This window comes from Shouchella rhizosphaerae (assembly GCF_036700015.1).
Taxonomy (GTDB): domain Bacteria; phylum Bacillota; class Bacilli; order Bacillales; family Bacillaceae_D; genus Shouchella; species Shouchella rhizosphaerae.
This window is the reverse complement of the sequence record NZ_CP144921.1, coordinates 4,139,259-4,254,601: the sequence shown is the minus strand read 5'-3', so window position 1 is coordinate 4,254,601 and position 115,343 is coordinate 4,139,259. Positions and strand designations below refer to the sequence as shown.

The 115,343-nt window shown below is 46.9% G+C and carries 115 protein-coding genes (2 of these 115 cut by a window edge); 111 read left to right on the top strand and 4 right to left on the bottom strand.

The window, feature by feature from the left end; genetic code table 11:
* The 9 genes from carA to V5G21_RS21205 form a co-directional block, all read left to right on the top strand.
* A protein-coding gene (gene carA / locus V5G21_RS21245) for a glutamine-hydrolyzing carbamoyl-phosphate synthase small subunit (protein WP_073304222.1) crosses the window boundary here: on the top strand, positions 1-735 show its 3' portion. 351 nt of this gene lie to the left of the window's left edge; 735 of the gene's 1,086 nt are visible here — the last part of the coding sequence; the start codon falls outside the window, past its left edge; the stop codon is at positions 733-735.
* Between the two features lie 19 nt (positions 736-754).
* The gene (gene carB / locus V5G21_RS21240; protein ID WP_011247176.1) at positions 755-3,943 is read left to right on the top strand and encodes a carbamoyl-phosphate synthase large subunit; all 3,189 of its coding nucleotides are present in this window, start codon (positions 755-757) and stop codon (positions 3,941-3,943) included.
* 67 nt (positions 3,944-4,010) lie between these two features.
* On the top strand, positions 4,011-4,790 hold the full coding sequence (locus V5G21_RS21235; protein WP_011247175.1) for a dihydroorotate dehydrogenase electron transfer subunit: 780 nt from the start codon (positions 4,011-4,013) through the stop codon (positions 4,788-4,790).
* Positions 4,790-5,704 (top strand): dihydroorotate dehydrogenase, encoded by a 915-nt coding sequence (locus V5G21_RS21230; protein ID WP_011247174.1) that lies wholly within the window; start codon positions 4,790-4,792, stop codon positions 5,702-5,704. The genes V5G21_RS21235 and V5G21_RS21230 overlap by 1 nt, the downstream gene beginning before the upstream one ends.
* Positions 5,701-6,420, top strand: coding sequence for an orotidine-5'-phosphate decarboxylase (gene pyrF, locus V5G21_RS21225; RefSeq protein ID WP_011247173.1), 720 nt, complete (start codon positions 5,701-5,703; stop codon positions 6,418-6,420). Before V5G21_RS21230 ends, pyrF begins: the two co-directional genes overlap by 4 nt.
* Positions 6,396-7,052, top strand: a complete 657-nt coding sequence (gene pyrE, locus V5G21_RS21220; RefSeq protein ID WP_011247172.1) for an orotate phosphoribosyltransferase — start codon at positions 6,396-6,398, stop codon at positions 7,050-7,052. Before pyrF ends, pyrE begins: the two co-directional genes overlap by 25 nt.
* 24 nt (positions 7,053-7,076) lie before the next feature.
* The gene (locus V5G21_RS21215) at positions 7,077-7,748 is read left to right on the top strand and encodes a class I SAM-dependent methyltransferase (protein ID WP_011247171.1); all 672 of its coding nucleotides are present in this window, start codon (positions 7,077-7,079) and stop codon (positions 7,746-7,748) included.
* Between the two features lie 73 nt (positions 7,749-7,821).
* Entirely contained in the window at positions 7,822-8,085 is a 264-nt protein-coding gene (locus V5G21_RS21210; RefSeq protein WP_035201533.1) for a hypothetical protein, read from the top strand.
* 229 nt (positions 8,086-8,314) lie between these two features.
* A complete protein-coding gene (locus tag V5G21_RS21205; protein WP_095235921.1) occupies positions 8,315-10,906 on the top strand; it encodes a YfhO family protein in 2,592 nt (863 codons plus the stop codon).
* A 78-nt stretch (positions 10,907-10,984) separates the two neighbouring features.
* On the opposite strand, the gene V5G21_RS21200 is transcribed toward V5G21_RS21205, so the two are convergent.
* Positions 10,985-12,691 (bottom strand): Rqc2 family fibronectin-binding protein, encoded by a 1,707-nt coding sequence (locus V5G21_RS21200; RefSeq protein WP_011247168.1) that lies wholly within the window; start codon positions 12,689-12,691, stop codon positions 10,985-10,987.
* A gap of 156 nt (positions 12,692-12,847) precedes the next feature.
* Here V5G21_RS21200 and V5G21_RS21195 point away from each other — a divergent pair, with 156 nt between their 5' ends.
* The 13 genes from V5G21_RS21195 (at position 12,848) to spoVM (ending at position 27,777) form a co-directional block, all read left to right on the top strand.
* Positions 12,848-15,583, top strand: coding sequence for a cation-translocating P-type ATPase (locus V5G21_RS21195; RefSeq protein ID WP_011247167.1), 2,736 nt, complete (start codon positions 12,848-12,850; stop codon positions 15,581-15,583).
* Positions 15,584-15,741: 158 nt separating this feature from the next.
* Positions 15,742-16,005 carry an extracellular matrix/biofilm regulator RemA gene (gene remA / locus V5G21_RS21190; protein WP_011247166.1) on the top strand — a complete coding sequence of 88 codons (264 nt, stop codon included), beginning with the start codon at positions 15,742-15,744 and terminating at the stop codon, positions 16,003-16,005.
* Positions 16,006-16,031: 26 nt separating this feature from the next.
* A complete protein-coding gene (gene gmk, locus V5G21_RS21185; protein WP_011247165.1) occupies positions 16,032-16,649 on the top strand; it encodes a guanylate kinase in 618 nt (205 codons plus the stop codon).
* A complete protein-coding gene (gene rpoZ, locus V5G21_RS21180) occupies positions 16,649-16,861 on the top strand; it encodes a DNA-directed RNA polymerase subunit omega (RefSeq protein ID WP_011247164.1) in 213 nt (70 codons plus the stop codon). The genes gmk and rpoZ overlap by 1 nt, the downstream gene beginning before the upstream one ends.
* A gap of 113 nt (positions 16,862-16,974) precedes the next feature.
* Positions 16,975-18,180, top strand: coding sequence for a bifunctional phosphopantothenoylcysteine decarboxylase/phosphopantothenate--cysteine ligase CoaBC (gene coaBC / locus V5G21_RS21175; RefSeq protein WP_095235920.1), 1,206 nt, complete (start codon positions 16,975-16,977; stop codon positions 18,178-18,180).
* Between the two features lies 1 nt (position 18,181).
* Positions 18,182-20,572, top strand: coding sequence for a primosomal protein N' (priA, locus tag V5G21_RS21170; protein WP_095235919.1), 2,391 nt, complete (start codon positions 18,182-18,184; stop codon positions 20,570-20,572).
* 13 nt (positions 20,573-20,585) lie between these two features.
* Positions 20,586-21,527 (top strand): methionyl-tRNA formyltransferase, encoded by a 942-nt coding sequence (gene fmt, locus V5G21_RS21165; RefSeq protein WP_035201521.1) that lies wholly within the window; start codon positions 20,586-20,588, stop codon positions 21,525-21,527.
* The gene (gene rsmB / locus V5G21_RS21160; protein ID WP_035201721.1) at positions 21,520-22,863 is read left to right on the top strand and encodes a 16S rRNA (cytosine(967)-C(5))-methyltransferase RsmB; all 1,344 of its coding nucleotides are present in this window, start codon (positions 21,520-21,522) and stop codon (positions 22,861-22,863) included. Before fmt ends, rsmB begins: the two co-directional genes overlap by 8 nt.
* A gap of 44 nt (positions 22,864-22,907) precedes the next feature.
* Positions 22,908-23,657, top strand: coding sequence for a Stp1/IreP family PP2C-type Ser/Thr phosphatase (locus V5G21_RS21155; protein ID WP_035201720.1), 750 nt, complete (start codon positions 22,908-22,910; stop codon positions 23,655-23,657).
* Position 23,658: 1 nt separating this feature from the next.
* Positions 23,659-25,779 (top strand): Stk1 family PASTA domain-containing Ser/Thr kinase, encoded by a 2,121-nt coding sequence (gene pknB, locus V5G21_RS21150; protein ID WP_035201519.1) that lies wholly within the window; start codon positions 23,659-23,661, stop codon positions 25,777-25,779.
* A 135-nt stretch (positions 25,780-25,914) separates the two neighbouring features.
* Positions 25,915-26,796, top strand: a complete 882-nt coding sequence (gene rsgA / locus V5G21_RS21145; protein ID WP_011247157.1) for a ribosome small subunit-dependent GTPase A — start codon at positions 25,915-25,917, stop codon at positions 26,794-26,796.
* Between the two features lies 1 nt (position 26,797).
* Positions 26,798-27,445 (top strand): ribulose-phosphate 3-epimerase, encoded by a 648-nt coding sequence (rpe, locus tag V5G21_RS21140; protein WP_035201517.1) that lies wholly within the window; start codon positions 26,798-26,800, stop codon positions 27,443-27,445.
* 251 nt (positions 27,446-27,696) lie between these two features.
* Positions 27,697-27,777: a stage V sporulation protein SpoVM gene (gene spoVM, locus V5G21_RS21135; protein WP_011247155.1), complete on the top strand. Its 81-nt coding sequence runs from the start codon at positions 27,697-27,699 to the stop codon at positions 27,775-27,777.
* A 43-nt stretch (positions 27,778-27,820) separates the two neighbouring features.
* Here the strand turns inward: spoVM and rpmB are convergent, their stop codons facing one another.
* Positions 27,821-28,009: a 50S ribosomal protein L28 gene (rpmB, locus tag V5G21_RS21130; protein WP_011247154.1), complete on the bottom strand. Its 189-nt coding sequence runs from the start codon at positions 28,007-28,009 to the stop codon at positions 27,821-27,823.
* A 193-nt stretch (positions 28,010-28,202) separates the two neighbouring features.
* Here rpmB and V5G21_RS21125 point away from each other — a divergent pair, with 193 nt between their 5' ends.
* The 12 genes from V5G21_RS21125 (at position 28,203) to rnc (ending at position 39,466) form a co-directional block, all read left to right on the top strand.
* On the top strand, positions 28,203-28,565 hold the full coding sequence (locus tag V5G21_RS21125; protein ID WP_011247153.1) for an Asp23/Gls24 family envelope stress response protein: 363 nt from the start codon (positions 28,203-28,205) through the stop codon (positions 28,563-28,565).
* Positions 28,566-28,623: 58 nt separating this feature from the next.
* Positions 28,624-30,261 carry a DAK2 domain-containing protein gene (locus tag V5G21_RS21120; RefSeq protein WP_051881102.1) on the top strand — a complete coding sequence of 546 codons (1,638 nt, stop codon included), beginning with the start codon at positions 28,624-28,626 and terminating at the stop codon, positions 30,259-30,261.
* Positions 30,262-30,343: 82 nt separating this feature from the next.
* Positions 30,344-31,195, top strand: coding sequence for a DegV family protein (locus V5G21_RS21115; protein WP_306345003.1), 852 nt, complete (start codon positions 30,344-30,346; stop codon positions 31,193-31,195).
* Positions 31,196-31,265: 70 nt separating this feature from the next.
* Positions 31,266-31,928 carry an L-serine ammonia-lyase, iron-sulfur-dependent subunit beta gene (gene sdaAB / locus V5G21_RS21110; protein ID WP_011247150.1) on the top strand — a complete coding sequence of 221 codons (663 nt, stop codon included), beginning with the start codon at positions 31,266-31,268 and terminating at the stop codon, positions 31,926-31,928.
* Between the two features lie 15 nt (positions 31,929-31,943).
* On the top strand, positions 31,944-32,834 hold the full coding sequence (gene sdaAA, locus V5G21_RS21105) for an L-serine ammonia-lyase, iron-sulfur-dependent, subunit alpha (protein ID WP_035201509.1): 891 nt from the start codon (positions 31,944-31,946) through the stop codon (positions 32,832-32,834).
* Positions 32,831-34,876 (top strand): ATP-dependent DNA helicase RecG, encoded by a 2,046-nt coding sequence (recG, locus tag V5G21_RS21100; protein ID WP_095316006.1) that lies wholly within the window; start codon positions 32,831-32,833, stop codon positions 34,874-34,876. The genes sdaAA and recG overlap by 4 nt, the downstream gene beginning before the upstream one ends.
* A gap of 91 nt (positions 34,877-34,967) precedes the next feature.
* Positions 34,968-35,543 (top strand): transcription factor FapR, encoded by a 576-nt coding sequence (gene fapR, locus V5G21_RS21095; protein WP_035201505.1) that lies wholly within the window; start codon positions 34,968-34,970, stop codon positions 35,541-35,543.
* Positions 35,540-36,529 (top strand): phosphate acyltransferase PlsX, encoded by a 990-nt coding sequence (gene plsX, locus V5G21_RS21090; protein WP_035201501.1) that lies wholly within the window; start codon positions 35,540-35,542, stop codon positions 36,527-36,529. Before fapR ends, plsX begins: the two co-directional genes overlap by 4 nt.
* Position 36,530: 1 nt before the next feature.
* Positions 36,531-37,484 (top strand): ACP S-malonyltransferase, encoded by a 954-nt coding sequence (gene fabD / locus V5G21_RS21085; protein WP_035201499.1) that lies wholly within the window; start codon positions 36,531-36,533, stop codon positions 37,482-37,484.
* Complete coding sequence (gene fabG, locus V5G21_RS21080; protein WP_035201497.1) at positions 37,478-38,221, top strand: 3-oxoacyl-[acyl-carrier-protein] reductase; 744 nt, start codon at positions 37,478-37,480, stop codon at positions 38,219-38,221. The genes fabD and fabG overlap by 7 nt, the downstream gene beginning before the upstream one ends.
* A 75-nt stretch (positions 38,222-38,296) precedes the next feature.
* Positions 38,297-38,530 carry an acyl carrier protein gene (acpP, locus tag V5G21_RS21075; protein ID WP_011247143.1) on the top strand — a complete coding sequence of 78 codons (234 nt, stop codon included), beginning with the start codon at positions 38,297-38,299 and terminating at the stop codon, positions 38,528-38,530.
* A gap of 153 nt (positions 38,531-38,683) precedes the next feature.
* Complete coding sequence (rnc, locus tag V5G21_RS21070) at positions 38,684-39,466, top strand: ribonuclease III (protein ID WP_011247142.1); 783 nt, start codon at positions 38,684-38,686, stop codon at positions 39,464-39,466.
* 31 nt (positions 39,467-39,497) lie between these two features.
* Here rnc and V5G21_RS21065 read toward each other — a convergent pair whose 3' ends face one another.
* A complete protein-coding gene (locus tag V5G21_RS21065) occupies positions 39,498-39,722 on the bottom strand; it encodes a DUF1128 domain-containing protein (protein ID WP_011247141.1) in 225 nt (74 codons plus the stop codon).
* A 181-nt stretch (positions 39,723-39,903) separates the two neighbouring features.
* On the opposite strand from V5G21_RS21065, the gene smc reads away from it, so the two are divergent.
* The 11 genes from smc to rplS all read left to right on the top strand — a co-directional run bounded on the left by smc (position 39,904) and on the right by rplS (position 51,108).
* Positions 39,904-43,470: a chromosome segregation protein SMC gene (smc, locus tag V5G21_RS21060; protein WP_035201493.1), complete on the top strand. Its 3,567-nt coding sequence runs from the start codon at positions 39,904-39,906 to the stop codon at positions 43,468-43,470.
* A gap of 11 nt (positions 43,471-43,481) precedes the next feature.
* Complete coding sequence (ftsY, locus tag V5G21_RS21055) at positions 43,482-44,465, top strand: signal recognition particle-docking protein FtsY (protein ID WP_011247139.1); 984 nt, start codon at positions 43,482-43,484, stop codon at positions 44,463-44,465.
* A 102-nt stretch (positions 44,466-44,567) separates the two neighbouring features.
* The gene (locus V5G21_RS21050) at positions 44,568-44,897 is read left to right on the top strand and encodes a putative DNA-binding protein (RefSeq protein ID WP_011247138.1); all 330 of its coding nucleotides are present in this window, start codon (positions 44,568-44,570) and stop codon (positions 44,895-44,897) included.
* A 24-nt stretch (positions 44,898-44,921) separates the two neighbouring features.
* Complete coding sequence (gene ffh, locus V5G21_RS21045) at positions 44,922-46,280, top strand: signal recognition particle protein (protein WP_095235918.1); 1,359 nt, start codon at positions 44,922-44,924, stop codon at positions 46,278-46,280.
* 95 nt (positions 46,281-46,375) lie between these two features.
* Complete coding sequence (rpsP, locus tag V5G21_RS21040; protein WP_011247136.1) at positions 46,376-46,648, top strand: 30S ribosomal protein S16; 273 nt, start codon at positions 46,376-46,378, stop codon at positions 46,646-46,648.
* Positions 46,649-46,674: 26 nt separating this feature from the next.
* The gene (locus V5G21_RS21035; protein WP_035201492.1) at positions 46,675-46,905 is read left to right on the top strand and encodes a KH domain-containing protein; all 231 of its coding nucleotides are present in this window, start codon (positions 46,675-46,677) and stop codon (positions 46,903-46,905) included.
* Positions 46,906-46,962: 57 nt separating this feature from the next.
* Entirely contained in the window at positions 46,963-47,385 is a 423-nt protein-coding gene (locus V5G21_RS21030) for a YlqD family protein (RefSeq protein ID WP_011247134.1), read from the top strand.
* Positions 47,369-47,890, top strand: coding sequence for a ribosome maturation factor RimM (rimM, locus tag V5G21_RS21025; RefSeq protein ID WP_035201490.1), 522 nt, complete (start codon positions 47,369-47,371; stop codon positions 47,888-47,890). The genes V5G21_RS21030 and rimM overlap by 17 nt, the downstream gene beginning before the upstream one ends.
* Positions 47,887-48,621, top strand: coding sequence for a tRNA (guanosine(37)-N1)-methyltransferase TrmD (gene trmD / locus V5G21_RS21020; protein WP_011247132.1), 735 nt, complete (start codon positions 47,887-47,889; stop codon positions 48,619-48,621). The genes rimM and trmD overlap by 4 nt, the downstream gene beginning before the upstream one ends.
* A gap of 169 nt (positions 48,622-48,790) precedes the next feature.
* On the top strand, positions 48,791-50,617 hold the full coding sequence (locus tag V5G21_RS21015) for an arginine--tRNA ligase (RefSeq protein ID WP_011247131.1): 1,827 nt from the start codon (positions 48,791-48,793) through the stop codon (positions 50,615-50,617).
* Positions 50,618-50,760: 143 nt separating this feature from the next.
* Positions 50,761-51,108 carry a 50S ribosomal protein L19 gene (gene rplS, locus V5G21_RS21010; RefSeq protein ID WP_011247130.1) on the top strand — a complete coding sequence of 116 codons (348 nt, stop codon included), beginning with the start codon at positions 50,761-50,763 and terminating at the stop codon, positions 51,106-51,108.
* A 172-nt stretch (positions 51,109-51,280) separates the two neighbouring features.
* Here rplS and V5G21_RS21005 read toward each other — a convergent pair whose 3' ends face one another.
* Complete coding sequence (locus V5G21_RS21005) at positions 51,281-51,472, bottom strand: hypothetical protein (protein WP_035201486.1); 192 nt, start codon at positions 51,470-51,472, stop codon at positions 51,281-51,283.
* Between the two features lie 182 nt (positions 51,473-51,654).
* On the opposite strand from V5G21_RS21005, the gene lepB reads away from it, so the two are divergent.
* The 66 genes from lepB to V5G21_RS20675 form a co-directional block, all read left to right on the top strand.
* Positions 51,655-52,209: a signal peptidase I gene (gene lepB / locus V5G21_RS21000; protein ID WP_035201484.1), complete on the top strand. Its 555-nt coding sequence runs from the start codon at positions 51,655-51,657 to the stop codon at positions 52,207-52,209.
* 64 nt (positions 52,210-52,273) lie between these two features.
* Positions 52,274-53,110: a ribosome biogenesis GTPase YlqF gene (gene ylqF / locus V5G21_RS20995; protein ID WP_035201719.1), complete on the top strand. Its 837-nt coding sequence runs from the start codon at positions 52,274-52,276 to the stop codon at positions 53,108-53,110.
* 281 nt (positions 53,111-53,391) lie between these two features.
* Positions 53,392-54,171 carry a ribonuclease HII gene (locus tag V5G21_RS20990; protein WP_035201478.1) on the top strand — a complete coding sequence of 260 codons (780 nt, stop codon included), beginning with the start codon at positions 53,392-53,394 and terminating at the stop codon, positions 54,169-54,171.
* Positions 54,172-54,185: 14 nt separating this feature from the next.
* Positions 54,186-55,304, top strand: coding sequence for a hypothetical protein (locus V5G21_RS20985; RefSeq protein WP_035201475.1), 1,119 nt, complete (start codon positions 54,186-54,188; stop codon positions 55,302-55,304).
* Entirely contained in the window at positions 55,301-55,786 is a 486-nt protein-coding gene (locus V5G21_RS20980) for an EscU/YscU/HrcU family type III secretion system export apparatus switch protein (RefSeq protein WP_011247125.1), read from the top strand. The genes V5G21_RS20985 and V5G21_RS20980 overlap by 4 nt, the downstream gene beginning before the upstream one ends.
* Before the next feature lie 134 nt (positions 55,787-55,920).
* Complete coding sequence (gene sucC, locus V5G21_RS20975) at positions 55,921-57,081, top strand: ADP-forming succinate--CoA ligase subunit beta (protein WP_011247124.1); 1,161 nt, start codon at positions 55,921-55,923, stop codon at positions 57,079-57,081.
* An 18-nt stretch (positions 57,082-57,099) separates the two neighbouring features.
* Positions 57,100-58,014 carry a succinate--CoA ligase subunit alpha gene (gene sucD, locus V5G21_RS20970; RefSeq protein ID WP_011247123.1) on the top strand — a complete coding sequence of 305 codons (915 nt, stop codon included), beginning with the start codon at positions 57,100-57,102 and terminating at the stop codon, positions 58,012-58,014.
* Between the two features lie 149 nt (positions 58,015-58,163).
* Positions 58,164-59,039 carry a DNA-processing protein DprA gene (gene dprA / locus V5G21_RS20965; RefSeq protein ID WP_142237516.1) on the top strand — a complete coding sequence of 292 codons (876 nt, stop codon included), beginning with the start codon at positions 58,164-58,166 and terminating at the stop codon, positions 59,037-59,039.
* A 94-nt stretch (positions 59,040-59,133) separates the two neighbouring features.
* On the top strand, positions 59,134-61,206 hold the full coding sequence (gene topA, locus V5G21_RS20960) for a type I DNA topoisomerase (protein WP_011247121.1): 2,073 nt from the start codon (positions 59,134-59,136) through the stop codon (positions 61,204-61,206).
* Positions 61,207-61,359: 153 nt separating this feature from the next.
* A complete protein-coding gene (trmFO, locus tag V5G21_RS20955; protein WP_035201470.1) occupies positions 61,360-62,670 on the top strand; it encodes an FADH(2)-oxidizing methylenetetrahydrofolate--tRNA-(uracil(54)-C(5))-methyltransferase TrmFO in 1,311 nt (436 codons plus the stop codon).
* Between the two features lie 58 nt (positions 62,671-62,728).
* A complete protein-coding gene (gene xerC / locus V5G21_RS20950; RefSeq protein ID WP_035201467.1) occupies positions 62,729-63,637 on the top strand; it encodes a tyrosine recombinase XerC in 909 nt (302 codons plus the stop codon).
* A gap of 24 nt (positions 63,638-63,661) precedes the next feature.
* Positions 63,662-64,207, top strand: coding sequence for an ATP-dependent protease subunit HslV (hslV, locus tag V5G21_RS20945; RefSeq protein WP_011247118.1), 546 nt, complete (start codon positions 63,662-63,664; stop codon positions 64,205-64,207).
* Positions 64,208-64,232: 25 nt separating this feature from the next.
* Complete coding sequence (gene hslU, locus V5G21_RS20940; protein ID WP_011247117.1) at positions 64,233-65,624, top strand: ATP-dependent protease ATPase subunit HslU; 1,392 nt, start codon at positions 64,233-64,235, stop codon at positions 65,622-65,624.
* Positions 65,625-65,649: 25 nt separating this feature from the next.
* The gene (gene codY / locus V5G21_RS20935) at positions 65,650-66,429 is read left to right on the top strand and encodes a GTP-sensing pleiotropic transcriptional regulator CodY (RefSeq protein WP_011247116.1); all 780 of its coding nucleotides are present in this window, start codon (positions 65,650-65,652) and stop codon (positions 66,427-66,429) included.
* Between the two features lie 513 nt (positions 66,430-66,942).
* Positions 66,943-67,338, top strand: coding sequence for a flagellar basal body rod protein FlgB (gene flgB, locus V5G21_RS20930; protein ID WP_011247115.1), 396 nt, complete (start codon positions 66,943-66,945; stop codon positions 67,336-67,338).
* A 12-nt stretch (positions 67,339-67,350) separates the two neighbouring features.
* A complete protein-coding gene (gene flgC, locus V5G21_RS20925; protein WP_011247114.1) occupies positions 67,351-67,797 on the top strand; it encodes a flagellar basal body rod protein FlgC in 447 nt (148 codons plus the stop codon).
* Positions 67,798-67,813: 16 nt separating this feature from the next.
* A complete protein-coding gene (fliE, locus tag V5G21_RS20920; RefSeq protein ID WP_011247113.1) occupies positions 67,814-68,110 on the top strand; it encodes a flagellar hook-basal body complex protein FliE in 297 nt (98 codons plus the stop codon).
* A 34-nt stretch (positions 68,111-68,144) separates the two neighbouring features.
* The gene (fliF, locus tag V5G21_RS20915; protein ID WP_011247112.1) at positions 68,145-69,728 is read left to right on the top strand and encodes a flagellar basal-body MS-ring/collar protein FliF; all 1,584 of its coding nucleotides are present in this window, start codon (positions 68,145-68,147) and stop codon (positions 69,726-69,728) included.
* A 20-nt stretch (positions 69,729-69,748) separates the two neighbouring features.
* Positions 69,749-70,756, top strand: a complete 1,008-nt coding sequence (gene fliG, locus V5G21_RS20910) for a flagellar motor switch protein FliG (protein WP_011247111.1) — start codon at positions 69,749-69,751, stop codon at positions 70,754-70,756.
* Between the two features lies 1 nt (position 70,757).
* Entirely contained in the window at positions 70,758-71,519 is a 762-nt protein-coding gene (gene fliH / locus V5G21_RS20905) for a flagellar assembly protein FliH (protein ID WP_244153286.1), read from the top strand.
* Positions 71,479-72,816 carry a flagellar protein export ATPase FliI gene (gene fliI, locus V5G21_RS20900; RefSeq protein WP_073304208.1) on the top strand — a complete coding sequence of 446 codons (1,338 nt, stop codon included), beginning with the start codon at positions 71,479-71,481 and terminating at the stop codon, positions 72,814-72,816. Before fliH ends, fliI begins: the two co-directional genes overlap by 41 nt.
* A 9-nt stretch (positions 72,817-72,825) precedes the next feature.
* Entirely contained in the window at positions 72,826-73,269 is a 444-nt protein-coding gene (fliJ, locus tag V5G21_RS20895; RefSeq protein WP_011247108.1) for a flagellar export protein FliJ, read from the top strand.
* On the top strand, positions 73,270-73,830 hold the full coding sequence (locus V5G21_RS20890) for a MotE family protein (RefSeq protein ID WP_073304206.1): 561 nt from the start codon (positions 73,270-73,272) through the stop codon (positions 73,828-73,830). It abuts the gene before it with no gap.
* Positions 73,831-73,838: 8 nt separating this feature from the next.
* Positions 73,839-75,413, top strand: coding sequence for a flagellar hook-length control protein FliK (locus V5G21_RS20885; protein ID WP_142237514.1), 1,575 nt, complete (start codon positions 73,839-73,841; stop codon positions 75,411-75,413).
* Positions 75,400-75,834 (top strand): flagellar hook assembly protein FlgD, encoded by a 435-nt coding sequence (flgD, locus tag V5G21_RS20880; protein ID WP_095316008.1) that lies wholly within the window; start codon positions 75,400-75,402, stop codon positions 75,832-75,834. Before V5G21_RS20885 ends, flgD begins: the two co-directional genes overlap by 14 nt.
* A 15-nt stretch (positions 75,835-75,849) precedes the next feature.
* Positions 75,850-76,653, top strand: a complete 804-nt coding sequence (flgG, locus tag V5G21_RS20875) for a flagellar basal body rod protein FlgG (protein ID WP_011247104.1) — start codon at positions 75,850-75,852, stop codon at positions 76,651-76,653.
* Positions 76,654-76,662: 9 nt separating this feature from the next.
* A complete protein-coding gene (locus V5G21_RS20870; protein WP_063608329.1) occupies positions 76,663-76,878 on the top strand; it encodes a flagellar FlbD family protein in 216 nt (71 codons plus the stop codon).
* A complete protein-coding gene (gene fliL / locus V5G21_RS20865) occupies positions 76,875-77,306 on the top strand; it encodes a flagellar basal body-associated protein FliL (protein WP_011247102.1) in 432 nt (143 codons plus the stop codon). The genes V5G21_RS20870 and fliL overlap by 4 nt, the downstream gene beginning before the upstream one ends.
* A gap of 18 nt (positions 77,307-77,324) precedes the next feature.
* The gene (gene fliM / locus V5G21_RS20860) at positions 77,325-78,314 is read left to right on the top strand and encodes a flagellar motor switch protein FliM (RefSeq protein WP_011247101.1); all 990 of its coding nucleotides are present in this window, start codon (positions 77,325-77,327) and stop codon (positions 78,312-78,314) included.
* The gene (gene fliY / locus V5G21_RS20855) at positions 78,307-79,494 is read left to right on the top strand and encodes a flagellar motor switch phosphatase FliY (protein WP_304527456.1); all 1,188 of its coding nucleotides are present in this window, start codon (positions 78,307-78,309) and stop codon (positions 79,492-79,494) included. Before fliM ends, fliY begins: the two co-directional genes overlap by 8 nt.
* A 45-nt stretch (positions 79,495-79,539) precedes the next feature.
* A complete protein-coding gene (locus V5G21_RS20850; protein WP_011247099.1) occupies positions 79,540-79,902 on the top strand; it encodes a response regulator in 363 nt (120 codons plus the stop codon).
* Positions 79,877-80,530 (top strand): flagellar biosynthetic protein FliO, encoded by a 654-nt coding sequence (locus V5G21_RS20845; protein WP_338465052.1) that lies wholly within the window; start codon positions 79,877-79,879, stop codon positions 80,528-80,530. The genes V5G21_RS20850 and V5G21_RS20845 overlap by 26 nt, the downstream gene beginning before the upstream one ends.
* Before the next feature lie 56 nt (positions 80,531-80,586).
* Positions 80,587-81,210, top strand: coding sequence for a flagellar type III secretion system pore protein FliP (gene fliP, locus V5G21_RS20840; RefSeq protein ID WP_374757917.1), 624 nt, complete (start codon positions 80,587-80,589; stop codon positions 81,208-81,210).
* A 97-nt stretch (positions 81,211-81,307) separates the two neighbouring features.
* Positions 81,308-81,577: a flagellar biosynthesis protein FliQ gene (gene fliQ / locus V5G21_RS20835; RefSeq protein ID WP_011247096.1), complete on the top strand. Its 270-nt coding sequence runs from the start codon at positions 81,308-81,310 to the stop codon at positions 81,575-81,577.
* Positions 81,577-82,359 carry a flagellar biosynthetic protein FliR gene (gene fliR, locus V5G21_RS20830; RefSeq protein WP_011247095.1) on the top strand — a complete coding sequence of 261 codons (783 nt, stop codon included), beginning with the start codon at positions 81,577-81,579 and terminating at the stop codon, positions 82,357-82,359. The genes fliQ and fliR overlap by 1 nt, the downstream gene beginning before the upstream one ends.
* Positions 82,356-83,444: a flagellar biosynthesis protein FlhB gene (gene flhB / locus V5G21_RS20825; RefSeq protein ID WP_035201448.1), complete on the top strand. Its 1,089-nt coding sequence runs from the start codon at positions 82,356-82,358 to the stop codon at positions 83,442-83,444. The genes fliR and flhB overlap by 4 nt, the downstream gene beginning before the upstream one ends.
* Before the next feature lie 23 nt (positions 83,445-83,467).
* Complete coding sequence (gene flhA, locus V5G21_RS20820) at positions 83,468-85,504, top strand: flagellar biosynthesis protein FlhA (protein ID WP_011247093.1); 2,037 nt, start codon at positions 83,468-83,470, stop codon at positions 85,502-85,504.
* The gene (locus V5G21_RS20815) at positions 85,501-86,478 is read left to right on the top strand and encodes a hypothetical protein (protein ID WP_212937302.1); all 978 of its coding nucleotides are present in this window, start codon (positions 85,501-85,503) and stop codon (positions 86,476-86,478) included. Before flhA ends, V5G21_RS20815 begins: the two co-directional genes overlap by 4 nt.
* The gene (locus V5G21_RS20810; RefSeq protein WP_035201446.1) at positions 86,478-87,053 is read left to right on the top strand and encodes a hypothetical protein; all 576 of its coding nucleotides are present in this window, start codon (positions 86,478-86,480) and stop codon (positions 87,051-87,053) included. Before V5G21_RS20815 ends, V5G21_RS20810 begins: the two co-directional genes overlap by 1 nt.
* Positions 87,047-87,976 (top strand): CheB methylesterase domain-containing protein, encoded by a 930-nt coding sequence (locus tag V5G21_RS20805; RefSeq protein ID WP_304450316.1) that lies wholly within the window; start codon positions 87,047-87,049, stop codon positions 87,974-87,976. The genes V5G21_RS20810 and V5G21_RS20805 overlap by 7 nt, the downstream gene beginning before the upstream one ends.
* Positions 87,969-88,583, top strand: coding sequence for a chemotaxis protein CheC (locus V5G21_RS20800; protein ID WP_011247089.1), 615 nt, complete (start codon positions 87,969-87,971; stop codon positions 88,581-88,583). Before V5G21_RS20805 ends, V5G21_RS20800 begins: the two co-directional genes overlap by 8 nt.
* Positions 88,576-89,055, top strand: a complete 480-nt coding sequence (locus V5G21_RS20795; RefSeq protein WP_035201443.1) for a chemotaxis protein CheD — start codon at positions 88,576-88,578, stop codon at positions 89,053-89,055. The genes V5G21_RS20800 and V5G21_RS20795 overlap by 8 nt, the downstream gene beginning before the upstream one ends.
* 17 nt (positions 89,056-89,072) lie before the next feature.
* The gene (locus V5G21_RS20790) at positions 89,073-89,837 is read left to right on the top strand and encodes a FliA/WhiG family RNA polymerase sigma factor (protein ID WP_011247087.1); all 765 of its coding nucleotides are present in this window, start codon (positions 89,073-89,075) and stop codon (positions 89,835-89,837) included.
* Between the two features lie 13 nt (positions 89,838-89,850).
* Positions 89,851-90,774, top strand: coding sequence for a DUF6115 domain-containing protein (locus V5G21_RS20785; protein ID WP_095293766.1), 924 nt, complete (start codon positions 89,851-89,853; stop codon positions 90,772-90,774).
* Positions 90,775-90,897: 123 nt separating this feature from the next.
* The gene (gene rpsB / locus V5G21_RS20780; RefSeq protein WP_011247085.1) at positions 90,898-91,626 is read left to right on the top strand and encodes a 30S ribosomal protein S2; all 729 of its coding nucleotides are present in this window, start codon (positions 90,898-90,900) and stop codon (positions 91,624-91,626) included.
* 98 nt (positions 91,627-91,724) lie between these two features.
* The gene (gene tsf / locus V5G21_RS20775) at positions 91,725-92,609 is read left to right on the top strand and encodes a translation elongation factor Ts (protein WP_011247084.1); all 885 of its coding nucleotides are present in this window, start codon (positions 91,725-91,727) and stop codon (positions 92,607-92,609) included.
* Between the two features lie 92 nt (positions 92,610-92,701).
* The gene (gene pyrH, locus V5G21_RS20770; protein WP_095293768.1) at positions 92,702-93,418 is read left to right on the top strand and encodes a UMP kinase; all 717 of its coding nucleotides are present in this window, start codon (positions 92,702-92,704) and stop codon (positions 93,416-93,418) included.
* Between the two features lie 3 nt (positions 93,419-93,421).
* On the top strand, positions 93,422-93,979 hold the full coding sequence (gene frr / locus V5G21_RS20765; RefSeq protein ID WP_035201437.1) for a ribosome recycling factor: 558 nt from the start codon (positions 93,422-93,424) through the stop codon (positions 93,977-93,979).
* Between the two features lie 116 nt (positions 93,980-94,095).
* The gene (locus V5G21_RS20760; protein WP_011247081.1) at positions 94,096-94,869 is read left to right on the top strand and encodes an isoprenyl transferase; all 774 of its coding nucleotides are present in this window, start codon (positions 94,096-94,098) and stop codon (positions 94,867-94,869) included.
* Between the two features lie 15 nt (positions 94,870-94,884).
* Positions 94,885-95,682, top strand: a complete 798-nt coding sequence (locus V5G21_RS20755; protein ID WP_011247080.1) for a phosphatidate cytidylyltransferase — start codon at positions 94,885-94,887, stop codon at positions 95,680-95,682.
* A 67-nt stretch (positions 95,683-95,749) separates the two neighbouring features.
* The gene (gene dxr, locus V5G21_RS20750; protein WP_063608336.1) at positions 95,750-96,889 is read left to right on the top strand and encodes a 1-deoxy-D-xylulose-5-phosphate reductoisomerase; all 1,140 of its coding nucleotides are present in this window, start codon (positions 95,750-95,752) and stop codon (positions 96,887-96,889) included.
* Positions 96,890-96,912: 23 nt separating this feature from the next.
* Entirely contained in the window at positions 96,913-98,169 is a 1,257-nt protein-coding gene (gene rseP, locus V5G21_RS20745; protein WP_063608337.1) for an RIP metalloprotease RseP, read from the top strand.
* 34 nt (positions 98,170-98,203) lie between these two features.
* Positions 98,204-99,904 carry a proline--tRNA ligase gene (locus V5G21_RS20740; RefSeq protein ID WP_095293770.1) on the top strand — a complete coding sequence of 567 codons (1,701 nt, stop codon included), beginning with the start codon at positions 98,204-98,206 and terminating at the stop codon, positions 99,902-99,904.
* Positions 99,905-99,963: 59 nt separating this feature from the next.
* On the top strand, positions 99,964-104,256 hold the full coding sequence (locus tag V5G21_RS20735; RefSeq protein ID WP_073304197.1) for a PolC-type DNA polymerase III: 4,293 nt from the start codon (positions 99,964-99,966) through the stop codon (positions 104,254-104,256).
* 202 nt (positions 104,257-104,458) lie between these two features.
* Positions 104,459-104,929: a ribosome maturation factor RimP gene (gene rimP, locus V5G21_RS20730; protein WP_011247075.1), complete on the top strand. Its 471-nt coding sequence runs from the start codon at positions 104,459-104,461 to the stop codon at positions 104,927-104,929.
* A 30-nt stretch (positions 104,930-104,959) separates the two neighbouring features.
* On the top strand, positions 104,960-106,066 hold the full coding sequence (nusA, locus tag V5G21_RS20725) for a transcription termination factor NusA (protein ID WP_011247074.1): 1,107 nt from the start codon (positions 104,960-104,962) through the stop codon (positions 106,064-106,066).
* A gap of 21 nt (positions 106,067-106,087) precedes the next feature.
* Positions 106,088-106,363 (top strand): RNase P modulator RnpM, encoded by a 276-nt coding sequence (gene rnpM, locus V5G21_RS20720; RefSeq protein ID WP_063608340.1) that lies wholly within the window; start codon positions 106,088-106,090, stop codon positions 106,361-106,363.
* Positions 106,360-106,668, top strand: a complete 309-nt coding sequence (locus V5G21_RS20715) for a L7Ae/L30e/S12e/Gadd45 family ribosomal protein (protein WP_011247072.1) — start codon at positions 106,360-106,362, stop codon at positions 106,666-106,668. The genes rnpM and V5G21_RS20715 overlap by 4 nt, the downstream gene beginning before the upstream one ends.
* Before the next feature lie 13 nt (positions 106,669-106,681).
* Entirely contained in the window at positions 106,682-108,967 is a 2,286-nt protein-coding gene (gene infB, locus V5G21_RS20710) for a translation initiation factor IF-2 (protein WP_011247071.1), read from the top strand.
* Between the two features lie 47 nt (positions 108,968-109,014).
* On the top strand, positions 109,015-109,245 hold the full coding sequence (locus tag V5G21_RS20705; protein WP_235360744.1) for a DUF503 domain-containing protein: 231 nt from the start codon (positions 109,015-109,017) through the stop codon (positions 109,243-109,245).
* Between the two features lie 25 nt (positions 109,246-109,270).
* A complete protein-coding gene (rbfA, locus tag V5G21_RS20700; protein WP_011247069.1) occupies positions 109,271-109,627 on the top strand; it encodes a 30S ribosome-binding factor RbfA in 357 nt (118 codons plus the stop codon).
* A gap of 87 nt (positions 109,628-109,714) precedes the next feature.
* Complete coding sequence (truB, locus tag V5G21_RS20695; protein ID WP_011247068.1) at positions 109,715-110,623, top strand: tRNA pseudouridine(55) synthase TruB; 909 nt, start codon at positions 109,715-109,717, stop codon at positions 110,621-110,623.
* 79 nt (positions 110,624-110,702) lie between these two features.
* A complete protein-coding gene (gene ribF / locus V5G21_RS20690) occupies positions 110,703-111,593 on the top strand; it encodes a riboflavin biosynthesis protein RibF (RefSeq protein WP_235360749.1) in 891 nt (296 codons plus the stop codon).
* A 241-nt stretch (positions 111,594-111,834) separates the two neighbouring features.
* A complete protein-coding gene (gene rpsO, locus V5G21_RS20685; protein ID WP_011247066.1) occupies positions 111,835-112,104 on the top strand; it encodes a 30S ribosomal protein S15 in 270 nt (89 codons plus the stop codon).
* Between the two features lie 170 nt (positions 112,105-112,274).
* Positions 112,275-114,407 carry a polyribonucleotide nucleotidyltransferase gene (locus V5G21_RS20680; RefSeq protein WP_011247065.1) on the top strand — a complete coding sequence of 711 codons (2,133 nt, stop codon included), beginning with the start codon at positions 112,275-112,277 and terminating at the stop codon, positions 114,405-114,407.
* A gap of 106 nt (positions 114,408-114,513) precedes the next feature.
* On the top strand, positions 114,514-115,343 hold the 5' portion of the coding sequence (locus V5G21_RS20675; protein WP_011247064.1) for a polysaccharide deacetylase family protein. The gene runs 172 nt beyond the window's last position; only the first 830 of its 1,002 coding nucleotides appear in the window; the start codon lies at positions 114,514-114,516; its stop codon lies beyond the right edge, outside the window.

Below are 115,343 nucleotides of genomic sequence, written 5' to 3'. Positions count from 1 at the left end.
AGAAAAATTCGCGCACATGGCACACGCCGTGGCCGCATTTGCGATCTTGATGTAGACGTCGAACAAGTGGCAAGGGGTTTGCGGGAAAGCAAGCCGCTTACTGACCAAGTTGCCCGTGTATCAACGAATACTGCTTACCATGTACCAGGGAAAGGCATGCGGGTTGCTTTAATCGATTGCGGCATGAAACATGGTATTCTGCAATCACTCATCGACCGCCATTGTGATGTCGTCGTTGTCCCTTACAATACAGGTGCAGATGAGATTAAGCGCCTTGGCGTCGATGGTGTGCTTGTTTCAAATGGACCAGGCGACCCAGAAAATGTCCCTGAGACAGTGGAAACAGTCAAGCAACTGCTTGGCGATATCCCTCTTTTCGGCATTTGCTTAGGCCACCAATTGCTGGCGCTTGCTTGTGGAGCGACGACGAGCAAGATGACATTTGGCCACCGTGGTTCCAACCACCCCGTACGGGAGCTCGCTACTGGACGAATTGACATTACCGCCCAAAACCACGGCTATACAGTCGATGCTGCGTCATTGGAAGGGACTGCGCTCAAGCTCACACATGTGGCTGTCAATGATGGCTCCGTTGAAGGCCTTCGCCATAAAGAAGGGCATGCATTTAGCGTGCAGTATCATCCAGAAGCATCGCCTGGCCCTCATGACGCCAGCCATTTATTTGATACGTTTATCCACATGATGACCGAAAAAAAAGGAAAAGTTTACGCATAACAGCTAGGAGCGTGTGAATATGCCAAAACGGACAGACTTAACAAAAATACTTGTTATCGGCTCAGGGCCCATTGTAATTGGACAGGCAGCAGAGTTTGATTATGCCGGAACGCAGGCATGCCAAGCGCTGAAAGAAGAAGGGTATGAAGTCATTTTAATTAATTCGAACCCAGCGACAATCATGACAGATACAGCAATGGCGGATAGGGTTTATATTGAACCGCTCACGCTTGAATTTGTTACCCGGATTATCCGCAAAGAACGCCCCGACGGCCTTTTGCCGACATTAGGCGGACAAACGGGCTTAAACATGGCGCTTGAATTAAAAAATGCTGGGATTCTTGAGCAGTATCAAATCGAGCTGCTCGGCACGAAACTAGATGCGATTGAGCAAGCAGAAGACAGAGAACAATTTCGGGCGTTAATGAACGTGCTTGGCGAACCAGTTCCAGAAAGTGAAATCGTCCATACGCTTGACGAAGCGTTCGCCTTTGTCGAAACGATTGGCTACCCTGTCATTATTCGTCCTGCTTATACGCTTGGCGGCACTGGCGGGGGGATTGCTTATAATGATGAAGATTTAGCAGAAATCGTTGCGAGCGGATTAAAATACAGCCCTGTTACACAATGTTTAGTCGAAAAGAGCATTGCTGGCTTTAAAGAAGTAGAATACGAAGTGATGCGTGACAGCAAAGATGAAGCCATCGTCGTCTGCAACATGGAAAACTTTGATCCTGTTGGCGTCCATACTGGCGATTCCATCGTATTTGCACCTAGCCAAACGCTTTCTGATAACGACTACCAAATGTTGAGAAATTCAGCCCTTTCGATTATCCGCGCTCTTGGCATAGAAGGTGGCTGCAATGTCCAGTTTGCCCTTGATGCACACAGCGACCAGTATTACATCATTGAAGTCAACCCGCGGGTGAGCCGCTCTTCGGCGCTGGCCTCGAAAGCGACAGGCTACCCGATTGCGAAAATCGCAGCCAAAATTGCAGTCGGCTACCATTTGGATGAACTGAAAAATCCAGTAACAGAAACGACGTATGCCAGCTTTGAACCGAGCCTTGACTATGTCGTCGCGAAAATACCGCGCTGGCCGTTTGATAAATTCGAATCAGCCAACCGCAAACTTGGTACGCAAATGAAAGCGACAGGAGAAGTGATGGCAATCGGCCGCTCCTTGGAAGAATCGCTTTTAAAAGCAATTCGCTCTCTAGAAGCTGGCTATGATCATTTGTTCGATGAACAGTTAGAAAAGAAGCCGGAAGACGAGCTATTAGAAAAAATAGCAAAAGCAGACGATGAACGGCTGTTTGCGATTGGCGCTTTGCTGCGAAAAGGCATTTCAGTAGAGACCATTTATGAAACGACAAGCATCGACCGCTTTTTCTTGCAAAAGCTTGCGCGTATTGTTGCTCTAGAAGAGACGATAAACGAGGCCCGTAGCAATGAGGCGATGTTATTGCGCCTGAAACGTGCTGGCTTTTCAGATTCCTACATTGGCCGCAAGTGGGGCAGTGAAGAGAAAGATGTTTTTGCAGTAAGGCAACAGGCAGGAATTGTGCCCGTATATAAAATGGTTGACACCTGTGCAGCAGAATTTGCTTCACCAACGCCTTACTTTTACAGCACCTACGAACAAGAGAATGAATCACAGCGGACAGAAAAAGAGAGCATTCTTGTTTTAGGCTCAGGCCCTATCCGCATTGGACAAGGAATTGAGTTCGACTATGCGACCGTCCATACAGTATGGGCCATTAAGGAAGCCGGTTATGAAGCCATTATTATGAACAACAATCCAGAAACGGTGTCGACAGACTTTTCTACTTCAGACAAACTCTACTTCGAGCCATTGACAGTTGAAGATGTGATGCACGTCGTCGGTTTAGAGAAACCAAAAGGCGTGATTGTCCAATTTGGTGGGCAAACAGCTATTAATCTAGCAGCCGCTTTAGCAGAGCGGGGCGTTTCCATTATTGGCACAACGCTTGAAGATATGGACAGGGCAGAAGACCGGGACAAGTTTGAACAAACACTTGTAGAACTAGGGATTCCGCAGCCGCTTGGCAAAACAGCTACATCCGTTGACGGAGCTGTCGCTATTGCCCGTAAAATCGGCTATCCTGTTTTAGTGCGCCCTTCGTATGTCCTTGGCGGCCGGGCAATGGAAATTGTCTACCATGAGGAAGAGTTGCTGCGCTATATGCAGACGGCAGTTAAAGTGAATCCGAAGCACCCTGTGCTTGTCGACCGCTATTTGACAGGAAAAGAACTAGAAGTCGATGCGATTAGTGACGGCAACGACGTTTACATTCCTGGGATTATGGAACATATTGAACGGGCAGGCGTCCATTCTGGCGATTCGATTGCTGTTTATCCGCCGCAAACCGTGCCAGACCATTTGAAGCAACGCTTAATTGAGCGGACAACGAGCATAGCTAAAGGGTTAAACATTGTCGGTCTTTTGAACATCCAATTTGTTTGGCATAAAGATGACGTCTATGTCCTTGAGGTAAACCCGCGCTCAAGCCGGACCGTGCCATTTTTAAGCAAAATTACGGGCGTGCCAATGGCTAAAGTTGCCACGCATGTCATGCTCGGCAAAACACTGCGCCAGCTCGGCTACCAATCAGGCTACCACCCAGAGACGGAGGAAGTGTCTGTAAAAGTGCCAGTGTTCTCCTTTGCCAAATTACGCCGCGTCGATATTTCCCTCGGCCCGGAAATGAAATCAACAGGTGAAGTAATGGGGCGGGATCAAACGTTGGAAAAAGCGCTCTACAAGGGCCTTGTTGCTTCAGGCATGAACATCCCTGCCCACGGTGCGGTATTGTTTACAATCGCTGATAAAGATAAAAATGAATCAGTCAGCATTGCCAAACGGTTCCATGAAATTGGCTATAGCCTTGTGGCCACATCCGGGACGGCAAATGTACTGGCAGAAGCGGGCATCCCAGTCAAAGTCGTTAACAAAATTAATGAAGGGGAACCTCATTTGCTTGATCTAATCCGCCAAGGCGAAGTCCAGTTTGTCATTAATACATTGACCAGAGGCAAACAACCAGCGCGTGATGGTTTTCGGATTCGCCGTGAGTCCGTAGAAAATGGCGTTGTCTGCTTAACGTCCATTGATACAGCACAAGCGCTGCTCAGCGTGCTTGAGTCGATTACATTTGCAACTTGGAGCATGCCGCAACACGGGTAATTTTTTCTGAGCCACTTGCCTAAAGCTTGTGGCTCTGTATGTATGACTAGCGTTGGGAGGCAGCAGGATGAGAAAAAAACAAGGGCGATTAACGATCGTCAAACAAACTGAGGTTGCTCGAGACAGCTATGAGCTTGTGCTGGAAGGCGAATTGGTTAAGCATATGAGTCAACCTGGCCAGTTTTTGCATGTACGTGTGGATGAATCAGAAGACTTGCTCTTACGCCGGCCGATTAGCATTGCCAATATCGATCCTGAAAAAGAGCAAGTGACGATGATTTACCGCGCTGGTGGGGCAGGCACAAAACGCCTTGCTGCCCAAAGAGTAGGGACCGAAGTCGACGTGCTTGGGCCACTTGGGCAGGGCTTCCCACTTGAGGAAGCAAAACGGGGAGAAGAAGTGTTGTTAGTTGGGGGCGGCATCGGCGTTCCACCTCTCTATTATTTAGGAAGACGTCTAGTAGAAAATGGCGCCCGTGTTACTTCTGTGCTCGGATTCGCCTCGCAAGCGGATGTTTTTTACGAGCAACCGTTTAAGCAGTTGGGCAATGTCCATATCGCAACAGCAGATGGCAGTTACGGCGCTCCTGGCTTTGTCACTGACGTCATTAGCCAACAAAGCCTCGATTTTGATGTTCTCTATTCATGCGGGCCAACGCCGATGTTAAAGGCGTTAACAGCCCGTTACCGGGAACGGCGTGCGTTTATTTCCCTTGAAGAGCGGATGGGCTGCGGCGTGGGCGCTTGCTTTGCTTGCGTTTGCCACGTAGAAAATGGCCAGGCTCATGAGTACCGCAAAATTTGCACAGACGGGCCCGTCTTTCCAGTAGGGGAGGTTGTGCTGTAATGGAACGTTTGCAAATAAGCTTGCCAGGCTTAGAGATGAAAAATCCGGTTATGCCGGCATCAGGCTGTTTTGGTTTCGGAAAAGAATACGGCCAATTTTTTGATTTAAATCAGTTAGGGGCTATTGCGATAAAAGCAACGACAAAAGAGGCACGCTTTGGCAACGAAACGCCGCGAGTGGCAGAAACAAAAGCGGGAATGCTCAATGCCATCGGCCTGCAAAATCCAGGGCTTCAAGGGGTAATCGAGCAAGAATTGCCACGGTTTGACGATTACGATGTGCCGATACTCGCCAATATTGCCGGCTCAACGATGGACGATTACATCGAAGTGGCTGCAGAGCTGTCACAACAACGGAACGTTTCAGCAATTGAGTTGAATATCTCTTGCCCAAACGTGAAACAGGGTGGAATTGCGTTTGGAACAGTGCCCGAGATAGCGGCAGAGCTGACAAAGGAAGTCAAGGCTGTGTCAGCCGTGCCTGTCTATGTCAAACTTTCTCCCAATGTAGCGGATATTGTCGCCATCGCCAAAGCGATTGAAAAAGCGGGAGCTGATGGGCTGGCGATGATTAACACGTTGCTCGGTATGCGAATTGATGCCAAAACGCGTCGGCCTGTGCTGGCGAACCAATATGGCGGATTGTCGGGAGCCGCCATTAAACCAGTCGCACTTCGGATGATCCACCAAGTTAGCCAACAAGTCGACATTCCTATTATTGGAATGGGAGGCATTCAGACAGCGGAAGATGTGATTGAATTTTTACTTGCTGGAGCAAGCTGCATCGCTGTCGGCACGGCTAATTTTACGGATCCATACACATGTCCAAACATCATTCGTGACCTGCCGCATTGGCTTGACAGATTGGAAGTGCAATCAATCACTGACTTGATTGGAGGGAGCTGGAACGAATGAATAGGCCATTTTTTATCGCTTTGGATTTTGATGAGCACGCCAAACGCCAGCGCTTCTTGGAGTCGTTTGCTGCCGAAACGCTTGATGTAAAAATCGGTATGGAACTGTTTTACCGGGAAGGGTTGTCTGTAGTCCATGAATTAAAGGAAGCCGGTTATCGGTTGTTTCTTGATTTAAAACTTCATGATATTCCCAATACCGTTGGAAGGACGATGCGTGCTTTAGCCGAATTGGACGTCGATGTCGTCAATGTCCATGCTGCAGGGGGAAAAGCAATGATGGAAGCGGCTTTAGAAGGGCTCGATGCAGGGACAAGAGCAGGAAAACAGCGGCCGAAACTCATCGCTGTTACGCAGCTGACGAGCACGGACAGCCGTATGCTCGCTGAAGAGTTGCTGATCGATAAGGCGATGGATGAAGTCGTGGTACGGTATGCGCAGCTTGCCCAGGAAAGTGGATTAGACGGTGTTGTTTGCTCAGCCCATGAAGTCCCCCTTATTCGGGCAGCATGCAGCGATCGGTTTTTGACGGTTACGCCTGGCATTCGCAGGCAAGTCGACCAAGTTGGCGACCAAGTGCGTGTCGTCACACCAGGGGAAGCAAAAGCGCTCGGTAGTTGGGCGATTGTCGTCGGGCGAAGCATTACAGCAGCAGCAGATCCACTAGCTGTTTACAGAGAAATGAACCAAGATTGGAAAGGGGCGACCGAACATTGACTAGCAGAACCATTGCGAACCATTTACTTAATATAAAAGCGGTGACACTTTCACCTGCAAAACCGTATACGTGGAGCTCGGGATTAAAGTCTCCGATTTATTGCGATAACCGTTTAACATTATCTTATCCACATATACGTAACGAAATTGCTGAGGGGCTAGTTGCTATGATTAGAGAGGCTGCCCCTGACGCTGACATCATTGCCGGGACGGCAACAGCTGGCATCCCACACGCTGCTTTTGTGGCTGAAAAACTTCAATTGCCAATGATTTACGTTCGTTCGAGCGCTAAAGGCCATGGAAAACAAAATGCGATTGAAGGACATTTGCCGTCTGGCAGCAAAGTAGTTGTAATCGAAGACTTAATCTCGACTGGTGGCAGTTCCATTGCAGCAGCGGAGGCATTGCGCGCGGCTGGGGCAGAGGTACTGCTCGTTGCCGCGATCTTTTCGTATCAACTCTCGCAAAGCGATGAGAACTTTAATGGCGCTAAGCTTCCTGTCCGTGTGCTAACGACTTATGCTACGCTTGTCGAAGAAGCGCAGAAACGGGGCGCCATTACGAGCGAAGAACAAGCCAAATTGGAAGCTTGGCGGAAAAACCCTAAAGATGAAGCGTGGATGAATCTGTAAACTTTTCGTGAAGGGGCTGTGTTGATGAGACGAATGGAAGGCGCTGAATTCGATCAACTTGTTGATTTTTTTGATCAAATGGCAACGACGAATTGGCTTTCGCAGCTTCACAGTCACTTAAAGCAACAGTCAGGGAGTTGGCAAGGAAAAGCCGTTGCCGACATTGGCTGCGGGACAGGGAGGTTGCTGCTCCGAGGCTCAACGGAAGCGTCTGAATTAACAGGCGTCGATTTATCAGCAGGCATGGTGACACGTGCCAATGCCCTTTTTCAGGAGAAAGGGATCGCCCATAAAGCAAAGGCTGTGCAAGGGGATGCCGCATCGTTGCCTCTCGCAAGCGGTGCCTTTGACATCGCCTTTTCGACATGTGTGTTGTTTTTGCTGCCAGATTTGCACCAAGGTGTAAAAGAAATGGCCCGGATTTTAAAACCAGGTGGCATCGCAATCTTGTTAAACCCTGCTCCTGCAATGGCGGTGGAGACGGCGAGAGCCTATGCACAAAAACAGCAATTTCCGAAAGAGGAAACGGACTATTTGCTTAAATGGGCGACTGTCTCTGAACGCCGCCACCGAAAAAGTACAGCGGAGTTAAGCGACATTCTAAAAAACTGGGGTTTTGCCGACGTAAGCCACGAGCTTGTGCTTGAAGGCCTGGCCTTAATCAGCAAAGCGGAAAAACAACCGGCTTCTCCTTAACAACAAAGACATCTTTCCAGAAGCACAATGATTTTGTATGCTTAATGGGAATACAAGGAAAGAGGTGGCTTGTGTGGAAGAAGCGAACGAGAAAAAGGCAGAGCTTGAAGCGCGACTAGCCAGTTGTGAAAAAACAATTGCTCATTTAGTCGATGAAAATGCAAAAGCCAATGCCAAAATCGATGCGTTATTTGGTGTCATCCGGAGCATTAGTTCAATGACCGACCGCCATTTTGTCGAAGATGCAACCGCGATATTAGAGGCAAACGGCGATTTGTATAGAGCCGATGCGTATGGGCTAAGTTTAGAAGAATATAAAAAACAATTCGGCAAGTAGTGAGCAACTTTTACTTAGCAGCTGTTTTTCGCTGTCGTTGCCTTAACGGTTTGGGGGATCAACGGAAAGGGAAATTCGATACCCGCACTCAGACCATTCTGAGTCAGCTTTTCTATTAAAGAAAGGCTGGCTTTTTTGTGTTTGCAAGCAACACGGATACGAATGGCAGGTTTGGCGAAGGGCATGCTAAACATACATTATGACGCAATGGGAATAAGTTGGGGTTAACATGAGTAAGAAACAATTGCTGTTAGTAGGAGGAGCAAGCATCGTCGTTGCTGTGCTCGCCCACGCTCTGTTTTTTTATGAAACAGCAGCTGGCCGATTTATGGTAGGGCTAAATGACGGACTTGGGCAAATCCTGCCTTTTAAGCATTTTTTATACCAACAGTTAAAAAATGGTCATTGGAGTTATTCGATCCAGTTTGGTTTAGGCGCAGGCACGTTTTCACAACTCGCCTATTATTTTTCAACAAGTATGGTTTATTCCTTCTCTTGCCTGCTTGTTTATGTCGGGGAAATGAGCGGGCTGATTGCCAACGTTGACCTGTTGTTCTGGGGAAAGGCAGCTGTGTATATCAATGCAGCTAGGTTGGCGCTGATTCTCTTTCTGGCGACGAGTGTATTCCACTACATGAACATGTCTCTTCCGTACGCCTTTTTAGGAGCCGTTTTTTATGGGGTGAGTGTCATGTATTTCACTCACGGGATTTACTGGGAATTTTTTGCTGATGCCTTTTTGTGGTTGCCTTTGCTTGTCCTAGGCGTCGAAAAGCTGATCAGGGAAGAAAACCCGTTTTGGCTGATTGCTGCCATGAGCCTGTCACTTATCAATAACTTTTATTTTTCGTATGTACATTTTATCTTTTTAAGTGTATACGCTTTGCTACGCTGGCTGATTCGCTTTCCCGAAGACCGCCTGACTATAAACGTTCAACTGCGTTATTATGTGGCGATTGCAGTGCTCAGTTTTTTCATAAGCGCGGTGGCGTTTATTCCAGCGGTTAGCGGTTTTTTAAGCAACTATCGCCCGCCGTTTACAGACAAAGTCCCACTGTTTTCTGTCCATGATAATCTTTTATACGGAAGCAAATTTTGGCTGTTGCCTCCTTTATTTGTCTTGTTTGCTTGTATAAAGCAGCTTTATGTCGACAAAACGGCACGCTTGTTTATCGTCATTGCCCTATTGTTTTGCTTGTTCCATTACAGCCCGTTTGTGGCGAGCGTCTTTAATGGGTTTTCGGCGCCACAATTTCGCTTTGAGTATATAGGGACATTTGCGGTAGGGGGCGTGATTGCCCGTGGCATGATGCACTTGCAGGCGCTAACAAAGCCTGATCTTGCCCGTGGTGTCGTTGCCATGGTAATGATTTATATGCTCGCTTTTCTTCTTGACGATACGTTGTCATTGCCTTTTTTCTCTAGCCAGTATGCAGTCGGCATCGCCATTTTGGCTGTCGTAAGTGGGTTAGCCGTTTTGTGCTTGCGCCAGTCCCGCCAGAGGGTGGCTTTGCTTTGCGTCTTGTTCATCGTTTGCCAATTGCTGTTCATTAACGTCGGAGCGAGCACGTTTTTTTCGACTACAAGTACAAAACAAGCATCTGAACGCTTTATGAGCAGCGAGTCATACGATTCGCCTCAACAAGGGGAACTGATCGAACAAGCGTTAAAAAGGAAAAAGCACCCATTGGCCCGAATCGAATGGATGGTCGATTTCCGCAACAACACTCCGCTCATACAAGGTTTTTATGGCAATAGCGCCTATTCAAGTGTGCTGAACGGAAACATTCTCCAGTTTTACTACGATCATTTGCAAATTGACATGGGAAGAGAAAGTGTCAGCCGGTATTACGGTTTTGGTGATCGCGCCAATCTCCATAGCCTTATGAACGTGCAATTTAAGTTAGTTGACAAAAAGGAAGAGACTGCTATTCCTTACGGCTTCACTCTTTTCTCTGAAAATGATCGTTATGCGTTATATGAAAATCAATGGCTGCTCCCATTTGCCAGGGCAACGTCAAACGTCTTCCTTGAGGAAGACTTAGAAAAGTACAGTCCGCTTGTTCGCGAACATGCGATGTTAGAAGGGATTGTGCTCGCATCTGGAAAAGCAACCGCCAAAGCGGTTCCAGAGACAGATGTATTGGAAAGGGCGCGAATCAACGCAGTAGGAGGCACATACAAGAACGGCACACTCACTGTTACGGATAAGGTCGGCGGCATTGATATTGTATTTGTGAACCGGGCTGCCGAGGAAATCGATGATTATGTTTCGTTTTATTTGCAAAACCAATCGAAAACGGCACCCCGTTTTACATTGCAAGTCAACGATTACAAAGCGTGGCGCAAATCACGGAGTTCGATTTACAAAACAGATGCCAATGATTTGACCATTCGCGTTCCTTCTCGTGAAATCGTGTCGTTACGAGTGCCAAAAGGCATATACACACTTAAGGACTTATCGCTTCAAAGTGAGACGTATCAACGGCTCCAATATGTGTATGCCCGTGAGGCAAACAAACCCATTCACGTTTCCTTTGAGGGGCGAACACTGCGTCTTTCCTACGACAATAAAAAAGGCGACACTCATTTAACTGTCCCAATCCCTTATGAGAAAGGGTGGGAAGTGAGCGTCAATGGGAAGAAGCAGCAAGTCGAAAAGGCCAATTATGCTTTCCTCGGCACGGCGATTGCAGAAGGGAAAAATGAGATTGTCTTTTCTTATTTGCCGCCTTATTTTCGCACATCGCTTCTTCTAAGTGGATGTGGATTGTTGGCGACAGCGACGTGGATATATGTGCGCTGGCGAAGTACCTCATAAAATCGGCTAACTACACTCCTGTTTGCCGCTCTCGCCTGCGACCGTACAGGAGTGTGTTGTGCGATCATCGTACGTTTTCTAATCGATACGAAGCGAGCGGACAATGTCTTCTTTTGGCGTTACGAAAAGCGTCGTCTGCTTGTCGTATGTGACATAGCCAGGCTTGGCGCCGCTTGGTTTTTTCACATAGCGTATTTTTGTATAATCGACCGGAACGGAAGCAGAGTCGCGCGCTTTCGAGAAAAAGGCGGCGACAAGCGCTGCTTCTGTTAACGTTTCTTCATCTGGCGAGGCTGAGCGGATGACGACGTGTGAACCTGGGATGTCTTTCGTGTGGAGCCAAATGTCATCTTGCCGTGCGAGACGGTTTGTCAAATAGTCGTTTTGGCGGTTGTTTTTCCCTACTAAAAACTCAATGCCAGTAGAAGAACGGTATGTTTCTAACTGTGGTTTATCCAGTTGTTTTTTCTTCTTTTTGCCTTGTTGCCGCTTTTTAATGTAGCCACCTTCAATCAGCTCTTCGCGAATTTCCTCGATGTCGCGTGGAGAGGCAGAAGCCATTTGCGCGAGCAGCGAATCAAGATAGGCCAGTTCTTGTTCTGTTTTCTCTTGTTGATTCATGACTTCAATACGCGCCGTCTTCGCTTTCTGGTAGCGTTTAAAATAGGACTGCGCATTTTCTGCTGGGCTTTTCTGCGGGTCGAGGGCAATGGTGATGGTTTGGCCATTTTCGTCATAATAGTCAATGACGTCTACGGATGAAGCGCCGCGGTCAACGGCATGAATGTTGGCAGTTAGCAACTCTCCTTGTTTTTGGTAGCTGTCTGCTTCATCTGCTTGTTGAAGCGTCTGCTCTAACTTTTTTAACTTCCGTTTGTTTTTTTGGTATTCGTTTTTGAGCAAGCGCTCCAGATCGAACGCTTGTTGTTTGACCCGGTCCCGTTCTGCTTTGCCATAGTAATAGCGATCTAAAAGAGCACTTGGTGAGGAAAACACGTGGCGTTCCCCGTTTTTATGACTAAGATGAATGACTGAAAAATAGTCTTTTTCACCTTGCACGAGTTCTAGCGTATACTCGTGGTTTTTCAACGGTGCCAACGTGCTAACAAATGCAGGGGGCAACGTTTGCCGGTTAGCCAATTTGGCCCGGGCGACAATTTCAGCTGCGATCAAGGGAGAAAGACCCGCAAATGATTGGACAAGTTGTTTGTCCAATTTCCCTCCATGAAAATCAAGCGCGAAAAGAACATCTTTTTCTGTCGCCGTAAGAGGATCGAGTTTATTTTGCTCTGGTGGCCATTTATATGGCTGTCCAGGGCCAACGAGACGGTAACTGCTTTGGTCAAAGCGGACGTGCTTAATGCTGTCGATAATCGTGTTTGTTTTTTCGTCAACTAAAATAATGTTGCTATGTCGCCCCATGATTTCCACAATCAACGTTTTTTCTGTTGTATCGCCAAGCTCATCTTTATTGGCGACTTTTAAGACAATTATCCGGTCATAGCCATGTTGGGTAATCGACGTAATGATGCCGCCTTCCAGGTGTTTCCGCAACAGCATACAAAACATTGGCGGCTCGGCGGGGTTGTCGTATTTTTCCGTTGTTAAGTGCAGGCGTGCAAACACAGCGTTGGCAGAGGCGAGAAGGGCACGGGTCTTCCCTTTTGCTCGAACAGTAAATACAAGTTCTGTTTTAAATGGCTGGTGGATTTTATTAATCCGGCCGCCGACTAATTGCTGCAATTCATGTGTGATTGCTCTTGTCATCATGCCGTCAAAAGACATGTATCTCACCTCTTCATTCCTCATCTTCCGTTGCGACGATGTTTCACAATGAGTATAGCATTTTTTTGCCTGACACTGAATAAGATGGCTTGTATACCGAAGCATGTACAAGTTAGGGGGGCATCTTGTGAGTACAAGTGAATGTGGGGTGAGGCAATGAAATGGTATAGCATGAAGCCAGAGGAAGTCGAGTACAAAACAAATACAGATATAGCGAAAGGATTGACAGATAAAAATGTCAAAAAGCGCCTCAGCACATATGGCCCGAACAAACTAAAAGAAGCGCCACGGCCATCAGCGTTGGCCACGTTTTTGGCGCAATTTAAAGACTTTATGGTGCTTGTTTTGTTGGCTGCGACGCTCGTATCTGGTTTGATTGGCGAAGTGCTCGATGCGATTACAATTATGTGCATTGTGTTGCTAAATGGGATTCTCGGTTTTGTCCAAGAGCGCAAAGCCGAAAAATCACTTGATGCCTTAAAGGAGCTGTCAGCACCTAAGGTGGATGTCCTGCGCAATGGCGAATGGGGGCACGTTCCTTCAGCTGAAGTCGTCCCTGGTGATGTGATCAAAATAGGGCCTGGCGACCGAGTTGGCGCTGATATACGCTTGATCCACGTAGCCGGCTTGCGCATTGATGAAGCCTCGCTCACTGGCGAGTCCGTCCCTGTCCACAAACATGGACAGGAAATCGCCAAGCTGGATGTGCCAATCGGCGATCAGGAAAACATGGCATTTATGGGAACGATGGTGACGCAAGGAAGCGGAGTTGGCATTGTTGTCGGTACAGGAATGAAAACGGAAATGGGCAAAATCGCCCATTTATTGCAAGAAGCGCAACCTGTCATGACCCCTTTGCAACGGCGGTTGGAGCAGCTTGGCAAAACGTTGATTGCTGTCGCCCTATTCTTAACGGCGCTTATTGTCTTGATTGGCTTGCTTCAAGGTCATGATTTGCATACGATGTTTATTTCCGGTGTTTCTCTTGCCGTTGCAGCTATCCCAGAAGGTTTGCCAGCGATTGTCACTGTTGCACTCGCTCTAGGTGTGCAGCGAATGATTAAGCGCAAAGGAATTGTCCGCAAACTCCCAGCAGTCGAGACGCTCGGTTGTGCAACCGTCATTTGCTCTGATAAAACCGGCACCCTTACACAAAACAAAATGACGGTCAAGCAGCTATGGGCGAACAATGAATGGCTTCATGTGAGTGGCACAGGTTATGAAGCAGAGGGCGAATTTACGAAAAACGCAGAAGTAGTGGCGATTGCAAAACGTCCGACTTTTTGCCGATTGCTTAGTTATGGCGTCTTGTGTAGCAACGCTCAATTTGTTGAAAAACAAGAGGGAAAGAAAAAAAGCAAAACCGGCCTTTCTCTTGATGGCGACCCGACGGAAGGGGCTATTATCATTGCTGCTTTAAAAGCGGGCTTTACGAAAGGAGGGCTAGCAGCAACCTACAAGCGAGTCGAAGAATTTCCATTCGATTCAACGAGGAAAATGATGAGTGTGATCGTTAAAGACGAAAGCGGCAAAGCCTATGTCGTCACAAAAGGAGCACCTGATGTCGTTCTTGCCCGCTGCAACGCAGTTGCCACGGATGGGCGCACAGAGACGTTGACAGCAACCAAACAGACTGAAATTGAGGGCGTTGTCGAGCAAATGGCATCAAAAGCGCTAAGGACATTGGCGATTGCTTACCGTCCTTTGATGGGAAAGGAGAATGTCAAAGATGGCGATGATGCCGAAAGGAATTTAATATTAGTCGGCATCCAAGGCATGATTGATCCTCCTCGGGCAGAAGCAAAAGATGCGATCCAAGAGTGCCGAGAAGCGGGAATTAAAACGGTTATGATTACAGGCGACCATCAAGTGACGGCTGCCGCGATTGCGAAAGAGTTGCAGATTTTGCCAAAGGGCGGAAAAGTCATGGACGGAAAAACACTTTCCCGTTTATCGGTTGAAGAACTGGAAGAAGTCGTTGACGATGTGTATGTCTATGCCCGCGTTTCCCCTGAGCATAAATTAAAAATTGTCAAAGCACTGCAAAAGAATGGCGATATTGTCGCCATGACTGGGGATGGTGTTAACGATGCGCCAGCAATTAAGCAGGCGGACATCGGCATCGCTATGGGAGTGACAGGCACAGACGTTGCTAAAGAAGCTTCGTCACTTGTCCTTGCTGATGACAACTTCCTTACGATAAAGGAAGCAATAAAAGAAGGGCGCAACATTTACGAAAACATTCGCAAGTTTATCCGCTATATGCTGGCTTCGAACGTTGGCGAAATTTTGGTGATGTTATTTGCCATTCTGCTCGGCATGCCTCTGCCGCTTGTCGCCATTCAAATTTTATGGATCAACCTAGTGACAGACGGGCTTCCTGCTGTTGCTCTTGGAATGGACCAAGCGGAAGGGGATGTAATGAAGCGGAAGCCGCGCAAACAAGACGAAGGTGTCTTTGCCCGGGGACTTGGCTGGAAGATCATTAGCCGTGGTTTTATGATCGGCGCGGTAACGATTGCTGCCTTCTCACTCACCTATGAAAATGATCCGGCACAGCTTACGCTTGCGCAAACCGTTGCCTTTTTGACGCTTGTCATGGCCCAGTTAATCCATGTGTTTGACTGCAGAAGCGAATATTCGATTTACCACCGTCATTTGTTTGAAAACAAATACTTAGTTGGCGCTGTTTTCATTTCGATCTTGTTAATGGTAGCCGTTATTTATGTGCCTCAGTTGCAGCCTGTCTTCCATACAGTTGCGTTAGGGTTTAGAGAATGGCTGCTTGTTATTGGCATGGCGGCAATTCCAACGGTCGTCCTTGGCGGTTTCCAGCTATTTAAAAAGGAACCAAAGAACAACGCGAGAGAAAATACCCCCCTTGCCCCTTAAGCAAGGGGGCATTTTGTTGATGTCTTGTAAAAAATGAGGTAAAATACAAGATTGAATACGTATCTACTTGGGACTTCATAATCATTCGTATAACTCCTAGAAGATTTGGTATAATGGATGATAGAATGCATGGCTGACCGAAAACGGGGGATTATTTCATGACGATAAAGCTTATTAACATCGGGTTCGGCAATATTGTTTCCGCAAACCGGATCATTTCAATTGTCAGCCCGGAATCCGCGCCAATCAAACGAATTATGCAAGAGGCGCGTGACCGCAATATGTTGATTGATGCAACCTACGGTCGGCGAACGAGAGCTGTTATTGTTACAGACAGCGACCATGTCATCTTGAGCGCCGTTCAACCAGAAACGGTCGCCCAACGGCTACATACGAAAGAGGATGGAGTGGAAGACGCCTAAGCGAAAATGGAGGTAGAGTCAGTTTGATGAAAAGAGAAAAAGGGCTGCTTATCGTATTATCAGGGCCAGCAGGCGTCGGCAAAGGCACGGTTTGCGGGGCATTGCGGAACCAGAATACAGCGATTGAGTATTCTGTTTCGGCGACGACGCGGAAACCACGCGAAGGCGAAAAGCATGGTGTCAACTATTTTTTTAAAACGCGAGAACAATTTGAGCAAATGATCGAGGATGGAAAATTACTAGAATGGGCCGAGTATGTCGGCAATTATTATGGCACGCCCATTGACTATGTCCAGGAGACGATCAATGCTGGGAAAGACATTATTTTAGAAATTGAAGTGCAAGGAGCGCAAAAAGTCCGAACCGTATTTCCAGAAGGGGTATTTATTTTTTTAGCGCCTCCAAGCTTAAAAGAATTGCGTGACCGGATTGTCGGACGTGGCACGGAAACAGAAGACATTATTAATGAACGGATGACCGTAGCAAAAGAAGAAATTGATTTAATGACCATGTATGATTACGTCGTCGAAAACGATAAAGTCGAATGGGCCGTTGAGCGGATTAAAGCGATTGTAACAGCTGAACATTGCAAACGGGAACGCCTAATAAAAAAATACAAAGAACTTGTGGAGGTCGAAAAATAATGCTGTACCCTTCAATTGACAATTTGCTAGAAAAATTGGATTCAAAATACTCGCTTGTTACAGTCTCTGCACGCCGTGCTCGTGAAATGAAAGAAGACTCTGCCCGGGTGCCACTTGTGGAAAAGCCGAAGTCATATAAGTTTGTCGGCATTGCCCTTGAGGAAATTGTGAACGACCAGCTGACAAAGCGTGTGCCAAAAGAGGAGCAGTGAAAAAAGCGAATAAAAACGAAAGCTGTCTTCGTACACATTTGGTTTGCCATAACGGCACCTTTGCCCAAAGAAGACAGCTTTTTTGCATCTTTGCCTAAATGGAGGAAAGCACGATGTTAAAAAACAAGACGATTGTAGTAGGTGTGAGCGGAGGCATCGCCGCTTTCAAGACAGCAGCGCTTGTCAGCAAGTTAACACAGGCGGGAGCGAACATTTATGTGGTCATGACAGAAGCAGCCACGAAGTTTGTAACGCCTTTGACGTTTCAAGCACTATCTCGCAATCCTGTTTATACAGATACATTTACAGAACCAGACGCAACAAAAATTGCCCATATTGACATTGCTGACCAGGCAGATCTTGTTTTGATTGCTCCTGCAAGCGCCAATACAATTGCGAAATTAGCGGCAGGCATTGCTGACAACATGCTGACAACGCTTGTGTTGGCAACGAAAGCGCCAGTAGCATTAGCGCCAGCAATGAACGTCAACATGTACGAACACCCGTCTGTACAGGAAAACATGGAAAAACTGCGGTCTTATCATTATCAATTAATTGAGCCTGGTGCTGGTTATCTTGCGTGCGGGTGGGTCGGCAAAGGCCGTATGGCCGAGCCAGAGCAACTGCTCGAACTGGTCGATACGCTTTTGGAAGAGGCGACAGATTTGCGTGGCAAACAGGTAATCGTAACGGCAGGACCAACAAGGGAACCTCTTGACCCAGTTCGTTTTTTCAGCAATTACTCTTCTGGAAAAATGGGGTATGCGCTCGCACAAGAAGCGCGGCGACGCGGCGCTCATGTCACGTTAATAACAGGTCCGACGGCGCTTGAAGCCCCTGTTGGCGTTAAAACGGTCGCCGTACAAACTGCTGAGGAGATGTACAATGCGGTAAATAAGCGCTATCAACAAGCGGACATCGTCATAAAAGCAGCAGCAGTTGCCGATTACCAACCTGTTGACGTTTTTGCCCATAAACAGAAAAAGAACGCAGACGAATGGTCGGTTGCACTAGAGCGGACAAAAGACATCTTGCGTTTTCTTGGCGAACATAAAAAGGAACAAATTCTTGTCGGCTTTGCGGCCGAGTCTGAGCAACTGCACACATACGCCAAAAGCAAGCTTGAGAGAAAAAACCTTGACTTAATCGTCGCGAACAACATTACTACTGAAGGCGCTGGCTTTGATGTTGATACAAATGTGGTCACTGTATTTACTAGAGATGGACAGGAAACGGCTTATCCGCAAGCCTCAAAAAAAGAGGTAGCCAAGCAAATCCTCAATGAACTAGAAGCTTATATGAAAAGGCGTGAAGCGTAAAGTGATTGCCCGTGTCATTGTTGATGTGCCGACAGCACAGACGGACAGGCTATTTGATTACGAAGTGCCGCACGAATGGCGAGCGTTTGCGCGTCCAGGTGCCCGTGTGATCGTCCCTTTTGGGCCTAGGCGCATACAAGGCTTTGTCGTCGCTCTTGAACAAACGAGCGAAGCAACGAAACTAAAGCCAATCAGTGAAGTGCTTGATCCATTGCCAGTGCTTAGCGAAGAATTGTTAGAACTTGGGGACTGGTTGGCAAAAACAACTGTTTGTTACAAAGTCAAAGCGTTTTTTGCGATGCTGCCAGCCGCTTTAAAAACAAAAGTCAGCAAACAAGTTGAGCGTAAAGCGGCACTGGATTTGTTGCCATTGCCGCTGCAAACGTTGTTCGCGGACCACGATGTCGTACCATGGGAAGAAGCACGTAGTCTTATGAAACAAGATTTGTCGCTTCTCAAAACAGCGCTTGACGAAGGGGCCGTCTCGCTCGTTTATAAAGTGACTGAAAAAGGCGCCAAAAAGACAGCGAAACTGGTACAAGCTTTGCCGAAACAAGTAGAGGACATTCCCGAACGTGCCAAAAAGCAGCGGGAACTTTTTTGCTATTTGCAGGAAAATGGCCCACTCCTAACCAAGGACGCACTACAACAGAGCAAAACGACTAGAGCAACATTAAAAGCGTTAATTGAAAAAGGGTTTGCGGAAGAGACGGACGTAGAAGTTTACCGTGATCCGTTGCAACATGAGCAAATCCCTCCTAGCTCCCCTCTGGAATTAACACCAGCGCAGGCAGCGGTGATTGCCCCCATTGAAGCAGCGATTGAAAACGGCCACCATGAAGCGATGCTCCTTCATGGCGTAACAGGGAGTGGGAAAACGGAAATTTACTTGCAAGCCATCGCAAAAGTGTTGGAAAAAGGCAAAGAAGCCATGATGCTTGTGCCGGAAATTTCATTAACACCGCAAATGGTCACACGTTTTAAGGCAAGGTTCGGTGACTTGGTGGCGATTATGCATTCTGGTTTATCGAATGGCGAAAAATATGATGAATGGCGGAAAATCCACCGCAAAGAAGTCAAAGTTGTTGTTGGAGCGCGCTCGGCTGTGTTTGCTCCGTTTACAAACATTGGTCTCATCATCATTGACGAAGAACACGAAACAAGCTACAAACAAGAAGAAACGCCGCGCTACCATGCGAAGGATGTGGCCCTTTACCGGGGACGGAAGCACGAGGCTCCCGTTCTTTTAGGCAGCGCCACGCCTTCAGTTGAATCGTTTGCGCGTGCAAAAAAGGGCGTCTACCGCCTTTTGTCTTTGAGGGAACGCATTAAAGGCCGCCCCCTCCCAGAGGTCGACGTTGTCGATATGCGTGAAGAACTGCGACGTGGCAACCGTTCGATGTTTTCCGGGCAATTGCTGCAAGCATTGCAAGCACGCCTTGAACGCAACGAACAAAGTGTGCTGTTTTTAAACAGGCGCGGCTACTCGACGTTTGTTATGTGTCGGGATTGTGGTTATGTGGCCAGCTGTAGCCATTGTGACATTTCCTATACATACCACCGGGCTGGCAATTCGCTCAAATGCCATTACTGCGGCGATGAACAGCCAATGCCAAAGACGTGCGCAGAATGCGGAAGCGATCATATTCGTTTTTTTGGCTCTGGTACGCAAAAAGTCGAAGAAGAGTTAGCGCGCCTTTTGCCTGAAGCAAAAGTAATCCGCATGGACGTCGATACAACGAGAAAAAAAGGGGCGCATAAACAACTTTTGGAAGCATTCGGGAAAGGCGATGCTGACATCTTATTAGGAACACAAATGATTGCCAAAGGGCTCGACTTTCCGCGGATTACCCTTGTTGGCGTATTAACAGCGGACACGATGCTGCATATTCCTGATTTCCGCAGTGCTGAGCGGACATTCCAACTGTTGGAACAAGTGGCAGGGAGGGCAGGGCGTGACCAGCTTAAAGGCGAGGTCATTATCCAGTCGTATACACCTGATCACTATAGCATCCAGCTCGTAAAAAGCCATGACTATGAACAGTTTTTCGCTAAGGAAATGCAACTGCGCAAACAGGGCAGTTATCCGCCTTATTACTATATGGCACTCTTAACCATTTCCGATACAGAGCTAGCGAGCACGATATCAGCGGCACAAAAAGTTGCCCGTTACTTAAAAGAAAGCTTAAACGAAGAAACCGTTGTCCTCGGACCAGTTGTCTCGCCAATTGCCAGGATCAAAGATAGATATCGCTACCAATGCGTGATAAAATACAGGCATGAACCAAAGCTTCAAGAAATACTTGATACCGTCATGCGCCATTATTTGCGCGATGCAACGAACAAAAAACTGCAAATTAGCATAGATGTAAATCCGCATTTCTTTATGTAAGTAAGGAGTGGAAGTGTTGAAAATTGTGTTTATGGGAACGCCGGCATTTTCAGTGCCGATTTTAAAACGGCTGATCGATACTCATACGGTATTGGCAGTCGTCACACAGCCTGACCGCCCCGTTGGGCGCAAACGCCTGCTAACGCCAAGCCCAGTAAAAGAAGAAGCGCAAAAACATGGAATTCCCGTATTGCAACCGGAAAAAATTCGTAAGCAGTATGAAGACATTCTTGCGTTTGCGCCGGAGTTAATCGTAACCGCTGCTTACGGGCAGATTGTCCCAAAAGCTGTCCTTGATGCTCCTCCATACGGGTGCATCAATGTCCATGCCTCACTGTTGCCAAAATACCGCGGAGGGGCCCCGATTCATCAAGCGATTATCGACGGCGAGAAACAAACAGGCATTTCGATTATGTATATGACAGAAAAGCTTGATGCTGGAGCTGTTCTTTCCCAGCAGGCGGTAGCGATAACAGATGAAGACGACGTGCAGACGATGCATGACAAGCTAAGCGCGATTGGCGCTGACTTGCTTGAAAAAACGATTGTTGCTTTAGAACAGGGTACAATTGAGGCAGTTGCGCAAGATGAGGACAAGGCAACGTTTGCTCCTAATATCAAACGGGAGCAAGAAGTACTCGATTGGCATAAGCCGGCAAGGGCGCTATTCAACCAAGTGCGCGGCATGCGCCCGTGGCCAGTTGCCTACACGCTTATAAATGGCAACCGTTTGAAAGTGTGGGAGGCAAACGAAATAGCAGGGGAGCATGACCGTGAGCCTGGTGAAATCCTAGCCGCGACAAAACAAGGAATTGACGTTGCTTGTGGGAATGGGACGATTTTGCGATTGACAGTTGTCCAGCCAGCAGGAAAAAAAGCGGTGCTAGCAAACCAACTGCTGCAAGGAGCCCATCCGTTCCAAGTAGGAAAGCGTCTCGGTGAAGGGCATGAATAGGCCGAGCGTTCGCGAAGTGGCGCTTGATGCGCTGCTCAAGGTCGAGAAAAACCAAGCGTATAGCCATCTGTTGCTTCATTCGACTTTAACAAACGCCGGATTGGACAAGCGCGACAGCGGACTGCTAACGGAACTCGTTTACGGTACGATTGCCAGGAAGCGAACGCTTGATTACTATTTGGCGCCTTTTATAAAATCGGGTAAAAAACGTGCTTTATGGGTAGATGTACTCTTGCGCCTTTCTGTCTATCAAATGGTATATTTGGACCGCATTCCTGACCGAGCAGTTGTCCATGAGGCGGTTACGATTGCCAACAAACGAGGCCATAAAGGCATTAGCGGCCTTGTCAATGGTGTCCTCCGCTCCATCCAACGGCAAGGATTGCCGGACGTGGGTGCGATTGCTGATCCAATCGAGCGAGCCGCCGTGCAAACGAGCCATCCGCAATGGCTAATGGCTCGCTGGATGAACCAATACGGCGAAAACGATGCGATTGCAATGGCAAATGCCAATAACATTCCCCCTGAAGTGTGTTTGCGCGTCAATAGGATGAAGACAACAGCAGCAGAACTAGTGGCGCATTTAGGGCATGAAGGGGTTGAGGCAGAAACGAGCAAGCTGCTACCTGATTTGGCTGTCATAATAAAAAAAGGCAATCCATTTGTAGGGAAAGCCTACAAAGAAGGACTTTTCACCGCTCAAGACGAAGCGTCTATGCTTGTAGCTAAGCTTCTTGGTCCAGAAGAAGGAATGGATGTCCTTGATGCTTGTGCGGCGCCTGGAGGGAAAACCACCCATATTGCCGAACAAATGAGCGGGACGGGTCATATTTTAGCTCTAGACCTCCACCCTCATAAAGTGAAGCTCATTGCCGAGCAAGCAGCGAGGCTCGGTCTTGAGAACATTGAAACACGTGCAGAAGATGCGAGGACGCTTCAAACAAAAAAACACTATGACCGCGTCCTTGTCGATGCGCCTTGTACGGGATTTGGCGTTATTCGACGCAAGCCTGACATTCGTTGGTCGAAGACAGAAAAGGACGTTAAACACATTGCCAATGTCCAAGCAGCGATTCTCGCCCATGCAAGCCAGTTTGTCAAACAGGGCGGCACGCTTGTCTATAGCACGTGTACCATTGAAAAGGAAGAGAACGAACATGCGATAGAACGCTTTTTAGACACTCATCCACAGTTCGAAACGAATGAACGATTTTATAGAAGGCTGCCTGATCACATTCAAGCAAACGGGCGTTTTAGTCCGCTTGGCTTAACGATTTTGCCCCATGATTTTGGCACAGACGGGTTCTTTATGGTTGCTTTAACACGGAAGTCTTAATGAGCCTGGGCGCAAAGAAGAGACTGCTAAATGAGGTGACGTTTTTGATTGAAAGCACAGCATTTTTAACAGATGTAGGCAAAGTGCGGTCCCATAATGAAGACAATGGCGGCATTTTTGTATCGGCAGCAGGTACGCTTGCAATCGTCGCTGACGGCATGGGCGGCCATTCTGCCGGCGATGTTGCTAGCCGCCTGGCGACAGAAGTAATGGAGGCCGAGTGGCGCAAGGTAAAAGAGCCTCTGTCAGCGTCATCTGCAGAACAATTTTTAAAGGAGGCGTTTGAACACGCCAATGCCTCGATTTTGGCCCATGCCAAAGAGAATCCTGATTGCGAAGGGATGGGCACAACTGCTATTGCTGCTGTCTGTACAGAAGAATACACGACGATTGCCCATGTCGGTGATAGTCGCGCCTATATTTATAATGGAAAGCAGTTGGTCCAGCAAACCGATGACCATTCTCTTGTTGCAGAGTTGGTCCGCAGTGGCCAAATTTCTGCAGAAGAAGCTGACCACCATCCCCGGAAAAACATCGTGCTACGGGCACTCGGTACAGAAGCGCAAGTGAAAGTCGATTCTTTTACGATTCCTTCTGAGTTTATCGATACGCTAATGATCTGTTCGGATGGTCTGTCCAACAAGCTTGCCATTAAAGAGTTGCAAGTCGAGGTCGAGCGCAAAGAGGAGCTGTCTGTCATCGCCAAGTCTCTGATTGCTCGAGCAAATGAACGTGGCGGAGAGGATAATATATCGATCGCTCTTGTCCGTTTTAGCAAGGAGATAGGTGAATAATATGATAGGCGAACGAATTGGCGGGCGTTACGTCGTTTTGGACAGCATTGGCGGCGGCGGAATGGCCAATGTTTATTTAGCGCTGGATGTGATTCTTGATCGGCACGTGGCAGTAAAAGTGCTCCAGCCACAATTCTCGGAAGACGAACAATTTATTAACCGTTTTAGACGTGAAGCCCAGGCAGCGACAAGTCTAGCCAACCCGAATATCGTAAACATTTACGATGTTGGCGAGGAAGACAACGTCTACTACATTGTGATGGAATATGTGCGAGGACGCACACTAAAGCAAGTGATTCAAGAAGAAGGGCCTTTAGACATTGCTGTTGCCCTTGATTACTTTAAGCAAATTTTATACGGTGTCGGCCATGCCCACGCCATGCAAATCGTCCATCGGGACATTAAGCCGCAAAACATCTTAATTAGCGAAAATGGCGAAGCGAAGGTAACCGATTTCGGAATTGCGAGGGCGATGACGTCGGCAACGATTACCCATACCAATTCTGTTATGGGCTCTGTCCATTACTTATCGCCGGAGCAAGCACGTGGCGGCCATGTCACTTATCGATCTGACATATATTCACTGGGCATTGTCTTATATGAAATGGTGACCGGGCAGATTCCGTTTTCTGGCGATACGGCTGTTTCGATCGCAATCAAGCATTTACAAAACGACATACCCTCTGTACGTGAATTGGTGCCAAGCGTCCCTATAAGTGTTGAAAATGTTATTAGGAAAGCGACTCAAAAAGACCCGCTGCAACGCTATGAATCTGCAGAGGAAATGGTCTGGGCTTGCGATGCTGCACTATCAGCGGATGCTGAGGAAGATGTCGCTTTTGTCGAAGACACGGTTAGTGACGAAACGACAAAGGAATTGCCGATTATTGGCGTTTATGCCGATAAACAATTAGAAGATACCATTGCCGTGCCAAGCAAACCTAGTAATCATCAAGAAGAGGCAGAGGGTGACAACGTGCCTGAACCGGAAGCGAACACCACTTCTGATGATGGCAACGGAGTGAAAAAGAAAAAGCGGAAAAAATGGCTATGGTTGAGCGCAGTTGCACTAGCAGTGCTCATCGGGGCGACGGTCCTCGCTTTTACGTTTTGGAACGCGCTTTTCTTCGTTCCTGAGCAAGAAGTGCCTGACGTTGTCAATATGACCGAAGCAGAAGCGGTTGAGGAAATTGAAGCCCGTAATCTACGGGTAGAAACGGAAGAAATCGCCGATGAAAACTACGATGAAGGGCGCGTCGCCAGACAAAATCCACAAGCGGGCCGCGTCATTAAAGAAGGCCAGCCAGTTAAACTGTTTATAAGCGCCTCGAAAGATGAAGTCAAAATTGATGATTACCAAGGGCTAACCCTTTCGTCGGCAACGAGGCTTCTTGAGCAGAAAGGATTTTCTGTAGAGACACAGCCACGGGAAGACAACAGCGAGCCGGAAAACACAGTATTGTCCCAAAGCCCGTCGCCGGACACAATGGCCGTTCCTGCCGAGACGACGGTCGTGCTCACATACAGCGTGCCTGAATCGATTCAGTTGGATGACTTGACGAACCAAACAGAAGATGATGTACGCGCTTATTTTAATAGCGAAGGGTTGCGCGGCTCTTTTTCGAGGGAATACGACGACGAAATCGCGGAAGGGCGGGTTATTAGCCAGTCTCCAGAACCATTGTCAACGCTAGAGAGAGGGGACAATGTGAGCGTGGTGCTATCAAGAGGGCCAGAGCCGCTTCAAGAACAGCCTGGCTCACCTCCAGCGGAAGTTCCCGAGCAGCCTACAGATGAAGCCGAAGACCCTGTAGAAGAAACGCCAACTCAAGGCGAAGACAATGAGGGAGACCCGACGATGGTTTATCGCGTCACGCAAACGATTGTCGTATCAGAAGAACAGCAAGCAGATGGGCAAAGTTTTGACATTCGCATCGTTGGCAAAGATGCCGATTCACAAGGTGATGAACGAGTGCTTGTGGAAGAGACGATTACCGAGACGACTGATTTTGAAATCGATTTGCGTGTAAGTCCTAGCTATACAGGCTCTTACGATGTATATATAAATGATGAATTTAACCGGCAGTCGCAAATCTATACGTACACCGAGGAAGAGGAATAGGCGCAACGGCGACGTATGTGAGCGTTTATTTACAGTCGGAGGGCGTGGAAACGCGCCCTTCTTTCAATAAACGAGCAGTCAGACTTTAAAGAGAACGAGTGGTCGTGAAAATCAAGCAGAAAAGAGAGGGATGGTATGCCAGAAGGACTGATTGTCAAAGCGCTCTCTGGCTTTTACTATGTACAAAGCGAAGGGGCGCTTATCCAATGCCGAGGCAGAGGTGTTTTTCGGAAGCGCAAGCAGACGCCGCTTGTTGGCGACTATGTCGAATTTGAGGCGGAGAATGAAACGGACGGTTATGTGATGGCGATTAAAGAACGGAAAAATCAGCTAAACCGGCCACCTATCGCCAATGTTGACCAAGCGATTCTTGTCTTTTCGGCAAAGGAGCCTGATTTTCATACGCTCTTGTTGGATCGCTTTTTGGTACATATCGAACAACATGACATCAAGCCTGTATTAATCATTAGCAAAACCGATTTGCTTGAGGCGAGTGAACGGGATGCCCTAACCCGGCAAGTGGCGATGTATGAGCAAATCGGTTATCCCGTCCTATATACATCAACGAAACAGGCCGATGATCCTAGCGAATTGCTCCCGTTGTTGGCGAATCAAGTGTCGGTGATTGCTGGCCAGTCTGGAGTCGGGAAGTCTTCGCTATTGAATGCGCTTGCCCCAGAGGCGAAAATTGAAACGAATGAAATATCAAGGCACCTTGGACGGGGACGTCATACAACAAGGCATACTGAACTTTTGCCAATAGGTGAAGGCCTTGTCGCTGATACGCCTGGGTTTAGCTCGCTGGAGTTTACAGACATGGAGGCGGAAGACCTCCGCTTTTGTTTTCCAGAGTTTTTAAGTTTAATGGATGACTGTAAATTTAGAGGCTGCCTTCATGACAAGGAGCCTAAATGTGCCATTAAGGATGCAGTAGAAACGGGGGAGGTTGATTCTTTCCGCTATAAACACTATTTGCAGTTTTTACATGAAATTCAAGATCAAAAAAGGAGATATTAACATGATCAGAGTAGCGCCTTCGATTTTAGCGGGTGATTTTTCAAGAATGGGAGAGACGGTCCAAGCTTGTGACAATGCAGGCGCCGACTGGATTCATGTCGATGTGATGGACGGGCAATTTGTGCCGCCAATCACATTTGGACACCAAATGGTGGAAGCGATCCGCCCTTATACCGATCTTCCATTAGACGTCCATTTAATGGTCGAGCAGCCTGAAAAACAAATTGCGTTTTTTCAGCAAGCCGGCGCCGATTGCCTCAGTGTTCATGTTGAAGCTAGCGCTCATTTGCACCGGACGGTTGCCGCTATAAAAGAAGCAGGCATGAAAGCCGGGATTGTTCTTAATCCTGGCACCCCCGCTTATGCTGCTGAGCCTGTGCTTGCAGACGTCGATTATGTGCTGCAAATGACGGTCAATCCCGGTTTTGGCGGACAATCGTTTATCCCAGGGGCACTTGCTAATATTAAAAAGCTCCGCGCTATGATTGATGAACGCCAGCTGCCAGTGGACATTCAAGTAGACGGCGGCATCAACCCGACGACAGCACAACAATGTGTCCAAGCAGGGGCGACGATTCTTGTTGCTGGGTCGGCAGTGTTTAAAGAAGCCGATTTAGCAAAAGCGATTGCGCAAATCCGTGGGCAGTGAATGGAGCGAATTACCCCCTTATGTTAAAAGCCTTGAGAGGACTAGGAAAACAGGTCTGATTTTTCCTCTTGCTGCATAGTCTAATAATAGCTACGGGTGGACACGTCAAGAAGGCGTTTGACCTCATGAAAGGAGAGCGGCAAATCGGGCTGCTGACTCATTCAAATGACGGGCAAATCTCGGTTTGGCGTGTGCTCGCAAAATTTATTGTTCAGGCGTGCCTGATTGCCAGTGCTTGAGGAGGAGGAGCAATGAAATTTTATACGATCAAGCTGCCGAAGTTTTTAGGGGGATTTGTTCGAGCAATGCTTGGCTCATTTAAAAAAGAATAAGATAAAAAAACACCGCGGCAATTGCGGTGTTTTTTTTGCGTATTTAGACGCGTTCTACTTTTCCTGATTTAAGGGCGCGCGCCGAAACATATACACGCTTCGGCTTTCCGTCTACCAAGATACGAACTTTCTGTACGTTTGCACCAAAGCGACGCTTTGATTTATTCATTGCATGAGAGCGCTTATTCCCAGAACGCGCTTTACGACCAGTTATATAGCATTCACGAGCCATGTAGTGCCACCTCCTTAACATTCTCAACAAAAACACGTAGTCAACGTTACTCAAACATCTTAGCATAGGCCTTTCCATAACGCAATAAAAAAAGACAAGTAAAAAGGCTTGACGCAAATCAAAAGCTTTTAAAATAGAAGGCGATATAGTAAAATGGCGATACGTATGGTTACTATTTGAAGGAGGCAGAGCAATGACAATTGAAATGAAAACGGAGCTTGGTACAGTCGATGTGTCACAAGATGTGGTTGCAACGATTGCCGGAGGCGCAGCGATTGATTGCTACGGCATTGTCGGCATGGCCTCACAAAAACACTTTAAAGACGGGTTAGCGGAGCTGTTAGGAAAAGAAAACTTCCGTCGAGGTGTGATTACCCGTGAAGAAGGGGAAGAACTTCACATTGATATGTACATTATCGTAAGTTATGGCACAAAAATTTCGGAAGTCGCCCATATGGTCCAAACAAAAGTGAAATACGATTTAGAGAAAATGCTTGGGCTTGAAGTGGAATCGGTGAACATTTTTGTGCAAGGGGTTCGCGTCGCGAATCCTTAGGATCGAGAAGGGGGAAGACAAAGTGAGCAAGAAATTGAATGGCGAGACGCTTGCCCATATGTTTATAGAGGGGGCAAGCGAGCTAGCGAATAAAGCGGATGTGGTTGATTCGCTTAATGTGTTCCCGGTTCCAGACGGGGATACGGGAACAAACATGAATTTGACGATCACTTCTGGCGTCAAAGAAATCCAGAAGTCGCAGCAAGAGGACGTGGCTAAAGTTGCTAGCGCTTTTGCAAAAGGGCTTTTAATGGGCGCACGAGGGAACTCAGGCGTCATTTTATCGCAATTGTTCAGAGGTTTTTCCAAAGCGGTGGAACGACATAGCGAATTGACGACTGAACAATTTGCAAAAGCATTGCAAGCGGGTGTTGCCACTGCTTACAAAGCAGTAATGAAGCCAGTCGAAGGGACGATTTTGACTGTAGCAAAAGACACTGCCAAAGCAGCAGAGCAGGCTGCGAAAAAAGAAACAGACTTTACGCCATTTTTAACGACAATCATCAAAGCCGCGGAGCGCTCTCTTGCAAGCACGCCGGACTTGCTTCCTGTCTTAAAAGAAGTCGGTGTTGTTGATTCAGGCGGGCAAGGGCTTGTCTATATTTATGCTGGCTTTCTACAAGCGCTTACAGGTGAGCGGAGACCGAGCTTGTTGGCAGAGCCAAATATAGGCGATTTGATTAATGCAGAGCACTTCCATGCGCAAAATGCCCAGTCTCATATGGAAACGGGCGATATTGAATTCGGCTATTGCACGGAGTTGATGGTGCGTTTTGACCGTGAAAAACTGGAAAAGCAGCCATTTCATGAAGAAGCTTTTCGGGAAAAATTAAGCGAGTACGGCGATTCCCTTCTTGTTGTATCAGATGACGATTTATTAAAAGTGCACATCCATGCGGAATATCCAGGCGAAGTGTTGACAGAGGCGCAAGCGTATGGGCCGCTCATGCAAGTGAAAATTGAAAATATGCGCGAGCAGCACGCACGCCTTACAAATGATAGCCACGGTGGGCATGCCCCAGCATCGGCACGGCCGAAAGCAGAGTTTGCGATTGTGACGGTCGCGATGGGTTCAGGAATCGAGAAATTGTTTAAGGGCCTTGGCGCTGACCAAGTCATTGCTGGCGGGCAGACAATGAACCCAAGCACAGAAGATATTGTCCAAGCTATTCAAAAAGCCAATGCCAAACAAGTGATTATCTTGCCAAACAACGGCAATATTGTCATGGCTGCCAAACAGGCTGCAGAGGTAAGCGAAGCGGACGTTGAAGTTGTGGCGACGAAGACGGTTCCCCAAGGTTTAGCAGCGTTGCTCGCATTTAATCCATCAAACAGTTTGCAAAAGAACGCCGCCGCAATGGCCGAAGCGATGAAGGAAGTAAAAACAGGTGAGCTAACGTATGCAGTCAGGGATACGCAAATGGATAATCAGACGATAAACAAGGGCGATTTTATGGGGATAGCCGACAAAAAAATCATTGCTTGTGGCCCTCGTAAACAAGACGTGGCGAAAAAGCTCCTTGATGAAATGATTGATGAGGAAGCAGAAGTGTTGACCATTATAACGGGCGAAGACGCTACCGCAGACGATACAAGTCAAATTGAAGCTTACGTCAATGAGCGCCATGCCGACATGGAAGTCGATATTGTTGAGGGCGGACAGCCGTTGTACTCGTACATTTTTTCAGTCGAATGATCCATCTGCATACAGGACGAGACCACGGATGGAAGCGCATAAAGAGCATAGACGATAACGGGGAGGGGATCGTTTGGAAAAGGTGAAAATTGTCACAGACAGCACGGCAGACATTCCTAAGGAAGTAGCAGAAGCACATGGAATTACCGTTATTCCGCTCAACGTTCATTTTGGCAATGAGCAATTCGAGGATGGGGTCACGTTGACACCGCCTGCATTCTATGAAAAATTGCAGCAAGCGAGTGAAATGCCGAAAACGTCGCAGCCATCGCCAAACCAATTTGAAGAATTATACCGTAGCCTGGCAAACGATGGCGCAAAGGAAATTATGTCGATTCATCTTTCTGCAAAAATGAGCGGTACTTTGCAAGCGGCTCTAATTGCGAAAGAGTCCCTCAAGGGAGAACTGGATGTTCATGTATATGATTCCAAGCGCGCTTCGTATGCGATCGGGATTATTGTCGTTGAAGTGGCAAAACTGGCGGCAAAAGGGGCTACACTGGCAGAATGCCAAAAGCGCTTTGAAGAGATGCTTGAGCTAACGACTGTCTATTTCTTGGTGGACACACTCGAATTCTTGGAAAAGAATGGCCGGATCGGCAAGGCGTCTGCTCTTATTGGCACGTTGTTAAAAATGAAACCACTTCTTTCCTTGTCAGAGGACGGCGAAGTGTATGCCAAAGAAAAAGTAAGAGGGCAGAAAAAAGCAATCGCCAAGATGCTTGCTTTACTAGAAGAAGCATATGGAAACAAGAACGTCCATGTCGGCATTTCCCATGCTGTCAATGAGACGCTTGCAAATGAGCTGGCCAATGAAGTGAAAGCTCGTTTTCAAGTACAGTCGCTGACAGTTACAGAAATTGGCGCAGTCATTGGCGCTCATGTTGGCCCTGGGACGGTTTCGCTGTCAATGACAGAAGCGGAGCAAAAGTAAAAATCGAAGGCTGCCCATTCCCCATAAGAAGATGGCAGTCTTCTTTTTCCTTAAAAATGGAGGGATGGTAATGAAATATCGGACTGTTTTTGATATTATCGGCCCTGTCATGATTGGCCCCTCGAGTTCTCACACAGCTGGAGCGGCACGGATTGGCAAAGTGGCGCGTGCCCTTTTTGCTGAAGTCCCTGAACGGGCAGATGTACATTTCTACGGCTCTTTTGCGAAAACGTACCGTGGGCACGGAACGGATGTCGCTGTTGTAGGTGGATTGCTTGATTATGAAACGAACGACGAGCGCATCCGTGATGCTTTCCACCATGCAAAAGAAGCAGCAATGGACGTTCATCTCCATGAGGAAGAAGCCGTCGTCCACCACCCTAACACATGCCGGATCAAGCTGACAAAAGGCGATAAACGCTTAGATCTTGTCGGCGTTTCGATTGGCGGAGGCAAAATCGAAATAGTCGAGTTGAACGGTTTTGACCTCCGTTTATCGGGGAACCACCCGGCTATATTGGTTGCCCATCTTGACCGTTATGGCGTGATTGCCGCAGTAAGCAACCTCCTTGCAAAGCATCAATTGAATATCGGGCATATGGAAGTGTCGCGTAAAGAAAAAGGGGAAACCGCGTTAATGGTTATAGAAGTCGACCAAAATGTCGATAAAGCGCTGCTTTTGGAACTAGAGAGGCTCCCTCACATTACCCATGTCTCGAAAATCCACGATTAAAGGGAGGGGATCCGTTTGTTTAAAAATGTCGAAGAATTAGTTACGAAAGCGGAACAGGCCAATATGCCGATTTCAGAAGTGATGATCACCCAAGAAATCGAAGTGACCGGTAGAGAGCGGCGCCAAATTATTGAACAGATGCGCGGGCAATTGCTAGTCATGGAGCAAGCAGTAGAACGAGGGATCCATGAAGACGTCGTATCCGTTTCTGGGCTGACTGGCGGTGACGGCAAGAAGCTGGCTGCTTATGTGAAAAACGGGACAATGATTGGCGGGGAGACGACCCTTTTGGCTGTAGCGGGGGCGATGGCAACAAATGAAGTGAACGCAGCAATGGGGACAATTTGCGCGACGCCAACAGCAGGTTCTGCTGGCGTTGTTCCTGGTGTGCTGTTTGGTGTTGCTCACAAACTGAAGCCTACGGAAGAACAAAAACTCAACTTTTTATTTACGAGCGGCGCGTTTGGTTTTGTCGTCGCAAACAATGCTTCTATTTCCGGGGCTGCTGGCGGGTGCCAGGCCGAAGTAGGCTCAGCAACGGGCATGGCGGCGGCAGCGCTAGTCGAACTGGCAGGTGGGACCCCTCGGCAAAGCGCCCATGCAATGGCAATTGCTTTAAAAAATATGCTCGGCTTGGTGTGTGATCCAGTTGCCGGCTTAGTCGAGGTGCCCTGTGTGAAGCGGAATGCGGCAGGCGCATCCCTTGCAATCACGGCGGCGGATATGGCTTTAGCTGGTATCGAGAGCCGCATCCCTTGCGATGAAGTCATTGATGCGATGTATAAAATTGGTCAAACAATGCCAGAAGCACTGCGGGAGACAGGAGAAGGCGGACTTGCGGCAACGCCAACTGGCCGCAAGCTTGAAGCGGAGATTTTTGGTAGGAGAACGAAACAAACGAAATGAGCATTGGCACCCTTGATGTAACAGCCATAAAAGGCGTTGGCGAAGAAAGCGGAAAATTGCTCAATAAAATGGGCATTTTGACAGTTGGCGATTTGCTTGAGTATTTTCCGTTCCGTTACGAGGATTATGCGCTCAAACGGCCTACAGAAGCAGCCCATGATGAGCGTGTGACAATGGCGGGTAAAATCCAAAATGAAGCGAGCGTGCGCTACTACGGCAAAAATAAAAACAGGCTGACGTTTCGAATCGAAGTGGATGGTGTGTTGGTGACAGCCACTTTCTTTAACCGTGCGTTTTTAAAGAGCAAGCTTCAGCCTGGAATGGACGTGACTGTCACCGGAAAATGGGACGCCCATCGGCTGACCATTACAGGATCTGAATTAAAATTTGGCATCGTTGAACGAGAAGGCAACCTCGAACCCGTTTATCACAGTTCAGGCAAAGTAACAAGCAAGGCATTGCAAAAATGGATTGCTGCCGCCTTCTCTGCGTACGGTAGCCAAATTGAAGATCCGTTGCCTGAAAGCATTCGTAAACGCTATAAGTTGATGGGCAAAGGCGAAGCGCTGCGCCATCTTCACTATCCCTTCAATCGAGAAGCAACGAAGCAGGCAAGACGACGTTATGTGTATGAAGAGCTGCTATTGTTTCAATTGAAAATGCGCGCGTTTAAAGAAGCGATTCGCAACCAGCAAGGCGGGAGGCAGCTTGACGTAAAAGAGGATGATATTGCCGCATTTACTTCTTTATTGCCGTTCCCCCTTACAGGCGCTCAACAGCGCGCGATTGCTGATATTGTGTCAGACATCCGCTCTCCGTTAAGGATGAACCGTCTCTTGCAAGGAGATGTTGGCTCAGGAAAAACAGCTGTTGCGGCGGCGTGTATGGCCGGAGTTGTCGGAGCTGGCGGTCAATGTGCATTAATGGCGCCGACTGAAATTCTTGCTGAACAGCATGCCACAACGATTGAAGCGTGGTTTGAGCCACTCGGCCTGAAAACGGCGTTGCTCGTTGGCAGTGTCAAAGGCAAAAAACGCCGTGAACTGCTTGATCAAATCGCCAAAGGAGAAGTGGATATTGTCATCGGCACACATGCCCTCATTCAAGAAGATGTTGTCTTTTCTGCACTCTCCCTCGTTATTACCGATGAACAGCACCGTTTTGGCGTAGAACAGCGCCGCATCCTTCGCGATAAGGGCGAACATCCAGATGTATTGTTTATGACGGCCACGCCTATCCCGCGAACGCTGGCGATATCGGTTTTTGGCGATATGGATGTATCGGTGCTTGATGAAATGCCTGCTGGCAGAAAGCCAATTGAAACGTATTGGGTCCAGCACGAGATGTTGGAGCGTGTGCTTGAATTTGTGCGCAAAGAAGTCAAGAAAGGCCGCCAAGCATATGTGATTTGCCCTCTGATTGAAGAATCTGAAAAGCTGGATGTGCAAAACGCAATTGACTTTCATAGCATGCTAACTGCCCATTTCCAAGGAGACGCCCAAGTTGGATTAATGCACGGCCGTTTACAAGCAGCCGAAAAAGAGGCAGTTATGGCTGCTTTTGCTCGCAATGAATTGCATATTTTAGTTTCAACAACGGTCGTCGAAGTAGGCGTCAATGTGCCGAATGCAACCGTTATGGTCATTTACGATGCCGACCGATTTGGCCTTGCCCAACTCCATCAATTACGAGGCCGCGTAGGGCGAGGCGATGAAAAATCGTATTGTATTTTAGTTGCTCAACCGAAGACAGAAGTCGGCAAAGAACGAATGCGGATTATGACAGAGACAAGCGATGGTTTCGTTTTGTCAGAGCGAGACCTAGAATTGCGGGGTCCAGGTGATTTTTTTGGTTCGAAACAGAGCGGGCTTCCCGATTTTAAACTTGCTGATGTCGTCCACGATTACCGAACATTGGAAGCAGCACGCCAAGATGCTGACCGTATTTTTAAAGCGAATGTCCTGAAAACAGATCCAGAGTACAGGTTGCTCTATGATTACTTGAAAAAAACAGGCGCCTTCGAAGAAGTCAAGCTCGATTAAAAGGTTGAATCCTACGCTGAAGATCTATATACTAGTCTTAGTACCTAGTCTTAATTCTGAAATGGAAATGTGGAATACAGGCGGTGTGGAGATGAAGATAAAAAAGAAAGAACGGCAACGGCTGTTAATGGAGCTGCTTGAAGGGAACCCTTTTATGACCGACGAAGAGTTGTCGGCCCACTTTGGTGTCAGCATCCAAACAATTCGTCTTGACCGAATGGAACAAAACATTCCAGAACTACGGGAACGCATTAAAGACGTTGCCTACAAACAACGAGACTCGGTTATTGCTTTAGCGCCTGAAGAAGTCTTTGGCGAAATTGTCGATCTTGTTCTTGAAGAGCGTGCCATTTCCATCTTTGATGTTGGGCCGGAGCACGTGTTTGAAAGAAGCGGCATCGCCAGAGGCCACCATTTGTTTGCACAGGCAAATTCCTTGGCTGTAGCACTCGTGAACAATGAATTCGTCCTTACCGCCAAAGCGTCTATTCAGTTTACTAGACCCGTCCGTGCAGGCGAACGTGTCGTTGCGAAAGCAGAAATGGCTGGAAAAGGGAGCGGGCGTACACGGATTCTAGTGACAAGCCATGTAAACCAGGAAGTCGTGTTTACTGGTGAATTCGCGATGTATCAGCAAAACGAAACGGAAGAGAGGCCACAGCAATGAGAATAGCTTTGGATGCCATGGGGGGAGACAATGCGCCTAAAGCACACGTCGAAGCGGCGATTCGGGCGGTTCAGACATTTCCAGAGCTTGAGGTCACCCTTATCGGCAATGAAGAACAAATCAGACCACATCTTACCAACACGACACGCCTAACTGTCATACATACGACTGAAAAAATCGAGGACACGGACAAACCGACAACAGCTGTCCGCCGAAAAAAAGAGGCATCAATGGTGCTTTGTGTAAAAGAAGTAAAAGAAGGCAACGCTGATGCATGTATTTCTTCTGGAAACACAGGTGCGCTCATGACAGCCGGTCTCCTTTATGTCGGGCGCATTAAAGGCGTCGAGCGCCCAGGGTTGGCGCCAACGCTGCCAACGATAGACGGCAATGGCTTTTTGCTCCTCGATGCTGGTGCCAATATGGACGCCAGTCCTGAACACTTACTCCAATACGCAATCATCGGCGATGCGTATCGACGCAACGTCTATCAACAAAAAAATCCACGCATTGGCCTCCTGAACGTCGGCGCAGAGGCTGGAAAAGGCACGGAGCTGACGAAACAGGCGTATCAGCTTCTTGAAAACAGCTCCCTTCATTTTATCGGCAATGTCGAAGCAAGGGATTTGTTTGCAGGCGTCTGCGATATTGTCGTTTGCGACGGCTTTTCGGGAAATGTCGTGTTAAAAAGCGTGGAAGGGACAGCGAAAATGGTTTTCTCACTGCTCAAAGAGCAATTGACAAGCTCATTGCCCGCTAAGCTTGCAGCGGGTATGCTCAAGCCCCAATTCCGCAATCTCAAAGAGAAAATGGATTACTCGGAATACGGTGGTGCTGGGTTATTTGGCCTAAAAGCGCCTGTAATAAAAGCCCATGGCTCATCAGATGCGAATGCGGTTTTTCATGCGATACGCCAGGCGAAAGAAATGGTCGACAATGAGGTGACAAAGACGATCACACAAAAATTAGAAAATGGGGGAGAGTAAAGTGGGGAAAATTGCCTTTTTATTTCCTGGACAAGGCTCACAAAAAGTTGGCATGGGAGCAACGCTTTTTGCTGAAGATTCATTGGCAAAGGAAGTGCTTGAACGGGCTGACAAAGCGCTTGGTTTTCCTCTTTCAGAGATCATCGAGCATGGACCAGAAGAAAAGCTGAAACAAACGGCTTATGCCCAACCTGCTTTAGTCACGATCAGCACTGCAGTCCTCCAATTGTTCCGCGACGCTGGCATTCAAGCAGATTTTGTTGCAGGCCATAGCCTAGGGGAGTATTCTGCTTTAGTGGCATGTAAGTCCCTTACATTTGAAGATGCGGTCACACTTGTTCATCAACGGGGGACACTCATGGAGGAAGCTGTGCCACAAGGACAAGGGGCGATGGCAGCGGTACTCGGGTTAAATAAAGAGGAGCTTGAAGAAGTGGCTTCCGAAATTGCAGCGGACGGCGAAGTTGCCGAACTTGCCAATTTGAATTGCCCAGGGCAAATTGTCCTGTCAGGGACTGCGAAAGGGATTGAACAAGCAGCGGTGTTAGCAAAACAAAAAGGGGCCAAGCGTGTCTTGCCTCTTGCCGTCAGCGGGCCATTCCATTCGTCATTGATGAAGCCTGCGGCCGATCAATTTAAACAAGCATTAGAGCAAGCGCCATTTGCCAATCCGACTGTTCCACTGATCGCGAACGTGACCGCTGAAGTGACAGATGCCCCTGAAGTCATTCGCGAACAGCTTGCTGAACAAATTTATTCACCAGTACGTTTTGAAGAGAGCGTTCGCCGCATGATTGAACTCGGTGTCGACACATTTATTGAAATTGGCGCAGGCAATGTATTGTGCGGATTGGTTCGTAAAATTGACCGCAACTTGCGGACATTTGCCGTCAGCGACCGTGAGTCATTTGAAAAGATGGCGGCTGCGCTGAAAGGAGACAAGCATTCATGTTAACAGGACAAACGGCTGTTGTAACAGGCGCTTCACGTGGAATTGGCAAAGCGATCGCCCTTGAACTTGCTGCCAAAGGGGCGAATATCGTCGTCAATTATGCAGGAAATCGAGACCGTGCTGAAGAAGTAGTGGCCAACATTAAAGCGCTTGGCCAAGAGGCGTTTGCGTATCAGGCAGACGTTGCCTCCGAAGGGGAAGTGGCAGCGATGATGAAAGAAGCGATCGGCCGCTTTCAATCAATTGATATTTTAGTAAACAATGCAGGCATTACGCGCGATAACTTGCTAATGAGAATGAAAGAAGACGATTGGGATGCCGTCATCAATACGAACTTAAAAGGGGTGTTCCACTGCGCGAAAGCAGTCAGCCGGCAAATGATGAAACAACGTGCTGGCAGAATTATCAATGTTTCGTCTGTCGTTGGCGTAATGGGTAACGCTGGGCAAGCCAATTATGTTGCCGCCAAAGCAGGCGTCATTGGCTTGACTAAGTCTTTGGCGCGGGAATTGGCAGGGCGAGGCATTCTTGTCAATGCGGTGGCGCCAGGCTTTATTACGACAGATATGACAGATGAGCTAGCAAGCGAAACAAAGGAACAGCTGCTTCAACAAATCCCATTGGCGAAGCTTGGCGAACCAGAGGATATCGCCCGTGTTGTTCGGTTTTTGGCAAGCGATGACGCCGCTTACTTAACCGGTCAAACGATCCACGTTGACGGCGGCATGGTGATGCCTTAATAAGAGTCAGCTTGACAGGCTTACACTCTGTCGGTACAATTCTTGTGCTGATACTTTTGGGAGGAGGTGAACGTTTTGGCAGATGTTATGGAGCGTGTTACAAAAATCATCGTTGACCGTCTAGGTGTCGAAGAATCAGAAGTAAAACTAGAGTCTTCTTTTAAAGAAGATTTAAAAGCTGATTCTCTTGATGTCGTTGAGCTTGTTATGGAGCTTGAAGATGAGTTTGACATGGAGATTGCTGATGAAGACGCAGAAAAAATTGCAACGGTTAAAGATGTTGTCGATTACATAAATAACAACCAATAACCGCGAGAAAAGGGCCCCTTGCAAAAGGGGGCTCTTTTCACATCTTCACACAAAAGGAAGCTCCACAAGGCCGCGGGATTCTGTTACAATCAACAATGAGCACTATGAATACGTATGTTGCAAAATGAGTAGCTCCATTGTTTGGAGGGAATTATGGCACAATCATCGAAGTACCAACGCAAGCCTCGGTCAGGCGAGCGAAAACGGAGTCAGCGGCGGTTAGAGCTGACGGAAGAACAAAAAAAGCAGTTTGACGACCTCCTTGTCCGCACGGGTCTAACGTTTGAAAACCGCAAACTGTTGATTCAAGCATTTACCCATTCCTCGTATGTGAATGAACAACGAATTTTTTCATCATCGGATAATGAACGTTTGGAATTTCTTGGCGATGCTGTTTTAGAATTGGCGGTTTCCCAATATTTATTTAAAACGTACAAAAATATGAGCGAAGGCGATATGACGAAATTGCGTGCTTCGATCGTATGCGAACCATCCTTAGCCCGTTTTGCCGAAGAGTTGCAGTTCGGCAAACTTGTTCTTCTTGGCAAGGGGGAGGAAGTGACAGGGGGACGAACACGCCCTGCGCTCCTTGCAGATGTGTTTGAGGCGTTTATTGGTGCCCTTTATATGGATCAAGGGCTTGAGCCTGTGTTTATGTTTTTGGCGCGTTTTATGTATCCGAAAATCAAAGAAGGCGCATTCACATACAAGATGGATTTTAAAAGTCAACTGCAAGAATTTGTGCAACGGGATAACCGCGGCCAAATTCGCTATTTAATAGTCCAAGAAAGAGGGCCTGCCCACGATCGTGAATTTGTCTCAGATGTGCAGCTCAATGAAGAAACAATTGGCACAGGGACAGGGCGCTCCAAAAAAGAAGCTGAGCAGCTAGCTGCGAAACAAGCGCTGCTTGCGCTCAACCAAAAAGAAAGCTAGAAAAAAGGAAGCGGATCATGCCTCCTTTTTTCTAGCTTTTTCTACCTCGAAGCTGGCCAAGTTCCTGGACAATTTCGTCCATCTCGCTAATCGAGAAGGACGGGCTCCGCATCACATGGGCGTGCAACGCAATTAAGTCGTCATGTTTAGCGGGGCTAACACTGTCGCTTGTAATAACGCTGGCATTAACAACATTCAGTTTCTTTTTCATGTCATCAAGCATCGTTTCAATTTCTTCAAGTGTTAATGAAGCCAAGTGAATCCTCCTTTTGCAATGCTTACTGATCTCTACCTTACCAAATCAAAGGGGAAACAGGCAATTCATATTTCCAGCTGTTTTTTTGTGTGATAAACTAATAGAGTTATACAGTTTACCGGGTATCGTTGATGTGACCTAGGTAACGCAGCGATGGCAGTTCCAGAAAGTGGGGATGAAGATGTTCCTCAAGCGACTTGAAGTAAAAGGATTTAAGTCTTTTGCAGAACCGATACTAGTAGATTTTGTGCCAGGCGTCACAGCAGTTGTTGGGCCGAATGGCAGTGGGAAAAGCAATATTGCCGATGCGGTCCGTTGGGTGCTCGGCGAACAGAGCGCTCGATCGCTCCGAGGCGCAAAAATGGAAGACATTATTTTTGCAGGAAGTGATTCTCGTAAAGCTGTAAATATGGCCGAGGTTTCACTTATTCTCGATAACGAAGACGGCCATTTGGCGATTGACTACAGCGAAGTAAGCGTAACAAGACGTTTGTACCGCTCAGGGGAAAGCGAATACTTAATTAACCGCCACTCGTGCCGTTTAAAAGACATTGTCGATTTGTTCCTGGACTCTGGCCTTGGCCGGGAAGCGTACTCCATTATTGGTCAAGGAAAAATCGAGGAAATTCTAAGCAGCAAGGCTGAAGAGCGGCGAACCATCTTTGAAGAAGCAGCAGGCGTGCTTAAATATAAAACAAGGAAAAACAAAGCTGTGAAGCGGCTAGAGCAAACGGAAGAAAACTTAGTCCGTGTCGCCGACATTTTAAATGAATTAGAAGAACAAGTAGAGCCACTTCGCGAACAGGCATCCATTGCCGAAGAGTACAAATTGTTGGCCGAAGAACAACGGACATTAGATATACAAGTGATTGCACAGGAAATTACAGAGCTTTACGAAAACTGGACAGCGGAGTCTGACAAGCTAAAAACGTTAAAAGAGCAGCTGCAAGCGCGCAAAGACAGCTTAGAAAAGGCTGAAGAAAAGCTTGCGTCCTACCGTGAAGAGCATGCCGCTATCCGGCAAACGGCAGCAGACCTCCATAAAAAACGATTAGAAGTGAGCGAAGCGCTTGAAAAAAATGAAGGGCGCCGCGGTGTGCTGGAAGAACGAAAAAAGCATGCCCTCCACAATGAAGAACAGCTGATCGAGTCGATAAAAGAGCGTGAAGCCAATCAAAAAGCGGTGCAACAAAAACTGGACGAACTGTTCAAACAATATGAGACGGTTAAACAGAAAGACGACGAATTAAAGGCGGAATTTGATGAGGCGACACGCCATTTAACCCGTTCAAAAGAAGACGTAAGCAGCGAATTGGAAGATGCAAAAGGCGATTACATTGAATGGCTGAATGAACAGGCATCGCTTCGAAATGAACGGCGTTACTTGGAGGAGCAGTTGCAGCAAAAACAACGCAATGCACGTCGGGCAGAGTCGGCGGCTGCAGCTAGCAAAAAAGAAGCACAACAGCTAGAGCAAGAAGCAGCAGAACGGGCACAGGTGCTAAAAGCGGCAGAACAGTCTTTTGCTGAAGCAAAAATGACGCATCATCGTCACCTATCTGAAGAAGAAACCGTTAAAAACCGCTACTATAAACGAGAGGCAAAACTGTATGAAGCCTATGGGTTGTTGCAAAAAATCACTTCCCGGCGCGAAGTGCTCCAAGAAATGGAAGCTGAATATGCTGGTTTCTTCCAAGGCGTAAAAGAAATTTTAAAACAGCGGGGATCGTCCCTTTCAGGCATCGTTGGGGCAGCCGCCGAATTAATAAGTGTGCCTAAAAAGTTTGAAGCGGCTATAGAATTGGTGCTCGGCGCCCAAGCGCAACACGTGGTTGTCGACGACGAGGCTGCTGCGAGAGAAGCGATCTCATTTTTGAAACAACGGCGCCTAGGCCGGGCAACGTTTTTACCGCTAACTACGGTCAAAGCGCGTGTCGTTCCAGAAGCAGTCATATCAGCGATAGCGAATGAGCCAGGTTACTTAGGGATCGCTGCAGATGTGGTCGAAGCTAAGCCTGAACATAGGCAGGCTGTCGGCTTTTTGCTCGGTTCGACCATATTGGCGGAGACGCTTCCACAAGCAAACAAAATTGCGAAACGCAGTGGCCACCGTTACCGTGTTGTCACGCTAGAAGGAGATATTGTCAATCCAGGCGGGTCGATGACGGGAGGCAGCGCCAAGCAAAATCAGTCCTCCTTACTTGGGCGAAAGCGGGAAAAAGAGGAATTGGACGCCAAAAAGACCAAGTTAGAAGAAGCGATTCGCGATTTAGAAAAACAAGTAAAGCAGGACAAAGAACGGCGCCAAGAGCTGCAAGAAACGATTGCTAAAGTCGAAGCGCAAAAAGCGCAAGCGCAAGAAACGCTTGAAGAGGCTCAACGTGCTCACCAGGAAGCAAGCATTGCCTATGAACGTTCTAGGCAGGAAGTAGAGCGGATCGAACAGCAATCGAAAGAACAAGATGCGGAAGAAGCCAAAACGCAAGACCGCTTTCTGGAAATTGAAGAGGCCGAAAAAAAAGCGATTGCTGAGTCAATGCGCTTAGAAGAAAAAATAAAACGGTTGGAAGCGCGACTGGCGTCTGAGCAACAATCCAAAGAAGAATGGCAAGCGAAGTTAACGGAACTCCGAGTCGCACGTGCAGAAACGAAACAACAACTCCAATACGTGGACGCACAGCGCCAAGAACTCACAGCGGCTCTTGAAAAAGAACAACAAGAGTTATTGCAAGCAAAAGAGCATTTAGCCCTTGTAACAAGCAGTGCCGACGAACAAGCGCATACCTCCCAGTCACTTGCTGAACAAATTGCTGCTGGAAAGCAGGAAAAACAGGCTTTGGCAGCAAAGCTTGCAGAGCTGGAAGAAAAAGAAGCAGCATTAAATGACCGTTACAAACAACTTGAAGCAGAAACGAAGAGCGCCCAAGGCGAACATTCCTACTTACTAGAAGAAAGCCAGAAGCTAGAAGTGCGTGTCAATCGACTTGATGTCGACTTGGACTATCGCCTAAATCGCCTTCGTGAAGAGTATGAACTTTCCTATGAAGCAGCGGCAAGCCGCTACCCGCTTTCCCAGCCTTTGGAACAAGCGAAAATGCGGCTATCATTGGTGAAACGTTCAATCGATGAACTAGGAACAGTCAATTTAGGCGCGATTGAAGAATATGCCCGTGTCCGGGAGCGGTATGAGTTTTTGCGTGAACAAAAAAGCGATCTGCTCGAGGCAAGGGTTTCACTCGATCAGGCAATTGCAGAGATGGACGAAGAAATGTCCAAACGCTTTGGTGAGACGTTTGCGAACATCCGCGCCCACTTTCAAACCGTGTTTACGAAACTATTTGGCGGGGGCGATGCGGATCTCGTATTGACGAACAAAGACGATTTATTAACAACAGGAATTGAGATTATTGCTCGCCCTCCAGGAAAAAAGCGGCAGCAACTTGGACTGCTTTCTGGAGGAGAGAGGGCGCTGACAGCGATCGCGCTTCTATTTGCGATCTTGCAAGTTAGGCCTGTTCCTTTCTGCGTCCTCGATGAAGTCGAAGCAGCGCTTGATGAAGCGAATGTAAGCCGCTTTGCCCAGTACTTGCATGATTTCTCACAAAAAACGCAGTTTATTGTCATTACGCACCGTAAAGGAACAATGGAAGGGGCTGACGTCCTTTACGGGGTGACGATGGAAGAGTCAGGGGTTTCACGGCTCGTATCCGTTAAATTGGAAGAAACTCGGCAATTAATTGGAAGCTAGGAGGAAAATGCGTGAGCTTTTTTAAAAAATTGAGAGAAAAAATGGCGCAGCAAACGAATGAAGTAGCGGACAAATTTAAACATGGATTAGAAAAAACACGGACAAGCTTTTCGGGCAAAATCAACGAGCTTGTCGCCCGCTACCGTAAAATCGACGAAGATTTTTTTGAAGACTTGGAGGAAATCTTGATTGGCGCCGATGTCGGTGTTTCAACAGTAATGGAACTTGTTGACGAATTAAAGGAAGAAGTGCGTTTGCGCAACTTAAAGGACACCGAAGAGATACAGCCTGTCATTTCCGAAAAACTAGCTAGTCTCTTAGAAAAAGACGATAAAGACACAACGCTCCAATTGCAAGAAGGGTTGAGCGTCATTCTTGTTGTTGGCGTAAATGGTGTCGGCAAAACGACGTCCATTGGCAAGCTCGCCCATTATTTAAAAGGGCAAGGAAAATCTGTCGTGCTCGCCGCTGGCGATACATTCCGAGCGGGTGCGATTGACCAGCTTGACGTTTGGGGAGAACGTGTTGGCGTTCCAGTTATTAAACAGCAAGAAGGCTCTGACCCGGCGGCGGTCATGTATGATGCGATTGCTTGGGCACGCTCCCGCAAAGCCGATGTGCTTATTTGCGATACAGCGGGGCGCCTGCAAAACAAAGTCAATTTAATGAATGAGCTGGCAAAAGTAAAACGCGTCATTGAAAGGGAAGTGCCAGGAGCTCCCCACGAAGTACTGCTTGTCGTCGATGCGACAACAGGCCAAAATGCTTTGTCGCAAGCAAAAGCATTTGCAGCTTCAACGGACGTGAGCGGCCTTGTCCTCACGAAACTTGATGGCACGGCCAAAGGAGGCATTGTCATTGCCATTCGCCAAGAGCTTGATTTGCCAGTTAAGTTTATCGGGCTAGGTGAACAGAAAGACGATTTGCAGCCTTTTGACGCCGAGCAATTTGTATATGGGCTGTTTCAAGATGCGATCGATGCCGAAAAGGAATGACCAGTGCCTGTTTCGATGTTAAGATAAAAACTTGACAGGAGCAATGAGTTGCGGTAGTATCGGTAATTGTAAAGGGAAAAGACTTAACAAGGAGCGGTTTGCATGCTTGATAAGACGTTACGCATGAACTACTTGTTTGATTTTTATCATTCCTTGTTAACCGAAAAGCAGCGCAACTATATGTCCTATTATTATCTTGATGATTTATCGCTTGGAGAAATTGCAGACGAATATGACGTCAGCCGCCAAGCGGTTTATGACAATATTCGCCGGACAGAAGCCATGCTTGAAGAATACGAACAAAAGCTGAGGTTGCTTGAGAAGTTTGAAACGCGCCGTAGCTTGCTAGCAGAGCTGCGCAAAGCGATTGCTTCCGATCAAGCTGTCGAGGCGTGCAACTCCCTTATTGACCGTATAGAGAAACTTGATTAGCATTCCTTTCAAGGAGGCGATTGGATGGCATTTGAAGGACTTGCCGCGCGCCTGCAAGATACGTTGACAAAAATTCGCGGCAAAGGCAAAGTCAGCGAACAAGACATCAAAGAAATGATGCGAGAAGTCCGGTTGGCACTGCTTGAAGCGGACGTTAACTTTAAAGTCGTAAAGCAATTTATTGCGAATGTGAAAGAAAAGGCGCTTGGCCAAGAGGTTATGAAAAGCCTAACGCCTGGCCAGCAAGTGATCAAAGTCGTAAACGAAGAGTTGACCGCATTGATGGGAGCCGAGCAAAGCAAAATTGCTGTTGCTCAAAAACCGCCAACTGTGGTGATGATGGTAGGCTTGCAAGGGGCTGGGAAAACGACGACAACGGCAAAGCTCGCCAATCATTTGCGCAAGAAGCACAACCGCAAGCCACTGCTCGTTGCCTGTGACGTTTACCGTCCAGCGGCTATCCAACAGTTGGAGACGCTTGGCAAACAACTGAACATGCCTGTCTTTTCCAAAGGGACGGACGCCAATCCAGTTGACATAGCGAAAGAGGCAGTTGCGACTGCTAAAGCAGAACATCATGATTATGTGTTGATAGATACGGCTGGCCGCCTTCATGTAGATGAAACGTTAATGGCAGAACTGCAAGATATGAAAGCAGCTGTTACTCCTGATGAAATTTTGTTAGTCGTTGATTCGATGACAGGTCAAGATGCTGTCAATGTCGCAGAGAGCTTTAACAACCAGCTTGATGTCACAGGTGCTGTGTTGACGAAACTAGATGGCGATACGCGCGGAGGGGCTGCGATTTCCATTAAGGCGGTAACAAATACGCCGATTAAATTTGCCGGCATGGGTGAAAAAATTGACCAGCTAGAACCGTTTCATCCAGATAGGATGGCTTCTAGAATTCTCGGCATGGGCGATGTTCTGTCATTAATCGAAAAAGCGCAAGCGAATGTCGATGAAGAAAAAGCAAAAGAGCTTGAGAAAAAACTTCGCAACATGGACTTCACGTTCGATGATTTTCTAGAGCAGCTCGACCAAGTCAAAAGCATGGGGCCTCTTGAAGATTTGCTAGGGATGATGCCGGGGATGAATAAGGCAAAAGGCATGAAAAACCTAAAAGTCGATGAAAAGCAATTGACTCGAGTTGAAGCGATTGTAAAGTCAATGACGCCTCTTGAAAAACGAGATCCGAGCGTCATAAACGGCAGCCGCCGCAAACGTATTGCAAAGGGAAGCGGCACGACAATCCAAGATGTCAACCGCTTGTTAAAGCAGTTTGAAGACATGAAGAAAATGATGAAACAAATGACCGCCATGCAAGGCGGCAAAGGCAAAAAACGAGGCAAAGGCCTTGGCGGGCTTAAGCTCCCGTTCTGATTAAGGAATCCATTTTAACAGTTTGTCTTGCAGATTGTTAGAATTGATGATATGATAAAAAATTGTGTGCAATTATTTTTGGAGGTGTACAGCAAATGGCTGTTAAAATTCGTTTAAAACGCATGGGTTCAAAGAAAGCCCCATTTTATCGTGTAGTAGTTGCCGATTCTCGCTTTCCGCGTGATGGCCGCTTTATTGAAGAGATTGGTACGTACAACCCAATCGCGCAACCTGCTCAAGTAAACATTAAAGAAGACAAAGCGCTAGAATGGATGAAAAAAGGCGCGAAACCTTCTGATACTGTGCGCAGCTTGTTTTCGAACGCTGGCCTGATGGAAAAGCTACACAACGAAAAAAACGGTAAGTAATCACCCCTTAAGGAGGATGGGCTAGCATGAAAGCTTTAGTTGAACATATCGCCCGGTCGCTTGTCGATCATCCAGAGGCAGTTCAAGTTGAAGAAATTCATGAAGAAAAGGCACATGTGTTGCGCCTTTCGGTGCATCCTGACGATATTGGGAAAGTGATTGGCAAACAAGGAAGAACGGCAAAAGCGATCCGCTCTGTAGTGTATGCTGCTTGCGGCAAGCAAAACGGGCGGGTGCGCCTCGATATTGTCGACTAAAAGGGCGGGGGGAACCTCACCCTTTTTTTGTATGAAACAAAGAATGGAGGGCTTTACGTGAAATGCATCCGCACGGCCACCGTAAAGCATGTGTTAACGGAGTCGAAAAAAGCAGACTTGAAGAAATCATTTGAACGTGATTTAACACAAATCGAAACAGAGTTAAGCCAAATGGAATTTCAGCTTCAGCGGGCGCTGAAACCGATGAAACATACGACCGCCCATGGCGAACTCCAACAAAAATACAGGAAAGAAATAAAGCGGAGAGAAGAACGGATGGCTTCTCTGACGTTTCGGATTGAGCAGTTAATGAATTTGCCAATTGGGACTGAACTGGCGATGGGAACAACAGAAATTATTCTCGATGTTAAGGAAGGCGACAAGTGGATTGACGAAGAAACGGAGTTGACGATTGTCGTCAATGATGGGTATATTGCTGAAATTAGAGAGGGCGGGGCAAGTAATGACGAACTGGTATAATGTTGGCAGGCTAGTGAACACACACGGAGTCCGCGGAGAGGTGCGTGTCCTCTCAAATACCGATTTTCCAGAGGAACGCTATGCGAACGGTTCGGTTCTGAAGGTGGCGAAATCTCCTCAAGCAGAGGGGACACTTGTAACCGTTCGTAGCCATCGAACGCACAAAAACTTCGACTTGCTTACATTTGAAGGCTATAACTCCATCAATGAAGTCGAATGTTTTAAGGGAAGCTATTTATATGTATCAGAAGATCAGCTTAGCGAATTGGACGAGCATGAATATTACTACCATGAGATTATTGGCTGTACAGTCGTCGATGAAGAAGGCACCAAGCTAGGCAAAATTAAAGACATTATTGAAACAGGAGCAAACGACGTCTGGGTGGTCGACAGACAGCAGCGGAAGGATTTGCTGTTGCCGTACATTGAAGAAGTGGTCAAAGAAGTGGATGTGGAAAACAAACGCATCCGTGTCCATATCATGGAAGGCTTAGATGACGAATGAAAATAGATGTACTAACGTTGTTTCCGGACATGTTTACGGGCGTTTTCGGCTCGTCGATTTTGAAGCAAGCAAGCGACAAGGGGATTGTCTCCTTCCAGACGGTTGATTTTCGCGAATACGCAGCAAACAAACACCGTAAAGTCGATGATTACCCTTATGGCGGAGGGGCAGGGATGGTATTGAGCCCACAGCCAATTTTTGACGCCGTGTCTGCGTTAACGAAGAACGGAAAAAAGAAGCCGCGTATTATCATGCTTTGTCCACAAGGAGAGCAGCATAGCCAACAAAAAGCGGCAGAATTAGCAAAAGAGGAGCATTTGATCTTCCTATGCGGCCATTATGAAGGCTTTGACGAGCGCGTCCGTCATCTTGTGACCGATGAACTGTCGATTGGCGATTATGTGCTTACAGGTGGGGAACTCGCGGCAATGGTCATTGCCGACAGCGTTGTTCGCCTTTTGCCAGGCGTGCTTGGAAATGATGAATCTGCAGTTACAGACTCCTATTCAACGGGCTTGTTGGAACATCCCCATTATACACGGCCCGCCGATTTTCGCGGCATGAAAGTCCCCGATGTACTCCTTTCTGGCCATCATGCCAAAATTGAAGAGTGGCGGATGGAGCAATCGCTGCGCCGTACGTTAGAGCGGCGCCCAGACTTACTAAAAGGGTATGAACCTACTGCCAAAGAAGCAGACATCCTTAAGCGGCTAATGGACAAGCAAGAGTAAGGCGACCACTCCGGGAGATGTCGCCCGGTGAGGTTGTCGCCAAAAAACTTGCCGCACGGACCAAAAATTGCTTCCTTTTAAGTAATCCACGTTTTCCAAAAAAGCGATGTTCCTTTACCGAAGGATCATGTATACTAAATAGCATTATAGCAAAAGGTGGTCTCATACAATGCATGTAGAACAAACGCTGATTGAAGCGATTGCAGCCGCAGCCAGTGAGTTCCAAAATGACATCGACGTTGAACTCGAGCAGCCAGCTCAATTGATCCATGGCGACTATTCGACAAACGTGGCGATGAAGCTTGCACGCGTAGCGAGAAAAAACCCGCTAACGATTGCGGAAACGATAAAAGAAAAGCTAGAGCGTCAGCGTTTGCCAGTCACAGGAATAGAAGTAGTCAAACCAGGCTTTATTAACTTTTTTATTGAATGGGATGAAGCGTTGGCTGACGGCGATGAGCCACAGGCTCTTTCCAGTAGCGGCAAGACGGTGATCGAACATACGTCCATAAATCCAAATAAGTCGGCTCATATTGGTCATTTACGCAACGCTTGCATAGGCGATACGTTGGCACGGCTCCTGAAAACATGTGGCGAAAATGTGGAAGTACATAACTATGTTGATGATTTAGGGAACCAGCTTGCCGACACGCTGACTGCGTTGCTCCATACAAACTCAGACAGCGAAGCGACACGCTTTGGCGATTATTGTTGGAATGTTTATTCACGCTTAAATGAGGCATACGACAAAGGGACCATTTCGACAAGTATCCGTGACGAAGTGCTACATAAATTAGAAGAAGGCAACAACAGCACGGCATGGCTTGGCTATGTGGTCGCCGATAAAATTACTTCAGAACATATTGAGGAAATGGGCCAATTTGGGATTGACTATGATTTGCTCGTATGGGAAAGGGACATCGTTCAAAAAGGTTTCTGGCAGACTGCCTTTCAGAAGCTAAAGCAGAGTGATGTGTTTGTCAAACAGGACAGCGGTCCACAAGCAGGCTGTTGGGTGCTTCGGATGTCAGACAACGAAAGCGAGGAAGGCAGCGAGCATCAAAGCGATAAAGTTCTTGTCCGCTCAAATGGCGTGTTAACGTACACAGCAAAAGATATTGCTTATCATATGTGGAAGTTTGGCCTTCTCGACGATGATTTTGCCTATAAAGAAAAATGGCCTGGCCTATGGACAACCGCTAGCTCAGGCGTGCCAGCCGCTTTTGGGCGAGGCGATGCAGTTATTAATGTCATCGACTACCGCCAAGAATACCCGCAAAAGGTTGTCAAGCAGGCGCTTGCTGCTGTCGGCTATGAAAAGGAAGCAGAGCGGCTTTTCCATGTGCCTTATGGTGTCGTTTCACTAAGTAAACAAACGGCCAGCCAGCTTGGTCTTGAAACGGAAGATGGAAAATCGGTCTATGCAATGTCTGGGCGTAAAGGCATCGGCATCAAGATTAGCGAGCTGATTCAACATATGAAGGAAGCGGTCCGCGCGCAAAGCACGGATGCGAGCGAAGCGACCGTTGAAGCGCTCGCGTTTGCGGCGATCCGTTACAATATGCTTCGGTATAACACGACATCTGACATTGTGTTCGATTTAACAGAGGCAACGCAAGTGACAGGCAATACAGGCATCTATTTGATTTACACGTATGCCCGGGCAAACAGCATTATTACTAAAGCCAAACAGGCAGGCTTGTCTCCAGAAGGGGCAACCTTTAAAGGCGCTGAAGACGCGGAACGGGCGTTGCTCAAGCACTTGGCAGGCTGGGATACAGTCAAGCGCAAAGCAGCTGCATCGTTTGAACCAAATTTAATTTGTACTTTTGCTTTTGAGCTTGCAAGCCTCTATAACCGTTTTTATTCACAATGCCCTGTTTTAAAAGCTGATCCGTTAGAACAAGCGAAGCGTCTAGCGATCACAGAACGTGTTAGCCAGCAACTCGAACGCGTTTTCATGATACTCGGTTTGCCGAGCTTGAAAAAGATTTAATCTTTATTGTGCAAGCTTGTTTTCTATGCTATGATAATGGTTGTGGCTGATTGAACGTTCTTAGACGGACGGTTAGCAAGATTACGATATTCCGCTGCTGCAGTGTTGGCATGAATGTCTGTAGGGAAGGAGGGAACGATACGATGAGCAACCTCATTACAGAAATCACAAGTGAGCAATTGCGCACAGACCATCCTGATTTCCGTCCTGGCGATACGCTATCGATCCACGTAAAAGTTGTCGAGGGTACTCGCGAGCGGATTCAAGTGTTCGAAGGCGTTGTTATTAAACGCCGCGGCTCAGGGATTAGCGAAACGTTTACTGCGCGTAAAATCTCATACGGTGTAGGTGTTGAACGTACATTCCCATTACATTCACCAAAGATCGATAAGATCGAAGTGAAACGTTACGGTAAAGTACGCCGCGCGAAACTTTACTACTTGCGCAGCCTCCGTGGCAAAAAAGCACGTATTAAAGAAATTCGTCGTTAAACATGCGGCATTTGATGAAAAGAGAAGGAACGTTCCTCGTAAGGAGGAGCGTTCTTTTTTTGGGGCAAAATAGGGACATAAGAAAAAGGGCCTCTAAAAAAATCGACTACGGCAATTGTCCAGGCGTTATCAAGGCAACAGCACGCTCTAATTAAAGTGCGAAGCTGGATGGTCAGCGAGTCAGCGGAAAAGTGACGACAACATAGAAAGCAAATAGGATAATGCCAAAGCCGGAAAAGAACACAATTTTGGCAGGTTTAGGCCAATTTTTTAGCCACCCCCATCTCTTACTGTCTTGGTCAATCCACAAGAAATCGGCAATGACAAACACAAAAATAAGAACGAGTGCCAATGTCGGATTCATACTGACCACCCCTTTTTTATTGTTGTGTTCATCCTATCATATTTGGGAGTAAATGGGTTGTCATTTTGCTGCTTTTAGAAAGTTTAGTGGTTGTATGTGTTGTGCAGAATTTTGCAGAACCGCCAAGTGACTACGTGCTTCTTTTTATGGTAAACTAAAGAGAAAAAGAGGAGGCATCACAGGTGGCATTTCGCGGATTTCCAATTGAGTGGGCCAAAGCCATTTGCATCGCGTTATGCGCCACAATGCTCGTACGCCTTTTTTTGTACGCGCCCATTGTTGTAGACGGCCATTCGATGCAGCCAACGCTCGACTCTGGGGACAAAATGATCGTCAACCAAATTGGGTATGTTTTTATTGAGCCGAAACGGTTTGATATTGTTGTTTTCCACGCACCTGGCGGGAAAGATTATATCAAACGGATCATTGGCCTCCCTGGCGACCATTTGAAATATGAAAACGATACGCTTTATATTAACGGGAAAGAAACAGCGGAACCTTATTTAAACTCGCTGAAACAAACGCTTTACGGCGACCAATTGCTTACTGGCGACTTTACTCTGGAAGAGATGATCGGCGAAGAAGTAATCCCTGACGACTATTATTTTATGATGGGCGATAATCGCCGTTTAAGTAAAGACAGCCGTGATATTGGCCTCATTCCGAAATCAGAAATTATCGGCAAAGCCAACGTCATTTTTTATCCGTTTGAACATATAAGCATTGTCAATGATTAATGGGCTATTTTTGCCCACAAAGCAGGTGAAATGGTTGAAAACGATTCAATGGTACCCTGGCCATATGGCCAAGGCACGCCGAGAAATAAAAGAAAAATTAAAACTGATCGATGTTGTGATTGAACTTGTCGATGCTCGCCTTCCCCAGTCTTCCCGCAATCCACTCATTGATGAATTGGCGCAACAAAAGCCGAGGCTGATGCTGTTAAATAAGGCTGATTTAGCGGACCCAGCGGAAACGGAACGGTGGCGCGCTTTTTTTAAACGGACTGGAGCTGAAGTCCTGGCAATCAATGCGCAAACAGGAGCAGGCGTTAAAAACATTGCGCCTGCCTGCAAAACGCTAGCAAGCGCCCTCTATCAAAAATGGGAACAAAAAGGGATGAAACCGCGTCCGCTGCGAGCGATCATTCTCGGTATCCCCAATGTCGGCAAATCGACACTTATTAATCGCCTTGTTAATAAACGGCAGGCGAAAGTTGGCGATCGCCCTGGAGTGACCAAACAACAGCAATGGATCAAAGTCAAGCAGGAACTTGAACTTCTTGACACCCCAGGGATTTTATGGCCTAAATTTGATGATCAAGAAGTCGGTTTACGCCTTGCTGCAACAGGTGCCATTAAAGACGAATTGCTAGACTACGGCGACGTGGCTGCCTATGCGCTTCGCTACTTAGCAGCTGAATATCCAGATTTGCTCGAAGCACGCTATGGCATCGAACGAAACAGCGAAGAGGACGACATCGTCCCTTTGTTTGAAGCGATCGGAAAAAAAAGGGGTTGCATTGTTCGTGGAGGCCTTGTCGATTTTGATAAAACGGCTGAATTGATCTTGCGCGAGCTGCGTAGCGGCACAATCGGAAAAGTGACGTTGGAAAAAGCGGAACACGAAGCGCTGTAGGCATCACTCAAACTAATAGACGAGGAATGCAGGCGAGAGACGTTGCACAAATGGACGTATTTCATGGACAGTGTTTTTTTGGACATGGAACGAAAGCATAGTCTGCTGGAAACGACGACGCCTGTCGACTTCGCCTTGGAAAATAAGCGACGAAACTGTATGGATCATATCGGCAAAGAAGCTGATAAAAAGCAAGAGCCGCCATCCTTAAGAGCTTCTCCAATTCCTTGGCGTTATACATACTATTCTATTGCTAGTTTCATAGACAAGGAGGAAAGGCATTGGTGCCAATCGCGGCAATCCGCAGAAAGCTAATGGACGGGTCCATTAGCCACAATGAGTTAGACGAGTTAAAAAAAGATCAGCGCAAAGGAGTGCAAGAGCTGCTTAAGCGTTATCAAGCGCAGCAGGAAAAGCAGCAAACGCTTATACAAATGCATAAGCAAATGTGGCGTTACGAACAAGAACTAAAACAGCGCGGTTATGTAGCTGTTTGCGGCGTTGACGAAGTAGGGAGAGGCCCCCTTGCTGGCCCTGTAACAGCGTGCGCTTGCATATTGCCAGATGGCTTTCAATTATTAGGGCTGACGGATTCGAAAAAATTGTCAAAAGCCAAACGGGAAGAATATGCAAAAATGATTTCCGAACAAGCAGTCGCCTATTCGATTGCCAGCGTAAGTGCAGCGGAAATTGATGAAATCAACATTTTGCAAGCGACGAAAAAGGCGATGACGAAAGCAATCAACGGCCTCAGCCAGAAGGCTGACCATTTGCTGCTCGATGCCGTTCGTCTTGATGTGCCAATCGCTCAAACATCGCTTATAAAGGGAGACGCCAAAAGTTTATCGATTGCTGCCAGCTCAGTGCTCGCCAAAGTATGGCGTGACCGTTATATGGAGGAATTGGCCCAGACATATCCAGGATACGGTTTTGACACACATGCTGGATATGGCACAGCGTCACACTTACAAGCTTTGCGGACTTACGGAATGACACCGGAACACCGCAAGTCCTTCCGGCCGGTGCTGGAAGAAAGCCAAGGCTTGATTTACGGTACATAAAAAAGGAGAAACCAATGGAAATCGGAGGTTTGTTCGTTGATCGTGTAAATGGATCAGGCCAAACATTGGCCTTTCATGAAGGGCAAGTCTTGCGTGGCGTTGTGCTGAACCGTTTTGCCGATTCTGGGCTTGTGCAAATTCAATTGAAGGATACACGTGTGGTGGCCGAGCTAAAAGCCGATTTGACGGTGGGCAAGACCTATTGGTTTACGGTGCAAAAAGGACAACCTTTGCCGATCTTGCAAAAAGCGGCAGAAGGCCATTCATATGAACAGCTTCTCACATCGTGGGATAGAACGCCTTCACACCGCAATGTCCGTGTGCTTGCATTGCTGGATTCAACTGGATTGCCTTTGACAAAAAAGGGATTTGCAGGCGTGGCCCACGCGTATGCATCATTGAAGCTGTCTGAACAGCAGACAAAAGAAGCATTGCTTTACATCAAGCAGCAGAACGTAAGCGTGACAGCCGCCACGCTCCAAGCCGCCCATGTGGAAGTAAATGCATCTGAGTCACTAAGTGTCGCGCTACGGCAGTTTGCTGCAGCTTGGAAACATACAGTGCCTGCCCAACTCCTTTTACAATTGGAGGAGCTTGGGCGCCAGCTGGAAGCGGGCGAATTTCGACGAGGCGAGCTGTTAAAAGCGTATCTGAGCACGCTCGGACGGGTGACGGAGCTACTTGAGCCTATTCGGAATGGAGCAGGAGACAGAAAAGCAAAAAAAGCCGCTGAAGACCTGGCTTTGCGCTTTTCTCTTTACCAAGAAGGCACGCTTATCCCTTCGCTCAAACAACAATTTATTCCTTTGTTTGGCCATGATTGGTTGTTGCAGTGGGAAAGTGCTGCTGAGAACAGCGAGGAGAAAAAGCCGCTGCGTTTTTATATTAGCGCTGAGCTTGAACAGCTTGGTTATGTATTAGTAGATGGACGTCAGCATGAACAGCGGCTATTCGCGACGATTTACAGCGGGCAACCAGCACCGCCTGCTTTTGTTTCGTTAGTGGAACAACTCCGTGATCGATTGGCAGCGGCAGGTTATACACTTGAAACATGCCGTTGGCTGAAAAGCGAAGCCCATACAAACAAGACAATGCCCCGTTTGCCTGCTAAAGGAGTCGATATTCGCCTATGAAGCAAAAACGTATGAAGCGCGCCTACGCTCTTTCTTACAAAGATGGAGACGTGGCGCCGCGCCTTGTCGCCAAAGGAGCACGGAAACAAGCTGAAGCCATGGTCGCTGAAGCAAAAAAACAGGGCATCCCCGTTATCAAGCACCAGCAACTTTCAGAAGAGCTCGCTCATCTTCGTGAGATGCAATTCATCCCCGAGTCCCTCTATGAAGTAGCCGCCGAACTATTTGTTTTTCTCCATTCCCTCGATTCTGTTCATGATTTTTCTGGATCAGCCCATACTAAAACAGAGAAAGGGGGAAAAGAGATGGATGAAAAACGTAAAATCGGCGAAGAGGAATTTTCCGATGAATTTGGCCAACATCGCCCTGCGCTTGAAAAGGACATGATCGCAAAGGGGCTGAAGGCACTGTTTTCGAAAAAAAACAAACCGCGCCAAGAAAGCGCTGAGCCCACCGAGGAAAAACAGAAAGATAAAAAATGAAACAAATTGTCGGAATGATAACGGTTACCCCTCCCCAAGCGGCGAAAAAAGTGCTAAAATGGAAAAGAATTTCGTATTAACACGAAAATTCTCGTGCAAAGCAAAGCACGTGATTACAGGAGGCTGGAGAGAGAATGAATATCCATGAGTACCAGGGTAAAGAAATTCTTCGTTCGTACGGCGTAGCCGTTCCAAACGGAAAAGTAGCATTTTCTGTTGATGAAGCAGTAGAAGCCGCAAAAGAGCTTGGCTCATCTGTATCTGTTGTTAAAGCACAGATTCACGCAGGGGGGCGGGGAAAAGCTGGCGGCGTAAAAGTTGCAAAGAACCTCGATGAAGTTCGTACATATGCGGAAGAAATTCTTGGAAAAACGCTTGTCACGCATCAAACTGGACCGGCAGGGAAAGAAGTAAAGCGCTTACTCATTGAAGAAGGCTGTGACATTAAAAGCGAATACTATATAGGCCTTGTTGTCGACCGTGCGACTTCAAGCGTTGTCTTGATGGCTTCTGAAGAAGGCGGCACTGAAATCGAAGAAGTAGCCGAAAAAACACCAGAAAAGATCTTTAAAGAAGTGATTGACCCTGCTGTAGGCTTGCAAGGGTTCCAAGCGAGACGCATTGCTTTTAACATAAATATTCCAAAAGAACTTGTCGGCCAAGCCGTCAAATTTATGATGGGCTTGTACCAAGTGTTTGTGGATAAAGATGCATCGATTGCTGAAATCAACCCACTTGTAACGACTGGCGACGGCAAAGTCATGGCATTGGATGCCAAGTTCAACTTTGATTCAAATGCGCTTTACCGCCATAAAGACATTTTAGAATTACGCGATTTGGAAGAGGAAGATGTAAAAGAAATCGAAGCGTCTAAACATGACTTGAACTATATTGCCCTAGATGGAAACATTGGCTGCATGGTGAATGGAGCTGGCCTTGCTATGGCAACAATGGACATTATCAAACACTACAACGGCGATCCGGCTAACTTCCTTGATGTTGGGGGCGGCGCAACGGCAGAAAAAGTAACGGAAGCGTTTAAGCTGATTTTGTCAGACGAAAACGTAAAAGGCATTTTTGTCAACATCTTTGGTGGCATTATGAAATGTGACATCATCGCGGACGGCGTCATTGCAGCAACGAAAGAAGTTGGCCTAGAAATCCCGCTTGTTGTCCGCTTGGAAGGCACCAACGTGGAACTTGGCAAAAAAATGCTAAAAGAATCAGGCTTAAACATTACTGCAGCCGATTCAATGGCCGATGGCGCACAAAAAATCGTTTCATTAGTGAACTAGAAGGGTGGAGCTAAGCAAATGAGCATCTTAATCAATAAAGATACAAAAGTGATTGTTCAAGGGATTACAGGCGCTACTGGGCTGTTCCATACAAAGCAAGCGCTTGAATATGGGACAAACATCGTCGGTGGCGTAACGCCAGGAAAAGGCGGAACAGACATTGAAGGCGTACCTGTATTTAACACGGTTCAAGAAGCTGTAGAAGCAACAGGTGCCAATGCGAGCGTGATTTATGTACCGCCAGCCTTTGCCGCTGATGCGATAATGGAAGCAACCGATGCAGAACTTGAGCTTGTCATTTGCATTACTGAAGGCATTCCTGTTCTAGATATGGTAAAAGTGAAGCGTTATATGGCAGGCAAGCAAACACGCCTCGTCGGACCAAACTGCCCAGGTGTTATTACACCAGAAGAATGCAAAATTGGCATCATGCCTGGCTATATTCATAAAAAAGGCCATATTGGCGTTGTTTCCCGTTCAGGGACATTGACTTATGAGGCGGTTCATCAACTATCAACGGCTGGCATTGGGCAATCAACAGCTGTTGGCATTGGTGGCGACCCTGTAAATGGCACTGATTTTATTGACGTTCTATCTTTGTTTAATGAAGATCCAGACACGTATGCTGTAATTATGATTGGTGAAATTGGCGGCACTGCTGAAGAAGAAGCGGCAGAATGGGTCAAAGCAAATATGACAAAACCAGTCGTAGGCTTTATCGGCGGGCAAACAGCCCCTCCAGGAAAGCGAATGGGCCATGCAGGCGCGATCATCTCAGGCGGCAAAGGGACGGCAGCAGAGAAAATCAAAACGATGGAAGCGTGTGGCATTCGTGTAGCTGCTACCCCTTCTGATATGGGAGAAACACTTATTGAAGCATTGAAGGCGAACGGCTTGTATGAAAAAAGCCTCACCCACGAAACCGCAAAATAATGGTATGGCTTTTGGCCCCTTGCCTCGTTGTAAGGGGCTTTTCAAAGTGTGGCAGAGTTCTCCCCCGGAACGCTTAAACAACGTTATGCGGTCCATTCAAATACAGAAAGGAGTTGTCCCCTATTTCTTTTGTACGACGCTATGTACACGTGCATACGTGGCTGTACGGCCATTATCGTGCGTTTTCGAAATTGCTCTGCTGGGATCCGTCACTACAGGCGCCTTATCACGCTAGCCCCTTGGAAATTGCTGCTAAGCTCGGCATAAATGAAAATAGCGCCACTGCTTTTTGGCGCCATCTCCATAAGACAACTCCTGAAAACATGTACGCCAACCTTGTTGAGACAGGTATTCAAGTACTGCCGCTTTTTCATCCTCTCTACCCGCCTCTATTAAAAACGATTTACGATCCCCCTTATTTGTTATACGCAAAAGGAAACATCAAACGATTGCAAACGAAAAAAATTGCCATTTGCGGCACGCGCACGCCGACTGCTTACGGCCGGGCAGCGCTTGCGACGATTGCGAAACCAATTTCCGAACATTCTTTGACAATTGTTAGTGGAATGGCTCGTGGTATTGATGGGCTGGCCCATGAGCAGGCGATTCGAACAGGTGGCGCCACGATTGCCGTTCTTGGTTCCGGTTTTGACAACATTTATCCTCCTGAACATTCTACACTTTTCCATGCATTGGCAGAACACCAGTTGCTGTTAAGTGAGTATCCGCCGTTTGTAAAACCCCAGCGCTGGCACTTTCCTGTCCGAAATCGTATTATAAGCGGTTTGTCACAAGCAGTGATCATAATAGAAGCAAAGCGGAAAAGCGGATCGCTTATTACGGCCGACTTAGCGTTAGAGCAAGGGCGTGATGTCTTTGCTGTGCCAGGACCTGTCACTTCAGCACAGTCGGAAGGCACGAATTGGCTCATTAGCCAAGGCGCCGGCTGCCTATACGCGAGCGAAGCATTATTCGAAGCAATGCCGCAACTTTTGTCAAAAACAGGCGAATCCCAGTCTTTTTAAACCGGCTGCTTTCTACCGTTTGACAAATGGGGAATGTCTGTTTAATAATGAGGAAGATTTACATTATGAATAAGTTGAGAGGGAGCTGCTTTACATGTCCGATTATTTAGTAATCGTGGAATCTCCCGCTAAAGCCAAAACCATTGGCAAATATTTAGGTAAAAAATATGTGGTCAAAGCCTCGATGGGCCATGTGCGTGATTTGCCTAAAAGCCAAATGGGCGTTAGTGTTGAAGACAATTATGAGCCAAGGTATATTACAATCCGCGGGAAAGGCCCCGTGTTAAAAGAGTTAAAAACAGCTGCCAAAAAAGCCAAACGCGTTTATCTAGCTGCCGACCCTGATCGCGAAGGAGAAGCGATTGCTTGGCATTTGGCACACAGCTTGAATATTGACGAAAACTCCGATTGCCGTGTTGTTTTTAATGAAATAACAAAAACAGCGATTAAAGATGCCTTTAAACATCCACGTCCGATCAATATGGACTTGGTCGATGCCCAACAAGCAAGGCGTATTTTGGATCGCCTTGTTGGCTATAACATCTCGCCGCTTTTGTGGAAAAAAGTGAAAAAAGGCTTGAGTGCTGGGCGCGTCCAGTCTGTCGCAGTCAAACTGATTACAGATAGGGAGAAAGAAATTCAGCAATTTGTGCCTGAGGAGTATTGGAGCATAACGGGGACGTTTTTGCTTGGCGATGAGCCATTTGAAGCAAAGTTTTATGGCCGAAATGGCAAAAAAGAAAGCTTAACGAGTGAAGAGAACGTCAATGAAGTGTTAAAGCAAATAAAAGGAAAACAATTTGCTGTTGCTGATGTTGTCAAAAAAGAACGGCGCCGCAACCCTGTCTCGCCTTTTACGACGTCGTCGCTGCAGCAAGAAGCGGCAAGGAAGTTAAATTTCCGCGCTAAGAAAACGATGCTGATTGCCCAACAATTATATGAAGGCATCGATTTAGGGAAAGAAGGGACAGTCGGTTTAATTACGTACATGCGTACCGATTCAACCCGAATTTCTGATACTGCCAAACAAGAAACATACGAGTACATTCGCTCCACATACGGCGAAGAGTATGCCCGTAAAGGGGAAAGAAAACAAAAGCAGGACAAAAATGCCCAAGATGCCCATGAAGCGATTCGACCGACTTCGGTTAAGTATGAGCCAAAACAACTAAAAGAGTATTTGTCACGGGACCAACTCCGCTTGTATCGCCTCATTTGGGAGCGCCTTGTCGCAAGTGAAATGGCACCTGCGATCATGGATACGATGACGGTTGATTTGGAAAATAATGGTGTAAAGTTTCGGGCTAACGGCTCAAAAGTCAAATTTCCTGGTTTTATGAAAGTGTACATTGAAGGAAATGACGACAATAAAAAAGAAGAAGATCGGTTGTTGCCAGCGTTGGCAAAAGGGCAGCAAGTTGAAAAAACAGAAGTGACACCCAATCAGCATTTTACACAGCCGCCTCCACGCTATACGGAAGCAAGGCTTGTAAAAACACTTGAAGAACTTGGGATCGGGCGGCCGTCTACGTATGCGCCAACACTTGATACCATTCAGCGACGTGGATACGTCGCCCTAGATGAAAAGCGCTTCGTTCCGACAGAACTTGGTGAAATCGTGTTGGACTTGATTGTTGAATTTTTCCCTGAAATCCTCGATGTGGAATTTACGGCGAAAATGGAAGAAGACCTTGATAGCATCGAAGACGGGCGGGACAACTGGATTAGCATCATCGACCAGTTTTACCAAAGTTTTGAGAAACGCTTAAAAGTGGCTGAAGAAGAAATGGAAGAAGTCGAGATTAAAGACGAACCGGCTGGAGAAGACTGTGAAAAATGCGGCCATGAAATGGTCTATAAAATGGGGCGCTACGGGAAGTTTATGGCCTGCTCCAACTTCCCTGAATGCCGAAACACAAAAGCGATTGTCAAAGAAATTGGCGTCACTTGCCCTACGTGTAAACAAGGAAACATTGTTGAACGTAAAAGCAAAAAGCGCCGGATTTTCTATGGATGTGACCGTTACCCAGACTGTGAATTTGTGTCTTGGGATAAGCCGATTTCGCGCCCGTGCCCAAAATGTCAAGGGTTGTTAGTGGAGAAGAAATCGAAAAAAGGTGTGTTTGTTGCTTGCACTTCATGTGATTATGAGGAAGAAAAACAGTAATTTGTCGAAAAAAGGCTTTAGCGAATGCTATTAGTTGAAATCAAGCTAGAAAGATACTATGATAGGGGTACTTGATGATGAAAGCCTTCACTCTGCTAAGGAGTGGAGGCATTTGTGTGAAATGATTGTCGGGAAAAAGGAGCATTTGTTTAAATGACGCATAAACAGTCGATAAATGTAATAGGGGCTGGTCTCGCTGGTAGCGAAGCGGCTTGGCAAATAGCGAAACGAGGAGGCCATGTTCGGCTCTATGAAATGAGACCGGTGAAACAAACGCCTGCTCATCATACGGACAAGTTTGCCGAACTTGTATGCAGCAATTCGTTAAGGGGCAACTCACTTGCCAATGCTGTCGGCGTGCTGAAAGAGGAAATGCGCCATCTTGATTCAGTCATTATTAAAGCAGCTGATGAAGCAGCCGTTCCTGCTGGTGGCGCCCTTGCTGTAGACCGCCATGATTTTGCTGGCAAAGTCACCGAATATGTCAAAGGCCATCCAAACGTAACAGTCGTCCAGGAGGAAGTGACTGAAATACCTGAAGGCCCGACGATTATTGCTACCGGTCCACTCACTTCTGAAGCATTGGCGGAACAATTAAAGGCATTTAGCGGCGAAGAATATTTATATTTCTATGACGCTGCTGCCCCTATCATTGACGCCGAAACGATAGACCGCGACAAAGTCTACTTAAAAAGCCGTTATGACAAAGGGGAGGCTGCCTATCTCAACTGTCCAATGACAGAAGAAGAATTTGATCGATTCTACCAAGCATTGATTGAAGCGGAAACCGTTCCGCTGCGAGAATTTGAAAAAGACATTTTTTTCGAAGGCTGCATGCCAATTGAAGTGATGGCTTCCCGTGGCAAGAAAACGATGCTGTTTGGACCATTAAAGCCAGTTGGACTAGAAGATCCGAAAACAGGGAAGCGCCCTTTTGCTGTCGTGCAGTTACGGCAAGACAATTCTTCCGGAACATTGTACAATATGGTTGGTTTCCAAACGCATTTAAAATGGGGCCCGCAAAAAGAAGTGATCCGCATGATTCCTGGTTTGGAAAACGCTGATATTGTCCGCTATGGGGTTATGCATAGAAATACGTTTTTAAATTCCCCTAACTTGTTAAAGCCGACCTACCAATCGAAGAAACGCAGTGATTTGTTCTTTGCAGGACAGATGACAGGGGTTGAAGGGTATGTAGAGTCAGCGGCAGCAGGATTGGTTGCAGGCATTAACGCTTTTAAATGGACGCAAAGCCAGGAGCTTGCTGTTTTTCCTGAGGAAACGATGATCGGTAGTATGGCTGCCTATATTACAAATGCTAATGCGAAAACATTCCAGCCTATGAATGCGAACTTTGGTCTTGTTCCACCGCTTAATGTTCGTATAAAAGCGAAAAAAGAACGCTATGAGGCGCTAGCTAAGCGTGCGTTGGAGTCGATTCAGAATTTTATGAAAGAAGTGTGACATCAGTTGCTTCTCCCTCTTGTACTATGGTAAAATTTATTAGTTCTAAGAGGGAGGCATGAATGTGGAATTATCTGAACGGCTTTTGATTGACCAATTTGTCCGCTATGTCCAAGTCGAAAAGAACGGTTCAAAATGGACAATCGACCACTATCGAAAAGACGTACAGCAATTCGCCGCATTTATGTCGGCAGCGGGCATTGCCGAGATAAAAGACGTAAAGCACCAAGATGTCCGCCTTTTTATAAGCGAGCTTGTCGATAAGAAGTATGCGAGAAAATCGATCGCAAGAAAATTGTCGGCGCTTAGAAGCTTTGGGAAATTCTTAATGGAAGAAGGGCATATTAGCGAAAACCCTTTCTTGCACACGCATTTGCCTAAACAAAAAACACGTTTGCCTACTTTCCTCTATGAAGAAGAAATGGAGCATTGGCTTTTAGCGCTTCCAGCAAATAAGCCTCTCGAAAAGCGTGATAAGGCGATCATCGAGTTGCTGTATGCAACGGGAATGCGTGTTTCGGAATGCAGCATGTTGGCACTTGACCAGTGGGATCGAGTAAGCGAGACGGTACGTGTTTTTGGAAAAGGCCGCAAAGAGCGGTATGTTCCAGTAGGGAAAATGGCTGTTAGCGCTGTTGAATCGTACATACACGAGGCGCGTCCTAAGCTACTCCGTGCAAACGATCCGACTTCCCATTTGTTTTTGAACTATCGTGGAGGAGCGTTAAGTGATCGGAGCATTCGGAAGATTGTGGAAAAAAGGCTGGACGAAGCGGCTATGCAGAAAAAAATAAGCCCACATGCGATTCGCCATTCCTTTGCGACCCATTTGCTTAATGCTGGTGCTGACTTGCGCGCTGTCCAAGAGTTGCTAGGCCACCAATCGCTTAAGACGACACAAGTTTATACACATGTAAGCAAGGAGCGGCTCTATGCCGTTTATAAAGGCGCCCATCCGCGAGCCTAAGTTTATAAAAAGGAGCGTTTGACAATGGAGGGTTTCCACGCAACAACGATTTTTGCGATTGCCCATAATGGCGGGTTTGCTATGGCTGGCGACGGCCAAGTGACGTTTGGGAATGCTGTGGTGATGAAACATACCGCACGCAAAGTCCGCAGGCTATACCATAATAACGTTCTTGCAGGCTTTGCTGGTTCAGTTGCTGATGCTTTTACATTGTTCGAAAAGTTTGAAGCGAAACTGGAAGAATACAATGGCAATTTGCAGCGCGCTTCTGTCGAGCTAGCAAAGGAGTGGCGCAGCGACCGGGTGTTACGAAAACTTGAGGCGATGCTAATTGTGATGGATAAACAGGCTTTGCTTCTAATTTCGGGAACAGGAGAAGTGATCCAGCCTGACGACGGGATTCTCGCTATTGGCTCTGGAGGAAATTACGCACTGAGTGCAGGACGTGCGCTAAAGCGCCATGCCCCTGGGTTGAGCGCACGTGAAATCGCCGTAGCTGCCCTTGAAACGGCAGGAGAAATTTGTGTGTATACAAATGACCAAATTGTCGTAGAGGAACTGACAGAGTGATGATGAACGATTGGAGGGTAAAGCAATGACAAGCACATTGACGCCTCGGGAAATTGTCGAGCGGTTGAACCAATACATTGTCGGGCAAGACGGGGCAAAACGATCTGTTGCTGTTGCACTGCGTAATCGCTATCGTCGTACAAAGCTTGATCCTTCCATGAGGGAGGAAATTACTCCGAAAAACATTTTAATGATTGGTCCTACTGGCGTTGGTAAAACGGAAATTGCCAGAAGGCTTGCAAAACTTGTAGGCGCGCCGTTTATTAAGGTGGAGGCCACAAAGTTTACGGAAGTCGGCTATGTCGGCCGCGACGTGGAGTCCATGGTGCGCGATTTGGTCGAGTCAAGTGTCCGTCTTGTCAAAGAAGAGCGAGTCGCACTCGTAAAAGACGAAGCGAAACAGTTGGCTGACAAACGGCTTATCGAACTTCTTGTCCCTTCCATGAAAAAGGAAACCAATTATAAAAATCCGTTTGAAATGCTCTTTAGCCAGCCGGATAAAGAGGAGGAGGAAGACGGAGAAGAGGAACTGACCCGTGCCAATTTAAAAAGAAAAATGGCGGAAAAGCTAAAGCAAGGCGAGTTGGAAGAGCGCACCGTTACGGTTGAAGTGACAGAACAAAATCATGGTTTTATGGATTTGTTTCAAGGCGGGGCGGGTATGGAACAAATGGGCATGAATATGCAAGAGATGCTATCAAACATGATGCCGAAGAAAAAGAAAAAACGCCGCATGACAGTAGCCGAAGCCCGTGGTGTACTCGCTGAAGAAGAAGCACAAAAACTAATCGATATGGATGATGTCACACAGGAAGCGATTACACGAGCGGAACAGCTCGGGATCATCTTTATCGATGAAATTGATAAAGTGGCTGGAAAAAACGATCAAGGGGCCAATGTTTCTCGAGAAGGTGTCCAACGCGACATTTTGCCTATTGTAGAAGGTTCGACTGTCGTGACAAAATACGGTGCTGTGAAAACGGACCATATCCTTTTTATTGCAGCAGGCGCTTTTCATATGGCCAAACCTGCAGATTTAATTCCGGAATTGCAAGGGCGCTTTCCAATTAGGGTCGAACTGCAAAGTCTTTCTGTCGATGATTTTGTCCGCATTTTAGTAGAACCGGACAACGCATTGACAAAGCAATATGAAGCACTTTTGCAGACCGAAGGTATAGAAATGAAGTTTTCAGACGAAGCTGTTCGTAAGATTGCGACGATTGCGAGCGAAGTGAACCAAGAAACAGAAAACATCGGAGCGCGTCGTTTGCATACGTTGCTAGAAAAATTGCTTGAAGATTTGTCCTTTGAAGCAGCCGATATTCACTTGGAGACACTTGAAATCACTGAACAGTATGTCGAAGAAAAACTAGGTTCCATTGCAAAAAACCGCGATTTGAGCCAATTTATATTGTAATAGCAAACAAAGGAGAGATGTAGGAATGGATTTACTTACAAGAACAAGAAAGATTAATGAAATGCTGCAGAAAACAAGCGGACAACACGTCAATTTCCGCGAAATGGCGATGACGTTGCGTGAAGCGATTGGCTCTAACGTCTTTGTCGTTAGCCGCCGTGGTAAATTGCTCGGTTTCTCTATTGAAGAAGAGATTGAGAATGACCGCATGAAAAAAATGCTCGACGAACGCCAGTTCCCAGAAGAGTATACAGATGGCCTATTTAAAATTGAGGACACTTCTGCCAATATTGATGTAGACAGCGAGTATACGGCGTTTCCTGTTGAAAACCGTGACATCTTTAAAAATGGCTTGACGACAATTGTGCCAATTAAAGGTGGCGGTCAACGTCTTGGCACGTTGATTCTATCCCGTTTAAACCGCTCTTTTAGCGATGATGATTTGATCTTGGCTGAATATGGTGCAACGGTTGTCGGCATGGAAATTCTCCATGAAAAGACTCAAGAAATTGAAGAAGAAGCGCGCAGCAAAGCTGTTGTACAAATGGCGATCAGTTCACTGTCGTATAGTGAGCTGGAAGCAGTTGAACATATTTTTGAGGAGCTTGACGGCAGAGAAGGATTGCTTGTAGCAAGCAAAATCGCTGACCGTGTTGGCATTACCCGTTCTGTTATCGTTAATGCCTTGCGTAAACTTGAAAGTGCAGGTGTCATCGAGTCTCGTTCTTTAGGAATGAAAGGCACTTACATTAAAGTGCTTAATGACAAGTTTCTGTTAGAACTAGAGCGCATGAAAGAAGACTAAGCCCAATTTTATAAAGCAATCAGACTGCTCGATAGTCTGGGAACCACCCGTCCGATGGAGGACGGGTGGTTTTTTGTTTTGCTGATGTGCTCTTTTTCAACTAGAAAGAAGGACCTAGAGTAGGGTGTTGTTTCAAGTGTTCAGTCGATATGTAACGTCGATAAAGGGACCAAATTCCTAAAAAGTAACAAAGTTAGGTAGGGAAAAGAGGGAGATATGTTCGAAAAGGGCATTAATGCCCAGTTCCAGCTAAAAACTTTCTTTCCAATAAACTAGTAAAAATGACAATTGAACCAAGAGTCTAAAGTCCTAAAAACAGTGACATTATAACGTTTATCGGGACTAAAATCACTCCTAATAGTGGTACATTAGACTTAATTATATATAAATCTCAAATGAGCTTAGACAAACATCTCAAAAACTAGTAAAATTTTATCAGGGCTAAACATGGGAAATAGTGCTTAATCTTTCCTGTTTTTATGAGAAAAGACATGAGTAAAAGGAGGGAGACAGTTGTTCGTTACTAGTACAATTGCGGCGCTTGAAGAAGGCATACGCTACTCGTCGACGAAACAAAAAGCGATCTCAACAAATCTAGCAAATGTCGACACACCTAATTTTAAAGAGAAAACCGTGTCTTTTGACCAAGTTTTACAGGCTGTCGGGGAAAAAACGGGACACTTGCAAGCGAAGCGGACAGACGAGCGCCATTTGTCTTTTCCGCTTCCTGGGAATGGCGTTGTTTCATTACGGGAAAAGGGAGAGCTATACAACCACAATGGGAACAGCGTCGACGTTGATAAGCAAATGACCGAAATGGCGAAAAATCAACTTTATTACAATGCACTCGTTGACCGAATTAGTGGAAGCTTTCAATCGCTTGAAACAGCAATTAAAGGTGGCAAATAGGAGGAATGGCATATGACGATGTTTTCAAGCATGAACGTATCTGGATCAGGACTGACACTACAGCGATTGCGAATGGATGTAGCAGCAAGCAACATTGCTAATGCAGATACAACAAGGGCCGAGCGTGTAAATGGCGAATGGCAGCCTTACCAGCGGCGAATGGTTGTCCAAGGACCGACGTCAATGGGGCGCTTTTCGTCAGATCTGCAAAAAGCAACGGCCGAGCTTGATCAGGGAGTTGTAGCAAAACAAATTGTCCGCGATCCTACACCGGCCACTCTTGTTTATGACCCCGCCCATCCTGATGCAAATGAAGATGGGTATGTCTCGAAACCAAATGTTGAGATTGCAAGAGAAATGGTCGACATTACAAGTGCAACGAGGTCCTATGAAGCAAATGTCACAGCGCTTCAAGCTAGCAAAGGGATGGTCATGAAAGCACTGGAAATAGGTCGTTAAAGGAGGATGAGGAAAGATGACAATTGAAGCGATGCAGCCACTTCTTCAACCGCTCGCTACACAAGCTGGCAAAACGGAAGTAACCAGCAAAGGCGCCGATTTTAAGTCGGCTTTATTGAATGCTCTCCATTCAGTCAACCAAGATCAGCTTGCTTCAAGTGAAGCAACACAAGCACTTGTTAAACAAGAACCGATTGACGTGCATGATGTCATGATTGCGGCGAGCAAGGCATCGGTTTCAATGCAAGCCGCGCTAGAAGTACGGAATAAAGCAGTAGAAGCGTATCAGGAAATGATGAGAATGCAAATTTAAGCCGCCTGAAAGGCGAGATGCAAGCGGAGGCGCCATGAAGGAGAAAGCGAAGCAATTCAAGAACCAGGTGCAAACGTTTTGGACAGAGAGCAGTACGCTGCGAAAAAGTGCAGTTATTTCCGTTGTTTTACTACTTTTATTAGCGATTGCACTGGCTGCGGCTCTTTTATTCCGAACGAATTATGCGCCTTTATATAGCCAATTGACATTGGCCGAGGCTGGCCAAATACAAGAAGCGCTCGAACAACGAGGGGTGGCTGCCCGCGTTTCAAATGACGGCACCACCATACACGTGCCTGAGGCGGATGTAGATCGGTTGAAAGTTGACCTCGCCGCTGAGGGGCTGCCTAAAAGCGGCAGCATCGATTATGCGTTTTTTCAAAACCAAATGGGTTTTGGGATGACCGATAATGAGTTTACCGTTATCGAACGATCCCTTATGCAAACGGAGCTTGCCGAATTGATAAGGGGCGTCCAAGGCGTCGAGCAAGCGAATGTCATCATTACGCTCCCTGAAGAAAGCGTCTGGCTGAATTCAGGCCAAGAAAGTTCGACTGCTGCTGTAGTGTTGCAGTTAGAGCCGGGGTATACGCTCGATTCGTCGCAAGTGAAAGCCTTATATCATTTAATATCAAAAAGTGTACCTAATTTGCCTATTGAAAATATTGTATTATCCGATTCGCAGTTCAATAACTATACATACCAGGAAGAGGAAACAAGTCCTGCCGCCTCGTTCCAATCACAGCGTGAAATTAAACAAGAAATTGAGTCGGACTTAAAACAAACGATCAATCAACTTTTAAGTGCGGTGGTTGGGCCAGAAAATGCAATCGTATCTGTCACGGCAGATATCGATTTTACCCAAGAACAGCGAACCGAGGATTTAGTTGAGCCAGTTGACGAAGAAGAGGTTTCTGGACTGGCAATCAGTGTTGAACGGATTAACGAAATGTATGAAGGAACAACAGGCAATGAGGAAGGTGTCGCTGGTGTAGGCGATGAGATTCCCAATTATACCGGCGCAGCAGGCGGTGGCGATTCTGAATCAGAGCGGACGGAAGAGCGGATTAATTATGAAGTTAACCGGATCCACAAGGAAATCATCGAAAGCCCTTATGAAATCCGCGATTTAGGAATTCAAGTAATGGTCAACCCGCCAGAAGGGATGCAAGCATTGCCGCCTCAGCAAACGGCAGACATCACGGCTATGTTAGAAACGATTATTCGTACGACATTGCCAGATGACGGCGAGGAAGAAGGAGAGCAGGATGTTGGTGACCGTGTAGTGGTAACATCGATGCCATTCGCACAAACGGAAACGGGAGAGGCGGAACAGCCGTCGTCAGCAACGATACCGGTCTGGATTTACGCAGTAGCTGCTGGACTCGTCTTGCTAATTATCATACTAGCTGTCCTGTTATACCGGAAAAGAGAACCAGCTGACTTAGCAGAAGAGCAAGACGAGGCGGCAGAACCAGAGCCAGAGCAAGAGGATGAGCCACTTATGGAGACGGAAGAAACAGAAGAGAGCAAGCAGATGCGGCAATTAAACCGACTTGCAAAAGAACAACCAGAAGACTTTTCAAAGCTTTTGCGGACGTGGCTTTCAGATGAATAGCAGAAAGGAGATTGGACGAAATGCCGAAAGCAAAGCTGACGGGACGGCAAAAAGCAGCGATATTGCTGATTTCGCTCGGGCCCGATACGGCAGCGCAAGTGTATAAACACTTAACTGAGGATGAGATTGAACTGCTGTCGCTTGAAATATCCGCGATGCGAAAAGTCGATAAAGATGTTCAAAACAATGTCATGGGCGAATTTCATTCGATGGCGAAAGCACAGGAGTACATTGCCCAAGGCGGTATAGGCTTTGCGAAGACGATTTTAGAAAAAGCATTAGGAGAAGAAGCGGCCGCCTCGATGATCCAACGGCTGACGTCAACGATCCAAGTAAGGCCATTTGATTTTGCCCGCAAAACGGATGCAAGCCAAATATTAAATTTTATCCAGCATGAGCATCCGCAAACCATTGCCGTAATCCTATCGTACTTGTCAGCCAAGCAGGCAGGTCAAATCATTTCTGCTTTGCCGGAAACGATCCAGACCGATGTCGCAAGGCGAATGGCGCTAATGGACAGCTCCTCTCCAGAAGTGATCGCGCAAGTGGAAGCAGTTTTGGAAGAGAAGCTGTCGCAAACATTGTCACAAGACTTTACGGAAACAGGCGGAATTGAAGCGGTCGTAGAAGTGTTGAATGGCGTTGACCGTTCAACGGAACGGACGATTCTTGATGGGCTCTATATCCAAGATCCTGAGTTGGCGGAAGAAATCAAAAAACGGATGTTTGTGTTTGAAGATATTGTCACCCTTGAAAAACGGGCGATCCAAAGAGTCATCCGCGATGTAGACAACGATGATTTGAAGCTTGCCTTGAAAGTTGCAAGCGATGACGTGAAAGAAATGGTGTTTGACAATATGTCTCAACGGATGGCTGAAGCGTTTAAAGACGAAATGGATTACATGGGTCCTGTCCGCTTGCGTGATGTAGAAGAAGCACAATCGCGGATTGTCGCTACCATCAGGCAGCTCGAAGAAATGGGCGAAATTGTGATTGCCCGCACGAATGGAGATGACGTCCTTGTCTAATGTGATCCGTTCTACTAAGAATGTGAGCATTGCACGGGAAATTGGCATTAAACCTTTGTATCAACGGACAAGAGTACGCGAAACAAGACAAGAACTTGCCAAAGAAGAAGCCGAATTCGAACAGATACAAGAAAAAGCAGAAGCAAAGGCAGCCCAATTGATCGAGGAAGCACAAGCACAAGCGACGGCGATTGAAAAAAAGATGGAAAGCAAACAAGCGGAGCTAGAGCAACAATGGGAAAAAGCGCGCTTGAAAGCAGAACAAGAAGGATATGATGCTGGCTTTACAGCGGGTGAAAGCCAAGCAAAAGCGATTTACGAGTCAACGATCGCGGAAGCGAAGCAAGTGTTAGAAGAGGCGCAGGCGGCGGCAGCATTAAAAGTAGACAAAGAACAACCGCTTTTGATTGAGCTTGCCTGTGCCATTGCTGAAAAGGTGATTGGTGTTTCTATTGCAGAAGACCCCTACTTACAGAATCTCGTGCGAGCCGCTCTTGCTGAAGTGCGCGACCATGCATTTGTTAAATTGTATGTGCCGCCCCATTGGTATAAAAGGCTCGCCGCTTGTGTGGACGAGTTGCAAGGGGCCATCCCTGCCTGTGAAGATTTTCAGCTTATACCAGACGGGCAACTACAAGACGACCACTGTTTTATCGTCACCAATGCTGGAAGAATGGATGCTTCTCTTCCGACTCAGATCGAGCAGTTAAAAAAGCAGCTTCATGAGGCTGCGAGGTGTGGTTCATTTGCAAAAGCTCATTGATCATGTGCACACACTTTCTCCCTATAAGTGGTATGGACAAGTTCGCCATGCTGCGGGGTTGACGATTGAATCAGCCGGGCCAAGGGCATTTATCGGCGAACTGTGCTATATCTGGGCTAGCCCAGATCAAAAGGGGACTAAAGTCCGAGCTGAAGTCGTTGGCTTTAAGGATGACCGCATTTTGCTCATGCCGCTAGACGATACGCGGCGAATAGCCCCTGGGAGCTATGTAGAAGGAACAGGAAAACCGTTAAATGTAGCGTGTGGACCAAGTTTGATTGGCCAAATTGTCAATGGCGTCGGTGAACCATTTTTGCAAAGCACAGCATTGGGGGATACTGACGCCAACTATTCGACGGACAATTCACCTCCAAACCCGCTAGAAAGACCGCGCATTTCCGAAATTATGAGTGTTGGTGTCCGCGCAATTGACGGGCTGTTGACAATGGGAAAAGGGCAAAGAGTTGGCATTTTTGCTGGCAGCGGTGTAGGGAAGAGCACACTCATGTCGATGATTGCTAAACAATCAGATGCAGATGTGAATGTGATTGCTTTAATTGGTGAACGGGGCAGAGAAGTAAAAGAATTTGTTGAGCGCGACTTAGGAGAGGAAGGGCTTAAAAAGTCTGTTGTTGTCGTCGCAACATCAGACCAGCCAGCACTGTTACGAGTGAAAGGAGCGCAAACAGCTACTGCCATTGCTGAATACTTCCGCGACAAGGGTAAGAATGTCAATTTAATGATGGATTCGGTCACCCGGTTTGCGATGGCACAGCGCGAAATTGGCTTGGCAATTGGTGAACCACCGACGACAAAAGGCTACCCTCCTTCTGTTTTTGCGATGATGCCGAAGCTGCTTGAACGGTCAGGTACAAACCAGTCAGGCTCGATCACCGGTTTATACACCGTTCTTGTAGACGGCGACGACATGAATGAGCCTATTGCAGATGCCGTGCGAGGAATTCTTGACGGACACTTTGTATTGGACAGGCAACTCGCCAATCGTGGGCAGTATCCAGCCGTTAATGTGTTAAAAAGCGTTAGCAGGCTAATGAAAGACTTGGTCGAAAACGATCATCTTCATGCAGCAAAGCTTTTTAGGCAACGTTTAGCCGATTACGAGCAGTCAGAAGACTTAATTTCACTGGGTGCTTATAAACAGGGCAGTTCCAAAGACATTGACGCTGCAATTCATGACCATCCGGCTATGCTTGACTTTCTTAAACAAGAAGTCGAAGAAAGCGATTCGTTTGCAGAAACGAAAACAAAGCTTATACAACTTTTTAAACAGGAGTGACGCTTGCAAATGGCATTTCAATTTTCGTTACAAACAGCGATGGATGTATGCAAGCAGGAAAAAGAAGCCGCCCATAAGCAATACGAAGTGGCTGTTGACGCATTTGAATGTGAGGCAATGGCGCTGTTCCGTTTGCTAAAGCAAAAAGAAGATGTGCAAGCAGCGACCGAGAAGATGCTAGTTGAAAAAGCATCGGTTTCCGATTTGCTTATTAGCCAGGCGTGCTTGGACGGACTGGAGCAGCAAATTGGAAAACAACAGCTGCGAACCGACCAGGCTAGGGCTGATATGCTTCAAAAGAAAGCGACGTTCCAGCAACATGCCGTTTCGTATAAACAATATGAACGATTGAAAGAAAAGAAACGCCTTGAACAAAAACAAGCAGAAAACCGCCGGGAGCAACAACTGATGGATGAGTTGTGCGTGACCCGGTTCAAAAGGAAATTTGCCTAAATGAACGAGAAACCAACAAAAAAACGCTGGACTGTGATTTTTGCTTTTGCCGTTCCGTTTTTGGTCATCGTCCTTGCTGCTCTGTTTTTTATCGGCCCTTTGCTAGGGTTTTCGCCAATGGACAGCATTAAAAATACACTCGGGTTTAATACGAATAACCAGGCAGAAAATGAGTGGCAAAAAAAGTATGAGCAGTTGGAAGGCGAACTGCTTGATCTGCAAACGCAGTTGCAGGAGCTCTCCAATGAGCTTGAAGTGAAAAATGCTGAACTAGCAGAAGCGCAAGGACAGCTTGATGACATCAAGGAAAACGAGGATGAGGCAATCGTCAATGTGGAAACTGAAAACATGCTTGAAGAAGGCAACTTGACAGCTGTATTAAAGACTTATCAACAAATGACGCCAAAGCGTGCAGCTGCATTGCTCGATGAAATGAATGAAGAAGAAGCTTATCGCCATGTGGCTGCTATGAAAGATCAACTACGTGGCTCGATTCTCGCGAAAATGCCTGAAGAAAAGGCGGCCCGGTTTTTAGAAAGGCTTGCGCAAGAAGGGGGGTAAACGCAAACGTGCACATAACACAAATGGTCAATGAAATCGCAACATCCTCACGACCGTTAGGCCATGTGAAAGGACAAAGCCAATCGTTTTCTGATCTTCTAATAAATAAGGCTTCATCGTCTGCTGAGGGGCGAAACACTCTTTTTCTTCCTCTTGAAGAGGAGGTGGACAACGACGTTGAAACGTCGGTGCCAAACGATGAACAAGCAAATGACCCTGTTTTAAGTGGGGTCCCCGCTGAAAATCAGGCGAATCCAAATCAAATGCCAATAGGCGTTGTTGACTTTGGCCAGCCTAGTGTTGTGAATGAAGAGGGGAGTAGCAGCAGGCCTGGTCTAGTGGACTCGACGGGCTGGAATTTAGGTAAAACCACAGCAGGTGTTTCCGATGCAGCATTGACTGGGGCAACATCGAGTGAGGAAACGGGTGAGCCGTTAGAGAAACTGGCAAAGGAGCCGGAAGAAAAGGACAATGCTAGTGGTAAACCTACTTTAAGCCAAGAAGAACATAAAGACATAGCCGTGCGTGATCGTAAAGCTGGCGACAAGGAATCGTCACCCCGGCAAGTCGCTTCTCCTCCTTTACAAGACATAGGTACAGAACCGACCAAGGGAGACAACCGAGCATTTCGTGATAAAAATCAACAAATGTCTCCTAATCGTTCGGCGCCTTTGCCGCAAGGAGACGACAAAATAGAGTCCGAAAATAGGGCAGAGTCGCTGAGGCAGGAACAAAAAGTCACGCCTTTAACAAAAGAGCAGGCAACGCTAAGTGAGGCGATGAAAGCCGGCAAAAACGATGCAGCGGCGCAAGTCGTTTTACATTCAAGCGTGCAAGACGAGTCACCTGTTAGGACAGGAACAGAACGGGCTCCAGTTTTTAAAAATGAACCAAACAAGCTTGCTGACCATGAAGAAAACGGGGTACATACTGGGCGAAATGAGGCGACAACGTTACCCGATCCTTCGCCAGAAGAGAACTTTGTACAAACAGACTCTAACAAGCGAATCGTTCATGAAAAGGAGCCAAGCACTGCGCCGCGCATCATAGAAGGACCTAACAAACAAACGCCTAACGGCACAGGAATGGCTAGCGGTCAGATGGGAATCGAAGGAAGCGTTACTGTGGAAGCCACGAAACTGCCAAGTGGAAAAAGTGCGCTGCCTCCTATGCTGACTAAGCAGCTTGAACGAGTGCTAAAGGCGGCTGTGTTAAAGCAACATGGAGATGGGGCGTTGCAATTGACGGTTAAACTGCATCCGGAAACGCTAGGGCGTTTGCACGTACAACTGCTCCATTCAAGCCAAGGGCTCGTCGTCAAACTGCTTGCTGATAAAAAAGCAACTGCAGAAACGCTAGAGCGCGCTCTCCCTGGATTAAGGCAATTGTTTAACCAAGAAGCCACGTTTGAAATTGGGCCAATTGATGAAGAAGGGGACGAGCAAAGCAATGGTGATAGTGGACAGGAAGGCGGGCGGAAGCAACCGGAAGAAGAGGTTAGCGAACAACGGAAGCAGCATTCATTTTCAGATTGGATGAGTCAAGAACAAGGAGAAGGAGAGGGAGCGGATGACGCAAGTTGACCCATCGTTGTGGCTTTCCTCGTCACAAAACCAACAGCGGCAACCAAACAATGCACTTGGACAAGACGCGTTTTTAAAGCTATTGATTACACAATTGCAAAACCAAGACCCGAGCAACCCGATAGAAGATCGGGAGTTTATCGCCCAATTAGCAACTTTTTCCCAGTTGGAGCAGCTCACGAAACTGAATAGTACGATGGAATACATGTACTATGAGCAAAAAAGCCAGCAATTGATGGCGCTAAGCGAGTTAATCGGCAAGTCGGTTGAATGGCTTAATGAAAAAGAAAAAGTTGAGCAAGCAACAGTGACTGGAGTTAAATACAACGAGTCCGGCGATTTGCTCGTACAAATCGATGATGACAAGTGGATTGAGGCAAGCAAATTAATTTCAATAATTAAACCAACAACAAACGAGTAAAGGAGACGATCCGTTATGATTCGTTCCATGTATTCAGGTATCTCAGGTATGAAAGGTTTTCAAACAAAGCTAGATGTTGTCGGCAATAACATCGCTAACGTTAATACACATGGTTTCAAAAAAGGGCGCGTCATGTTTCAAGATATGGTTAGCCAGCAAGTACAAGGGCCAATGGCCGCCACTCCTAACCGTGGTGGCGTCAATAGTAAGCAAATCGGATCAGGTTCAATGGTTGGCGCAATTGACACGGTTCATACCGGAGGAGGCAACCAATATACGGGGCGTGAATTGGACTTAGCAATAAATGGCGATGGCTACTTTGCTGTTCAAATTGGAGACGATACATTTTATACGCGTGCTGGAAATATTTATTTCGACAATGAGGGCAATGTTGTCAACAGCTCAGGTGCCTATTTGTTAGGGCCAGACGGCAACAGGCTGCAAATCGATCCAGCCCTTCTAGATGACATGGAGAGCACTACCGTAAACAAACAAGGTGAAATCATCGTTTCGATTCAGGGCCAAGAAAACCCTGTAACGTTGCAACTTGGCATCGCTAATTTTGCCAATCCTGAAGGCCTTAATAGCGCTGGCGGATCCCTATTCACAGCAACTCCTGCTTCTGGCCCTGCCAACCTAGTCATTCCAGGAACACAAGGCACTGGCGACATTCAGTCTGGGTATTTAGAAATGTCGAATGTGGATCTCGCTGATGAATTTTCGGAAATGATCGTCGCCCAGCGTGGTTTTCAAGCTAACTCCCGGATCATTACGACTTCAGACGAAATTTTACAAGAGCTTGTCAACTTAAAACGATAGGTGACTGGCATGATTCCATTAACGCGCTTAAACGGGCAACGGTTGTTGTTAAATTTGTTGTTGATCGAAAAAGTAGAAGCGTTGCCTGATACAACGATCACGCTTGTAAGTGGAAAAAAGCTCGTCGTTGCCGATGACATGGAACAAGTCGGCCAAGCGATCAACAACCGCATGGCCGAAATCGGCCTTGTTGGAAGCTACAAAAGGGAGGATTTATCAGGTTGAAAAAAAACCGTGTAATTGGCGTAGCGTTCAGCCTCTTGCTCACCGGAGTCGTCATAGTTGCAGGGCTCTATATGCTTGGCATTGGCCCATTTGCCCAAAACAAGGCAAGCGGTGCGCCAACGATAGAGGACATTAGTGAGCGCTCATTTGATACAGAAGAAATTACGACCAATTTAAAGTCAGGGGAATTCATCCGCGCTCAATTTCGAATTGAACTCGATCACAAAGACACGCTTGCGGACATCGATAAAAGAGGGTTCCAAGTGAATAATGTCATTTTGCTGACACTTGCAGAAATGTCTGCGGAGGACTTGGTCGGTGAAGAGGGTCTAGCCGAGCTGCAGGAAACGATCCAGACAAAATTAAACGACCATTTAGAACAAGGCACTGTCAAAGCTGTTTATACGACAGTGAAAGTGGTCCAATAACAAAAATGAGGTGCTCTAATGGCTGATGTGCTGTCTCAAGGTGAGATTGATGCGCTCCTTTCTGCTTTGACGACTGGAGAAATGGATGCCGAAGAGTTATTAAAGCTAGAGTCAGAGAAGAAAGTTCGGGTTTATGATTTTAAACGAGCGCTACGCTTTTCAAAAGACCAAATTCGGAACTTATCCCGCATCCATGAAAATTACGCGCGGTTGTTGACAACCAATTTATCGGCCAAGCTCCGTTCGCTTGTGCAAATCCAAGTAGCCTCTGTCGAACAGGTTCCATACGAAGAGTATGTCCGCAGCATACCGACGATGACATTTTTAAATGTGATTGAACCTATACCATTAAATGGACGGGTATTAATTGAAATTAATCCTAATATCGCCTACGCCATGTTTGACCGTGTACTTGGCGGACATGGGATGAGCTTTAATAAAATTGATAATTTGACAGAAATTGAAACAAAAATTTTATCAGGGCTATTTGAATCGATGCTGGCAAGTTTCGCTGAAGCTTGGACGACTGTCATTGAAATGGAACCGATCACCGAAAACATTGAAGTGAATCCCCATTTTTTGCAGCTCGTGTCACCGAACGAAACGGTTGTCGTCATTTCGCTGTCAACAAGTATTGCCAATACGACAGGGCTCATGACGATCTGTTTGCCCCATGTCGTATTAGAAGAAATATTGCCGAAATTAACGAGCCACCATTGGTTTCAAGAACAGCGCGGTGCCCTTTCGACAGAAGATCAGGCACTGTTAAACAAACAAGTCCGGCAGACGACACTTGAAGTTGCCGCCGAACTTGGGCGTTCAACAATTACGATTGAAGAATTTCTTCGTCTCGGTAAAGGGGATGTCGTTGCCTTAAACCAGCTAATTGATGAACCACTTGATGTGCTCGTAGGCGGTGAAAAGAAATTTAGCGGCCAGCCAGGAGTAAAGAGAGACCGGATGGCTTTGCAAGTGACTGACGTATTAGGAGGAACGGATGATGAATGACAAGCCGCTTTCCCAGGAAGAAATAAACGAATTGTTAAAGGGGCTCCAGGACGGCGAAGCTTCTGACGAGGCTGGGCAACCAGAAGTCCGTGAAGGCGAATCCCAGCCAGAAGAATCACAAACGGAGCCCCCGGATATTAACGAGTTTTTAACTCATATGGAGCAAGATACGATCGGCGAAATCGGCAATATTTCCTTTGGTAGTTCGGCGACTGCGTTATCAGCACTGTTGAATCAAAAAGTCGAAATTACGACACCGGTTGTATCAGCAGTCAAATCAGACATGTTGCGCCAGCTTTTTCCACGGCCGAACGTCATTGTCCATGTTAAATACACAGAGGGATTCGAAGGCTCGAACTTATTTGTGATTACGACTGATGACGCAGCGATCATTGCAGATCTCATGCTTGGAGGGAATGGGGAAAACCCTGATCCAGAATTGTCGGAGATGCATTTAAGTGCAGTCCAAGAAGCGATGAACCAAATGATGGGTTCTGCCTCCACATCGATGTCGACATTATTCAATCGTCGTGTCGACATTTCGCCGCCAAAAGTGGAAGTTATTGAATTTGATGAGCAGTCGCGGACGGAGTATGTTTCCGATGGCGAAGATTTGATTGCGATTTCGTTTTCTCTTCGTGTCGGCGATCTAATTGATTCAAAGTTAATGCAACTTATTAGCGTTCCTTTCAGCAAAGATTACGCAAACGCCTTGCTTGGCGGGGGCGCCACCGCAGAACCGCCAGTGCAAGAGGCAGAACCATTGCCTGAACCTGCTCCGTCCATTGGCGGGCTTGGGGATGGCACAAGTGCTGAGCGAGTCAACCAGCATATTGGCCAAAGGGTAAAAGATGCTGAGCAAGTTGTAGAAAAAGCGGTGTTCTCTAATTTTGAGACAACAAAGCCAGACGAAGCAGAAATGCAAAACTTAGACATGCTCTTAGACATACCGCTGGAAGTTAAAGTGGAATTGGGGCGTACGAAAAAAACGATACGCGAAATCTTGTCGATTGCGCAAGGATCGATTATTGAACTGGATAAGTTGGCAGGGGAGCCGGTCGATGTGCTTATTAATGACAAGCTGATTGCCAAAGGGGAAGTAGTCGTGATTGATGAAAACTTTGGCGTACGGATTACAGACATAGTTAGCAAAAAAGACCGTCTTACCCACTTGCGTTAACTTTTATCTATCTTAAGAAATCAACATATAGAAAGAGGGCTTTTCATGTCAAAAAAAGTATTGGTTGTTGATGATGCGGCATTTATGCGCATGATGCTTAAAGATATTTTAACGAAGAACGGCTATAACGTAGTTGGAGAAGCCAATGATGGCAACCAAGCAGTTGAAAAATATAAGGAACTTTCCCCTGACTTAGTGACAATGGATATTACGATGCCGGAAAAAGACGGAATTTCGGCGTTAAAAGAGATTAAACAGTATGATCCGAGCGCCAAAGTGATTATGTGCTCAGCGATGGGCCAACAAGCGATGGTCATTGACGCAATCCAAGAAGGCGCAAAAGATTTTATCGTAAAACCATTTCAGGCGGATCGAGTGATCGATGCGATTTCTAAAGCACTTAGTTAACGTTTCGACTATCATCGCGCTGGCCCTGCTACTCGTTGGTTTAGCAGGGTTCAGTCCCGCTGAAGCCAAGGACTGTAGCGTCAATGACGTGCTCGAGAACGGCGAATGCGATGAAGAGTTGGCCAAGGAAGAAGGAAAAGATGCTGAAGCGGAAGCGGAAGTACTTATAGAACCGCCTTGGCTCAGCTTTGTCAAGATGATCGCGGCGCTTATTGTGGTCATTGCTCTGTTATATGGACTGTTGCGTTTTGTGAACAAACGGGCGAAAACATTTCAAGAAACAAAGGCGCTTCATCTCGTCTCTGGCGTTTCTCTTGGCCAAAACAAATCCGTTCAGTTGGTTAAAGTCGGGGAAACATTATTGGTTGTGGGCGTCGGTGATCAAGTGCAATTGTTAAAAGAAATCGCCGATCCAGACGAAATAACGGCTATTCTTGCCAAACAGCAAGCTGGGGATGAGGAGCCATTTCTCGGTCATGCTTTAGGAAGCATGAAAGCGGCGTTCTCGAAAAAGGCAGGCGCTGCGCCACCGACGTTCCAACACATTTTAAGGGACAAGCTTGCGGCTTCCAAGCAAGAACTGCAAGACACACGCCAGGCATTTATAGAAAAGAGGAAGGACCGATGATTTTACAACATGTAGTAGCTGCTTTTGCCTCGTTTGATTTTACGAATGGCGAGACAATGGCAACAACGGTCCAAATTGCCTTATTGCTAACGGTGCTGACGATTGCGCCAGGAATTTTGATTATGATGACATGCTTCACCCGCATCATCATTGTGCTAGCCTTTGTACGACAAGGGCTCGCAACTCAATCGACGCCACCAAACCAAGTGTTAATTGGGCTTGCGTTGTTTATCACCGCCTTTATTATGGCCCCTGTCATTCAAGAAGTGTATGAGACAGCATATGTACCCTTAGCGGATGGGGAGTATTCCAGCGAGGAAGCATTTGAGGCAGCCGTTGTACCAATTAAAGAATTTATGAGCGCCCATACAAGGGAAAAGGATTTGGCGTTGTTTATGGGGTATGGCGGATATGACAGGCCTGCTTCAATAGATGACGTGCCGTTGACGGCGCTTGTGCCTGCTTTTGCGATTAGCGAGTTAAAAACGGCCTTTCAAATCGGCTTTTTGATTTTTATCCCTTTTCTTGTGATCGATATGATTGTTGCTAGTGTATTAATGTCGATGGGGATGATGATGCTGCCTCCTGTCATGATCGCTCTGCCGTTTAAAGTGCTTTTGTTCGTGTTAGTAGATGGCTGGTATTTAGTCGTTCAAAGCTTGCTGATCAGCTATCAATAGCGCTGGGAACAATCGCAATAGGCTCTCGTATTCTAGTGGGGCTGGCAGTTGCAGGAATGAACCAATGAGATTACCGATTGAATAGGAGTGAGCCGCTATGAGTTTAGAAATGGTTACACACTTAGCCCAAAGCGGTGTATGGACCGTACTGATCGTTGCTGGTCCGCTTTTGGTTGTAGCGTTGGCGCTCGGTTTGATTGTGAGTATTTTCCAAGCGACGACGCAAATCCAGGAGCAAACATTAGCATTTATCCCTAAAATTGCTGGCGTGCTGCTTGCGCTCGTTTTCTTTGGCCCATGGATGTTGTCGCAACTGACTGAGATGGCGTACAGCATTTACAACAATTTGTATAGGTTTATTGGCTGATGGATGAATGGCTAACGCTTTATCCGGCTTTTTTACTTATATTTATTCGCGTCAGCTCTTTTTTCGTCGTGCTGCCGCTGTTCAACCACAGAACGGTGCCTGCTCCGCTCAAGCTCGGACTATCGGCGTTTTTGGCCGCTACTCTCGCAGTGTCTCTTGACGTGCCTGAGTTAGCGCTAGATTTGCCATTTTTGCTACTTGCCTTAAAGGAATTCGCGATTGGCATTGCTGCTGGACTGATGGCTTCGATGATCCTCTATGCTGTGCAAGTTGCGGGCGGTGTGATTGATTTTCATTTAGGGTTTATGCTTGCCAATGTCGTTGACCCGCAAACTGGGGCGCAAAGCCCGTTGACAGGAAGTTATTTATACCTTTTCGCGATGTTATATTTGCTAATTATAGACGGACACCATTTGCTTCTTGATGGCGTCATTTACAGTTATCAGTTTGTCCCTCTTGACCAACTGGTACTTCCGTTTGGCAGCGGGCATGTCATGGAGCATGTGACGCAAGTGATGGTGATGCTGTTTGCGATGGCGGTGTCGATGGCTATGCCTGTAGCCGGTGCGCTCTTTTTAGTGGATGTGGCCTTAGGCATTATCTCAAGAACCGTTCCGCAAATGAATGTGTTTGTCGTCGGGATTCCGATTAAGATGTTGGCAGGTTTTATCGTGTTTGCTATCTATATCGGCGTCTTTTTTATGAGCGTGAACGTTTTATTTGAAGAATTATTGCTTGCGATGAGGCGTCTGCTAGAAGGGCTAGGTGGTGGTCCGCAATGACAAGGCTACCTATGGATCTGCAATGGTTTGCAGAGGAGAAGACAGAAAAAGCGACGCCTAAGAAAAGGCAGGATACCCGTAAAAAAGGGCAAGTGCCAAAGAGTCAGGACGTCAATACCGCTTTTATGCTATTTGCCGCCTTTTTGCTTCTTTCCCTCTTTGCTGGGCCAAGGCTGTTTGCTGCTTTGAAGGAAATGATGGCTGATGTGTTTCAGCGCTTTCTATCATTACCGCTGACAGCTGAAAATATTGCGGCGTTGTTTAACGAATTGACAATTGAGATGGGAATGGCTGCTTTGCCGATTATGGCGCTGACCGTTCTTGCTGGCGCATTTGCTAGCTTCGTGCAAGTCGGTTCTTTATTTACGCCCGAGCCAATGAAACTGAAGCTGGAAAAATTAGATCCGATTAAAGGGGCGAAGCGAATATTTTCGACAAGGGCACTCGTCGAACTTGGCAAATCGATGTTAAAGATTGTCTTTATTGGCGCAGCCGTGGCCTTTGTGATTTATGCAAATATAGGCGATGTCTTGCTTTTATCACAAAAAAGTGTTGAGGTCGGCGCTGCTTCGATTGGCCATTTAACAGTGACAATGGGACTGTTTGCGGCGGTATTGTTAATGGTCCTCGCTATCCCAGATTACCTTTACCAGCGCTATGACCATGAAAAGCAAATCCGCATGTCAAAAAAAGATATTCGGGATGAACATAAAACGATGGAAGGTGACCCGAAAATTAGGGCGCGCCGGAAACAACGGCAATTGGAAATGTCGATGAACAGGATCATGCAAGAAGTGCCAAAAGCCGATGTTGTCATTACGAACCCGACCCATTACGCGGTAGCGCTTCGCTACGACCAAGAACAAGCAGATGCGCCAATTGTTGTTGCTAAAGGCGTTGATTATATGGCTGAACGGATTAAAACGGTCGCTAAAAAACACGATGTTCCACTTGTTGAAAACGTTGCGTTAGCAAGGGCGATGTATGCGTCTGTTGAACTGATGCAGCCAATCCACGAAGACATGTTCCAAGCTGTTGCCGAAGTACTTGCCTACGTGTACCGGTTAAAGAAAAACAAACATTAAACATGAAAAAGGAGGGAGATGCGATGAAAGCGAGGGATTTAACGGTTTTAGCAGGTGTGATTTTAATCATTGTCATGCTGATTATCCCACTTCCGCCTTTTTTGCTCGATGTCTTAATTATATTCAATATTTCACTGTCATTACTCATTTTGCTAGTAGCCATCAGCACAAAAGATGCCCTTGACTTTTCAATTTTTCCAACGATGCTGTTGCTCGTTACACTGTTTCGCTTAGGATTAAGCGTGTCGACGACACGTTCGATTCTCGGCAATGCGGAAGCAGGGAATGTGATTGATACGTTTGGGAGTTTTGTCATTGGCGGCAATGCTGTAGTTGGGTTTATCGTCTTTTTAATCCTCATCGTTATCCAGTTTATTGTCATTACAAAAGGGGCAGAGCGTGTTTCGGAAGTCGGTGCCCGCTTTACGCTTGATGCCATGCCAGGAAAACAAATGAGCATTGATGCGGATTTGAATGCTGGGCTCATTTCTGACCGTGAGGCGAAACAACGCCGGGAAAAAATTGAGCACGAGGCTGACTTTTATGGTTCGATGGACGGTGCCAGCAAGTTTGTAAAAGGCGATGCTATTGCTAGCATCATTATTGTCATCATTAATATGCTCGGCGGCCTCATGATCGGCATGATGCAAATGGGCATGGACATGAACACGGCGGCCAGTACATACACGCTTCTAACTGTCGGGGACGGCTTGGTTACGCAAATACCGGCATTGCTTATTTCTACAGCTACAGGCGTCATTGTTACAAAAGCCGCTTCAGAAGGAAACTTAAGCACCGATTTGTCGAGGCAAATTCTCGCTTACCCGAAGCTTCTTTATGTAACAGCGGCCACTATTTTACTGCTTGGTTTAGCAACGCCGATTACGAAAGTTGTCACGTTTTCGATCGCAGGGTTGCTCGCTTTTGCAGGCTACAGACTGTCAAAAGCAAGTTTGGCAAAAGCGAATTTCGAAGAAGCCCTTTTAGAAGAAGCACCACCTGAAGAGCCGTCTGGCCCTGAAAGCGTCGTCCAACTTTTGCAAATGGACCCAATTGAATTTGAGTTTGGCTACGGCTTGATTCCGTTAGCAGATGCCAATCAAGGGGGAGACTTGCTCGACCGCGTCGTGATGATTCGCAAGCAAATGGCCCTTGAACTTGGTTCTGTCATCCCGGTTATACGGATCCGCGATAACATTTCTCTTGAGCCAAACAGTTATACGATCAAAGTTAAAGGCGCTGTAGTTGCAAAAGGGGAAGTGCTGCTCGACCATTACATGGCTATGAGCACAGGGGAACAAGATGACTCGATTGTCGGCATTGAGACGATTGAACCTGCATTTGGGCTGCCTGCTTTATGGGTAGACGAAGACATGCGCGACCGCGCTGAAATGGCCGGTTATACAGTCGTCGATCCGCCAACAGTCATTTCGACACATTTAACGGAAGTGTTAAAAGCACATGCCTATGAGCTGCTTGGGCGCGAAGAAACGAAGCAGCTTATCGACCATCTGAAAGAATCCTATCCGACGCTCGTCGAAGAAGTAACGCCGAACCCGCTCACAACGGGCGATATTCAAAAAGTGCTCCGCAATTTGTTGCGCGAACAATTATCGATTCGGAATTTGCCTGTTATTTTTGAAGCGCTCGCTGATTATGGCCCGCTTACAAAAGACATGAATGTCGTCACGGAGTATGTGCGCCAAGCTTTATCACGGCAAATTACAACACAATTGACAAACGGCGGAAACGAATTATTCGTCATCACGTTAGCCGCTGCTGTTGAAAAGAAAATTGCCGATGCTATTGGCCAAAATGAGAATGGCAGCTTTTTGGCACTCGCGCCTGCTGATTCACAAGCCATTTTACAAAACACGGCCAAGGAAGTACAAAAAGTGGCTGAACTTGGCAGGCAGGCTGTGATTTTATGTTCGCCAGCTGTACGGATGCATATGCGCCAATTAATCGAGCGCCATTTGCCCTATGTTCCCGTCGTGTCTTATAACGAATTGGAACCGGATGTGGAAGTCCAAAGCGTAGGAGTGGTTAATGCCGAATGAACGTAAAACGATTTGTAGCCCCGACGCTAGAAGATGCGGCAAAAGACATCCGCAAGCAGTTGGGCAAGGATGCTGTCATATTGCATGTAAAAGAAGTGGTGACAGGAGGCCTATTTGGTTTTTTTGGCAAAAAGCAAGTCCAAGTGACCGCTGGCATTGATGGACCGAGTCATCGTAACAGTGTTAGCCGCGACGGTGATGATAAGCAATCACCGCTTTTAAAAGAAGCAAACCGCCATTTGCAACAGCTGGGCGTGTCAAACCGTGTTCTTAAAAATTTGCAGTTGACAGCGCAAATGGCAGACAAGCAAGGCAACGCCCGGACGAAAGAAGAGTTGCTTATGCATACGTTTCGCGCCAGTTTGCAGCTGCAACCATTCCTGCAAAAACGGCAACAAACACTCATTGTCGCTGGGCCAACTGGGGTAGGAAAAACAACAACCATCGCTAAGCTTGCTGCAAAAGCCATGTTTGAGGAAAACAAAACGGTTTCTTTTATCACGTTTGATACGTATCGGATTGCCGCAGTCGAACAGTTAAAAACATATGCTCATATTCTCGATTGCCCTATTTATACAGCATACAATGAATCAGAACTCATTGATTTGTGCGGCCGTCAAACGGCTGATCTTGTCTTAGTTGACACAGCTGGGCGCAATTATTTGCACGAGCAAATGCCTGTTGAGCTCGTTGAGTATATACGGCAGAGCGCGTCATGCGACTTAGTGGTTGCCCTTAGTTTGGCTGCTAAAGCAGAAGATGCCCGGCATATGCTTAGCCGTTTTCCAAAAGAGCTTGTCAATGGCCTGATCTTAACGAAGTTGGATGAAACAGCTTCACTTGGAACACTTTGTGAGCTTTTGTACAGCGAGGCGATTCCAGTTGCTTGTGTGACGACTGGACAAAATGTGCCAGAAGACATTTGCTGGCCTGATAAAGAACAATTGCTGAAGTGGCTTACCGGGGGTGTCTGATGGATCAAGCAGAAGGCTTGCGTATGCTTGCAAGCAGGAAAACAAAAGCATTTGAAATCCAGCTTTCAAATGCACAAGAAACAATGATGATAGAAGAAGTTTGTCAAGCGCTCGATCGCTACGGGTTCCAAGCGGCTATTATCGCAACCGACGCCGCAAAACAACTGTTTTCAGCCCAGAAACAAGACCATCTATTTACTCGAGAATCGAGTAAAACGCTGTCTGCTGCCAATGTTCAAGTGCTGTTTTACATCCGGACAGCGGGGGAGAAAAAACAATTGCGCCAAGACGTTCCTTTGTTGTTGTTTACAGTGGCCGATAAAGAGGCGCTTCTTGCCAACTATCAGTTTGTGAAACAAGAAATGCCTCGTTCGGTTTTGCTCCTTGGATTGTCACAAGGAGATTCAGAGAAAGCGAAGCGCGCTGCTTACAATATGGCGCATACGATTACGACATTTTTAGAAAAGCGGACAACAATCCTCGGTGTTATTGAAAACGGGTCTCGCGAAGCGTACGTTGATAGCATTTACGAGAGTGTAAGCGTGCTCGTAAAGGAATTTTTGTTGCAATGGTGACCGTAGCGATTGTGAGCCCTTCTTTGTTTAAGCAGCAATTTCTACAAACGGTGCTACGTCAAGTAGAGGGAATTGAGGCAAATGCTGCTTTTTCAAACTGGGAAGAGGCGATTGTGACGGTTGATGCATTTTTATATGCGCCTTGTGAGGAATGGGAGCATATGGACGTCGCCGGGGTGCCTCGCCATACAGTGTTTGTACTAGAACGGCATCAGCAAGTGGTTGACAGCGAACGAACCGTCTTCTGGCAAACAGCAAATGCCAAAGCGCTAACTAAAGACCTTGCCGCCAAACTGTTGCCATGTGGCAAACGGGACGAAGCACCATTGCAGCCGTTAGGGGAAGTAGTTGCCATTGGTGCATCATCAGGCGGCCCTCTTGCTCTCACCCATGTGCTGACAAAGCTGCCCTCTGACTTTTCAGCTCCAATCGTCATTGCCCAGCATATGCCAGCAGGTTTTACGAAATCGCTGGCCGCTCGGCTTGACCGCTTATGTCGGATTCAAGTCAAAGAAGCATCACATGGGGAAGCGCTACTTGCAGGTACTGCTTATATTGCCCCAGGAGGCGCCCAGTTGGAACTAAATAAACGTGGCGCTCGCCTGTACGCCCACATTTCACCTGCTGGCAAACATGATTTGTACCATCCTAGTGTGTCGCTGCTATTCCAGTCTACCATTGCGTGTACGACGAAAACGCTTGTTGTGTTAACGGGCATGGGAAATGATGGTTCGAAAGTATTGGAAATGGTTAAGCAAAGCGGCGGTTGTGAAATCTTAGCTGAATCGGAAAAATCGGCGGCGATTTTTGGAATGCCTAAGGCTGCGATTGCGAGCAATCAAGTCGACACTGTCATGGACAAGGATGAGATTGGGCGATACTTAGCTAAAAAAGATAAACGGGAAGGGGGATTTTATGCGTAATCGATTAGACGGAATGAAGGAAGTGGCCAATATCGGCACTGGCTACGCGGCGACAGCTCTGTCCAGCCTACTTGGTGCCAATGTCGTCATGGACGTTCCAGCTGCACGCTACCTATGCATGGCTGAACTGCCCCGCTTCCGTTTTGCGGAGGGTGAAGAAATTGCTGCTGTCTATGCCCCCCTTGGCGGCGAGCTTAGCGGCGGAATGTTCTTTATGGCGACCACAAAAGCAGCAGCTGCTTTTTCCGCTTATTTGCTTGAAGAGAAGCTCAAGCTAAAGCCACATGTATTTGCGGAAAGCGAGCTGGCCCAGTCAGCCTTTCAAGAAGTAGGCAACCTGTTGATCGGCGCTTACTTGACTGCTTTATCAAAACTGACAGACTTAAAATGTTACCCGCTTGTGACAGAGCTTTCCATTGACTTAGCAAGCGCTGTTCTCGCAGAAGGAGCGCTACATTTAATCGATGACGAAGAATGTATTGTGATGGAAACGGACATTTGCCTTCCGCATTCGACGCAGCCCCTTGATGGTTTATTGCTGTTCATACCCGATAAAAACGCGAGTGTCACCTTAACGCAGGCGTTGGAGGCTAGCTGCCATGACTAAGGGCGAAACCATCTCAATCGGAGAGTGGAAAATTGTCAAAGGCGAGGGTGTCTTACGGACGTGCGGACTAGGCTCTTGTATCGGCATTGTCCTGTATGATCAGGAGCGAGTCATTGCTGGCATGGTCCATGTGATGCTCCCTGATTCGACGAAGGCGCGAAAAGGGGCGAATCCATGGCGTTATGCGGATACGGCCATCGCCTCCTTGCAGGCGGAGTTAAAAAAGCAAGGCGCTAGAAAACTTTGCGCAAAAATGGCAGGAGGGGCACAAATGTTTAAGCACGCAGTGAAGCGTGAATTTATGCAAATCGGCGAGCGCAACGCGGCGGCTGCCAGAGAGACACTCGCGCGCTTAGGCATCACACTTGTTGCAGAAGACATAGGTGGAACGAAGGGACGGACGATTCAATACGACGTCAAAACAGGCGAATTGGCCGTCCGTACGGTCCATCACGGGCAAATGATACTTTGAAAGGGGAGTGCGGCTTTATGGCAAATGCTGCAGAGTTATGGAAACAATGGGATGACGAACATTCAGAAGTAGCTGCTGAAGCGTTGATCGAACACTATATGCCGCTAGTTGCTTACCACGTGCAACGGATTTCGAATGGCTTGCCGTCATCGATTTCAAAAGATGAACTGAAAAGCCACGCGTTAAGCGGCCTGCTAGATGCAATTGCCAAGTTTGATTCCAAGCGAGCGCTAAAATTTGATACATATGCATCGTTTCGAATCCGGGGAGCGATTATCGACGGGCTCCGCAAAGAAGACCGCCTGCCACGGACAATCCGTGATAAAGTAAAAAAGTTGGAACAAATCACGGAACAACTAGAACAGGAGAAAGGTCGGTCTGTTCTTCCTGGCGAAGTTGCCGCTGCAATGGGTTTGCCAGAAAAAGAGATCGAAGCATTAAAACGGGAACAATTTGCCAGCCATACGCTTTCCTTGGACGACGTCATGCATATGAACGACCACTTGGACCCTAGCGCTGTTGCTTACCAATTTGAAGATGAACAAGCGATTATGCCTGATGATAAATTAGTCGAAGAAGATACACGGAAAGAATTAGCAGAGATGATTAAAGAGCTAGGACGCAATGAACAGCTTGTCATCCAACTTAGCTATTACGAAGAGTTGTCATTGACGGAAATCGGGCGCATTTTAAATTTGTCGACTTCACGCATCTCGCAAATCCATGCCCGGGCAATTGCCAAACTGCGGAAAGGCTTGCAAAAGAAAGAATTTGTCCGTTAAAGGGGGAGAGCAATTGACGGAAATCTTAGTATTTGCCCTTTTGTTACTGTGCGGCTATTTGTTTATGAAACAGGTTGCTCTTGAAAGCAAAGTAAAAGCGCTTCAAGAGGGGCATGTAGATAAAAGCGAACTAGAAGAAGCGCTTGAACAATTTTTAGCTGAAGTAAAAGAAAGCAACGACCAGCTACTTGCAGTGTTAGCCGACAGCAGCTACGAACAAGACGTTGACACCTATCAAACGAAAGACAGGGAACAGCCAACATTTACTAATCAAGCGAAAGGCGACCCAGGTGTTAAGTCTGTTAATCAAGACAAGGACGTTAAATATCGAGAACGGACCAGTCAAGTCAAAGATGGGAAACTTGTGAATCAAGGCAAAGCCGATAACGATGAAGAACAGGCGAGCCGAGGCAAGCATGATCCAGATGTGAAGCTTGCTGATCAGGCTAAAGCCGATAAACAGGAGAACCTTGTTCATCAAGGCCAAAGCGGTCAATACGCGAGACTTGTTAATCAAGGGGATAGTGGCCGGTGGAATAAATACGCTGATCAGGCGCAAGACGATCAACGGGCGCACCTCGAAAATCAAGCGGATTACAATCAACGTCACAGCGATGATACTCCCGCTAATCGTAGTATCGTTGACCACGGTAAGGAAGAAAACGACAAATACAGCAAGCATAACGATCATAACGACAATAAATACGGCAACGGCCAAGACAGCGGGCTGAAGTCCGTTGAAGATAAAGAGGAATTTGCCCATTCAGCTACGTACAGCCAAGTATTTTCGCTAAAGAAGCAAGGGCTGGCTGTGGAAGAAATTGCCCGTGACTTGGGGATCGGTGTAACGGAAGTGAGCTTGCTGCTTCGCTTTCATGAAAAAAATGATGAAAATCCGCATGTATCCAGTTGCAGGGAACCGGACAATATGGTATAGTAATTGACGGTGTTAAATACACACGCCTTGGATTTTGGCGAAGGTGCTCAGGCAATGCGCTGAGTGTCGTCAAAAAATGAAGAGTGCGGAGGAAACCAAAACCAACCTAAGGAGGTGTTCGATGTGGCAGTAATCTCCATGAAGCAATTGCTTGAAGCAGGTGTCCACTTTGGCCATCAAACACGCCGCTGGAACCCTAAAATGGATCGCTACATCTTCACAGAAAGAAACGGAATTTACATTATTGACTTGCAAAAAACGGTCAAAAAAGTCGAAACAGCGTACAACTTTGTTCGCGATCTTGCGGCTGACGGAGGGAAAATCCTTTTTGTCGGCACGAAAAAACAAGCGCAAGATTCTGTTCGCGACGAAGCAATCCGCTGCGGCATGTACTACATTAACCAACGCTGGCTTGGCGGAACGCTTACAAACTTTGAGACGATTCAAAAGCGGATTACGCGCTTGAAAAACCTTGAAAAAATGCAAGAAGACGGCACTTTTGATGTGCTTCCAAAGAAAGAAGTCATCTTGCTGAAAAAAGAAATGGACCGTCTAGAAAAATTCTTAGGCGGAATTAAAGACATGAACGGCGTGCCGGATGCGCTGTTTGTTATCGATCCTCGTAAAGAGCGGATTGCAATTGCCGAAGCGCATAAATTAAACATTCCAATTGTAGCGATTGTCGATACAAACTGTGATCCTGACGAAATCGATTACGTTATCCCTGGTAACGATGATGCCATCCGCGCTGTGAAACTACTAACTGGAAAAATGGCTGACGCTGTGATTGAGGCGACAGCTGGTGAATCAGAAGAAGAAGTCGACGTTGAAGAAGAAACAACAACAGCGTAAATGACGGACTCCAAAAAGGGTGGTAAAGGGAGATGAACCCTTTACTTCCCTTTTTTTGTGGGAAAAGTGAAAACACGTACTGAAGGAGGCAATACTTAATGGCAGTAACAGCTAGTATGGTAAAAGAACTGCGCGAAAAAACTGGCGCAGGCATGATGGATTGTAAAAAAGCGCTTGTCGAAGTAGACGGAGACATGGAAAAAGCAATTGATTATCTTCGTGAAAAAGGCATTGCGAAAGCAGAGAAAAAAGCAGACCGTGTTGCTGCGGAAGGCCTTGCTTCTGTTGTGACAGAAGGAAACAAAGCCGTTATTCTTGAAGTCAACTCTGAAACGGATTTCGTTGCCAAAAATGAGAATTTCCAAGCGCTTGTAACAGAATTGGCTGAGCACATTTTGGCAGAAGAGCCTGCTGACGTAGAGGCAGCTCTTGCGCAACCATTCAAAGGCGGAAGCGAAACGGTGCAAGATCACATTAATACGGCAATTGCTAAAATCGGCGAGAAGCTTTCATTGCGCCGCTTTACGGTTGTGGAAAAAGAAGACGCTGACGTGTTTGGCTCTTACCTTCATATGGGTGGCCGCATTGGCGTTCTAACGGTCATTGGCAGCTCTTCCGACCAAGAGTTGGCGAAAGACATTGCTATGCACGTAGCAGCGATCAACCCGACTTACGTTTCACGCGATGAAGTGACAAAAGACGTTGTTGACCGTGAGCGGGACGTGTTAAAGCAACAAGCCCTTAACGAAGGCAAGCCTGAAAACATTGTTGAAAAAATGGTCGAAGGCCGCCTAAGCAAGTTCTTTGAACAAGTTTGCTTGCTAGACCAGCCGTTTGTTAAAGATGGCGACCAAAAAGTCGGCAAATATGTGAAGAGCAAACAAGCTTCTGTTAAATCGTTTGTCCGCTATGAAGTTGGCGAAGGCATTGAAAAACGCGAAGACAACTTTGCGGAAGAAGTTATGTCGCAAGTGAAAAAGTAAATCGATAGAGAACGTGGGAAGGGGACACTGCGAGAAGTTGTGTCCCTTTTTTCAAAGACTGTTTTTTGGAAGTCATGGATAATGGAGGTTAGATAAGCGTGTATAATCGTGTCGTTTTAAAATTAAGCGGAGAAGCGTTAGCAGGAGAACAAGGCTATGGCATTGATCCAACTGTCATCCAATCGATTGCTAAGCAAATTAAAGAGATTACTGAATTGAACATTGAAGTGGCCGTCGTCGTTGGTGCCGGTAACATTTGGCGCGGCATGGCTGGAAGCGCTCAAGGGATGGATCGGGCAACAGCTGACTATATGGGGATGCTTGCTACAGTTATGAATTCCCTTGCCTTGCAAGACAGCCTCGAAGCAATTGGCGTCGAATCACGTGTGCAAACGTCGATTGAAATGCGGCAAGTAGCAGAACCTTACATACGTCGCAAAGCGATTCGCCATTTACAAAAAAAACGTGTTGTGATTTTCGCAGCAGGAACAGGCAACCCGTATTTCTCAACAGACACTACCGCCGCTCTACGGGCAGCTGAAATTGAAGCAGAAGTGATTTTAATGGCGAAAAACAACGTCGATGGCGTCTACAACGCAGATCCGCGCTTGGACGACAAGGCGCAAAAATTTGACACGATTACGTACATGGATGTCCTTAAAGACGGATTGCAAGTCATGGATTCGACGGCGTCGTCTTTATGTATGGACAACGACATTCCGCTTATCGTATTCTCAATTATGGAAGAAGGAAACATTAAACGCGCCGTGTTAGGCGAAAAAATCGGAACGACTGTAAGGGGGAAATAACCAATGACAAAGGAAATCAAGGCAGATGCAAAAACACGGATGGACAAAGCCATTGACGTGCTGTCACGTGAATTAGCGAAATTGCGTGCAGGCCGTGCTAACCCAGCTTTGCTCGACCGCGTAACGGTAGAATATTATGGAGCGCAAACGCCGCTCAACCAGCTTGCTTCAGTCACAGTACCAGAAGCGCGGCTATTGCTTATTACTCCGTATGACAAGACGGCTGTTGCTTCAATTGAGAAGGCCATTTTGAAATCGGATTTAGGCCTTACGCCATCCAATGATGGTCAAGTCATTCGCATTGCGATTCCGCCACTTACGGAAGAACGCCGGAAAGACCTTGTGCGATTGGTTAGCAAAACCGCTGAAGAATCAAAAGTTGCTGTCCGCAACATTCGCCGTGATGCCAATGATGAATTGAAAAAGCTACAAAAAGATGGAGAAATGACGGAGGATGAACTTCGCAGCGCCACTGACGATATTCAAAAACTGACTGACACGTACGTTACAAAAATCGATGAAAAAGCAAAACAGAAAGAACAAGAAATCATGGAAGTGTAACACGTTTATGTGTATGATGAAGAGTAGTAGGAGACCCTCTTAAGCAAGGGGGTTTTTTACACTTTTCCAGCTGGATGCAGGCTGGCCTAGAGCGCCAGCGAGATGGAGGGCGTAAAATGCTTGAGAGATTTTCAAAATGGAGGCAAGCCTTTACGGATACAGAAGATGAGGAGCCTACATCAATAGATCCGCAAAATATACCGAGGCATGTCGCCATTATTATGGATGGAAATGGCCGTTGGGCCAAAGAGAAAGGGCTACCGCGTATTGCTGGGCATAGGGAAGGCATGAAGACGGTTAATAAGATTGTTCGTGCTGCCAATACCCTCAATATTGAAATATTGACGCTTTATGCTTTTTCAACAGAAAACTGGAAACGCCCGAAAGCGGAGGTCGAATTTCTGCTAAAATTGCCAGAACGCTATTTGAAAAGCGAATTGCCGACGCTAATAGAGGAAAATGTGCAAGTGCGTTTAATGGGTTCAAAGGACGGTTTGCCTTCGTATACACTCCATGCAGTGGATGAAGCAATTGAAAAGACAAAGCATAATACGGGACTGATTTTAAATTTTGCTTTAAACTATGGAAGCAGGTTCGAACTTACGAGTGCCATGCAACAAATTGCCAAAAAGGTACAGCAAGGCGAGTTGATGCCAGAGCACATTACAGAAGAAACGATTAGCGCCCACTTAATGAGCAACCATTTGCGTGATCCAGACTTGCTTATTCGCACGAGCGGGGAGTTGCGGCTAAGCAACTTTATGTTATGGCAGATCGCATACAGCGAATTTTTGTTTATGGATGTGTATTGGCCAAACTTTACTGAGCACCACTTCTATAAAGCGGTCTTAACGTATCAGAATAGGGGGCGGCGCTATGGCGGCGTGTAGGAAGGGGATGTGTAAGTGAAGACACGAGTAGTTACAGGCTTATTTATTGGCGCCGTCATCTTGGCGATGATCGCACTTGGCGGCTGGTGGTTTACGACTTTTGTTAGCTTGATGGCCACCATCGCTATGGTTGAGCTATTAAGAATGAAAAAAATTAGCGCTCTTTCTTTGCGTGGCATCGTCGGCCTCGTTTCAATGTGGTTGTTGCTCATTCCTGACACGCTTTTTCATAGCGCCATTCCCCTCAATGTGACAAAAGTAGAGCTGTTCCTATTTTTAATCTTAGGTTTATTATTGCTGACAGTATTGACAAAAAACAAATTTACATTTGATGAAGTTGGTTTTGTGATCGTATCAAGCGTCTATATTGGCTTTGGCTTCCATTACTTAATTTTAACGAGAGCGATTCCAGATGTAGGCGTATGGCTTGTCCTATTTGTCATTGTATTGATTTGGACAACCGATTCAGGGGCTTACTTTGTCGGAAAAGCGATCGGCAAGAACAAATTGTGGCCAGATATTAGCCCAAATAAAACGATTGAAGGTTCGGTCGGTGGGATTGTCCTTGCTGTTGTCGTCGGCACGATTTTTTATATGATCCATCCATTTTTTAGCTCATACATAATTGCGCTTTGCATCATGCTTGTTACGGCCGTGTTTGGCCAAATGGGCGATCTTGTTGAGTCAGCCTTAAAACGGCATTATGCTGTAAAAGATTCAGGCAATGTCCTGCCGGGGCATGGCGGCATCCTTGACCGGTTCGACAGCTTGATTTATGTTATGCCGATTCTCCATTTGCTTCAACTTTTGTAAGCCGAAAAACGAGCTATCGAACTAACTGTTTAGCAAACATGAATTTTTCATAAGGGAGGCGAGTATAGTGAAACAAATCAGTTTGCTTGGATCGACAGGGTCGATCGGCACACAGACACTTGACGTGATCCGTGATTATCCAGATCAATTTACGCTTTCGGCGCTCGCGTGCGGCACAAACTTAGAGTTATGCCGCAACCAAATAAAGGAGTTCCAACCAAAACTCGTCTCAGTACAACGCCCAGAAGACGCACAAACGCTAGCAGGGGAATTCGGTGATTCTATTGAATTCTTATATGGAGAAGAAGGCTTAAAAGAAGTGGCGCGTTATAGCGAATCTGACATCGTCGTAACAGCCATTACTGGTTCGATCGGGCTGTTGCCGACGCTCAGTGCGATCAAGGCGAAAAAAGCAGTCGCCATTGCCAATAAAGAAACACTTGTCAGTGCGGGCCACCTTGTTGTCAGTGCGGCAAAGGAAAACGATGTGCCGCTCATTCCTGTGGACAGCGAGCATTCTGCGATTTTCCAAGCGCTGAATGGCGAACCAAAGAAAGCGGTCGACCGTTTGATTCTGACTGCTTCTGGCGGCAGTTTTCGCGACAAGAGCCGGGCGGAGCTCGATGGCGTGACAGTCGAACAAGCATTGGCGCACCCGAATTGGTCCATGGGGGCGAAAGTGACGATCGATTCTGCTACAATGATGAATAAAGGCTTGGAAGTGATTGAGGCGAAATGGCTGTTTGGTTTGGATTATGACCAAATCGATGTGTTGATCCACAAAGAGAGCATCATCCACTCCATGGTTGAATATGTAGACCGCAGCGTCATTGCCCAGCTAGGCACTCCCGACATGCGCGTCCCAATCCAGTATGCCTTAACGTATCCAGAGCGCTTTGCCCGCCCGAAACATGAACGTTTAGATTTAGCGGAGCTTGGCAAACTCCACTTCGAAAAAATGGATATGGAGCGTTTCCGGTGCATGAAACTCGCCTACGAAGCAGGGCGCGCTGGTGGCACAATGACAACGGTGCTTAACGCAGCCAATGAAGTAGCTGTATTCCGCTTTTTGCAAGGCGAGATCACTTTCTTGGAAATCGAGCGCATCATTGAAGAGGCACTAAGTGCCCATTCGCCGATTGCGCATCCATCGCTCGAAGAGATCCAAGCTGTCGATGCTTCAATCCGCAAACAGCTCCAAGCATAACAAACCGAGAGGCGGTATCGTTTTTGAATACATTACTTGCTTTTATTGCGATATTTAGTGTGCTTGTCTTTGTCCACGAATGGGGCCATCTTTACTTTGCCAAAAAAGCGGGGATTCTTTGCTATGAATTTGCCATTGGCATGGGGCCAAAACTGTTTGCCTTTGAGCGAAATGACACGATTTATACCATTCGTTTATTGCCGATTGGCGGTTATGTTCGCATGGCAGGCGAAGAGCCTGAGCAGCCAACGATCCGGCCAGGCTATGAAATTGGACTGGTACTTGACGAGAAAGATACCGTTAAGGAACTAATCGTCAACAACAAGTCAAAACATCCAGAAGCACAAGTCGTGCAAGTGGAACGGATTGATTTGGTCCATGACTTGTTTGTGGAAACGATTGACGAAGACACTGGCGAACTTGTTCGTTATCCAATTGATGAAAAAGCGTTCATCGTTCAAGATGAAGTGGCGCAAATTATCGCTCCATGGAAACGCCAATTTGGCTCAAAACCACTGCCAAAAAGGGCGATGGCGATCTTTGCCGGGCCGTTGATGAATTTCATACTTGGCTTTGTGATTTTACTCGGCTTAAGTTTGTACCAAGGCGTGCCTCTTAGCTCAGAAATTGTAATAAATGTGAAAAACTCTCCCGCAGAAGCAGCTGGTCTCCAAGACGGCGACGTTATTACAGCGGTCAATGGTGTAGAAGTCGACTCTTGGAAAGAAATGACATCGGAAGTCAAAAAATATCCTGGTGAAGAAGTGAGCATTGATTATGAGCGCAATGGAGAAGCGCTGCAGACAAATGCTACTCTTAGCCAAGTCGAAGTGATGCCTGATGAGTACGAAGGCTTTTTAGGCGTGAGTGGTGTAACTGAATTTTCGTTTCTTGGTTCCTTTCAACAAGCTGGCAACCAATTTATAACGATGGCAACATCTATTTTTGATACGCTTGGTTTAATTTTTACCGGCCAGTTTTCCCTTGATTATATTTCAGGTCCTGTCGGCATTTATGATATTACAGACCAAGCTGTTTCCCTTGGCATGCTGACTGTTATTAACTTTGCTGCGCTGTTAAGCATTAATTTAGGCGTCATCAACTTAATGCCAATTCCTGCCCTTGACGGCGGACGGCTCATGTTTTTAGCGTATGAGGGGATCCGCGGCAAGCCTGTTTCGCCTGAAAAAGAAGGCGCGATTCAGTTTATCGGTTTCGCCCTCGTGATGTTGTTGATGATTGTAGTGACATGGAACGATATAAGTAAGCTGTTTTCATAATGAGACAATTGCATAAGAAAGGGACGTGTGTCACTTGAGACAATCTACTTACTTAGCCCCGACAATGCGGGATGTGCCTGCAGACGCAGAGGCGATTAGCCACCAGCTCATGCTGCGCGCAGGCATGATGCGGCAAATTGCCGCAGGCGTTTATGCGTACTTGCCGCTAGCAAAGCGGACAATCACGAAAATTGAAGCGATCATCCGCGAAGAATTAGATGCCATTGGCGCCCAAGAATTGACGTTGCCGAGTTTGCACCCTGCTGAACTTTGGCAAGCTTCTGGCCGTTGGGAGGCGATGGGTGATGAGTTAGTGCGCTTAAAGGATCGCCATAACCGCGATTTTGCCCTCGGCCCAACACATGAGGAAGTCATCACCTCTTTAATTAAAGATGGAATTGCTTCTTATAAAAAACTGCCTCTTTGCGTCTACCAAGTTCAAACAAAGTTTCGCGATGAGCGCCGGCCACGTTTCGGTTTGCTCCGTGGGCGTGAGTTTATCATGAAAGATGCCTATTCGTTCCACGACTCGCCGGAAAGCCTGGATGAAGCATACTGGCAAATGCATGGCGCCTATAGCCGCATTTTTACGCGAGTTGGCCTCGAGTTTCGGCCCGTGATTGCTGATTCTGGGGCGATGGGTGGCAAAGATACGCACGAATTTATGGCGCTTGCTAGTGTAGGGGAAGATACTGTCGTTTATTCCGATGGATCTGATTACGCAGCGAACTTGGAAATGGCAAAATCGGCGCTGCCAGAGGCGCCAAGTGTACAAGCACATGGCTTGCTTGAAAAGAGAGCAACGCCGGAAGCAAAAACGGTCGACGAAGCCGCTGAAGCACTAGGTTTTGATGCCGATGACATTTTTAAAGCGCTTGTTGTTGTTGTCGATGACGTGCTATCCCTTTTTATCTTGCGTGGCAACGATGAGCTTAATGAAGTCAAAGCTTTGCATGAACTTGGCGCAAAAACGTTGCGCATGGCGAGTGAAGAAGAAGTCGTTGCCGCTTTCGGCGCGACTCCTGGATCGATTGGTCCTGTAGGCGTAAAGGATGTGCCGATTTATGCCGACTATCGGATTCGCAGCATGGAGCGCATTGCGTGCGGAGCCAATGAAACAGGCTATCACTATGTAAATGTCGGCCCAGGCCGCGATTATGAAGTGACCGCTTATAAAGATTTTCGCACTGTGCGCGAAGGCGATCCGTCCCCAGACGGCAAAGGGACATTGCGCTTTGCTGAAGGAATTGAAATCGGGCAAATCTTTAAGCTCGGTACCCGTTACTCTGAATCCCTCGATGCGAAATATTTAGATGGCCAAGGAAAAGCACAGCCTTTTCTAATGGGCTGTTATGGTATCGGCGTATCGCGGACGCTTGCCGCCGTGATTGAACAGCATCATGACGAGGCTGGCATTGTTTGGCCGAAGGCAGTGGCGCCGTTCGACGTCCACTTATTAGCGTTAAATGTGAAAAATGAAGACCAGAAAACACTTGCTGAACAGCTGTACAGCGACATTCGCCAAGCTGGTATCGACGTATTGTATGATGATCGACCAGAACGGGCAGGCGTTAAATTTAAAGACGCTGACTTAATTGGCTTGCCAGTACGGGTAGCCGTTGGCAAACGGGCCGGAGAAGGCATCATCGAAGTGAAAGTCCGCAAAACGGGCGAACAGCTTGAGTTGACAGCTAGTGAGCTAGTTCGTTGGCTTAACGATTTTTTACGTGAATAATGCGGAATGCAGGCTGGCTAGTCGTCAGCCTGTTTACGCTTTAGCAAGGAGTGAAACAAATGAGCCAAGCGAAAGAGACGAGAAAAGAGCGCCTTCAACTATTGCTTGACCAGCTGCAAATTCCAGATGACGGCCGTCCTCATTTTCAAGACGGCTATATTGAAAAACTAGCAATCTCAAAAGAACAGAAAATCTGGCATTTTTTCATTCGATTAGAACGGTTGCTGCCAGCCGAATGGTGCGAACTGTTTAAAGGGCGTCTTGCCCAGACGTTTCGGGACATTGCCAATGCACGTTGCTCATTTGCATATGCCAACAGCGAGACGGATGAAACAGTATGGCGCAGCTATTGGCCTCTTATCGCCAACGAGTTGGCGCGTGTCTCTCCACCTCTTGCTGCTACGTTGCAAAAGCAAGCCCCGACAGTCAATGACAATAAGCTGTCTTTAATAGCGCAAAACGAAGCGGAAGCAGAAGCGATAAGGCGAAAGCTTGCCGACCCGTTTAAAGACATATGCGGCCAGTTTGGCTTACCTGTATTGCCCCTTGCAGTCGCCGTACAACAATCACAGGAAGCCTATGATGAGTTTGTCCGCAAACGTGCTGAAGAAGACCGGTCAAAAGTGGTCGAAGCGATGTTGGAAAAACAACGGGTTGAAGAGGAAATGGCGAAGCAAGTAAAGCAAGCGAACTTGTCTATGGGTTATCCCATTAAAGACGAGCCGACGCCGCTGGAAGCGATTGTCGATGAAGAACGGCGCATTACCATTCAAGGCTATGTGTTCGCAACAGATATTCGCGAGCTCCGCAGTGGGCGCACATTGCTAACCTTTAAAATGACAGATTACACCGATTCGATTTTAGTGAAAATGTTTTCCCGGGATAAAGAAGATGTGCCCGTCATGCAAGCGGTCAAAAAAGGCATGTGGTTAAAGGTGCGAGGCGGCATCCAGAACGATACATTTGTGCGCGACCTCGTTATGATTGCCAATGATTTTAACCAAGTAACGCCAATTGTCCGCGAAGATACTGCTGAACAAAAACGAGTTGAACTTCATACCCATTCGACAATGAGCCAAATGGATGGCGTCGTTTCTGTTGGCAGGTATATCGAGCAGGCTGCAAAATGGGGCCATCCAGCGATTGCCATTACAGATCACGGCGTTGTCCAAGCGTTTCCAGAAGCATATGGCGCTGCCAAAAAGCATGACATTAAAGTGATTTATGGCATGGAGGCAAATGTCGTTGATGACGGCGTACCAATTGCTTACAACTCAGACCACCGTCACTTGCTCGAAGAAGAGTATGTCGTCTTTGACGTGGAAACGACCGGTCTGTCGGCTGTCTACAATACGATCATTGAGCTTGCTGCCGTCAAAATCAAAAACGGCGAAATCATCGATACATATGAATCGTTTGCAGACCCAAAAGAGCCTCTGTCCGCAACGATCATCGAATTGACAGGGATTACCGATGACATGGTCCAAGGCGCTCCTGAACCTGCTGAGGTGCTGAAGCAATTTCGTGAATTTGCCGGCGATGCCACGTTGGTTGCCCATAATGCGAGCTTTGATATTGGCTTTTTGAATGTCGGTTATAAAAAACTAGGCTTTTCGGAAGTCACAAACCCAGTCATTGACACGTTGGAGCTTGGCCGTTTTCTGTACCCAGAATTAAAAAACCACCGTCTTAATACGTTATGTAAGAAATTTGACATTGAGCTCGTCAGCCATCACCGCGCGATTTATGATACACAGGCAACAGCATATTTGCTTTGGAAAATGGTCAAAGATGCGGCGGAGAAAGAAATTGTTTACCATGATGAATTAAATAACCATATGGGGCAAGGGAATTTCCACCGTCAACGGCCGTTCCACTGCACGCTGCTTGTCACATCGCAAACAGGGTTGAAAAATTTATACCAGCTCGTGTCCATGTCCCATGTTGATTACTATTTCCGGACGCCACGGATCCCTCGTTCCCAGTTAAATAAACATCGCGAAGGGTTGCTAATCGGTTCTGCTTGCGATAAAGGAGAAGTCTTTGAAGGCATGATGCAAAAATCTGCCGATGAGGTGGAGAAAATCGCTGGTTTCTACGACTTTTTAGAAATTCAACCACTCGGCAATTACGGACACTTGATTGAACGGGAACTCGTAAAAGATAAAACGGCATTGCAAGAAATTGTCGGCAATATTGTCGCTCTTGGCGAGCGGCTAGGGCTGCCGGTTGTGGCCACAGGGAATGTTCATTATTTAAACGAGGAAGATGCGATTTACCGCAAAATTTTAATTGCTTCCCAAGGGGGAGCCAATCCTCTTAATAAGCAGAAGTTGCCGGACGTCCATTTCCGGACAACAACGGAAATGCTTGAAGAATTTTCCTTTCTCGGGGCAGAACAGGCAGAGAAAGTGGTTGTCACTGCTTCTAATGACATTGCCGCACAAGTGGGTGATGTCCATCCGATTCCAGATGACTTATATGCCCCTAAAATTGAGGGCGCTGACGATGAAATCCGGAATATGAGCTATGAACGGGCCAAGATGATTTACGGCGATCCATTGCCGGAAATTGTAGAAGCCCGTTTGCAAAAAGAGTTAAAAAGCATTATTGGCCATGGTTTTGCTGTTATTTATTTAATTTCCCATAAACTAGTTAAAAAATCGCTTGATGATGGCTATCTCGTTGGCTCCCGGGGGTCCGTCGGTTCTTCGTTTGTGGCAACGATGACGGAAATTACCGAAGTGAATCCGCTGCCGCCTCATTATGTATGCCCGTCATGCAAGCATTCCCATTTCTTTGATGACGGTTCTGTTGCGTCTGGCTATGACTTGCCTGATGCTGAATGCCCGAAATGCGGCAGTATGTATATTAAAGATGGACAGGATATCCCGTTTGAAACGTTTCTTGGGTTTAAAGGCGACAAAGTGCCTGATATCGACTTGAACTTTTCAGGTGAATACCAGCCTCGTGCTCACGCTTATACAAAGGAATTGTTTGGCGAAGACTACGTGTACCGTGCCGGGACAATTGGCACAGTAGCGGATAAAACAGCATACGGCTATGTAAAAGGCTACCAAAGCGACCATGATTTGCTCATGCGTGGGGCAGAAATCGACCGCCTTGTCGCCGGCTGCACAGGCGTTAAACGGACAACGGGCCAGCATCCAGGAGGAATCATCGTTGTTCCAGACTATATGGACATTCATGATTTTTCGCCGATCCAATACCCGGCCGATGACAAAAATGCAGAGTGGAAAACGACGCATTTTGACTTCCATTCGATTCATGATAATTTGCTTAAGCTCGATATTCTTGGACACGATGATCCGACGGCGATTCGCATGCTTCAAGATTTAAGCGGAATCGATCCAAAAACGATCCCGACGGATGACCCTGACGTGATGAAAATCTTTGCTTCACCAGATGTCCTCGGTGTGACAGAAGAACAAATACTGTGCAAAACCGGTACGCTCGGCATTCCTGAGTTTGGCACCCGCTTTGTTAGGCAAATGCTTGAGGAAACGAAACCAAGCACCTTTTCTGAGCTGTTGCAAATTTCCGGGCTCTCCCACGGGACTGACGTTTGGCTTGGCAATGCCAATGAACTCATTTACAATGGCACGTGCGAATTGAAAGATGTCATTGGCTGCCGTGATGACATTATGGTTTACTTAATTTACAAAGGGCTCGAATCGTCACTCGCTTTTAAGATTATGGAGTTTGTCCGAAAAGGCAAAGGCTTGCAGCCTGAATGGGTCGAAGAAATGAAAAAGCATGATGTGCCGGATTGGTATATTGATTCATGCACAAAGATCAAATATATGTTCCCGAAAGCACATGCGGCTGCCTATGTGTTGATGGCTGTGCGGATAGCTTATTTTAAAGTCCATCATCCGATTTTGTATTATGCAACCTATTTTACTGTTCGTGCTGATGACTTTGAACTGGACATTATGATCAAAGGCGCAAGTTCGATTCGTGCCAAAATGGAAGAAATCAACGCGAAAGGGCTTGACGCGTCCCCGAAAGAGAAAGCTGTTTTGACGGTGCTCGAGCTCTCACTAGAAATGTGCGAACGTGGCTTCGGTTTTCATAAAGTTGATTTATATAAATCATCAGCAACAGAGTTTATAGTTGATGGCGATAAGCTGTTGCCACCTTTTAACGCACTAAACGGCGTCGGCACAAACGCGGCTCTAAACATCGTCAAGGCTCGGGAAAATGGCCACTTTTTGTCAAAGGAAGACTTGCAGCAGCGGGCCAGATTGACAAAAACGGTTGTCGAGAATTTGTCTGAACATGGCTGTTTAGAAGGCTTGCCTGAGTCGAACCAGCTATCGTTGTTTTAAAGACGGGCTTGCCTTGCAAGCGTAGTGCTTATGTGGTACAATCGTTTATGGTAATAGTTAGCATACGATGATGGAGAAAAGAGTGGGGGGCACCCACTCTTTTTGTTCGCATTGCGGGTTCGGCGTTTAAAAGCGTCTCCTGTTGTGTATGCCTGTTCTAGAAGCGGATACGTTTTTAATGATGTAAAGGAGGAATTGGCGATTGAGTAAAAATGTTTCTCGTACCGTAGAACAACTCGCAGAGCCGATTGTCCGCGAACTTCATTTGGAACTCGTGGAAGTAGAATATAAAAAAGAAGGGCCTAATTGGTATTTGCGTGTGTTTATTGACGCAGACAGAGGGGTCAACTTAGATGATTGCGAAGCTGTGAGTGAAAAGCTGAGCGAAGTCTTGGATGAGGTGGATCCGATTAAAGAGGCGTATTTTCTAGAAGTGTCATCCCCTGGGGCAGAGCGGCCGCTAAAAAAAGAAGCGGATGTAAAAAAAGCAGTCGGCAAAGGCGTGTACGTGACAACGTATGAACCAATTGACGGCCAAAAAGCGTTTGAAGGCGTCCTTGTATCATTTGAAGACGCCACGCTTGTTATTGAAGGAAAAAACAAAACAAGAACAGTGACCTACACCGTGCCATACGCGAAAGTGGCAAATGCGCGGCTGTCGATCCTGCTCTAGTTGCAAGCGAAATAAGGGAGGTTCCTTTCCATGAACAGCGAATTTATGGAAGCTTTGTCAACACTTGAAGCAGACAAAGGCATCAAAAAAGAAGTCATTATTGAAGCAATCGAAGCTGCGCTTATTTCTGGCTATAAGCGTAACTTCGGCCAAGCGCAAAACGTGCGCGTTGATGTGAATCGGGACAATGGCAGCATCCGCGTGTTTGCCCGCAAAGTCGTCGTGGAAGAAGTATTTGATAAACGCTTGGAAATTTCAGAAGCGGAAGCGCAGCGGATTAATCCGCATTATGAAGTCGACGATATTGTCGAAATTGAAGTCACACCAAAAGACTTTGGCCGAATTGCTGCACAAACGGCGAAGCAAGTCGTCACGCAACGTGTTCGGGAAGCAGAGCGGGGCATCATTTATTCTGATTTTATTGACCGTGAAGAAGATATTATGAACGGCATTGTCCAACGTCAAGACCATCGCTTTATTTACGTTGACTTAGGGAAAGTTGAGGCGCTTTTGCCGCTGTCTGAACAAATGCCGAATGAAACGTACAAACATAATGACCGCATCAAAGCATATATTACGAAAGTCGAAAAAACGACAAAAGGCCCGCAAATTTTAATTTCCCGCACCCATCCTGGGCTCTTAAAGCGTTTGTTTGAATTAGAAGTGCCGGAAATTTACGATGGCACCGTAGAAATTAAATCGGTTTCTCGCGAAGCGGGGGATCGCTCGAAAATCGCCGTCCACTCCGACAACCCCGAAGTCGATTCAGTCGGAGCTTGTGTAGGCCAACGGGGCCAACGGGTACAGACAATTGTCGATGAACTCAAAGGCGAAAAAATTGACATTGTTGAATGGTCAGAAGACCCAGTTGTCTATGTGGCCAATGCCCTTAGCCCAGCAAAAGTAATGAAAGTCAATGTGCTTGAAGGGGAAAAAATGACACAAGTCATCGTCCCTGACTACCAGCTGTCTTTAGCAATCGGCAAACGAGGCCAAAACGCCCGATTGGCCGCTAAGCTGACAGGTTGGAAAATTGATATAAAAAGCGAATCAGAAGCCCGTGAGCTTGGCCTTCTTGATGAGGAAAATGAAAATGATGAGTTAGAAGAATTCACAAATGAGGAAAATGAACGTTAGGAGCAGGAGGCGGAAAATCGCATGAAACAACGGAAAGTACCGCTGAGAAAATGCATTGTGACCAATGAAATGAAACCAAAGCAAGAACTTGTGCGGATCGTGCGCACACCTGAAGGCACAGTCGAATTGGACCCAACTGGCAAAAGGAATGGCCGGGGCGCTTATTTGACGAACAGTGAAGACGTGTTTAACAAGGCTAAAAAGCGCGATAGCCTAACGCGCCATTTGCAAGTGCAAGTGACCGCAGACGACTATGACCGCTTGATTGCAGAGCGGGTAAAGGTGAAAAAGCGGTGAGCAACGATAAAAAGCTGCTCTCGCTCCTTGGCTTATGCCAACGTGCCGGACAGCTTGTTACAGGGGAAGAATTGGTTCTTGCCGCGATTCGCAAACAGGAGCTGTCAATGGTGATCCTTGCTGGCGATGCTAGCAGCAATACCGAAAAGAAAATCAAGGACAAATGCGGCTATTATAAAATCCCAGTCTATCAAACGAGCGACCGTTTTGCGCTTGGGCAAGCGATCGGTAAAGAAACGCGCGTGGCAATAGGCATAAGGAGTGAAGGATTTGCGAAGAAAATCGCCGCATTACTGAGCCAATAATGGAGGTACGTATATGTCAAAAGTGCGAATCTATGAATACGCGAAGGCAAATAATGTTCAAAGCAAGCAACTAATCGAAAGTTTAAAATCAATGGGTGTGGAAGTGTCAAATCATATGTCAGCAATTGATGAAGAAACATTAAACAAAGCAAAGCAAGCAGGAAAGCCTGCCGCTGCAAAAGGGCAAGGGTCCACTAGTAACCAAAAGCAAAATAGCCAAAATCAACGGTCAAACCAAGGGCAAAAGCAACGCCCACAAAACAACCAGCAAAACCAAGGACAAAAGCAGCGCCCGCAAAACAATCAGCAAAGTCAATCTCAAGGGCAAACGAAACGCCCAAGCCAAGCGAGCAATAACCAAAGTGGCGCCGCAAAATCGCAAGCTGGGAAACCAAACCAAAACCGTGGCGGAAACCGTCCTGGTGGCCAAGGGCGTCCAGGCAGCAACAACCGCCGTCCAGGAAATAACCAAAATCGCCGCAACCATGGCAACCGTGGCGGAAAGCGTCGTCCGCAGTCAAAAGTCAATCATCAGCAAATGCCGCTGCCTGAAAAAATTACAATTTCAGGTTCCCATACGGTCAGTGAACTTGCCGCTAAGCTCCATCGTGAAGCCTCTGAATTGATTAAGAAATTAATCGGTCTTGGGGTTATGGCTACCATTAACCAGGAGCTTGACAAAGATACGATTGAATTGTTGGCCGCTGATTATGGGGTGGAAGTCGAAGAAGAAGTGATTGTGGATGAGCTCGATATTGAGTTGTATGATCGTGAAGATAAAGAGGAAGAATTAAAAGAGCGCCCGCCAGTTGTGACAATTATGGGCCATGTCGACCACGGAAAAACAACGCTGCTTGATTCAATCCGTAACACGAAAGTGACTGCGGGGGAAGCAGGAGGCATTACTCAGCATATTGGCGCTTACCAAATTGAACACTCAGGTAAAAAAATTACCTTTTTAGATACACCAGGTCACGCAGCCTTTACAACAATGCGGGCCCGGGGCGCGCAAGTGACGGACATTACGATTCTTGTTGTGGCTGCTGACGATGGCGTCATGCCGCAAACGAAAGAAGCGATCAGCCACGCGAAAGCGGCTGAAGTGCCGATTATTGTCGCTGTCAACAAAATTGACAAGGAAACAGCAAGTCCAGATCGAGTGATGCAAGAGTTAACGGAGTTTGAGCTTGTCCCTGAAGCTTGGGGAGGCGACACGATTTTTGTTAATGTTTCAGCACTGACGGGTGAAGGCATTGATGAGTTAATTGAAATGATTCTACTCGTTGCCGAAGTGGAAGAATTTAAAGCCAACCCAGACAAACTCGCGACAGGTACAGTTGTTGAAGCACAGCTTGATAAAGGGCGCGGCCCAGTTGCCACGCTTCTTGTTCAAAGCGGGACGTTGAATGTCGGGGACGCAGTCGTTGTCGGCAGCACATTTGGCCGCGTGCGTGCGCTTGTGAATGATGTCGGCCGCCGCGTCAAAACAGCAGGACCGTCTGCACCAGTGGAAATTACAGGCTTAAACGAAGTGCCGCAAGCGGGGGACCGTTTCCAAGCATTTGAAGACGAGAAAAAAGCCCGCCAATTAGGCGAAGGGCTAATGGCCCGTTATCGGGAGCAAAACTTAACAGCATCGTCAAAAGTAAGCTTGGATGACTTGTTTAACCAAATTCAGCAAGGGGATGTTAAAGACATTAATGTCATCATCAAAGCCGACGTCCAAGGCTCAGTTGAAGCGATGAAAGGATCGTTGGAGAAAATTGATGTGGCAGGCGTAAAAGTCAATATCATCCACACTGGCGCGGGTGCGATCACGGAATCAGACATTATTTTGGCGTCTGCTTCCAACGCGATTGTCATCGGGTTCAACGTTCGCCCTGATGTGAACGCCAAACGTGTGGCTGAAGCCGAAAACGTCGATATTCGTCTCCACCGTGTTATTTACAATGCGATTGACGAAATTGAACAGGCAATGAAAGGCGCCCTTGATCCTGAGTTTGAAGAAAAAGTCATCGGCCAAGTGGAAGTACGGACGACATTCAAAGTTTCGAAAGTCGGCACGATTGCCGGTTCTTATGTAACAGAAGGAAAAATCACCCGCAATTCTTCTGTCCGTTTGATTCGTGACGGCATTGTCATTTATGAAGGCGAACTGAACGCTCTTAAACGCTATAAAGACGATGCTAAAGAAGTGCAGGCTGGCTATGAATGCGGAATTACGCTTGATAAGTTCAATGACATTAAAGAAGGCGACATGATAGAAGCGTATGTCATGGAAGAAGTGAAACGTGCCTAATGATGGCCAGTGTCCGCTGCGAGCTGTTCATTTATGAGGCACAGTCATTGAAGGATAAACGATCCGTCTTGCAAAGCGTGCTTCGCAAAGTGAGGCAACGTTGCAATGTTTCAGCAGCAGAAACAGGTTACCAACAAACTTGGCAACGCGCAGAGCTGTCGCTTTGCGCAGTTGCTGCTAGTAAAAAAAGCGCTGAAGCTGAACTATTACGCGCATTGGCGATAATTGATCAGGCAGAAGCGGCTGAGCGCACATTGACCAACTGGGAGTGGGCGTGATTCCCATTAGTAGAGGTGATCGATTGTGGCGAATAACCGTGCTGTTCGCGTCGGCGAACAAATGAAAAAAGAATTGAGTGACATCCTTATTCGCGATATTAAAGACCCCCGTGTCCGTTTTGTCACGGTGACCGGGGTAGATGTCACAGGGGATTTACAACAAGCGACGGCTTTTATTACGGTGCTCGGTGATGAGGAAGAACGCAAAGCGACCCTTGCCGGCCTTGAAAAGGCAAAGGGGTTTATCCGTACGGAATTGGGCAAGCGCATTCGCCTTCGGAAAACACCTGAGCTCAGTTTTTCGTTCGATGAATCGATCCAATACGGCAACCGAATTGAAAGCTTATTGCGCGATTTGAATAAAAATGATTCGAACGAGTAGTTGCAAAGGAGAGCGCGCAGACGTTCTCCTGAGGGTAGCGCACTGACGCTATCCTTTCTTTTTTTAGTAAGACAGGGAGTGATGTTGATGGAGCCAACAGGGATTGTGGTGCTGGACAAACCGAAAGGATGGACATCCCACGATTGTGTCCACCAAATGCGGAAATGGTTTCAAACACGGAAAGTCGGCCATACAGGGACGCTCGATCCCGAAGTGGATGGCGTTTTGCCGATCTGCATCGGCAAAGCGACCAAAGTGGTCAAATACATGTCCGATTACGATAAAACGTATATAGGGGAAGTCACATTCGGCGTGGCGACGACAACGGAAGACGCACACGGTGAAGTCGTAGAAGAGAAACGCGTCAATAAACCGTTTACGCGTACGGAAATTGAAGCGTTGCTGCAAGCCTTTATCGGCAAAATTGAGCAGACACCCCCTTATTATTCGGCTGTAAAAGTAAACGGCAAACGCTTGTATGAATACGCTCGAGCTGGCATCGAAGTCGAGAGGCCAACGCGCACAGTGGAAATAAAAGCGTTGACATTGACGGAAATAACAACTGCGAAGCCAGGTTGTTTTTCGTTTGCCTTTTCTGTCACATGTACAAAAGGTACTTACATCCGTACGCTTGCCGTTGATATAGGCAAAAAAGCTGGCTACCCTGCCCATATGTCAAAGCTGACACGGACAGCATCTGGCCCGTTTACACAAGCAGATGCCATTCCTTTATCTGCATTTGCGGAAATGAGTTTGGATGAGCGCCTGAATAAGTTGCGCCCCCTTGATACGGCTCTACAGCATTTTCCACGGGTCACTGCCGATAAGGAACTGGAAAAACGAATACGCAATGGTGCTGTCCTGGAGAAAAGCGCTTCTTTTGGAGATGGGCGTTTTTTGTTTTATAATGAACAAGGAGATTGCTTGGCATTGTATCAAGCACATCCAACAAAGGCTGGACTTATTAAACCAGAAACGTTATTTTGTCATGTTTAACGGTAAAGGGGGAAAAGTGGTGGTAGTGGAGCTAGATCTAGATTCAATTAGCCACATAGAGGCCCCAGCGCCAACAGCTATGGCTCTTGGCTATTTTGACGGCGTTCACAAAGGGCACAAGGCGGTCATCGAAACCGCTAAAGCAGAAGCGGCTAAACGGGGCATTCAGTCTGCGGTGATGACGTTTTACCCCCATCCGAAAGAAGTGCTTGGTAAACCGGATCAGCCAATTGATTATTTGACGCCTCTGCAAGCAAAAGTGGCGCGCCTAAAGGCGTTAGGGGTCGACGTTGTCTACGTTGTCCATTTTACGAAGGCGTTTTCGAAACTGACGCCACAAGCTTTTATTGAGCGGTTCGTGATTGGTTTAAACGTCAAGCATGTGGTGGCAGGCTTTGACTTTACATACGGCGTTAAAGGGGAAGGCAAGATGGACGATATTGACCGTTATGCGAACGGGCGCTTTACGCATACAACGGTCGAACAAGTGAGCGATGAGCAAGAAAAGATTTCGTCAACGCGTATTCGTAAACAGCTGTCAGAAGGAAATGTCAGTGAAGCGGCCAGCCTCCTCGGCTACCCGTATGTTTTCTCTGGAACAGTTGTCCATGGAGACGCACGGGGACGGTTAATTGGCTATCCGACTGCAAACATTGTTGCAAAAGAGCGGTTCATCGTGCCGAAAACAGGCGTCTATGTTGTCACATTGACACATGCGGGCAACACATACGAAGGAATGGCGAACATCGGCTATAAACCAACATTTGTCGATGATTTAGCAAAGCCAATCGTGGAAGTGAACATTTTCGACTTCAATCAGGAGATATACGGGGAGACGGTGGAAGTCGCGTTTTACGAACGGATTCGTTCGGAACAAAAATTTAGCGGCATTGACGAAATCAAAGCACAGCTTGGCCGTGACCGTGCCACGGCGTTGCAGTTTTTCAAGCAACATACGGCCAATGGCTAAGTGCGGACACCTAAACGGTTAACGTCTTTAAGGGGAAGCCTACGTTTTTAGCGCGTCCAAGTGATTTTTGCGATGTGGTTACAGGCAAAGAAGATAAAATGAACGCTTGCATTTGCAGATCAATCAAGCTATCATAGAAAGTGTCTGCATCCCCATGCGGACACGATACCCGTTTCTTGGCAAAACGACTCACCACCGTTTGCTCGGAGATTGGGGTTTTAGGGAAAAGGAGGTGGCTCTGATGGCATTGACACAAGAGCGTAAAAATGAATTGATTGCAGAATTTAAAACGCATGAGACAGACACTGGTTCTCCAGAAGTCCAAGTCGCTATTCTTACGGAGCAAATTAACACTTTGAACGATCACTTGCGCACGCATAAAAAAGATCACCACTCTCGTCGTGGCCTTTTGAAAATGGTCGGTCAACGTCGTAACTTGCTAACTTATTTACGTAATAAAGACGTAACGCGTTACCGTAACCTTGTTGACAAGCTTGGCTTGCGTCGATAGTTTTGCAAAAAAGCGGGGGATGATCTCCCGCTTTTTTCTTCATGCCTTCCGTTAGCAGGCGACAAGCTTAGAAAAATGGAAAACGACCCTAATTTCACTCTTTTAAACTTGTTCTGATTCGGTCATAATAAGAAAGAAGAATTTTAGTTGTACGAGAGGAGTACACATTCATGGATCAAGAACGTCATGAGTTTTCAATTGACTGGGCTGGCCGGACATTAAGTGTCGAAGTCGGTCAATTAGCCAAACAAGCCAACGGAGCGGTTCTCGTCCGTTATGGCGATACTGCTGTTCTATCAACAGCGACTGCTTCAAAAGAACCGAAAGACCTTCCTTTCTTTCCGTTAACGGTCAATTATGAAGAACGTTTATATGCAGCGGGAAAAATTCCAGGTGGGTTTATTAAAAGGGAAGGGCGTCCAAGCGAACGGGCGATTTTAACAAGCCGTTTGATTGACCGTCCAATTCGACCGCTGTTTCCAGACGGGTTTCGTAACGATGTCCAAGTAATCAGCATTGTGATGAGCTCTGACCAAGACGCCTCTCCTGAAATGGCAGCAATGATCGGTTCATCACTGGCTCTGTGTGTGTCTGACATTCCGTTTGAAGGGCCGATTGCTGGTGTGACTGTTGGAAGAATTAATGGCGAATTCATTATGAACCCAACGCCAGCTCAACTTGCAGAGAGCGACATTGACCTAACTGTTGCTGGAACAAAAGAAGCGATCAACATGGTCGAAGCCGGTGCTAAAGAAGTCCCAGAAGACGTAATGTTAGAAGCCATTTTAGCCGGGCATGAGAACATTAAAAAAATGATTGCTTTCCAAGAAAAAGTGGTGGAAGTTTGCGGCAAAGAAAAACGTGAAGTGCAGCTGAAAACTTTTGACGCTGAATTGGAAGCACGCTTGCGTGAAAGCGCGGAAGCGAGCATCAAAGAAGCGGTTCGGATTGCGGAAAAACACGCGCGTCAAGATGCGATCGATGAGATCATTGCTGCACAAGTGGAACAACATTCAGACGATGACAGCATCAATGTGGATGAAGTAAAAGAGATTTTGCAAATGTTCGTGAAGGAAGAAGTCCGTCGCTTAATTACTGTCGAAAAAATCCGTCCTGATGGACGAGGCGTTGATGAAATCCGCCCGCTCTCGTCACAAATCAAGCTGTTGCCTCGTACACATGGCTCCGGTCTCTTTACAAGAGGACAAACACAAGCACTTAGTGTCTGTACGCTTGGTGCCCTTGGCGATGTACAAGTGCTAGATGGTTTGGGCATCGAAGAGACGAAGCGGTTTATGCACCACTACAATTTTCCGCAGTTTAGCGTTGGCGAAACCGGTCCGATTCGCGCGCCAGGACGCCGGGAAATCGGTCATGGGGCCCTTGGCGAACGTGCGCTTGAGCAAGTCATTCCAAGTGAGCAAGAGTTTCCTTATACGATCCGGCTCGTATCTGAAGTGTTGGAGTCGAACGGATCAACTTCACAAGCGAGCATTTGTGCAAGCACGTTAGCGATGATGGACGCAGGTGTGCCAATTAAAGCGCCAGTGGCAGGCATTGCGATGGGGCTTGTCAAACAAGGGGAACATATGACGGTGCTCACTGATATCCAAGGCATGGAAGACGCCCTTGGCGATATGGACTTTAAAGTCGCTGGCACAGCGAATGGCGTTACAGCTTTGCAAATGGATATAAAAATTTCCGGCATTAACCGGGAAGTGCTCGAACAAGCCCTTGAACAAGCAAAACAAGGCCGAATGAAAATTTTAAGCAACATGATGGAGGCCATTGACAAACCTCGTGCCGAGTTGTCGGAGTATGCGCCAAAAATTTTGACGCTAACGATCAATCCTGACAAAATTCGCGATGTCATTGGACCAAGTGGGAAAGTCATTAATAAAATTATTGAGGAAACAGGCGTGAAAATAGACATTGAGCAAGACGGCACTGTCTACATTTCTTCCCTAGATACCGCCATGAACCAAAAAGCGAAACAAATCATTGAAGATCTTGTTCGAGAAGTTCAAGTCGGCGAAACATACCATGGGAAAGTCAAACGCATTGAAAAGTTTGGTGCCTTTGTCGAACTGTTTAAAGGCAAGGATGGCTTGCTGCATATCTCACAAATTGCTGAAGAGCGGATCAACAAAGTCGAAGATGTCTTTAAGCTCGGTGATGAAGTAGATGTTCGCGTCACTGAAATTGACAATCAAGGACGAGTTAATTTGTCTCGCAAAGTCCTGTTAAAAGAACAACGGGAAAAGCTAGAAAAAGAAGAAGCAAAAGATACAGCGAACGAATAAGAAACAAAGACTGGGGAAAATTCCTAGTCTTTTTTTATGGTCAAACGTCTAGTCCTCTTCATTTGCTCATAGACATGCTAGTAAGTATCTAGCAGGAGGGGACACAATGAAACAAAAATGGCTTCACTTCTGTTTGTGTGGTGTCATGGTCGTGCTGGCAATAGGCGCGATTCAAAACCCATTTTCGCTTCAGTATATCGACACCTTGAAAACAAACGCAACGGAAGATGTAGATACAGAAGAGAATGAGTTGTTAAAACAAATTAAAGCGCATGCAGAAAAAGTGGCGATTCCAGCAACAAACGCACGCATTGACAAAGTCTGGAAAGCATTGCCAGGTTATAACGGGCTTGAGGTCGACATTGAACAATCTTATAATAAAATGAAGGAGTCTGGAAGTTTCAACCAGTCTAAACTCGTCTTTAAAGAAACAAAACCGGATGTCCATCTTGAGGATTTGCCACCAGCCCCGACGTATAAAGGTCACGAAGAAAAGCCGATGGTTAGCTTTTTAATCAATGTCGCCTGGGGAAATGAGTATTTGCCTGATATGTTAAAAGTGTTGCAGCAGTATGATGTCAAAGCGACGTTTTTTTTAGATGGATCATGGGTGAAAAAAAATCCACAACTTGCTGTAATGATTAAAGAAGAAGGCCATGAGATTGGCAGCCATGCTTATTCGCACCCTCACATGAATGCCCTCTCTAAGGCGGAAATAGACGAAGAGTTAACAAAAACGACGGAAGTAATTGAAGCAACACTGGATGTCACACCAAAATGGTTTGCTCCCCCAAGCGGCGAATTTAATCAACTGGTGGTTGAACGAGCCGCTGCCTATGATATGCGTACCATTTTATGGACAGTTGATACAATTGACTGGAAAAAGCCCGAACCATCTGTTATGGTTGAACGGGTTGTCAATCAAATGCAGGCAGG

Coding starts and splice junctions, on each gene's coding strand:
- carB (WP_011247176.1), top strand. CDS start 755: ATGCCAAAACGGACAGACTTAACAAAAATACTTGTTATCGGCTCAGGG.
- V5G21_RS21235 (WP_011247175.1), top strand. CDS start 4,011: ATGAGAAAAAAACAAGGGCGATTAACGATCGTCAAACAAACTGAGGTT.
- V5G21_RS21230 (WP_011247174.1), top strand. CDS start 4,790: ATGGAACGTTTGCAAATAAGCTTGCCAGGCTTAGAGATGAAAAATCCG.
- pyrF (WP_011247173.1), top strand. CDS start 5,701: ATGAATAGGCCATTTTTTATCGCTTTGGATTTTGATGAGCACGCCAAA.
- V5G21_RS21215 (WP_011247171.1), top strand. CDS start 7,077: ATGAGACGAATGGAAGGCGCTGAATTCGATCAACTTGTTGATTTTTTT.
- V5G21_RS21205 (WP_095235921.1), top strand. CDS start 8,315: ATGAGTAAGAAACAATTGCTGTTAGTAGGAGGAGCAAGCATCGTCGTT.
- V5G21_RS21200 (WP_011247168.1), bottom strand. CDS start 12,691: ATGTCTTTTGACGGCATGATGACAAGAGCAATCACACATGAATTGCAG.
- V5G21_RS21195 (WP_011247167.1), top strand. CDS start 12,848: ATGAAATGGTATAGCATGAAGCCAGAGGAAGTCGAGTACAAAACAAAT.
- remA (WP_011247166.1), top strand. CDS start 15,742: ATGACGATAAAGCTTATTAACATCGGGTTCGGCAATATTGTTTCCGCA.
- gmk (WP_011247165.1), top strand. CDS start 16,032: ATGAAAAGAGAAAAAGGGCTGCTTATCGTATTATCAGGGCCAGCAGGC.
- rpoZ (WP_011247164.1), top strand. CDS start 16,649: ATGCTGTACCCTTCAATTGACAATTTGCTAGAAAAATTGGATTCAAAA.
- coaBC (WP_095235920.1), top strand. CDS start 16,975: ATGTTAAAAAACAAGACGATTGTAGTAGGTGTGAGCGGAGGCATCGCC.
- rsmB (WP_035201721.1), top strand. CDS start 21,520: ATGAATAGGCCGAGCGTTCGCGAAGTGGCGCTTGATGCGCTGCTCAAG.
- pknB (WP_035201519.1), top strand. CDS start 23,659: ATGATAGGCGAACGAATTGGCGGGCGTTACGTCGTTTTGGACAGCATT.
- rsgA (WP_011247157.1), top strand. CDS start 25,915: ATGCCAGAAGGACTGATTGTCAAAGCGCTCTCTGGCTTTTACTATGTA.
- rpe (WP_035201517.1), top strand. CDS start 26,798: ATGATCAGAGTAGCGCCTTCGATTTTAGCGGGTGATTTTTCAAGAATG.
- spoVM (WP_011247155.1), top strand. CDS start 27,697: ATGAAATTTTATACGATCAAGCTGCCGAAGTTTTTAGGGGGATTTGTT.
- rpmB (WP_011247154.1), bottom strand. CDS start 28,009: ATGGCTCGTGAATGCTATATAACTGGTCGTAAAGCGCGTTCTGGGAAT.
- V5G21_RS21125 (WP_011247153.1), top strand. CDS start 28,203: ATGACAATTGAAATGAAAACGGAGCTTGGTACAGTCGATGTGTCACAA.
- V5G21_RS21120 (WP_051881102.1), top strand. CDS start 28,624: ATGTTTATAGAGGGGGCAAGCGAGCTAGCGAATAAAGCGGATGTGGTT.
- sdaAB (WP_011247150.1), top strand. CDS start 31,266: ATGAAATATCGGACTGTTTTTGATATTATCGGCCCTGTCATGATTGGC.
- recG (WP_095316006.1), top strand. CDS start 32,831: ATGAGCATTGGCACCCTTGATGTAACAGCCATAAAAGGCGTTGGCGAA.
- fapR (WP_035201505.1), top strand. CDS start 34,968: ATGAAGATAAAAAAGAAAGAACGGCAACGGCTGTTAATGGAGCTGCTT.
- plsX (WP_035201501.1), top strand. CDS start 35,540: ATGAGAATAGCTTTGGATGCCATGGGGGGAGACAATGCGCCTAAAGCA.
- fabG (WP_035201497.1), top strand. CDS start 37,478: ATGTTAACAGGACAAACGGCTGTTGTAACAGGCGCTTCACGTGGAATT.
- rnc (WP_011247142.1), top strand. CDS start 38,684: ATGGCACAATCATCGAAGTACCAACGCAAGCCTCGGTCAGGCGAGCGA.
- smc (WP_035201493.1), top strand. CDS start 39,904: ATGTTCCTCAAGCGACTTGAAGTAAAAGGATTTAAGTCTTTTGCAGAA.
- V5G21_RS21050 (WP_011247138.1), top strand. CDS start 44,568: ATGCTTGATAAGACGTTACGCATGAACTACTTGTTTGATTTTTATCAT.
- ffh (WP_095235918.1), top strand. CDS start 44,922: ATGGCATTTGAAGGACTTGCCGCGCGCCTGCAAGATACGTTGACAAAA.
- rpsP (WP_011247136.1), top strand. CDS start 46,376: ATGGCTGTTAAAATTCGTTTAAAACGCATGGGTTCAAAGAAAGCCCCA.
- V5G21_RS21035 (WP_035201492.1), top strand. CDS start 46,675: ATGAAAGCTTTAGTTGAACATATCGCCCGGTCGCTTGTCGATCATCCA.
- rimM (WP_035201490.1), top strand. CDS start 47,369: ATGACGAACTGGTATAATGTTGGCAGGCTAGTGAACACACACGGAGTC.
- trmD (WP_011247132.1), top strand. CDS start 47,887: ATGAAAATAGATGTACTAACGTTGTTTCCGGACATGTTTACGGGCGTT.
- V5G21_RS21015 (WP_011247131.1), top strand. CDS start 48,791: ATGCATGTAGAACAAACGCTGATTGAAGCGATTGCAGCCGCAGCCAGT.
- rplS (WP_011247130.1), top strand. CDS start 50,761: ATGAGCAACCTCATTACAGAAATCACAAGTGAGCAATTGCGCACAGAC.
- V5G21_RS21005 (WP_035201486.1), bottom strand. CDS start 51,472: ATGAATCCGACATTGGCACTCGTTCTTATTTTTGTGTTTGTCATTGCC.
- ylqF (WP_035201719.1), top strand. CDS start 52,274: ATGGCCAAGGCACGCCGAGAAATAAAAGAAAAATTAAAACTGATCGAT.
- V5G21_RS20985 (WP_035201475.1), top strand. CDS start 54,186: ATGGAAATCGGAGGTTTGTTCGTTGATCGTGTAAATGGATCAGGCCAA.
- V5G21_RS20980 (WP_011247125.1), top strand. CDS start 55,301: ATGAAGCAAAAACGTATGAAGCGCGCCTACGCTCTTTCTTACAAAGAT.
- sucC (WP_011247124.1), top strand. CDS start 55,921: ATGAATATCCATGAGTACCAGGGTAAAGAAATTCTTCGTTCGTACGGC.
- sucD (WP_011247123.1), top strand. CDS start 57,100: ATGAGCATCTTAATCAATAAAGATACAAAAGTGATTGTTCAAGGGATT.
- topA (WP_011247121.1), top strand. CDS start 59,134: ATGTCCGATTATTTAGTAATCGTGGAATCTCCCGCTAAAGCCAAAACC.
- trmFO (WP_035201470.1), top strand. CDS start 61,360: ATGACGCATAAACAGTCGATAAATGTAATAGGGGCTGGTCTCGCTGGT.
- xerC (WP_035201467.1), top strand. CDS start 62,729: ATGAATGTGGAATTATCTGAACGGCTTTTGATTGACCAATTTGTCCGC.
- hslV (WP_011247118.1), top strand. CDS start 63,662: ATGGAGGGTTTCCACGCAACAACGATTTTTGCGATTGCCCATAATGGC.
- hslU (WP_011247117.1), top strand. CDS start 64,233: ATGACAAGCACATTGACGCCTCGGGAAATTGTCGAGCGGTTGAACCAA.
- codY (WP_011247116.1), top strand. CDS start 65,650: ATGGATTTACTTACAAGAACAAGAAAGATTAATGAAATGCTGCAGAAA.
- flgC (WP_011247114.1), top strand. CDS start 67,351: ATGACGATGTTTTCAAGCATGAACGTATCTGGATCAGGACTGACACTA.
- fliE (WP_011247113.1), top strand. CDS start 67,814: ATGACAATTGAAGCGATGCAGCCACTTCTTCAACCGCTCGCTACACAA.
- fliF (WP_011247112.1), top strand. CDS start 68,145: ATGAAGGAGAAAGCGAAGCAATTCAAGAACCAGGTGCAAACGTTTTGG.
- fliG (WP_011247111.1), top strand. CDS start 69,749: ATGCCGAAAGCAAAGCTGACGGGACGGCAAAAAGCAGCGATATTGCTG.
- fliI (WP_073304208.1), top strand. CDS start 71,479: ATGAGGCTGCGAGGTGTGGTTCATTTGCAAAAGCTCATTGATCATGTG.
- fliJ (WP_011247108.1), top strand. CDS start 72,826: ATGGCATTTCAATTTTCGTTACAAACAGCGATGGATGTATGCAAGCAG.
- V5G21_RS20890 (WP_073304206.1), top strand. CDS start 73,270: ATGAACGAGAAACCAACAAAAAAACGCTGGACTGTGATTTTTGCTTTT.
- flgD (WP_095316008.1), top strand. CDS start 75,400: ATGACGCAAGTTGACCCATCGTTGTGGCTTTCCTCGTCACAAAACCAA.
- flgG (WP_011247104.1), top strand. CDS start 75,850: ATGATTCGTTCCATGTATTCAGGTATCTCAGGTATGAAAGGTTTTCAA.
- V5G21_RS20870 (WP_063608329.1), top strand. CDS start 76,663: ATGATTCCATTAACGCGCTTAAACGGGCAACGGTTGTTGTTAAATTTG.
- fliM (WP_011247101.1), top strand. CDS start 77,325: ATGGCTGATGTGCTGTCTCAAGGTGAGATTGATGCGCTCCTTTCTGCT.
- fliY (WP_304527456.1), top strand. CDS start 78,307: ATGAATGACAAGCCGCTTTCCCAGGAAGAAATAAACGAATTGTTAAAG.
- V5G21_RS20850 (WP_011247099.1), top strand. CDS start 79,540: ATGTCAAAAAAAGTATTGGTTGTTGATGATGCGGCATTTATGCGCATG.
- V5G21_RS20845 (WP_338465052.1), top strand. CDS start 79,877: ATGCGATTTCTAAAGCACTTAGTTAACGTTTCGACTATCATCGCGCTG.
- fliP (WP_374757917.1), top strand. CDS start 80,587: ATGGCAACAACGGTCCAAATTGCCTTATTGCTAACGGTGCTGACGATT.
- fliQ (WP_011247096.1), top strand. CDS start 81,308: ATGAGTTTAGAAATGGTTACACACTTAGCCCAAAGCGGTGTATGGACC.
- fliR (WP_011247095.1), top strand. CDS start 81,577: ATGGATGAATGGCTAACGCTTTATCCGGCTTTTTTACTTATATTTATT.
- flhB (WP_035201448.1), top strand. CDS start 82,356: ATGACAAGGCTACCTATGGATCTGCAATGGTTTGCAGAGGAGAAGACA.
- flhA (WP_011247093.1), top strand. CDS start 83,468: ATGAAAGCGAGGGATTTAACGGTTTTAGCAGGTGTGATTTTAATCATT.
- V5G21_RS20815 (WP_212937302.1), top strand. CDS start 85,501: ATGAACGTAAAACGATTTGTAGCCCCGACGCTAGAAGATGCGGCAAAA.
- V5G21_RS20810 (WP_035201446.1), top strand. CDS start 86,478: ATGGATCAAGCAGAAGGCTTGCGTATGCTTGCAAGCAGGAAAACAAAA.
- V5G21_RS20805 (WP_304450316.1), top strand. CDS start 87,047: ATGGTGACCGTAGCGATTGTGAGCCCTTCTTTGTTTAAGCAGCAATTT.
- V5G21_RS20800 (WP_011247089.1), top strand. CDS start 87,969: ATGCGTAATCGATTAGACGGAATGAAGGAAGTGGCCAATATCGGCACT.
- V5G21_RS20795 (WP_035201443.1), top strand. CDS start 88,576: ATGACTAAGGGCGAAACCATCTCAATCGGAGAGTGGAAAATTGTCAAA.
- V5G21_RS20790 (WP_011247087.1), top strand. CDS start 89,073: ATGGCAAATGCTGCAGAGTTATGGAAACAATGGGATGACGAACATTCA.
- tsf (WP_011247084.1), top strand. CDS start 91,725: ATGGCAGTAACAGCTAGTATGGTAAAAGAACTGCGCGAAAAAACTGGC.
- frr (WP_035201437.1), top strand. CDS start 93,422: ATGACAAAGGAAATCAAGGCAGATGCAAAAACACGGATGGACAAAGCC.
- V5G21_RS20760 (WP_011247081.1), top strand. CDS start 94,096: ATGCTTGAGAGATTTTCAAAATGGAGGCAAGCCTTTACGGATACAGAA.
- V5G21_RS20735 (WP_073304197.1), top strand. CDS start 99,964: ATGAGCCAAGCGAAAGAGACGAGAAAAGAGCGCCTTCAACTATTGCTT.
- nusA (WP_011247074.1), top strand. CDS start 104,960: ATGAACAGCGAATTTATGGAAGCTTTGTCAACACTTGAAGCAGACAAA.
- rnpM (WP_063608340.1), top strand. CDS start 106,088: ATGAAACAACGGAAAGTACCGCTGAGAAAATGCATTGTGACCAATGAA.
- infB (WP_011247071.1), top strand. CDS start 106,682: ATGTCAAAAGTGCGAATCTATGAATACGCGAAGGCAAATAATGTTCAA.
- truB (WP_011247068.1), top strand. CDS start 109,715: ATGGAGCCAACAGGGATTGTGGTGCTGGACAAACCGAAAGGATGGACA.
- ribF (WP_235360749.1), top strand. CDS start 110,703: ATGGCTCTTGGCTATTTTGACGGCGTTCACAAAGGGCACAAGGCGGTC.
- rpsO (WP_011247066.1), top strand. CDS start 111,835: ATGGCATTGACACAAGAGCGTAAAAATGAATTGATTGCAGAATTTAAA.
- V5G21_RS20680 (WP_011247065.1), top strand. CDS start 112,275: ATGGATCAAGAACGTCATGAGTTTTCAATTGACTGGGCTGGCCGGACA.